This window comes from Kitasatospora sp. NPDC001261 (assembly GCF_042896795.1).
In the GTDB taxonomy this organism is placed as follows: Bacteria; Actinomycetota; Actinomycetes; order Streptomycetales; family Streptomycetaceae; genus Kitasatospora.
In genome coordinates this window covers 55,064-169,483 of record NZ_JBIAXP010000019.1, presented here as the reverse complement: position 1 = coordinate 169,483, position 114,420 = coordinate 55,064, and the positions used below count along the sequence as shown (strand labels likewise).

The following is a 114,420-nucleotide window of genomic DNA, read 5'->3' as shown; positions in this document are numbered from 1 at the left end:
GCTGCCTCCTCGGCCACCCCCGGCGCGGGCGCCGTCCCGGCCGTCCCCGCCCCGGCCGCGCCGACCGCCGAGGCGGCCCCGACCGCCGCCGCCCCGGCCGGGCAGGCCCCCGCCGCCGCCGGGGCCGCAACGGCCAAAACCGACGTCAAGGCCGCCGCGAAGGCCGCGGCCAAGCCCGCCGCGCCGAAGGCCCCCGCCCCGTCCGGCGGAAGCGGTATCGGCATCACCTTCGGCGGCCTGAGCGAGGGCGGGAAGATCGGGCTGAACGACCTGGTCCCCTTCACGGTCACCTGGAAGAACAACGACGCCACCGGCACCCGCAGCGTGGCCCCGGTGGTGGCCACCCAGCAGTACGAGGGCGCGCCCTGCACCATGGTGCTCGCGATGGCGGACGGCACCCTGGAGCGCAAGGACGCCTCCGGCTGGAAGACGCTGGACCACCTCAGCCAGGGCGGCGGGATGGACTACGCGGGTACCGCCGACGACGCGGCCTTCACCCTGGCTGCCGGCGAGAGCCGGACCATCGAGTTCCGGATGCGACTGTCCCTGGCCAACCGCCCGGGGCAGATCACGATCGAGGCGGACGCCCCCGTGCCGCACTCCAAGAACTACCTGGACATGGCGAAGGCCGAGCTGAACGCCACGGTCGTCGACAGCCACAGCCCGGAGATGCTCTCGGTGATGCCGCCGGCCAAGGGCGTGATCACCACGGACCCGATCCCGTTCAGCTTCCGGGTCTCCTCGCCGGACGGCACCGCGGGCCTGCGCCCCCGGGTGACCGTCTGGAGCTCCGAGGGGCCGACGCCGAACGACGTCACGGTGGAGGCCCGGGTCGGCGACGTGTGGAAGCCGGTCGAGCTGAAGGACGAGTGCGGCCTGGTCACGGTCGACCCGAACGTGCCGGGCGTCCGTGACGGCAACACGGTCGAGTACACCTTCCGGGCCACGTTCAAGGAGGCCCCGAAGTACGGCGCCGACGTGGACATCCGGGTGAGCGCGGAGTCGAACGGCCACCAGTCCGTCCAGCGCTCCGTCTTCCTGCGCGACGCGCGCTGACACCGCGCACCCGCGCACCCGCACCGCACCACCGCCCCGGCCTCCCACCACTCGGGAGGCCGGGGCGGTGGCGTTGGGGAAGAGGCGCCGGGACGCCGATGCCCCGGTGAGCCGGAGGGCTACCGGTACCAGTCGTCTCCGCCGTCGGCGAGCGAGCGTCCGAGGTAGTCCCGGAGACCGCCGGCCACCCAGCGGCGGCTGTCGGTCTCGTGCTCCCAGACGAAGACGTCCGGCCTCCGCGGCGTCCGCACGAAGGCGAACTGGTCGCCGCCACCGTTGTCCCCGAAGAACAGGAGTGCGTCGAACGGCATGTACAGCCGGGCGAAGGAACCGTCCGTACGGAAGTGGAGGTTCTGCTCGACGGTCCAGACGGTGTCCACGCTGGTCCGCCCGACGATTCCGTTGCTCTCCAGCAGCAGCTGCCTGAGCTCGGACGGTAGTTCCTCCCCCAGCTTGCGCTCGGCCGCCGCCAGGACCGACGCGTCGGCGGGCTCCGCGAAACCGGCGTCGGGGAAGGCCTCGCGGGCCGCTTGTCTCCACATGGTCCGGAAGCGTGGCCGTCCCGGCTGACACGCCCGCTCAGCCGGGACCGGGTTCATCGTGGATGGTCAGTGATCCGGCGAGGTCGAGGTCGGCGACGGTGCCGTGCGCCCCGGCGCGGACGAGCAGCACGGCGCCGAGCGCGGTGCTCCAGAACGTCCTGGCCTCCACGGCGAGCGGTCGGCGGGCCGCCCAGCCGCGGCTGTCGACGAGCTGGCCGACGAAGCGTTCGGACTGCCGGAACAGCAGCTGGAGGTGCCGGTCGACCACGGGGGCGAGTTCGGGCTTGGAGATCCCGGCGGCGAGTGCCCGCGTGACGGACGGGAGCGAGGGCATGGCCAGGACGGCGCGGGCGATGTTGCGCCGGAACGTCGCCGCGTCGGGGGCCTGGCGGCCGATGCGCTCGATCCGTCGGGCGTCGTGCAGCAGGCCGAGGAAGGCGGCGTGCACGAGCAGTGAGTCCTTGGAACCAAAGTGGTAGGTGACCTGGTTGGGGAAGACGCCTGCCGCGCCCGCGATCTCCGCGACGCTCAGCTCGGCGCCGGGCCGCTCCTTGCAGAGCTCCGCGGTCGCCTCGATCAGCCGGATCCTCGTCGCGCGACCGCGGTCCCGCGAGCGGCCCGGAGCCGGTCGGGCTCCGGTTCGCTTCTTCTCCACGCGCTCCGGCTCCTCCACGCGCTCCTTCTCCACTCGCTCGCTCTCCATCCCGGAATTGTATGTGATACAACTTGCCCCGCATTCACTTGTATCGCATACAAGAAAGGCTGAGGAGCATGCACCGGACTGAAGTCGTCGTGACCGGACTCGGCGCGATCACCCCGCTCGGGGCCGACGTGGCGTCCACCTGGGAGGCCCTGCTCGCCGGCGCGTCGGGCCTCCGCGGGGACGTCCTGCGCGGGCACGAGGGACTCGGCCTCCCCGACACCGTCGCGGGGACGATGGCGGTCGACCCCGCCACGTTGCTGCCGCCGGTACAGGCGAGGCGGCTCGACCGCTCGCAGCAGGCGGCCCTCGCCGCGGCGGCCCAAGCCTGGGCCGATGCCGGAGCCCCGGAGGTGGACCCGGACCGGCTCGCCTCCGCGATCGGCACGGGCATCGGCGGCGTGGGCACGCTGCTGAGGGAGGACGACGTCCTGGAGACGGCCGGAGCCCGGCGCGTCTCACCCCGCACGGTGCCGATGCTCATGCCCAATGCGGCGGCGGCGCTGATCAGCATCGAGTACGGCGCGCGGGCCGGGGTCTACACGCCCGTCTCGGCGTGCTCCTCCGGGGCCGAGGCGATCGCGCTGGCGGCCCGTCTCATCCGGGCCGGCGAGGCGGACGTGGTCATCGCGGGCGGGACCGAGGCCGCGACCACCCCGATCACCGTCGCCGGGTTCGCCCGGGCCCAGGCACTGTCGGGGCACACCGCCGATCCCGCCTCGGCGTCCCGGCCGTTCGCGGCGGACCGCAGCGGATTCGTCCTCAGCGAGGGCGCCGCCGTCCTGGTGCTCGAAAGCGCCGAGCACGCCGCCGCCCGGGGCGCGCGCGTCCACGCGGTGCTCGCGGGCGCCGGCATCGCCGCCGACGCCCACCACATCACGGCGCCCGCCCCCGACGGCGCCGGTCAGGTCTCCGCCATGCGCAAGGCCCTCGCCCAGGCCGGTCTGACCCCCGGGCAGATCGGTCACATCAACGCCCACGCCACCGGAACGCCGGTCGGCGACGCCGCCGAGGCGCGCGCGATCAGGGAGGTCTTCGGCCGCGCCACCGTCACGGCCCCCAAGGCCGCGCTCGGCCACCTCTTCGGCGCCGCCGGCGCGATCGAGGCGCTCATCGCCGTCCTCAGCGTGGAGCACGGCGTCATCCCGCCGACCCGCAACCTCACCGCGGCCGGCATCGGCCCCGACATCGGCCTCGACGTCGTCGCGGAGCGACGGGACGTCCCCCAGCAGGCCGTGCTCAGCAACTCCTTCGGCTTCGGCGGGCAGAACGTCTCCCTCGTCGTCACCGGCGCACGGCACCGCACGTCCCGTACGGCCCCGGCCGCACCATGACGGACACGGACGATCGCTCCGGCCACCACGGGACAACGGGGTACTACGGGGTGCTCCGGCAGGACGCCTGCCGCCCGAGCCAGCCGGTCGCGGCGGCGAGTGACGGATCCCCCTCCTTACGGGTGTCCACGGGCTCGTCCGGCTCGATCGGCCCCGCGTGGATCCGGCCCGTGCGGTCCGCCTCGGCGGCGCCCGTGAGCAGGACGACCGCACCGTCCGACAACCGGTGCGCGGCGTTGCCGGTGGGCACCCCGTAGGTGCGCGCGCCGAAGCTGCGGGTGTCCGGGCGGCCGATGAACGCGATGGCGACGGCCTCGCCCGCGCTGCCCGTCCCCGGGCCGGTGAGGACGGCGACGGGCGCGCTCGGCCACGCGTCCGCGCCGTCCCCGGGGGGCTCCGCCTGCGGGGACCCGTCCAGGAACGGCACGCCCCCGCGCACCGACCAGACGCTGCGGGTGCCGTCCGCCGTGACGAAGGCCCCCACCGGACCGTCCCCGAGCAGCGGAGCCGCCACGGCCAGCGGCGCCCACATCCCGCCGCCGCTCTCCCGGCGGAGGTCCACCACCCAGCCGCAGGCGCTCGCCCCGGCGACGGCGGCGCGACCGCGGGCGGCGTACTCGGCGTAGGTGCGCTCCGATCCGTTCACCGCCGGAAGGTTCAACCTGGCTATGCCGCCCGGAAGTTGTTCGACCGTCGGGGCGTCGACCGTCACGGGGTCGGCGTCCACGGACGCCGCCTCACCGGGCGGGTAGAACCGGCTGTGGCCGTCCCCGAGCGCCGCCACCGCGCCGCCGACCGCCCGATGGGTGTCGGCCGCCGTCCGCGCCCCGGCCGCCCGCACGAACGCCTCGCCCCGCAGCTTCGGCCAGTCCACCGTCGCGGTGTTCAACGACTCCCGCTGCAACAGGTCCAGCGCCTCCGACAGGTAGCCGTGCGCCTGCGCCGACATCCCCCCGGGCTCCCCGGATCCCCCGGAACCCCCCGCACCTCCCGAAGCGCACCCCGCGACCAGCGCCACCGCGCCCGCCACCACCACGGCGATTCGCGCCGCTCTCATCCGCACCCCTCCCCCGGTTCGTACAGCCCCCATTCCTACCCCACGAACCGGCAAGCAGCGACGGCTGGGAGCCCCGCCTCGACCGCCGCTGCCGATCCCCGATGCCGTCCCGCAGGCCCGCCAGGTCCCGCCCGGCCGAAAACCATCGTGTGCGCAGGGCCCCCCTAGATATCTCGGATGGACAGGGCGTCAGGCCGCGCGCGAGGCTTCCGGGAGGTCGGACCGGAACCATTCCCCCTACCGGAGGGATCTCCTCATGACAGCATCACCCAGGCGTCGACGGACCGTCTTCACCTCGGGGTTGGCCGCCCTCTTCGCCGTCGCCGGGTTGGGCCTCACCGCCGCCCCCGCGCAGGCCGACGCACCGCCACGCGCCACCTGCAACCCCGAGATCGAGCCGGTCTGGGACGACATCGTGACGGCCACCGTCACCCCGGTGGTCACCGAGTTCACGTCCTTCAACGTCGTCCCCGGGACGACGGGGCAGCAGCAGCAACGGCTCTCCCAGGTGACGATGATCACCACCAAGATCAACAACAGTGCCGATTTCAACCTCAGCTACAGCTCCGCCCTGGCGCAGGTCAGCTTCAAGACCGGATTCCAGGTCGAGACCAGCCGGGCCAACACCCGGACCACGGACACCTCCCGGACGGTGAACATCAACGCGCCGGGCAATTACGGGATCTTCCGCGGGTTCCTGCGCGTCGACGGCGAGTGGACCCGCTACCTGTGCGCCCGCTCGGGCCAGGGCACCGGGTACTGGATCAAAGCCAACCCGAACGGCACGGGCTACTACACGACGTACGGGGCGGCGAGCGAGGGCGTGGTGCTCTGCTCGTACCCCGAGCCGGCCGGGACCGTCCGCGAGGCGGCCCGCCTCGAACTCTGCAAGCACTGACCCGTGACCGCGTCCCACCCAGGAGGGAAGACCATGGCGAAGTCCGGCAAGCGCTCCACCCACCGACTCGGAGCCGTGCTCGGCAGCGTCGCCTTCGTCGGCTCGCTGCTGACCGTAGCGGCGCCGGCCGCGCACGCGGCGAATCCGCTGGACGGCTTCACCTGCGAGAGCGGCGGGTACCGCATCTTCACCCCGTACACCTACGCGAGCGACCGGATGGTGCTCGGCTGGTCCCAGGCGTCGTGGGACAACGGCTCGATCATCCAGGAGCCGTGGCAGGACGCCGCCCACCAGCAGTGGACACTGTGCGGCGAGAACAATCCGACCCGGACCGACGGCAAGTACTACAAGCTGATGGACCATGCGCGCCACTGGTGCCTCGGCATCGACCGGGCCATGACCGACGACGGCAACTGGCTGATCGACGAGCCCTGCAACTACTCGCAGAGCGAGATCTTCTTCATCCAGCCGGTGCCGGGCACCAACCTGAAGGCGATCATGGCCAAGCACAGCAACCGCTGGCTCTCGGTGGACGGCTCCAACTCCGGATCCCACGTCACCCAGGGCTCCTTCAAGGCCGACCTGTTCGAGCTCCACAAGGTCTGGTAGGCACCCGCCCGACCATCCGTGGGGGCCTTCCGGCAACGGAAACCGGCCGGAAGGCCCCCACCGGCTGCACCGGAATCACCGTCGGCCGATTCGGCGAACTCAACATCTTCACCTGCCCGAACGATCCCGGACATCCGCACCGCTGGAGCATCCAGTAGCCCACGGGAGGCGGCCCGTCGGCTCGGACCTCGAGCGGCGCCGCGCTGTCTGCTTCGTCACTCCGAATACAACGCCGCCAGGCGTGGCAGCCGTCGGCTCAGCTGGTCACCGTCGCCGAAGTCGAAGTTCCAGGCCGGGTCCAGCGGCGGGTACGGAACGGTGAGGGCCTCGTCGGGGAGGTCTTCACCGGTGGCTTCCCGGTAAGCGCTCCAGGCGATGCTCAGGGCTTCTTCGCATTCGATGTCGATCCCGTCGGCGGCGTACGCCTGTACGGCCGGGAGCGCGGCGAGCCGGTCCGGGTCGGTGATGACGCTGTCGAAGGTCGTGCGGCCCTGTGTGATCAGCCAACCCCGGAAGTAGTCGAAACCGTCGTCGGAGCAACCGCCGTTGATCAGGTAGGCGGCACCCCACAGCGGAGCCCGGTACGAGTCGGCCATCAGGTTCCGCAGGACCTGCTCGGCGGCGACGATCTCCCCGGCGGGGCGAAGCGCGAGTAGCGCGCCGGCCCGGATCGCAACAGCGTGGCCGTTGTCCGGGGCCGGCACTCGCGAGCGGGCATCCTCGATCAGGTTCCAGAACTGCTGGGTGTCCATGGTGGTTGAGCATCGCACCGGGCTCTGACAGCACGGCCAGGAGACTGATGGGTGGACCATGAGGTGCCCGGGCTACGGGTCGAGCCGCCGCTCGTACGGGCCCGGTCCACCGACGGGCGTCAGCGCAGTGCGAGGACCTGGCCGGGCAGGAGCAGGTCGGGGTCGTCGCCGATGGTGTCCTGGTTGAGTTCGTAGAGGGCGGGCCAGCCGCCGTCCGTGGCGAAGGCCTCGGCGATGCCGCCGAGGGTGTCGCCGGGTTCCACGGTCCAGGTGTCCGGGCAGTCCTCGTCGTCGTCCGTGCAGACCGGAGCGGGGGCGTCGGCGTGGGATGGCGGGGTGGCGGAGGCATGGGGCCGGGTGTGCGCCGGCCGGTGGCTGCCGGTGTGAGCGGCCGGGTGGTCGCCGCTGTGTGCGGCACGGGCTCCGCAGGCCGGCCACGGGGTCAGGCCGCGGCGCTCGGCGAGGTGTTCGGCCACGGCGATCTGCTGTTCGCGGGTCGCCCGGTCCGCGCGCGGCGCGTAGGCGAGACCGCCGTTCGAGCGCCAGGTCCCGCTGTCGAACTGCAGCCCCCCGTAGTAGCCGTTGCCGGTGTCGGCCTGCCAGCGCCCTCCGCTCTCGCACCTGGCGACGGCATCCCAGTCCACTCCCGTTCGGACCCCCGCACTCGCCGCGGCGGCGGACGCTGTTGCCGTACCGCCGGCGATGGCGACGGCGAGCAGGGACAGCAGAACGACGACCAGGCGACGGGCCACGGACAGCGGTGACATGAACGCTCCGTACTCCGGGAACAGGGACCGGGCACCGAAGTGCCCCTCCCACCCATGCACCTGACGCCCTCGACGAGCAGGAGCGCAGCGCCGATCTCGCTCTACCGGCGGCTCGACACCACTCGAACGCGCGACCGGGCTACCGGGCTACCGGGCTACCGGGCCGAGCGATCGCCCGAGGGGGGCCCGGAACGCCTCCTCGGGCCGTCCGGGTGGGCAACTCGTGATCCACGGCGGGGCTCCGACCCGCGGCCGCGCCCTTGGGGCCGAGGACAGGGGCAGCGGTCGGGAGCCGGGCGCCGCCCGGGGCTCGGCTCTGCGGTCGGGCCCCGGGAACGGTGGATAGCACTTTTGCTGGCTATCCGTCAAAACCCTGACGCATTGGGCTTGTTCGGGCTCGTCGTTTACGCTGGGCGGCGGTTCGATCACGCAACTGGTGTGTCTGAGGGGGCTGAGACGATGGCAGGGTTCCGAGTGAATCCGCAGGACCTGCGCGACGCGTCGAAGAGCGGCTACGCGGTGGCGAAGGGCATCCAGCAGGACTGGGCGGAGGCGTTCGGCCACGCGCCGCCGGTCCTGGGCCTGCCGAACTGGTCTTTCGAAGGAGCGGCCCAGGCCGCCCTCCACGACCTGGGTGAGCACATCGACCGCATCACCACCAGAACCCTGGCGGAGGCGGCCGGCAACCTGTCCATCATCGCCAGGAGTTACGAGAACACGGACAACGGCGCCGCCTCGACGGTCGACGGCGCCGGTGCGCAGACCGGGACAGGGGGGCAGGGCTGATGCCGCACTACTGGGGAATGATCAAGGAAGCCGATGTCGGCACGCTCAGGACGGCCGTCCAGGTCCTGACGACCTTCGAGGGCAGGTACAAGCAGCAGGTCACCGCCTGGCAGACGATGCAGCGCACCCTCGCCTCCTCGTCCTGGCACGGCCAGGCGTCGGACGCGACCACCACCGCGCTCCAGAACCGCACCAACCAGCTGCTGCTCGTCGACCAGTTCATCGAGGACCTGCGCCGGATGCTGACCGACGGCATCGACAGCGTCCTCCTCCTGCAGGCACGCCAGCAGACGCTCATCACACGGGCGACCGGCAACTGCCTGGAGATCGTCGCCGCCGACGTGAACGCCACACCGGTGGTGCGCGTCCTGCCGCCCGACCAGCACTCCCGCAACGACCCCGAGTGGCGCAAGGAGGTGGAGGCCGCCCGGGACCGCCTCGTGACGGACATCGACGCCCTGTGCACCTCCGCCCGGGGCGACGACGACCGCCTCGCCCGTGCCCTGGCCGCCTTCGACTACATCGCCAAGCAGGACGGGGACTACTACCCGGAGAAGGTCGCCGAGATCACCAAGGCCGTCGCCGAACTCGACCGGATGCCGGGCGGCGGCGTGGGGAGCGGCGGTGGCAACCCCGAATCCAACCGGGCGTGGTGGGACTCCCTGCCCGAGGCCACCCGGCAGCAGCTCATCCAGGACCGCCCCGGCTGGATCGGGTCCCTGGACGGCGTGCCCGCCGAGGTCCGTGACCAGGCCAACCGGGCCTGGCTGCCCCAGCTCCGCGAGGAGATGGCCCGAGAACTCACCGGCCCCCCTTCGCAGAACATCACCCAGGCGAACCTGGACGGCCTCGACGCCCTCCAGAAGCAGATCGACACCCCCGGCGTACCGCCCCAGCTCCTGCTCAGCGTGGACGACCCCCGCTCGGTGTCCCACGTCCCGGGCGCCGTCCTCGCCTACGGCAACCCCGACACCGCCACCCACATCGCCGCCTACGTCCCGCCCAACCCGGCGGTGGGGACCCTTCCCGCGGACGCCGCCGCCGCACGCAACCTGGCCGTCGCAGCCGGGAAAGCGGACCCGACGAAACCGACCGCGAGCATCGTCTTCACGAACCTCGGCCCGGCCGGCGACCCGTACCAGACCCCCACCGCCTCACTCAGCCCGCTGCGCGACGGCGGCCAGACCATCCACGGCACGTACAACGGACTGCGGGCCTCCCACCGCGACGGCAACGCCACCCTGAGCGAGGTCGCCGCCCCCGCCGACGGCTCCGGGTTCGCCGTCGCCAGCACTCCCCTCGCCGACACGGGCAAGCCCGGGTGGAGCTTCACCCCCGACTCCATCGTCGCCAGGACACCGGGCGGCCCCGACGACCCGTCCTCCCGCCACACCGCCGCCAACGCCATCGTCGGGCGCCGGTAACGGCCCCGGGAACAACGGCCCGGGTGTCACACGGTCCGCCTATCCTCGCGGTATGAGCTTCAGGGGGTACTGGGTCGTGATGCCGGTGCCCGTCGACGTGGTCGCCGACGTGGCCCCGGTGTTCACGCCCCTGATCGACGCCCAGGCGGCGGCAGGCCGCGAGAGGCTGGAGCGGTGGCGCCACGAAAGCCCGGGACGACCGGACGTGACGGAGCTTCACGACCTGGCCGCCCCCTACCTCCTCGACGACCACCTCGACGTGCTCTTCGGGATCTGGGGCACCCACGAGGCGGCCGGCCCGTTCCTGGAGTCCTCCTGCCGCAAGGGCTACCCCGCCGTCGGCCTCGCCCACGCGCTCCGAGCCGAGCGGTTCCTCGCCCTGCCTGGCTGGTTCGGCCACTTCGTCCTCACCCCGCAGGAGGTCCGCGCCACGCTCCCCGCCGTCCAGGCCGCACTCGACCTGACACCCGACCAGCGCAGCACCGTGGAGCAGCGCCTGTACGACATCCTGGACGAAGTCTCGGAAGAGGACGCCGCCGCCCTGCTCGACGACCTCGTACCGGTCTGGCGAAGAGCCGCCGCCACCGGCCAGGGCCTCATCGGCGCCCAGGCCATCCCCTGCTGAACACACCTGCCACCACCGGCTGTTGACAGGATCGGGCCGCATGAGCCACATGCGGTGCGGAGAAGGCCGCAGGCAAGCCTCCGCACTGGCGGGGCCGATGGGGCGTCGTGGTCGGTGCGGTGTGCGGACCGGCGGGCCACAGGTCCGCGTTGGCGCGCACCGCGGCGGGAGGGCCCGGCAGCGGTGCTGAGCCGCAGTCCGATGACGGGCGCCTGTACCGGCAGCGGCATTCGGGGTCACCCGAGATCAGAGGTCGCCGCCGTAGATCGCGGCGTCGCCGGACCCCTCGTACGGGCCGTAGTCGCTGCCGGTGCGGGCGACGGTCTCCCGGGCCCCGCGCCCGCCGAGGAGCGCGGCCCGGGCGGCGAAGTCCGGCAGCAGCAGGCGCAGCGCCCGGCGTCCGTACAGTGCGGTCAGCAGTCCTGCCCCGTCAGGCTCCGATGGTGTGCCACCTGATGCCGCCGCCCCGTTCAGGGGGTGCCGGCGGCGCAGCTCGCGCAGCAGTCGGTGTCCGGCGAGGGTGCGGGCCGGAGCGCAGAGCAGCATGAGCGGGAGTACGGTCATGGGCAGTCCTGTCCACCAGGCGCCCCGGGCGGTGGCGAACGCGCCCGTGGCGCACGTGGCCGCAGCCAGCACGCTGGATGTGGCCAGCCGGGCCGGACCGCAGCGCAGGCCGCGGCGGACCAGGTCGGTGCGGGTCTCCTCGCGGGCCCGCCGCACAGGTGGGGTGGTCACGGCGTCGGCCCAGGACAGGTCCCGGCCGAACGCCGTCCGCGCTGCCCGGTGCAGTGGGGTTGTGTCCTGCGCGGAGTGGGCGTGCACCACCCGCCGCAGGCGGCCGCGTCGGTCGGTGTCGAGCACCCCCGCGAGGTGCAGCTCGACGACGGCCACCACCAGTGCGGCCTTCGACCCCCCACGGACCCCCGCGATCGCCGCGGCTGTCAGGCCGTCAGCCCTCCCCCGGGCCGGCTGCCATCGCAGCAGCGCCGCCCCGAGGAGCGCGGCCACCGCGCACACCACACCGACCGATCCCATCAAACCCCCTGAAGCACGGACCACCCGACGGCCCTCCCCCGGCCACCGTTCCCGCAGGATGACAGAGCGGGAAGGCGACGCCAAGCGGCCGACCAGCCCGACCGCCATGCCGCCGGAGCGCGATGAGAGCGCGAACGGCGATCCCGTCGAGCGTGCCGACGGCCTTCGTCTGTCCATGGGCGAGGCGGACGCGTGGAAGTCCCAGGGGTCGACGTCCTCGGTTCGGGCCTCCCCGCGCAGGCGGAGCGAGCGATCGTACGGCGGGTGCACGCTGGAGATCGGCTACTTCCTCGGCCGGCGGCACCGATCCGCGGACGCCGGGTCAAGGGCGCCGGCTCAAGGGCGCCGTCCTTCGGGAGGGCGCCCTCACGCCACCGCGCAGGTCCCCGCCGGACCGTGACCCCGGCCTCGGCCGGGCCGCTCCGCCGCCCTGACGTCCCCGCACGACGGTGTCGTCGCCTACAGTGAGAGCTTCTTGCGGGCGGGGCCTGGTGACGGCACGAGCGGGGAGGGGGCCGGAGTGGAGCGACGGGTACGTCGGACCGCGGCGGCCGCGCTGTCCTGGGCGTTCCTCACGGCCTGGGCCGTCTGCCAGGTCCTCCTCGGCACGACGACAGGCACGGCGACGGGCGCGGCGCAGCCGGCCCCCGGCACGCCGCCCGCCGTCGCCGCCCCGGTGGCCCCCGCCGTCGCACGGCTCGGCCCGGCGGGCGCGGAGGTCCGGCGCGCTGCGGACCGCCCCCGCCATGACGTCGCCCAGCGGCAGACGGCCGCCGCCGAGGTCGGTGTCCGGCTGCCCGCGCTCCCGCCGGTCGCGCTCCCGTCCGGCCGGACGGACGCCCCTCGGCCCCGGCCCGGGATGTACGCCCCGGGGCCGCGCCAGGAGCGGGCGCCGCCGTCCGATCGCTACGACCCCCGCCACACCCGCGGTCCCCCTTCCACCCGGTCCAGCTGACGTTCCACCGCGCCCGCCGACCCGGGTGCCGCGGCCTGCCCGCGGCCCGGACGGGAGGGCTCCGGCCACCGTGCCCGGAGCGTTCCCGGCGGCGCGCCGTCCCCTCGCGTCCGCCCGTCCCGGGTGCGGCGTCCCCCTGCGGACGCCCGGCTCCCGCGGACCGCCCGTGGAGTACCCATGCCTATTCGCCGTGCCGCGTTCTGGCGCGCGCTCGTCGCGCTCGCCGTCGTCGGCGTCTCGTTCTACGTCGCCCTGACCACCCCGCCCCGCCTCGGGCTCGACCTGCGCGGCGGCACCCGGATCGTCCTGGAGACCCAGGACTCGCCCACTGTCCGCGCCGACGCGGACGCCACCGACCGGGCGCTGGAGGTGCTGCGCCGCCGGGTCGACGGTCTCGGTGTCGCCGAACCCTCACTCGCCCGCGCCGGGGAACGGCGCATCGTCGTCGAACTCCCCGGCGTCCAGGACCCCCGCGAGGCCGCCGGGGTCATCGGCCGCACCGCCCAGCTCACCTTCCACGCCGTCACCGCGACCGCCGACGGCCCGGCCGGACCCCCGGCGGCGGACGGCTCCCGGGTCCTCGCCGACCCCGGCCTCTCCGGCGGCCACCTGCGGCTGGGTCCGCCGGTGCTGACCGGCGACGGCGTCAAGGACGCCTCGGCCGTGCTCGACACCCGGACGGGCCTCGGCTGGAGCATCGACCTCTCCTTCCGCGGCTCGGCCGGCGACGCCTGGGCCCGGCTCACCGGGGAAGCCGCGTGCGCCGCGCCGGCCGACCCCGCCCGCCGGGTCGCCATCGTGCTCGACGACCGCGTCCTGTCCGCCCCCGGCGTCCAGGACAGCGTGCCCTGCGGGCAGGGGATCACCGGTGGTTCGACCCAGATCACCGGCGGTTTCTCAGCCGACGAGGCCCGCGATCTCGCCGCCCTGGTCAAGGGCGGTGCCCTGCCCGTACCAGTGACGGTGATCGAGCAGAGCACCGTCGGCCCCACCCTCGGCGCCGAGGCGATTCGGGCCAGCGCCCTCGCCGCGGCCATCGGCCTCCTCTGCACCGGGGCCTTCGTCATCGCGGTGTACCGCCTGCTCGGTGTGCTGGCCACCGTCGCCCTCGCCCTCTACGGACTGATCTCATACGCCGCCGTGGTCACGCTCGGCGCGACGCTCACCCTGCCCGGGCTGGCCGGCTTCGTGCTCGCCATCGGCATGGCGGTGGACGCCAACGTGCTGGTCTTCGAACGGGCCAGGGAGGAGTACACCGCTCCTCGGGCGGCCGGCCCCGGCAGGGAGCGGGACCTTCGGCGCCCGCTGCGCGTCGGGTTCGCGAAGGCATGGAGCGCGGTGGCCGACTCCAACGTGACGACGCTGCTCGCCGCCGGTCTGCTCTTCGTGTTCGCCACCGGCCCGGTCAAGGGCTTCGGGGTGACGCTCTCGATCGGCGTACTGGCCTCGATGTTCTCGGCCATGCTGATCACCCGGCTGCTCGCCGAGTGGGCGGTGCGCCGGCCCGCCGTCGCCCGGCGGCCCGCCCTGACCGGCATGGCCACCGTCGGCCGGCTCCGGACCCGGCTGACCCGGCGGCCGCCCCGGCTGATGCGCCACCGGCGGCGCTGGCTGGGCGTCTGCGCCGGGCTGCTGCTGCTCGCCGTGGCCGGGATCGGCGGGCGCGGCCTGGACTTCGGCGTCGAGTTCACCGGCGGTCGGGTGGCGCAGTACACCGCCGCGCAGCGGGTCGACGCGGACGCCGCCCGCGCGGCGGTGGTCGGCGCCGGGTTCCCGCAGGCCGTGGTTCAGACCACCGGCGACACCGGGGTGTCCGTCCGCACCAAGGAGACCGGCGACGACCAGCACCAGCGCATCCGGGAGGCGCTCACCGGCGTCACCGGCGAGCTGTCCGTGGAGCGCGACGAGCTGATCGGGCCGAGCCTCGGCGGCGAGCTGCGCGGCTACGCGCTGGCCGCGCTCGGGCTCGCGGTCGCCGCCCAACTGCTCTACCTCACGATCCGCTTCCGGTGGGCCTTCGCGGCCGCAGCGGTGATCGCGATGGCGCAGGACCTGCTGCTCGTCCTCGGCCTCTTCGCCTGGCTGGGCAAGCCGGTGGACAGCGTCTTCCTCGCCGCGCTGCTCACCATCGTCGGGTACTCGGTCAACGACACGGTGGTGGTTCTGGACCGGCTGCGCGAGCTGCGCCGGACCGGGGCGAAGGCGAGCTGGGCGGATCTCGCGGACCGCGCCGTGGCGCAGACCCTCCCCCGGACGGTGAACACCGGCATGGGGGCGCTGTTCGTCCTGGTGGCCCTGGCGGCCTTCGGCGGCGACTCGCTCGCCGACTTCTCGGTGGCGCTGCTGGCCGGGGTCCTGCTGGGCACCGCGTCGACGGTGTTCACCGCGATGCCGGTGGTCGTCCTGCTCCAGGACCGGTTCCCGGACCGGCCGCAGGAGGCCGAGGAGGCACCGGCACCTCACGCGGCGGGCGCGGCCCGGGCGCGCGACCACAACGGGGCGGTGGTCTGAGCGACGCCGGTTCGGTGGGCAGGCCGTGCGTGCCGCGACCGGCCGGCCGACCGCGGTGATAGTGGACCGTCCGGTGGAAGCAGGCCTGGTCAGACGCCGCTAGCGTCAGCGCACCGACTCCACCCACGTCCTGGCGGCGGTGCGGCACCCGGGCGCGGGTGGAGTCGGTGCGCGAGAGAGCACTGGACAGACCCGTGCACCCCGACCGGTGCCCCGGAGAACGCCGCAGGCCGCGACGTCCGTACATCGCGGCCTGCGGTCGAGGGGTCAGGGATCAGGGGTTCACCGGCAGGCTCGGAGTCTTCAGCACGGGGAAGCTCCAGGTCTGGGCCGGAGTCCCATTGCAGTCGTAGGCGGCGAGGCGGTTGCCGGGGGTGGTGTCGTTGTTGGGCAGGTCGAGGCAGTGGTTGGTCGCCGGGTTGTAGAGGCTGCCGTCAGCCCGGGGAAGCCAGATCTGGTTCCCGGCGCCAGGCGCACACTTCCAGAGGCCGACGCCGGCTCCGCTGGCGGTACTGCCCCCGGTAATGTCCAGGCACATTCCGCGAAGACTGACGGAGGCGTCGGCGGGGTTGACGGTGAGGGTCTGGTTGGCGCCGTTGTTGCAGGGCCAGATGGCGATGCCGCGGCTCGTGTCGTCACCAGGGACATCGATGCAGTTGCTGCTGGCGGCGTGGCGGATGGTCATGCCACTGGCGGGCGAGGCGACGGGGGTGTTGTAGACGGCGAAATTGCTGACGCGGCCGTTGAAGCTGGTGGTCTGCTGGCCCTGGTACTGGTAGCGGCCGAGGACCAGCCCGCCGCTGGGGGCGGGGCTGGTGGCCGCGTTGTGATAGGCGCTGCCGGCGAGCGTGCCGTTGACGTACAGGCTCATCTGGCCAGTCGTGGCGTTGTAAGTCGCGGTGAGCTGGGTCCAGACGTCGCTCTTCACCAGGACGGCGCTGTTGGTCACCGAGGTGTAATCGTACGGCCAATTGTTGTCGTCCGCGTAGGCGAGGGCGAAGCGCCAGGCGCCCCCGTTGCCTTCGCTCCAGAGGAGGAAGCTGCTGGCCCGGGTGGTGTTCTGACTGGCGATGACGTTGCCGGTGCCGGCAGACTTGGCCCAGGTGCTGATGGTGAAGCTTTGGCGGGTGTCAACGACGGGCTTGCCGGTGGTGGCGGCGGAGGTGCTGCCGTTGAAAACGGCGACCTTGGTGGCACGGCCGTCGACGGTGTCGTCGGCGAAGGTGAGGTCGCTCGGTACGGCGTCGTTGCCGGCTGGGGCGGAGGCGGTGTCGCCCTGGAGCTTCCACTGGGCCTGCGGCGCCTGGGTGTTGCCGCGGTAGTGGTCGCCGTTGAAGCCGGTCACGACCTTGCCGGTCACGGCTCCCGGCCAGGTGTGCAGGTTGCCGGAACTGTCGAGGGCCCACAGGTCGGGCACACCATCGCCGGTCACGTCGCCGTCCGCGCCGACGGTCGGGAAGTCGGCGGTCGTGACGCCCGCACCGATCTTGGCCACGGCGGCGGGGGCGACAGCGGTGACGGCGGTGTAGTCGCCGAACGCGTCCGTACGGGTCTGGGTGGTGAGGGTGTACTGGACGATGTCGCCGGCGGTACGGTCGCCCGCAGTGGTGCGGGCGCGTGCCCACACGGCCGGGGTGACCGGCGCGGTGCCGCCCGGGTCGACGGCCAGGGTGTTGCCCGGGACGATCAGGTCGAGGGTGTCCCAGCCGCCGGTGGCGACGAGGTTCGGGGCCCGCAGGGTGTGGTTGGTGTCGGCCGGGTAGTACCAGAGGTTGCCGGACTCGACCGCGAGGATGCCAGTGGCGTTCGTGACCTCGCGGTTGGGGGTGCGGGTGTCGGTGGCCGAGCCGATCGGCGTGATCTGGGTGGTGTACCGCCAGTCCTCGTCCTGCCGGTAGCCGGGGCACGCCGCCGCGTCGCCCTCGCAGTTGGGGCGACTCAGCGACCTCTTCAGGTTCGCCGTGAACCGTCCCGGGTCGGAGAGCTTGTTGGAGTAGTAGTAGAGCGAGCTGCCGCCGTCCCGGTGGACGAACAGGTCGTCGGTGTTCAGGCCCGGGTCGAGCGAGCCGCGGTGAGTGACCTTGTAGTCCTTCCAGGTGCGCCCGGCTTCGGGCGCCTGGTTGGCGGGGGCGGCGGTGCCGGTCGGCGGAACGCTGGTGTTGCCCGGGTCGGTGGCCCGCCCGTGGGTGATCAGGTTGCCGGCGCTGTCCGGGACCAGGATATCGGGGTTAGCGTCGCCGGTGGTGTCACCGAAGGCCACCGGACCGGGGGCCCAGGGCACATAGAAGGAGTACGACATGGTCTGCGAGGCGTTCGCGGCGTCGTCGAAGACCTGCGCGTACAGCACGTTGGTGCCCCAGTGCGTGGGCTTCACCCTGATCTCGCTGAGGTTCAGCGTGCTACCCGCGTTCGCGCAGTTCTGCGTGTAGTCGGCGAGCTGCGGGTCGAATCCGTAGCGGACGCAGACGACGCCCGAGGCCAGCAGGCCGGAGGGGTTGGGGTCGTAGGCCGTGAAGGGGATCGAACCTTCCTGGCCGAGGCGCAGGTTGGTGGTCTGGCCGTTGCCCGACGGCGGGAACTGGGTGTTCGGGTCGGTAAAGGTGCCGAACGTGGCGACCGGTGGAGTGGTGTCGACGGCGAAGTGGCACGCCGGGGTCGACGGGCCGCGGAGCAGTCCGTCGTCGCCCTGTGTGGCCCAGCCGTAGATGTGGCCGTCCTTGAGAGTGAAGCGGGGGACGTTGTAGGAGGCGCGGCTGCCGTTGGGCACGAAGCCCGACCAGCCGTTGCTGGCGCTCGGGGATCCAGACGACGAGTCGTCCCAGATGTTGACGTACTCAGTGAGTTGGGACTGGTTGTAGCTGCTGACCACCGAGGTCAGATTGACGGTGGTGTCGGTGATCCAGCGCAGCGAGGAGACGGGCCCACCGGCGCAGCTCTCGTCCTCACCACGGGTGACGCTGTGCGCCGCGGGTGAGGTTCGCGGATCGCCCGGCTGCAGCGGGAGGTGATCGTACTCGGTGGACAGGACGGCGTCGTAGCCGAAGCGCTTGAAGCCCATCTTGTCGCCGGTGCCCTCGTTGCCAACCAGGGCGAACGCCAGGGGTCGGCCGGTGTCCGCGAGGGCGTTGCGCATCGGGGCAGTGACGTTGAAGTCGACGGGGACATCGCCGTAGCAGGCCGAGTTGGTCCCGTTTCCGGGTACGTTCCTGCCGTCGACACGCTCGTACGTCCGGTGGCTGTTCCAAGAGATGGAGCCGTCGAACGCGTCAGCCCGGTAGACGGTCACCGGGTAGGTGGTGCTGCAGGAGAAGTCGGCCGAGATGTACTGCGACACCCGCAGGTTCGCGTAGTTGATGGTCGTGTTGGGCAGATAACCATTGAGGTTGAACTCGTACAGAGTCCGCTCGACGCCCTTGGTGGTCTCCCAGCCCTGGTAGCCGACACCCGGTCGGTCGCGGTCCGCCGAGCCGGTGCGGTCGAAATTGCCGACCCCCGGATAAGCGGACTGGACCCAGGCGTGGTGGCTCTTGCCGCGTGCGTCGTTCGACCAGGACGGGTCGACGTAGATCGGGTAGCTGGTATGGGCACCGTCGAGCAGCTCCGGGCTCGGCGACAGCTTGATTGCCCCGACGCCCTTCGCGTCCGTGGCCGCCGACACTGGGACGTCCGCCACGGTGGCCTTCGGACCGGGACCCTCCATGCTGCTGGGCGCGTCGGGCTCCTGCCGGGTCGGGCCCGCGCCCACCCCGGACGGAGCCGTTGCGGGAGCTGCAACGCGCGTGGTGAACGACGCCTTCACGGCTCCGGTCCCGGTCGGTGCGGCGGTTCCGCCCGCAGCGGGGGCCGAGGCCGACCACATCTGCGGCTTCGGGGCGGTGAAGACCTCTTGACCGCCGCTCAGGGCCTTCAGGCTGCCGTCCCCGTTGGCCGCCAGCTCCATGCCCTTGGCCGTGGCGGGGAAGTTCAGCGAACGCACCGCTGGGTTCGCGGCGGCGGCCGGTGTGCGCAGCACCAGGACGGTGCTGTACCCGCCGAACCGGTCGGCCGTCACCTTCAGGTCCGTGTCCGGCGCCACCGACGTGAAGAGCGCACTGTTGCCGCTCACCATCGGAACCGGCAGCGCGCCGCCGAATGGCGACCCGACCGACAGCTCCTTGCCGTCCCTGGTCCTCATCGTCGCCAGCGGGCCGCTGCCGCCGCCGGAGATCACCAGGCCCTCGCTCGCCGCGGCGGGCGCGTACGTCCCGTCAGGACGGCGCACCAGTGTGTCGTCCAGGGACGTCCACGAGCCGTCGGCCCGCTTCACCCGCTGGGCGTCCATGTGTTGCTCCTGGCGGAGCCGGCCGCCGGGCGTCGCGGTGGTGGTACTGAACTCGTCGGTCAGCGAGGGGATCGGCACGTCCTTGCCGGTGCGCTTGGCTTCGGCGATCGCCAGCTCAGCCGGGCGCGGGTCCAGGAGCTCGCCCGCATGCTTGGCGTCCCCGGCCTCGACCATTTCCTGGAGGCTCCCGGGACCGTCCGCCACCGCGACCGGGGCGAGTGAGAGCAGGCCCGCGGAAACAACCAGGGCGGTCGCCACCGACAGGCCCAGGAATCCGGTCGGACGCGTCTTTCTTTGGGCTGGAACTGATTTTTGACGATCAATCAAGAACGCTGATGTGGTGCGCACACGATTTCCCTGCATATCAGCCTCTGGCGCGGACTGCGTAGAGGTCAGCGGAACAGTGTCAGGGCTGGCTGGAGCAGTCAAGATCTTTTTTTGATAACTGTCGCAACAAAGGTGGTTGAAATACCTCAAAGCGGCATTGTGATGTGCGTCGCCCACTCCGTCCGGGCGCCCCCGGTGCAGATTGACGATCAATTACCAATAGAATCCACAGTCCATGGCCTATTAAAGGCATCGCATTGAATCGTCAACTCTTGGAATTTCCTTGCTAGTTCACAGAAAAAACCGGACTCTGTCGGGCGTCCGACGGCACACAGCCGGGGCGGTCGGACTCGCCGTGATCGCCACGCTGCTGGGCCCGATGGCCGCACAGGCCGCGGCCGCCGGACCCGACTTCACCCGGGTGTGGTCGCCTCCGGGCACGCCCCTGGCGCGCACTGCGTCGGTCAAGGCCGCCGCCGCGCCGAAGCCCGAGGAGACTGCTCCCCACTACCCGGTGCCCGTCGCTTCCAAGCCCGGGCCCGCACGAGCGGCAGCCAGGCAGGAGAGCGCGACCGCCGGCCTCGGCGAGACGGCTGCCCAGGCCGGCGCACTGCCGGTGTGGGTGAGTGCGGCTCAGCCCCAGCTGACGGGCGCCGACTCCGTCACCGTCGTCAAGGCGGGTACCGAGGCCGCGGACGCGGCCGGAGTCGACGGGCTCCTGCTGTCTCTCACGTCGCACTCCGCCGCTCCGGCTCCGGACGGCACCGAGCCGCCGGCCACCACGCCCGTCCGGGTCGCGGTTGACACGGCGGCGCTCGGCGTCCGCGGCGACGGCGACTTCGCCACGCGCGGTCGGCTGGTGTCACTTCCAGCTTGCTCCCTGACGACGCCGCAGGACCCGTCCTGCCTGGTCCGCACTCCGGTGAAGACCGGCTACGACGCCGAGTCCAAGCGCCTCGTCGCGGACGTCGACCTGCCCACGGCCCGTCAGGAGCCGGCGCCCGCCATCGCGGGTGCCACGAAGGCGTCGTTCAGCACCGCTTCGCTCACCACCGCGCCCGCGTCCGCGCCGTCGGCCCCGGCCGTGGTGCTCGCCGCCGAGACCGGTCCGTCGGGAGGCGGTGGGACGTACACGGCCACAAGCCTGACGACCTCCTCGGGTTGGGCCACCGGCGGCAACTCCGGCGCACTGACCTACGGCTACAAGATCGCGGTCCCGCCGTCCCTCGGCGAATCGGCCCCCGCCGTCTCGCTGGGCTACAACTCCTCCTCGGTGGACGGAAGGACGTCCGCCACCAACGCACAGGCGTCCTGGATCGGTGACGGCTGGGACTTCAACCCCGGCTTCATCGAGCGCAGCTACAAGCCCTGTGACAAGGCCGGCATCACCGGGTCCGGCGACCTGTGCTGGGACGGCTTCAATGCCGCCCTGGCGTTCGGTTCGCACTCCGGACCGCTTGTCCGGGTCTCCGGCACCCCGGCCGGGTCGGACGACGCGACCGGAGTTTGGCGGCTGAAGAACGACGACGGCACCAGGGTCGAGTTCGGAACCGGCGCGGCGAACGGCACCGACAACGGCGCCTACGCCAAGGTCACGGACACCGTCGGTACGGTCTACTACTTCGGGCTCAATCACCTGCCCGGCGGCGACAAGAGCGACCCGGCCACCAATTCCGCCTCCACCGTGCCCGTCTATGCGCCGAACAGCGGGGACCGCTGCTACGACGCAGCCAAGGGCAAGGCGTCCTGGTGCCAGATGTGGCAGCGCCTGTCCCTCGACTACGTCGTCGACACCCACGACAACCTGACCACCTACACATGGGCGCCCGAGACCAACTACTACGCCCGTGGCGGCGGTCAGGCCAACGGCAACGGCACGCCGACCCCCTACACCCGTGCCAACCTGCCCTCCCGGATCGACTACGGCCAGCGCCTGAGCGAGCAGGTCGCCGCCAAGGGCGGACTGCAGCCGGCCGCCCGCGTCAGCTTCACCACTGGCGAGCGCTGCCTCGCGGCGGGTACGGCCTGTGACCCGGCCAACCGCACGGTGGCGAACAAGAACAACTGGCCCGACGTCCCGGTCGACCAGGAGTGCAAGGACACGGGCACCTGCACCACCTACGGGCCGACCTACTTCACCACCAAGCACCTGACCTCCGTCAGCACCCAGGTCAGGGTCAACAACGCCTGGCAGGACGTCGACGGCTACGAGCTCAAGCACTCCTTCCCCGATCCGGCCGACGCCACCAGCCAGAAGGCACTGTGGCTGGAGTCCGTCCAGCGCACAGGCAAGAGCGGCAGCCCCGCCGTCCCCGTCCCACCAGTCACCTTCGTGCCGGTGATGCTGCCCAACCGCGTCGACGGCACCGACCTGGTGCCCGCTCCGCCGATCATGAACCGACCGCGCATCCAGCAGATCCGCACTGAGACCGGCGGCGTCCTCAACGTCGACTACAACCTCCCGGAATGCTCCCGCGTCAAGGGCCTGATGCCGGCAGCCGAGGACGACAACTCCCGCTCCTGCTACCCCGTCCGCTGGTTGCCGCCCGGTTCCGTCGTAGGATCGGACCCGGTCCTGGACTGGTTCAACCACTACACCGTCGCCTCGTTCACCGAGAACGACTTCGCCACCGGCTCCCCGGCGAAGATCACCCGCTTCGACTACGGACCGGCCGCCTGGCACCGGGACGACAGCCAGTTCACTGATCCCAAGGCCCGTACCTGGGACGACTTCCGCGGCTTCGCCACCGTCACCACCACTACCGGCAGCGGCAACGACGGCCCCAGGGGCCAGACGGTCATCACCTACCGCCAGGGCATGGACGGCGACATCCTGAAGAACGGCACCAAGCGCAGCGTCCACCTCACGGACGCCCTCGGCCGCGACTCCCTGGACGTCCCCTGGCTCGTCGGCAACGTCCTGCAGAGCGAGACGTACGACCAGGCCGACGGGACGGTGCAGTCCCAGGCCGTCAACAGTTCGAGCGGCGAGGTGACCACGGCCACCCAGACCCGCCCCGGTCTCCCGGACCTGACGGCCCGGTACAACGCCACCACCACCACCGCGACCAGTCGTGCCCGGACCGCCGTCGGCACCTGGCGCAGCACCACCAGGACCACGACCAGCGACCCGGACCACAACAACCGGCTCCGTACGTCCCTCGACCAGGCCGACGGCCTTCCCGACCTCTGCACCCGCAGCGTCTACGCAACCGGGCCCGACCCGAAGAACATCGACCACATCTCCGAGACGCTGGTGGTCTCCGGCGCGGACTCGTGCACGGCCGCGCCCACGACGGCCAACACCGTCTCATGGAGCCAGGTCCTCTATGACGGACTGCCGCACGGCCGGTTCGGCGACATCGGTGACCCCACCGCGACGCGCACCCTCGACCGCTTCGACAGCGCCGGGACAGCGGTGTTCACGACCACCAGCACCGCGGCCTTCGACGTGTACGGACGGATGGTCTCGACGACCGATCCGAACAACACCGATGCGCAGCACCCGGGCGGCTCGACCACCAGCACCGCCTACGCACCGGCCGCCGGTGAACTCCCCACCACCGTGACCTCCTCGGTCCCGGTCCCCGGGGCTTCCGGAAGCTGGGATACCGTCACCACCCTCGACCCTCGTCGGGCGCTGCCCCTCACGGTCAAGGATGCCAATGGGAAGACCGTCACCGAGACGTACGACGCGCTCGGCCGGCTGACCGGGGTCTGGTCGCCGGGGCGGACCCCCGCCACCAAGCCCAACGCCAACCAGACCTTCTCCTACAGCGTCTCCAACACCACCGGGGTGCCGTCGACCACCACCAGCTCGACCCTGATGGTCGACAGTGACACCGCCGTCTACAAGCGTACGGTGGCCCTGCTCGACGGCTTCGCGCGCACCCGCCAGACCCAGTCCTCGCCCGCCGGTCCCGGCGACGCTGGCCGGCTGATCACCGACACCCAGTACGACTCCCAGGGCCGAGCCTGGGCGAGCAGCGCCGCCTGGTACAACCGCGATGCCGCACCGTCCATCACCCTGGTCACCGCGTCCGACAGCACCATCCCCGCCCAGACCCGGACCACATTCGACGGTCTGGGCCGACCGACCGTGGCCGCGCTCTGGTCCCTCGGCGCCCTCCAGAGTCAGACCACCACCGCCTATCCGGGGGTCGACCGCACCGACGTCGTCCCGCCGCAGGGCGCCTGGCCGACCAGCACCGTCACCGACGCCCGGGGTCTCACCACCGAACTGTGGCAGTACCGCACCGCCACGGCCACCGGGAAGGCCGCGGACGCCGACATCACCCGCTACGCGTACACCGCGTCCGGCCAGCGGTCCGGGATGACGGACAGCGCTGGCAACAGCTGGTCCTACATGTACGATCTGCGGGGCCGCCAGACCGGTGCGAGCGACCCGGACGCCGGAACCACCAGCCGTACCTACGACGCCGCGTCGCGTCTGGCCAGCACCACCAACGGCAAGGGCCAAGTCCTGGCCTACACCTACGACCTGGCTGGCCGTAGGACCGGCCTCTACGAGGGCCAGGTCGTCCCGGCGAACCAGCTGGCCGCCTGGACCTTCGACAGCATCATGAAGGGCAAGCCCGCCTCCTCCACCCGCTACGTCGGTGGAAGTGGCGGACAGGCCTACACCACGGCCATCACCGGCTACGACAACGGCTACCGGCCCACGTCCACCACGACCACCATCCCGGGGGGCGAGGCCGGGCTCGATTCGGGGGCCTTCACCTACACCGTCACCACCCAGTACGACCAGCTCACCGGCAACCCGAAACTCGTCACGCTCCCGGCTATCGGCGGCCTCCCGGTGGACCGGCTGGCCTACTCGTACAACGACTACGGCCAGATGACCTCGTACGCCGGGGCGACGACGTACGACGTGCAGAGCGAGTACGACGCCTTCGGCCGGATCCTGCGCTCCACCGTCAACCCGTGGGCCACCCAGGTCGTCGCCACGACCGACTACGACCAGGCCACCGGCCGGATCCGCTCCCAGTTCCTCGACAAGCAGACCTCCCTGACCGGTGCGGTGCAGCAGACCGGCTACACCTACGACCCGTCCGGGGCCATCACCTCCATCACCAACACCCCTGACAACACCCCCCCGGCCCGCGACCGCCAGTGCTTCACGTACGACTACCTCGGCCGCCTCACCACCGCTTGGACCGACACCGGCGGCATCACCACCCCGGACCCGCTTCAGCACAAGACCCTCGACCAGGGCGCCTGCACCAACACGACCCCGACCAGCGGGGCCGTGGCACCGGCCAAGACCACGGTAGGCGGTGGCAACCCCTACTGGCAGGAGTACACCTACGACCTGACCGGCAACCGGACCTCGCTGGTCCAGCACGACCCGTCCGGTGACAGCGCGAAGGACGCCACCACCACCCAGCGGTTCCCGGCCCCCGGGACCGTCAACAAGCCGACCGCAGCGGGCGACACCGGCGGCGGCACGGGCGGGGCACACGCCCTGCTCGGATCGACCGTCAAGACCGGCAGCACCACGACCGCCAACGGCAGCACCCATTACGATGCGGCCGGCAACACCACGGCCGTCCGCAGCGGGGCGTCCGGCACCGGCACCTCGGCGCTGACCTGGACCAGCGAAGGCAAGCTGGCCAGCCACACCGCCCCGGGCCGGATCACCGGCAACGGCGGCAAGTGCATCGCCACGGCCGGCGGCAGCAACGCCGACGGCACCAACCTGCAGATCAACACCTGCTCCGACGGCGGCAGCCAGCTCTACACTGTCGCCAACGACCGGCTGGTCGTCCTCGGCAAGTGCGTCCAGGCCATGGGTACCAGCGACGGCTCGGCCGTCCAGGTCCAGGTGTGCGACAACTCCGCCGCACAGACCTGGACCCCCCGCGCCGACGGGACCATCCAGAACTCCTCGTCCAAGCTGTGCCTCGCCATTCCCGGCGACGTCGCCACCAGCAACACCCCCCTCGCCCTCGGCGGCTGCGCGAGCACCGTCCCGGCCGGGCAGAAGTGGACGGTCCCCAACACCACCACCACCTACGTGTACGACGCCGACGGCAACCAGCTCGTCCGTCGCAACCCCGGAACCAACACCATCGTCCTGGGATCCGACGAACTGACCGTCAGCACGACCGGGGCCGTCAAGGCCCAGACCGGTACGCGCTCCTACTCCATCCCCGGCGGTCTCACCATCGTCCGCCGCGGTGCGGGCACCGCGGCCGGCTCGTTCGTCGTCCAGGCGGCCGATCACCATGGCACGGGCACGGTCAGCATCGACCTCGCCGCCCTGGCCGTCAGCCGCCGCACCAGCGATCCCTTCGGCAACCCGATCGGCTCCAACCAGCCCGCATCGGGCAGCTGGCTCGGCACCAAGGGCTTCGTCGGCGGCACCAAGGACGACACCACCGGCCTCATCAACCTCGGCGCCCGCCAGTACCAGCCCGCGACCGGTCGGTTCATCACCCCGGACCCGTTGCTCGACCAGAACGCCCCACAGCAGTGGAACGCCTACGGCTACAGCAACAACGACCCGGTCAACCAGAGCGACCCCACCGGGCTCTACGGGAGCTGGTGTGCCAGCCAGGCGTGTGCCGAGCAGACCGGTGGGCTCGACTCGGCCCCCGGTGACACCAGCAACGCGTCGCCCGGCACCGTGTTCACCCCCGAGATGGCCCAGACCATTCGCAGCCGCATCAGCGGCGGCGGTGGCAGCAGCTCCGGCCTCAGGCCCTCTCCCGCTCCGACGCCGGCCAGCGGCAAAAGCACCCAGACGCCGCGGCCGAAGCCCCAGGCACAGCCGATTCCGGTCCCGGACTGGGTGTGCCCGGCGGAGTGCACGAAGCGCAGTGTCGCCTACGCGGTCCAGCAAGGGACTCTCGGTCTGATCCCGACCGGGTCGGCGTACGACTGCGCGGACGGCGACGACCTCTCCTGCTTCCTCACAGCACTCGCGGTCGTCCCGGCACTGCCGGGGCAGGTGGTCGAGAAGATCGCCGGCGGCGCTTCCAATCTGGCCCGGGCAGTCGCGGACGTCACGATCCTCGACCGACTGACCTCCGCCTACGACGCCATGGCGATGGCGAACCTGAAGTTTATCGAGAAGGGCACCCTGGGCGGGGCGTTGGACGCTGTCAAGGACGCCGAGACGCGAGCGTACGCCGGCGCGGTGTTCCAGTCGATGGACGGGACGGTGGACGTCTACAAGTCCATCAGCGGCAAGGCGAACCGGCCGGGCACCGTGGACATGCCGAAGGATCCGGTGTTCAATCCGAAGACGGTGAGCGGCGGGAAGATCGCCCGTAACTCCGATGCGGAATACAAGATCGTCGAAGAAGTCGCGGCGAAGCTTGGCCCTCCGTCGGGGCAGCGCGGGATTCTGACGATTATGGTCACCAAGGAGGCCTGCGGCTCCTGCAGCAGCGTCTACACAGAGTTCAACAAGAGGTATCCCGATGTCTGGCTTCGCGTCGGGGTAGGATAACCGCATCGCAGATCACAGCTGATCGCCCAGCCATCCGAGACTGAAGGCGGCTGCTCCCCGGTCGGTGAGATCGGGGAGCAGCCGCCTTTCCGAGTTGATTCCACAATATTTCCGAGGTGTACGACACATGGGCACGATGGCAAGGATTCTGAACGCGTACCCGGAGGCGCTGCAAGGGGCGGTCGGCCTGACGCCGGAGCAGATCACGCTGATCGAGCAGGACCAGGAAGTCGCACTCCCCGAGGACTATCGGGAGTTCCTGGCCCTGGCTGGCGGGGGCGGATTCCGCGCGCTGCGCGGCGAGACCTACGCGTTCCCGGAGCTCCTGGGAATCAAGAAGTACGCCCGGGAGATCCTGGAGGAGTCGAATCCCGGGGAGTCGCTCGACGGCTGTGTGGTATTCATGGGTCATCAGGGGTACATCTACTACTTCATCGGCCCTGCCGAGAAGGGCGGGAAAACCTACGAGATCGCCGAGGATACGGAAGGCGTCTTCGAAATCGCGGCCTCCTTCTCCGCGTTCATTCGCGGGATGCTGCAGGAATCCTCCTCCTGACGGTCCCGTGGCCCTGGCCGCGCCGCCGTCCAACGCGCCCACGGCCCCACCCGCCGGGCATGCAAGGGCGGTCGTGCGTGGTGTCGGGTGCGAGGACGGCGGCATCGCCGGGTTGAAGGCCGTACTGCGTCAGCCTCTTCATCCCAGGGCCGCCTGACCGATGCCGTCATCGGCGAACCGTCCCCTACACCCATTCCTGACGACAGCCCGTACCTGGACTGGCACCTGGGTCGCCCAACTCGCCGCCCCCTCCGCCGAACGCATCGACGCCGGCGACCACCAGATCCTCGTCGACCACACCATCAACCCCCAGGCCCACGCCCAACCCGACGGCCACGGCGGATGGACCGTCACCCAACGCGGCCCGCTGCCCCTGTGGGGCCACGTCGAGGACGCCATCGAGTCCTGGCAGGCGGTCGGCGCACCGCACCAGGACCACCTCAGCATCACCGTCGCCGGCGACGGCCAGCGGGCCTGGTTCAGCGACGAGGACGGACCCAGCTGGCGCCTGCCGGTGTGATCTCTCCGTCGGCGGTGGCCACGTTGGTAGAGCGGAAGACGGTGGGGTCCCCAGTGGCTTTGCAGTACCGAGAGGCCCCTGCGGACTGCGACTCAGCGTCAGCAGCGGTACCGGCGGCACCACCAGCATCGCGAGAATCCTCTGATCCGGACGGCTCAGCAGGATGCGAACGGGCACGGCTCCGTGCCTACCGACCGGCGATGCCTAGTTTCGCGCGACCAACAAGCGTATGGCGCGATCGCCGACGACGCTCTCGCACTGCTGAGCCAGGCCCGATGAGGCTGGGGCAAGGGCCCGCTCCTATGCTTGCGGCACCGATGAAGGAGGGCAACGGCGGGGCGGCAGCGGCGCCCTTGGGAAGCCGTCAGGTCTCAGGGGCGGGGGGCGATCTTCAGGTCGCCCCGGGTGACCTGGCGGATGTGGGGGCCGGCCAGCAGGTCGTGCGGGTAGCCGAGTTCGATGCGGCCGGCCTCGTCGAGGCGGTCCGACTGGGCGGCGCTGAGTTCGACCTCCAGGGCGCCCAGGTTGTCCTCCAGCTGCGTGAGCGTGCGGGCGCCGACGACGGGCGCCGTCACGCCCGGCCGGTGCAGCGTCCAGGCGAGCGCGACCTGCGCGGGTGTGCGGCCCAGTTCGGCGGCGACCTCCTTCACGACCTCGGCGACGGCGAGGGCGCGTTCGGTGACCATGCCCAGTCCGGCGTTGAAGCTCCTCCGGGTGCCCTCCCCGGGGCCGGCGGCCGCCGCGGTCAGGTCGGCGCGGCCGTACGTGCCGGTGAGCAGGCCGCCCGCCAGCGGGGAGTACGGCAGCACGCCCAGGCCCATCTCCCGTGCCATCGGGACGAGATCGCGTTCCGCCGCCCGGTTGAGGAGGTTGTACTCGATCTGCAGGGCGACCAGCGGGGACCAGCCGCGCAGGTCGGCGACCGCCTGCATGCGCGAGACCTCCCAGGCCGGGACGTTGGAGACCGCCACGTACAGGACCTTGCCCTGCCGGACCAGGTCGTCCATGGCGCGCAGGATCTCCTCGACCGGCGTCGTGAAGTCCCACACGTGCAGGTACAGCAGGTCGAGGTAGTCCGTGCCCAGCCGCCGGAGGCTGGACTCCACCGAGGCGAACATGCTCTTGCGGTGGCTCCCCGCGGAGTTCGGGTCGCCCGGCCGGCGCAGCGTGGTGTACTTCGTCGCCAGCACCAGGCCCTCGCGGCCGCCCCGGGTGAACTCGCCCAGCTGGCGCTCGGAACTGCCGTCGGTGTACGTGCTGGCGGTGTCGATGAAGTTGCCGCCGCGCTCGACGTAGGCGTCGAACAGCCTGCGCGCCTCTGCCTTCTCCGCGCCCCAGCCGAACTCGGTGCCGAATGTGGCCGTGCCCAGCGCGAGCGGTGAGACCCGCAGTCCGGAGCGGCCCAGCAGCCGGTAACTGTCGAGGGTGAGTGCCATGGTGACCTCCCGTGTTCGTGATCCGTCGTCGACAGCGAGTCTGCGGTGGCGACGGGGCACGGATAAGGGAGGGGACTTCCTGGGAACACCCGTCCTACCCTGGCTGTTGCGCCGGTCATGACGACCTCCGCGCCGGACAGGACCCAGACCCAGGAGCTGGCCGCGTTCCTGCGCAGCCGGCGCGAACGCCTGGATCCCCGGGACGTCGGCCTGCCGGCGCGCCTCCGGAACCGCCGCACCCCGGGGCTGCGCCGTGAGGAGGTCGCCGAACTGGCCGGGGTCAGCGTCGACTACGTCGTCCGGCTGGAACAGGCCCGCGGGCTGCGCCCCTCCCCCGACGTGCTCCAGGCCCTGGCCCGGGCGCTGCGCCTGGCCCCCGACGAGCGCGCCTACCTCTTCGACCTGGCCCTGCGGCGGCCCCCCGGCGCCGACCGGCCCGCCACCGCCGCCGCGCCGCCGCTGGCCCGGCTGGTCGCCGACCTCGCACCGCTGCCCGCCATGCTCCTGAACCACCGCTACGACATCCTGGCCTGGAACGCCGAAATGGCGGGACTGATGGTCGACTTCGACGCTCTGCCGCCCCCGCAGCGCAACGCGATGTGGCTGTGCCTCATGCATCCGCGGGTGCGGGAGTTCTACCTCGACCGCGAACGCGTGGTGCGGGAGGGGATCGCCCACCTGCGCGCCGCGTGGGCCGCCCACCCGGAGGACCGGGCCCTGAGCGGCCTCATCGCCGAATTCACCGCCGGTGACGAGGAGTTCGCGCGCCTGTGGGCCGAGCGGGACGTCCGGGTCAACGGCCGCGGCCACAAGGCGCTGCGACACCCCGAGGCCGGCGTGCTCACCGTGCAGTTCGAGACCCTCAGGCCGCTCCAGGACCCGGACCAGCTGCTGGTGATCTACCGTGCGGCGGACGCGGAGAGTCAGGCGGCCCTGGACCGGCTGCGCGTAGCTGCCGCCGGTCCGCGGCAGGGGCCCGACGGGCTCTCGCACGCGCCCGGCTCCTCGCACCGGCCCTGACCGTCGGCCACTCACCACGGAGCGGCAGAGGCGGCACCTGTACGTGGAGTCAGCCGAGGTCGAACTGCCAGTACGCGGTGTCGCGGAACCCGGGCGACTTCGGGGCGACCTCGACCGTGACCGGGCCTCCCGCCTTGTCGGGCTTCACCCGCACCGGCACGGTGCGCTTCTGCTCCGTGCCGAGGGGCGGTGTGAGGGCGGTGACGGTCGCGGCCTGGTCCAGGAAGGTCATACCGGGAGCAGGGACGGGAGCCGAGCCGAAGGCGGAAGGGGTGGACAGCGGGCCGGAGTCGATGGCGTTCCCCGCCCGGACCACGACGGCGGCGGCACCACCGGTCGTGCCGACGCCGGTGTCGGGGGACGTCCCACCGGGGCGCAACTCCTCACCCGTGCCGTTGTCGTAGGTGATCGTGAAGCTGTAGCTGCCGTCGGGTTCCCGGCGGGGAGGGCCCACGGTGATCCTCAGGCCGTCGTCGTAACGGGCGGTCCCGCCGGCGCGCAGGGGCTCGACGACGCTTCCGGGGCCTTTGACGTACCCGTGCTGGGTCAGGGAGTCCTCGAACTTGGCCAGCGCCATGGCTCCCAGGACGACCAGGGCGGTGAGGACCGCCAGCGCGACCCCGAGGACGGTGGCCCAGCGCGGGGTGTCGGAGGGCCGGGGGCAGGCGGGAACCGCGTTCGTGTCCATACGGGTCACGGTAGGGAAACAGCTGGTCGGAACGCATGAGCGGACGTACTCAAGGGCCCCTGAGTAGGCCTACGCGGTGCAGGTGCGGTCGCGGGCGGGGAGGTGCCCGGTGGCGAGGTAGGCGTTGACGGTGGTGTCGACGCAGGAGCTGCCGTGGACGCCGTAGTTGGCGTGCTGGTTGGCGCCCGCGAGGGTGAGCAGGCGGGAGCTGGGGAGGCGGTCGTGCAGGGCGGTGCTGCGGGTGTAGGGGACACGGGGGTCGCCGGTGGAGGCGACGATCAGGGCCGGGGTGTCGTGGCGGACCTGGACGGGGGCTTCGCGAGGGCGGTCCCAGAAGGCGCAGGGGGTGATGTTCTCGGTCAGCGGGGCGAACAGCGGGTGGGCGGCGCGGGCGCGTTCGATGTCGCTCCAGTACGTCTCGGGGTCGCGCGGGGCGGGTGCGTCTGCGCACAGGATGGCGGTCTGGGCGCTGCCGGTGGCGGAGCCGGCGGGGGTGAACACGGAGCGCAGGAGGTCGGCGAAGGCGGGCGGCAGGGTGGAGGGGTGGCCCTGGGCGGCCCGGGCGAGCAGGGACATCTGCTCGGCCAGGGAGGCGCGCGCCGGGTCGGTGTCATCGGCCATCCCCGTGAACAGCAGGGCGGGGACCTGGCTGTCGTCGAGGCGGAAGGTGTCGGGGGCGGTCCCCACGGTGAGCGGTTCGCGGGAGGAGGCGGCGATGACGCCGTCGAGGGTGGCGCGTACCTCCTCCCGGGTGCGGCCGAGGCCGTAGGTGCCGTCGCGGGCGGCGGTCCAGTCGGCCCAGTCGTCGTACGCCTTCTCGTTCTCGGCCTCGGTTCCCTTCATGAGGCGGGGGTTGTAGCGGTCGGGGTCCAGGGCGCTGTCGAGGACCACCCGGTCGTAGCGGGTGGGGAACATCTGGGTGTAGGCCGTGCCCAGGTAGGTGCCGTAGGAGTAGCCCAGGTAGGAGATCCGCCGTTCGCCGAGCGCGCCGCGCACGACGTCGATGTCCCGGGCGGTGTTGCGTGTCGTGACGTGCGGCAGGACGTCGGCGTTGGTGGCCCGGCAGCGGTCCGCGACGTCTCTGGCCCGGGCGGTCTGGCGGTCGAAGCCGGCCCGGTCGGGGCCGGCCGACAGCAGGCCGGGTCCGGAGGGCAGGCCGCAGTCCAGGGGGGTGCTGCGGCCGGTGAAGCGCGGGTCCATGCCGATCACGTCGTAGCGGGCGCCGGTTTCCTTCATCACGGGGCGCACGGTGAGCCCGATGCCGAGGCCTGGGCCGCCCGGGCCTCCGGGGTTCACCAGGAGGGAGCCGATCCGGTGGCGGGTGTCGGTGGCCTTCAGGCGGGACACGGCGACGGTGATGGTCCTGCCGCCGGGGTCGCCGTAGTCGAGGGGTACGGTCACGTCCGCGCATCGCGCGCCGGCGGCGTCGAGGGTGCGGCCCGTCCGGTCCTCCCCGCCCCGAGCGCAGCCGTGCCAGTCCAGGCGCTGCTGGTAGTAGCGGCCGAGTCCGGCGGCAGGGGCCGCGTCGACGGCGGCGACCGGCGTCGCGGCGAGGGCGGCGGGTGCGACGGCCAGGCAGGTGGTGAGGCCCGTGGCGAGGACGAGCCCCGCGGCCGAGGCGCGCCGGACGGTGGTGCCGGTGATGGTCATGCTGCTCTCTCCCGGAGGGGTGACGGACGCGTCCAGCCCGGAGGACGTCCGGGCCGTGCCGGTCGAGCCTCTCAACGCGCCTCCCCCGAAGGCATCGCCCTGTGACACGAACTGGCGGTACGTCAGACGCACCAGGGCGGGCCTTCGGCATACGACCGGCGTACCATTCCGCCCGTGCCTTCCGCGGGGCGGACGCGGTACCGGAACGCGTCGAGGGGGCCGTCGGAGTCGATAGGTAGTAGTCCCGCCCCCTGGACGACTTCGGCGCCTTCGGCATCGTCGAGCGGTGGTGGAGTCGACTCAGCGGGCCGTCGCGGGAACGAGGTGGTCGAGGCCCTGGGCACTTCCCGTCGCCGCCTTGATCGAGCGGGGCAGCATGACGTGCTCGTAGGCGCGGACGGCGGCGCCGACGCTGGATTCGGTGACGAGGGCGTGGGCGAGGTCGGCGCCGTCGAGCATGGCGAGGTTGGCGCCCAGTCCGACCGGGGGCATCAGGTGTGCGGCGTCGCCGAGCAGCGTCACTCCGGGCACGTGCGTCCAGGCGTGCGGGGCGGGCAGCACGTGCAGGGGCCGGCTGACGAAGCCGTGGTCGCTGTCGCGCAGGATCCGCAGCAGGCCGTCGTCCCAGCCGTCGAACATCTCCAACAGGTGCTCCCGCACGGCCCGTTGGTCGCCGAGGTCGAGTCCGGCGGCCGTGTGCCAGTCCTGCGGCTCGCGCAGCGCGAGGTAGCCGCGGATGTGACCGTTGCTGTTGCGCTGGGCGACCAGGGTCCGGCCGACGCCCTTCGCCAGCAGCGATCCGTTGCCGACCAGTCGGGCGAGTTCGGGGTGGCGGGTGTCGCACTGGTCGAAGCCGGTCTCGACGAAGGTGACACCGGTGTAGTGGGGTACGGCGGGGGACAGCGCCGGGCGGACCCGTGACCAGGCGCCGTCGGCACCGACCACCAGGTCGAACTCCTCGGACGTACCGTCGCCCAGGAGCAGCCGGCACGTGCCGCCCGCCAGCGGGGTGACCCCGGCGGCGGCACGGTCCCACCGCACCGTGTCCGGAGCGAGCGAGTCCAGCAGCAGGCCGCGCAGTTGGCCGCGGTCGATCTCCGGCCGGCCCCCGCCCGCGGTCGGCCCCCGCTGCGCGAGGAGGGCGCCGGTGGCATGGTCGAGCACCCGCCACTCGTCGCCCTCGGGGCGGGCCAGGGCATGGAACCGGTCGAGCAGGCCTGCCGACCGCAGGGCGGCCTGGCCGGTGTCGGCGTGCAGGTCGAGGGAGCCGCCCTGCGGGCGCGCGTCGGCGTCGGCTTCACGTTCGAACACCGTGACGGCGCGGCCGTGTTGCTGCAGGATCCGGGCACAGGTCAAGCCGCCGGGGCCGGCGCCGACGATCGCGATGCGGGGGGCACGGGCAGTGGGCACAGGTGCGTCCTTCCAGTGGTGGGCGGGTCGCCGGGCGGCCCGACACCACCAAGAAAGCACACTCGCTAAATAAGTGCAATGACTACACTTTCAGAGTGGATGCACTTCGGGCTATGGTGGTCGGGTGACCGAAGCGATTGGGCGCCGCGAGCGCAAGAAGGCCCAGACCCGCCAGTCCCTGGCCGACGCCGCACTCGAACTCTTCCTCGAACACGGCTACGACCAGGTCGGTGTCAAGGACGTCGCCGACGCCGCGGACGTCTCGGTGACCACCCTGTTCAAACACTTCACCAGCAAGGAGGCGCTGGTCTTCGACCAGGACGACGACCTGGAGGCGGCCCTCGTCGCGGCCGTGCGCGAGCGGCCCCCGGGCCGGTCGGTCCCACAGGCGCTGCGCGAGCACCTGCTGCTGAACCAGACCCGGTTCGCCATTCACGCCGCCGACCCGCGGTTCGCCGACTTCACCCGCCTGGTGCAGGACACCCCCGCGCTGCGCGACTACTCCCAACGGATGTGGACCCGCCACGAAACGGCCCTGGCGCGGGCCATCGCGCAGGCCGTGGACGCGCCCGACGACGACGTCAGCTGCGTCGCCCTGGCCCGGTTCGCCCTGGCGGCCCGCAGCCTGATCCTGCAGCACCCCGAACCGCGCCGGGCCGCCGACGAGGCCTTCGCCCTGCTCGAACACGGCTGGGCGGCCTCCCATCCGAGCAGCTGACCCGATCCGCGAGAGCCCCGATGCGCGCGCAGGCGCCGCGTGCTCCCGGCCGCGGCCCCCATGATCCGCAGATCGCACCGATTGTCGCGAAGCCTTGACACTGCGCCACGGGCTGAGAACCCTGGTGCTGTACTCCAGGGACGCGAGGGACACGGCATGCCATGGGTTGACGAGAGCAAACGCCACCGGGGTTTCCCGGCGGCGGTGTTGGCGGACGGCAGCGAGCCGGAGCCGCTGCCGGACGGGCGCACCACCTGGTGGCTCTACAACGGTGCGGACGGCCCCCGGGCCACCGCGGTGCGCGGTGGTTGCAGCTGCGGCTGGCGGGGCGAGCAGGTGCACCGGTTGGACTTCGGCGACGACTCGGCGACCGAGGCGGTGGGCAAGGACACCGGGCCGTTCGCGGACTGGGAGTCGCACGTCGACCTGGCCGAGGGTGTGGTGCCGCGCGAGGTCGAGGACCTGATCGCGGCGCTGGTCGACCGGATCTGCGACCTGACGGAGAGCAGGCCGTACGCCGCCGCCCGTGCGGCCGGCCGGTTCGAGCGCGCCGCCGCTTCGACCGCGCTGCTGGCCGGCCGCAGGGCCCACCGCAACCTGATGACCTGGGAGTACATCGGCCGCGCCTTCGGCTGTGGGCCGGCGGAGGCGCAGGAGCGGTTCGGCGAGACGCCGCAGGACGGCGACCGGGACGACGAGGTGTAGGTCGTCGGTCGTCACGCATCGGGCGGGCGGTGCGAGCACCGGTGCCGGTACTGGTGAGGACACCGCCAAGCGGGTGCCCGCGTCACCACGACGGGCACCCGCTCCTCAACCACCCCCGGTCCCTGCCAGGACCGGGCTCCCGCCCCGATGCTGCCGCACCCTTGCCCGCGCGCGCCAGCTCCACCCCCCGAAGGGGTGACAGGTCCCAACCCTTCCGATTTTTTCTGCTCCACAGGAGCCCGCCCTGGGAGCGTCCCGGCCTGGGGGCGTCCCGGCGTCCGGCGCGGACCGCTTCCGGTCGGGCCTCCGGTCAGGCGTCGAGGACCTGGCCTTCGCGCTTGACGACCGGTCCTTCCGTCGACCACGGGAACTCGATCCAGTCGTCGGTCCGCTTCCACACGTACTCGCACTTCACCAGGGAGTGCGACTTCTCGTAGATGACGGCGGACCGGACCTCGGCGACGTGGTCGAGGCAGAAGTCGTGCACGAGCCGCAGGGTCTTGCCCGTGTCGGCGACGTCGTCGGTGATCAGGACCTTCTTGTCGGTGAAGTCGATCGCGGCGGGAACGGGCGCCAGCATGACGGGCATCTCGAGGGTGGTGCCCACGCCCGTGTAGAACTCGACGTTCACCAGGTGGATGTTCTTGCAGTCCAGCGCGTACGCCAGACCGCCCGCCACGAACACCCCGCCGCGGGCGATGCTCAGGACGAGGTCGGGCTCGTAGCCGTCGTCGGCGATCGTCTGCGCGAGTTCGCGCACCGCCCGCCCGAAGGTCTGGTAATCCAGGGTCTCACGCACATCAGTCACGACGATCAGTGTCCTTGGCCGTCGGCCGGGCCGCGAGTTCCGGCACGCTCTGGACCGGAAGTGTGGTGCTTCACACGTCGGCCGAGCGCTCCGGCTCCCCGGGCCACGGCGGCCGGCCCGCGGGGAGTCGGGCGGGTGCCGTCAGGTCCGGCGGGCGTGGGAGGCCAGGCGGTCGGCGAGGGCGGTGACGAGGGTGCGCAGTTCCTCCGGGCGCTCGATGACGAACGGCCGGTCGATCGCGGCGAGGAGCGGCGGCAACCAGTCGAGGCGCTCCGCCCGTAGCTCGACGCGCAGCCAGCGCTCGGCGGTCGGGTCCCCGTCCGGTGTCGGTGCCGGGTCGTGGTCCTCCAGTGTCGCGACGCCGGCGGGCAGGTGGGCGCGGATCTGCTCGGCCGTGCCGTGGATGCGCAGCGTCACCTCGTGCCGGTAGTCGGCCGTGGCGAAGCCCGACAGCAGGCGGTCGGCCGGGTCGGGGCCGGCGGGCGCGTCGAACGTGCCGGGCAGGGCCCTCGCGTCCGCGACGCGGTCGAGCCGGAAGGTCCGGTCCTCGCCGATCCCGGGGTCCGCACCCGTGACGTACCAGCGGTTCGCGTGGGCGACGATCCCGTACGGGTGCAGCGTGCGTTCGCTGGGCCGGCCGTCGCGGTCGGTGTACCTGAGGGAGACCGGCCGGCGGTGGCGCACCGCGTCGGCGAGGGTGAGCAGGATCCCGGCGTCCGGGGCGGCGTCCCCGCCGGAGCCGTCCGTGAAGGAGAGGGCGTCCAGGAGCGTGTCGAGCCGGGCCGCCACGTGCCGGGGCAGCACCCGGCGGATCTTGGCGGCAGCAGTCTCGCCCGCCGTGCGCTCGGCCGTCGCCAGTCCCGTCCGGCGTCCGGCGAGCAGTCCGAGCAGCACGGCGAGCGCCTCGTCCTCGCCGAGCATGAGCGGGGGAAGGCGGTAGCCCGGGGAGATCCGGTAGCCGCCGTACCGGCCGCGCACCGACTCCACGGGCACGTCGAGGTCGATCAGGTGGTCCACGTAGCGCCGCACGGTGCGCCCGTCGACGCCGAGGCGGTCGGCCAGTTCGGCCAGCGTCCGGGTACCGCCCGACTGCAGCAGCTCCAGGAGGGTCAGCACACGGCCGGTGGGTCGGGACATGTCCACAGCCTAGGCGGATAGTGGACAGGTTCTGTCCACTATCCCTCCTAGTCTGCGGAGCGCACGGCCGCTCAGCGGCACCAGCACTCAGCCGCGCGACCGCGGCCGGCTCCGACCCCGTCCCAGGAGGACACCATGGACTTCGTTTCGATCCGCATCATCACCGGCGACGTCGCACGCCTGGTCGAGTTCTACGAACGCGCCACGCAGGTACGGGCGGAGTGGGCCACCGAGGACTTCGCCGAGCTCCGGACCCCGGGAGCCACCCTCGCGATCGCGGGCACCCGCACCGTCCCGCTGTTCGCCCCGGGCTCCGCCCGCCCGGCCGCCAACCAGAGCGTCATCACCGAGTTCCTCGTCGACGACGTGGACCGCGTCCACCGCGACCTGACCGGGTTCGTCACGGACTTCGTCACCGAGCCGACCACGATGCCCTGGGGCAACCGCTCCCTGCTGCTCCGCGACCCCGACGGCAACCTCGTCAACTTCTTCACGCCCGTCACCCCGGCGGCCATCGCGAAGTTCACCCGCTGACGGGGCACCCCGCCGCTACGCCTTCCCCGCCCGCCGAAGCAGGTCTTCGTCACCCGCGGCGCCCGCAGCACCGACGGCCGCCGCGCCGCAGGGCTCGCCGGTGTCCGTGCCCAGCCCCGCGAGCAGGCGCAGTCCGTCCTCGGCGGGGCTGCCGGGGGCCGCGGACAGCACCAGCAGCTCGATGCCCGGCTCGTCCGGCAGTGCGAAGTTCTCCTGATGCAGTTCCAGCGGTCCGACCAGGGGGTGCCGGTACGCCTTGCGTCCGTGGGTGCGGGCGCGGACGTCCGCGCGGGCCCAGAGGCGACGGAAGCGCTCGCTGCCCATCGCCAACTCGCCGATGAGCGAGGCCAGTCGGGGGTCGTCGGGGTACTGGCCGGCGGCCAGCCGCAGGTGCCCGACCACGTCGAGGGTGCAGTTCTCCCAGTCGGCGTAGAGGCCGCGGTCGGCCTCCTCCAGGAAGATGTGCCGGGCGGTGTTCAGGCCCGGCATCGGGCGGCCGAGGAGGAGGCCGGCGAGGCGGTTCCCGGCGAGGACGTCCAGGCGGTGGTTCATGATCAGCGCGGGTGCGCCGGCCACTAGGTCGAGGACGCGCAGCAGTTCCGGCCGGACCCGGCTGCCCGGCGCCGTCGCACGGCGGCGGCGCTGCCGCGCGAGGCGGTAGAGGTGCCCGCGTTCGGTCTCGTCGAGGTCGAGGACGCGGGCGAGCGCGTCGAGGACCTGCTCGGAGGGCTGGGTCGCGCGGCCCTGCTCCAGGCGTACGTAGTAGTCGACGCTGACGCCTGACAGGTGCGCGACCTCCTCGCGGCGCAGCCCCGCGACCCGGCGGCGGCTGTCGGTGGGGATGCCGACGGTGGCCGGATCGACCCGGGAACGCCTGGTCCGTAGGAAGCCCGCGAGATCGTCCATGCCCCTCAGTATGGCCGCGGCGGGCGCCCGTTCGGCCGGCTCGGGTGCCCGCGAGGGTGGCCCTGCCGGTACCAGGAAGTCCGGTCCGACGGAAGCGGCGCCCCTGAACGCCGGGCGCCGCGGCGTCCAGGATCGGAGGCATCCGATCCGAAGGAGTCCCCCGTGAAGACGCTGATCGTCCACGCCCACCCGGAGCCGAAGTCGCTCAACAGCTCGCTGAAGGACCTCGCGGTGTCCACCCTGGAGACCGCCGGGCACGAGGTACGGGTGAGCGACCTGTACGCGATGAACTGGAAGGCGGTCGTGGATGCCGCGGACTACGGCCCCGAGGCCTCGAGTCCGCTGAAGGTCGCTCTGGACTCGGGCCGGGCCTTCGAGGCCGGCACGCTCTCCCCGGACGTCCTCGCCGAGCAGGAGAAGCTGCTGTGGGCCGACACGATCGTCTTCCAGTTCCCGCTGTGGTGGTACACGATGCCCGCGATCCTCAAGGGGTGGGTGGACCGGGTGTTCACCTACCGCTTCGCGTACGGCGTCGGCGAGCACAGCGCCACCAGGTACGGCGAGCGCTTCGGCGAGGGCACCCTCGCGGGCCGGCGGGCGCTGCTGTCGGTGACCGTCGGCGGCCCGGAGTCGCACTACGCCGCTCGCGGGATCAGCGGCCCCATCGACGACCTGCTGTTCCCGTTCCAGCACGGCGTCCTCTACTACCCGGGCATCGAGGTGCTGCCGCCGTTCGTGCTGTACGGCAGCGACCGGATGACCGACGAGGACTACCCGGCCGTCGCCCGGGCCTGGGAGCAGCGCCTGCTCACCCTGGAGTCGACCGAGCCGATCGCGTTCCGGCGGCAGAACTTCGGCGACTACGAGATCCCCTCGCTGCACCTGAAGGAGGGGCTGGAGCCCGCGGGCCGCACGGGGTTCGGGCTGCACGTGCGCGGCTGAGGGCGGTCGACTCGGTCCCCCGACTCGGTCTGTCGGCTCGGTCCACCGATTCAGTCTGCCGGCTCGGTCCACCGACTCGGACCGTCGGCTCGGTCTGCTACTTCAGTCCGCCGGCTGGGTCGGACAACCCAGTCTGGCAGCTGGGTCGAGCAACCCAGTCCATCGGCTGGGTCGAACGACAAAGTCCGTCGGCTGGGTTGAACAACCCAGTTCTCCGACTCAGTCCGCCGGCGACCGCTCCGCGAGCCCCCGGCGCCGCGGGCCCCGGGCGGGACCGCCTCGCTGCTCGTACGTCCACACCGCCAGCTGTGTGCGCGAGGCGAGCCCCAGCTTGCCCAGGATGCGTTCGACGTGGTTCTCCGCGGTTCGCTGCGCGATCGTGAGGCGCGCCGCGATGTCCTTGTTGGTGAGGCCCTCGGCGACCAGTTCCGCGACCTGGCTCTCGCGCTTCGTCAGGCCCGGCACCCCGGCCGGGTCGTCGAGGACGTGGGCCATCGCCTCGTCCACGGTGGCGCGCGCTCCACGGCGGAACTCCCGGTCGAAGGCGGCCGCGCCCAGCGCCTCCCGTACCGCGGCGTCCAGGCGCAGGTGCTGGGTGCGCATGAACGGCGCCGCGCCGAGCCGCCCGCCCAGTGACTCCCACAGCAGGTGCAGCACGCCCAGGAGCCGGGCAGTGCGCCGCGGGTCGTCCCGGGTGCTCCAGGCGATGACCTCCACGCACATGGCCACGTCCCACCAGTCCTGGAACGGGCGCAGCCGGGCGATGGCCGCCCTGGCGTGCGTGGTCGCGTCGGCGGGCGCGTCCGCGCGCAGGGCCAGCAGGGCGCGGGCGAGGAGGGCCATGCCGTGCAGCCATGACTCGCCGTGCGTGCGGGCGGCCGCCTCGACCTCGCCGCACGCCTCCTCGGCCACGGCGGCCTCGCCCCCGCAGGCGTGCGCGATGGCGAACTTGACCCGGCACTCGAGGGCCGCGTCGAGGCAGCCCAGCGCGCGGAACTCGGTGCGCGCCCGCGCGAACAGTTCGGCGGCGCTCGCGTAGTCCTCGCGCCAGACGGCGAGGATCCCGTGGTGGTGCCACACCCACGCCGACTCCTGCCGGTGGCCGCCCTGTTCGGCCGCCGCCTCGCACGCGGCGAGCGCCTGCCGTACGTCGGCGTCCGGGTCGCCCTGCAGAATGCGCAGGTACGTGTCGGTGACCCGGGCGTGGACGCGGACGGCGGCATCCGGGCCCGCTGTGCCGTCACCGTCGCCGTCACCGCCGTCCTGCGCGCGGTCGGCGGCGAGCAGCTGCGACAGCCAGTGGCGCCCCTCGGACAGCAGGCCCGCGGTCATCCAGTAGTGCCGGGGCGACACGGCCAGGGCCAGACCGGCCCGGGCCTGCCCGGGCCGCTCCAGGCAGAACCCCAGGGCGGCGCGCAGATTCGGGTGGTCCAGGCGAAGGCGCGTGAACCAGTCGACCTGCCGGGGCCCGAACCACTCCCGCCCTGCTCGTGCGGTCAGTTCGGCGTACCGGTCCCGATGGCGGCCGCGCAGGGCGTCGAGCGAGCCGGACGCGGCCAGCCGCTGGTGCCCGTACTCCCGTACCGTCTCCAGCATGTGGTAGCGCGAACGTCCCTGCACATGGCGGCAGTTGACGATCGACCGGGCCACCAGGCCGTCGAGGGCGTCGAGCAGGGCGGCGGGCGGCAGTTCGGCGTCCGCGCAGACCCGTTCGAGGCTCTCCAGGTCGAAGCCGCCGCGGAACACCGAGGCCCGCGACCAGAGCAACCGCTCGCGCCCCGTGCACAGTTCGTGGCTCCAGTCGATCAACGCGCGCAGGGTGCGCTGCCGGTCGGCGGCGACGCTGCTCCCGCCGGTGAGCAGCGCGAACCGGTCCGTGAGCCGCTCCAGGACCTCCTGCGGCGTCAGGCTCCGGATGCGGGCGGCGGCCAGTTCGATCGCGAAGGGCAGCCCGTCCAGGCGGCGGACGAGCTCGGCGACGGCTGCGGCGTCCGGCCTGGTCAGGGTGAATCCGGGCAGCACGGCGGCGGCCCGGTCGACGAACAGCGCGACGGCCGGATTGCCGTTCAGGTCGCGCAGGCCGTGACCCGCCCGCGCGTCCGGCACCGGCAACGGCTCCACGGGGAAGACCTGTTCGCCCGCGATGCCGAGCGGCTGCCGGCTCGTCGCCAGGACGCGCAGTCCGGGCGCGGCCCGCAGCAGCGCGTCGGTGAGGCGGGCGCACGCGTCGACCAGGTGCTCGCAGTTGTCCAGGACCAGCAGGGCGCGCCGCTCGCGCAGCCGGGCGGCGAGGACGGCCGCCGCGTCGGCGCCGGGGTGCCCCGGATTCGCCACGTCGAGGGTGCCGAGGACGCTCGATGCGAGCAGTTCCGGGTCCCGGAGGTCGGCGAGTTCGGCGACGTACACGCCGTCGGGGAAGGCGGAGCGCGCCGCGTCCGCCGCCACGCGCAGCGCCAGCCGGGTCTTGCCCACGCCTCCGGTGCCGCTGAGCGTCACCAGACGCGCGCCGGACAGCAGCCGGGCGATCCGGGCCGTGTCCGCCCGCCGCCCGATCAGCGGCGTCAGTTCGGCGTCGAAGCCGGCGAACGTCCCCGCGGCTGCCCCCGTTCCCATGGGTGGTCATCCTACGGACGCGCGCTGACGGTACCGGCACGGAAAGCGTGCGGGAATTGAGTAGTTCTCCCGTTGTCCCCCGCACGCACCCGCCCGAGACTCGACGACGCGGTATCGGACGGCTATGCGAGGTGTGTGGTGACGGCAGGCACGGCGGCGGGGTCGGAGCGGAGCGGGCGGCTGCTGGGGCAGCGGGTGTGGACCTACCAGGGGGCCTACGTACGCAGGCCGACGACCGCGCTGGTCGTGCTCCTCATCCTGTTCGGCGTGCTGTGCTCCCTCGTCGGCAAGTACTACGACGAGGACTCCTCGTTCCGCCTCGCGTTCTGGGCCCTGCCCGTGGCGGCCCTGGGGTGCCTCGCCCTGTGCGTGCGGCACGCCCGGATCCGGATCCGGGAGTACGAGCACGGCTTCGAGCTGCGCCGGCCGGGGCGCCGCACGCTGCGGTACGCGTGGCAGGAGATCGCCTCCGTCGAGTCGACCCGGGTGTCCGTCCACTTCAACTCGGCGCACTCGCACGACGTGCTCAAGACCGTGATCCGCCCCTACGCGGGCGGCCGGATCCGCCTCCGGGGCCTGGACTACATCAGGGTCCAGGAGGAGTGCGGCTTCTGGCGGATGATCACGAAGGCGCACCCCACCACCGGCGCGCGCTTCGTCTCGGACGCGACGCAGTCCGTCGCCGTGGCCCGTGCGCAACGCCTCCTGGACGAGCTCGGCGCGGGCGGGTCGTTCCGCTGGGGCGCCCTGACCTTCACCGCCGAGGGGATGACCCTCTCCCCGTTCCCCGCGCCGATCGCCTGGTCCCGGATCGCCCTCGTCTCCGCGCGCCCGGCGGACGGTGTCCGGCTCGACGTCCGGGGACTGGCCTCGCACGTCGGCAGCCGGGCCCTGTCGGGGCGCGCGACGAAGGCGGGCTACCGCACCGAAGGGGACCGGCTGGAGGTGTTCGTGCCCGTCCGCCGCCCCGGATCGGACTACGTGGCGCTGAGCGTCCTGCTCGCCCACGGCGCCGCCCTGCGGAGCGGGCAGGACCAAGGACACGAGGGATAGCGAGGGCGGGCCGAGCCCCGGCCGGTCTACGGCCGGCGGCGGGTGGGCCCGGGCCGCAGGGCCTCGGCGGCGGCCGCCGCGACTGCCTCGGCGACCGTGGACAAGGCGGGCGAGTCCAGCTTCCACTGCTGCCAGTACAGGGGGACGTCCATCGGCCGGGCGGGTGCCAGCTCCACCAGCCGCCCGGACCGCAGCAGCGGCTCGGCCTGGGGTTCGGGCACCAGGCCCCAGCCGAGACCGGCGGCCACCGCGTCCCGGAACCCGTCCGAGGCGGGCACCAGGTGGCGGATCCGCCCGGCGCCCGACCGCCCCCGGGTGAGGGACCGGACGAACTCGTCCTGGAGCTCGTCGCGCCGGTCGAAGGCCACGGTGGGGGCCCGGCCCAGATCCTCGGCCAGGTCCCCGGTGAGATGACGGGCCGCGAACTCCGGTGTGGCCACGGCCAGGTAGCGGGCCAGCCCGAGCCGCCGCACGGTGCAGCCGGCCACCGGGTCGGGCGAGGAGGTGACGGCGGCCATCACCTGGCCCTCGCGCAGCAGGGCGGTGGTGTGGGCCTCGTCCTCCCGGTGGAGCTCGAAGCAGATCGGCGGGTCCTGCGGCACCCGGGTGAGCGCGGGCAGGAACCAGGTCGCGAGGGAGTCGGCGTTGACCGCGATCGGGACCCGGGCCGGGCCCTGCTCGGCCGCCAGGCCCAGTTCGGCGCGGGCGTCGCGTTCCAGCCGGGCGAGCTGGCGGGCGAACCGGACCACCACCTCGCCGGACTCGGTGGGCCGCACCGGCTTGGTGCGCATCAGCAGGACCCGACCGGTGCGCTGTTCCAGGGCCTTGACGCGCTGGCTGACGGCGGAGGGGGTCACGTGCAGGGCGGCGGCCGCGGCGTCGAAGGTGCCCTCGTCGACCACCGCGAGCAGGGTCCGGACCTGGTCCAGGGGAAGCTCGTCCATAAGTACGGCTAAGGTTACTTTAGAATCTTTAGCTGTACTCATCTATACGCGGTCCATACGGTCGGACCCATGACCAGCAGCACCATCGCCGCCGCACTCGCCGGATTCGGTACCGGACTCTCCCTCATCGTGGCCATCGGGGCCCAGAACGCGTTCGTCCTGCGCCAGGGCGCCCGCCGGCACGCCGTCCTCGCGGTCGTCGCCATCTGCGCCGTCTCGGACGCGGCGCTGATCGCGCTCGGCGTGACGGGGGTGGGCACGGTGGTCACGGCCTGGCCCGCGGCGCTGACCGCGGTGGGCCTGGTCGGCGGGGCGTTCCTGCTCTGCTACGGCTTCCTGGCGGCCCGACGGGTGCTGCGCCCGGATCCGGCGGCCGCGCTCACCGGCGGCGGACCGGAGACCGGGTCCGTCCGGCGAGCGGTCCTCACCTGCCTGGCGATGACCTGGCTGAACCCGCACGTGTACCTCGACACCGTGCTCCTGCTGGGCTCGCTGGCCTCCGACCGCGGCGACCTGCGCTGGGCCTTCAGCGCGGGCGCGGCGCTGGCCAGCCTGTGCTGGTTCGCCGCCCTGGGCTTCGGCGCCCGGCTGCTGAGCGGCGTCCTGTCCCGGCCGAGGGCCTGGCGGGTGCTGGACGGACTGGTCGCGGCGACCATGCTGGCGATGGGCGGGATGCTCCTCGCCGGGGCGTAGGGCGCCCTGACCTACCGGCCCCGGCTGCCACCCGCGTGGGTGGCCGGCCATGGTGGCATCCGACCCGACCAGGCCGGATGCCACCATTCGTCCGACGCCGCGCGGACCCGCGGGCGTACGCGCGGGTTCACGACGCGGGGCCGGGGCCGTGCCCGGGGGTCAGGGCTGCTGCGGGTCGGTCCGCGGGCCGAACCGGCCCGTCAGCCGGACCGCCGCGAGGGCGACCGCGTACCCGATGGTGAACAGCACCACCAGGAACAGGACAGCGGTCGCGTTCATGACGTAGTAGCCCGTCAGCGTGGGGGCGACCACGGGCGGCACCCCCAGGACGACGGCCGTCAGGGCCGCCGAGCGGACCGTACGGGTGGTGCAGGCGACGGCCGCGCCGACGACCACCGGGGCGACGAGGGGGAATCCGGTCCGGAAGAACACTCCCTCCCCCGGGCCGGAGACCAGGACGAGGGCGACGTCCGCTGCCGTGGTGGTGAGCACGACCGCCCACGGTACGGCGGAGCGCGGTCGCGTGGTGCGGTCCGGCGGGGCGGCCAGCAGCACCAGGGCGTTGAGGGCGAACAGCACCGTGTCCGGGCCGACCAGACCGTAGGTCAGCGGGCCCCGCGCGTGCGCACCGGGCAGTTCGGGGCCGGCGAGCAGGACGAGCAGCGGGGCCACGACGGTGACCGCCGCCAGGGCGCGGGCCGCCGTCCAACGGCCGGTCAGCGCCGCGACGGCCATCAGCACCGCCGGGACGAGCAGCGCCATCGTGGCGCCGAGCGACCCGACGCGCATCCCGCCGTCCGGGTCGGTGGCGGCCCGGACCGCCCAATAGAGGTGCACGGCCGCGTAGCCACCGGCCAGTGCGGCGGCGAGCGGGGCCGCGGTGGCCAGGGCCCGGCCCGCCGGCCGGTGGGAGACCAGGCCGAGCCGGACCCGGACGCCGTGCCCCGCCACATCGGCCACCTCGCGCAGAGCGGCGAGCGGACTCGCGGTTCGGACATGGCGCTCGGCGTGATCGGCGACCTCCGCCAGCGCGTGGGTGCCGTAGGAGGCCGGGTAGAGGGCGAGGGCGCGGCGCAGCAGGTGGGCCGTCAGGCGGCCCTCCCTGCTCTGCTCCTGGTGATTCTGGTGGTCCTGGTGGTCCTGGTGCGCGGTCATGCCGGGCCTCCCGCGAGCCTGTTCCGGGTGATGGCGAGGCGGCGGTCGGCCTCGCGGAGGGCGGCCCGCAGCCGCCGGCTCTCGTCGGTGAGGGCCTGGGTTCCGGTCGGGGTGAGGGCGAAGACGCGGCGGGGTCGCCCGTCGACCGTCTCCTCCCGTTCGACCCGGATGAGGCCTTCGGCGAGCAGTCGGTCGAGCGTGCCGTACAGGCTTCCGGCGCCGAGCCGGACCCGGCCGTCGGAGATCGCGGCGACCTCGTCGCCGAGCGCGTAGCCGTGCCGGGGCTGGTCGGCGAGGGCGGTGAGCAGCAGGAAGGTGGGCTCCTGCATGGAGCGTTTCTTCGTCACGCCGATCACCATAGTACGGTCACCGTAGTGTCCGGAAGAGCGGGTGCGATCGGAGGCGAGGGAGGGGCACGCACCGCCCATCCGCCAGGACCAACGCACACCCGGTAAGCCGGTAAGGCTTGCCTTGCCATCGAGTCGGGCCCGCCTCTATGGTGAAGTCCTCAGAGGACCTGAAGACCTGGGGACCTGAGGACTACTTGGGGAGAGTGATCATGTCAAACCTCCATGCCCTGACGCTGGCCGAACAGGCCGCGGCGATCCGCGGGCGCACCGTCTCGCCGACCGAACTGGTCGACCACCACCTGCGCCGGATCGAGGAACTCGACGGCGTGCTCGGCGCCTACCGCACGGTCGACGCGCCCGGCGCCCGCCGGGCCGCCCGTGCGGCCGAGGCCCGGCTGGCCGCCGCCGGGGACGGCCCCGGGCTGCCGCCACTGCTCGGCGTGCCGCTGTCGGTGAAGGACACCTGGCCGGTCGGCGGGCTCCCGTTCACCGCGGGCTCCGCCGCCTTCGACGACCGCACCGCTCCGCAGGACGCCGCCGTGGTCGGCGCCCTCCGGGCCGCGGGCGGCGTGCTGCTGGGCACCACCACGGCCGCCGAGTTCGGCTGCTCCGCCTACACGGAGACGGTCCACGCCACCGCGCGCAGCCCGTACGACCCCGGCCGCGGCGCCGGGGGTTCCAGCGGCGGGGCGGCCGCCTCGGTCTCCGCCGGACTGGCCGCCGGGGCCCTGGGCAGCGACGGCGGCGGCTCGGTCCGGATCCCGGCCGCCGCCTGCGGCGTGGTCGGCCTCAAGCCCAGCCGGGGCCGGGTGACGACCGCCCCCGGCACGGACGCCTTCGGGCTGGCCACCGCCGGCCCGCTGGCCCGGACGGTGCTGGACGCGGCCCTCCTGCTGGACGTCATGGCCGGCAGCGTCCCGGGCGACGGCAGCACCCTGCCCGCCTCCCCCGCCGGCCACTTCAGGGCCTGCGTCGAACGTGAGCCCGGCCCGCTGCGGATCGGCGTCCTGCCCCGGACGGACGGGTGGCACCCGGAGGCCGCGCTGGCCTCCCGCCGCACCGCCGACCTGCTCGCCGACCTCGGCCACCGGGTGGAGGAGGCCCCGCCGTTCGACCCCGCCGAGTACGTGCCGGACTTCACCGTGCTGTGGAGCGTGCTGGCCGCCGCCGTGCCCGTCCCGCCGGAGCGGGAGGACCGGCTGCTGCCGCTGACCCGCTGGCTGCGCGCCCGGGGCAACGAGCACAGCGCGGTCCGGCTGGCCTCGGCGATGGCCTCGCTGACCGCCACCGCCCGGACGATCTGCCACCGGTACGACCGCTTCGACGCGGTGCTGAGCCCCACGACGGACCAACCGCCGCTGCCGGTCGGGTCGTTGGCCGACCCGGACGCCCCGGAGCGGACCTACGCCCGGATGCTCGCCGTCACCCCGCGCACGCCGGTGGCGAACCTCACCGGCCGGCCGTCGATCAGCCTGCCGCTGCACTGGACCCCGGACGGACTGCCGATCGGCGTGATGCTGACCGCCCGGCTCCACCAGGAGGGCCTCCTGCTCTCCCTCGGCGCCCAGCTGGAACGGGCCCGGCCCTGGCACCACCACGCCGCCCGGCAGGCGGCCGTCCTGGAGCGGGCGACCGGGCAGAACACGGCGCGGCCCGAGCGGGGGACGCGGTGAAGCGCGGACAGCTGGCCTTCCTGACCGGCACCCACATCGTCAACGACCTCTACCAGGGCGCCGTCCCGGCGCTGCTGCCCTTCCTGATGTCCCAGCGGCACTACAGCTACACCGCCGTCTCCGGCATCGCCCTGGCCGCGAGCGGCCTGTCCAGCGTGGTCCAGCCGCTGTTCGGCCTGCTGGTCGACCGCCGCCCCCGCGGCTGGCTCATCCCGGCCGGCTTCCTCACCGCCGCGGCCGGGATCACCGGCGCCGCCCTCGCCGACAGCTACCCGCTGACCTGGCTCTTCGCCGCCCTGGCCGGCATCGGCATCGCCGCCTACCACCCGGCCGCCACCAACCAGGCCCGGGTCGCCGGCGGACAGTCCCAGCGGGCGATGAGCCTGTTCTCCGTCGGGGGCACCCTCGGCGCCTCGCTGGCACCGGCCCTGGTCACCCTCGTGGTCGGCGCGTACGGCCTGGGCGGCAGCTGGCTGCTGGCCGTCCCGGCGCTGGTGACGGCCCTGCTGTGGGCCGCGCGGGGCCGCTGGCTGCGGTACCGCGGCCACACCCCGGCGACCCCGGCCGCCGCCCGGGGCTCGGCGACGAGCTCCCACCGCGACGACTGGCGGGCGTTCGGACGCCTCGCCGCGACCACCGTCGCCTGGTCGATCCCCTACGTGACCGTCACCTCGATGCTCGCCCTCCACATCCAGCGCGACCTCCACGGCTCGACGGGAACCGGCGCCGCCGCACTGACCCTGCTCACCCTCGCCGGGGCGGCCGGCACCCTGCTCGGCGGCTGGCTCGGCGACCGGCACGGACGGATGACCCCGATCCGCACCGGCTACCTGCTGGCCGTCCCCGCCCTGGCCGCCGTGGCCTTCGCACCCTCCGTCGCGGTCGCCATGGCCGGCGCGGTGGCGTTCGGACTGGCCATGTTCCTGCCCTTCGCCCCGCAGGTGACACTCGCCCAGGACTACCTGCCCACCCGGCCCGGCACCGCCAGCGGGCTGACCCTCGGACTCGCCATGTCCGTGGGCGGCCTCGCCGCACCGGCGCTCGGCGGCCTGGCCGACGCCCACGGCCTGCGGACCGTCCTCGCCCTGGTCCTCGGCGTGCTGGCGCTCGGACTCGGCTCCGCGCTGCGGCTGCGCGACCGCGTACTGCCGGAGGCGGGGCCGGAGGAGCAGTCGGAACCGGCCCCGGAACGGGTGAACGAGCAGGCCGCCACGGGTGCGGCACCCGGAGGACGATAGGGTCGTCCTCATGACTGTTCGCCCGGTACGCCATCGCTCACTGGTGGAGGAAGCCACGGCCGAGCTGCGCCGACTGATCGGCACGGGCGAGTGGCCGGTCGGCAGCAAACTGCCCGGTGAGGTGGAGCTGAGCCGACTCCTCGGAGTCGGCCGGACCACCTCGCGCGAGGCCGTCCGGGTGCTGATCGCCGACGGCCAGCTGCGCGCCCGTCAGGGCTCGGGCACGTACGTGGCCGCCGCCGCCCCGGTCTCGGAGTTCGACCGGGAGCTGCGGCGCTCGGAGGTCTTCGACGTGTACGAGGTCCGGGCGGCGCTGGAGGTGGAGGCGGGCAGGCTGGCCGCGCAGCGGCGCACCGAGGCGGACGTCACCGCACTCCGGGCGGCGCTGGCCGCCCGCGACGCGGCCACCGGCCCGGCCGAGCTCGTCGAGACCGACCTGGAACTGCACCGCCAGGTCGTCCGGGCGGCGCACAACCCGGTGCTCATCCGCCTCTTCGACTCCTTCGTCGACGCGCTGCGCGAAGCGGCCGGCCACGTGGTGGCTGACAACCGGCTCCACGACGGCGTCGAAGCGGAGGGCATCACCCACGCGCACCGCACCCTGGTCGAGGCGATCGCCGCGGGTGACCCGGACGCCGCCGTCGCGGCGACCCAGGCCAACCTGGACCACACCCTCGACAGACTGCGCGCCACGGGCACCGGGCCGCGCTGAGCCGGCCGCACCCGCGCCCGACCGCCTCGGGCCCGGAAGTCCCGTGTCCGGTCGTGCTGTCGTACGGCCCCCGGGTCCGGCGGTTCCTACCGACAGGAGCCGCCGGACCCGTCCTCGTCGCCGAGCCGAACCTGGCTCCCCGCTGAGGAGTTGCCCACCGAGGCCAGGTAGGCGGCGGTCAGCTCGGGGGTGGCGAGCCAGGCGGCGTAATCGCGCGCTTCGGCGTAGGTGTTGGCGAGCCGGCGGCCGACCTCCGGGTGTTCGGCGGCGGCCGCGAACACCCCCTGGAGGTGGTCCGGCACGGTCAGCATCGCGGCGGTGAACTCGACGCTGTGGCGGGCCTGTTGCTGCCAGAACCGCTCGGCGGTGCGGCACATCCAGTCGGCCGTGTACGGGGCGTCGCCGTGCTCCACGACGGCCCGGCGATAGGCCTCGGCCGCCCGGGCGGCGTTGTTGGCGCCCTGCCCGGCGATCGGGTCGGTCACCACCACCGCGTCGCCGAGGCCCAGCACGTGGACGGCGTCCACGCCCGAGCCGAGCTCCGCCACCGCGCGCCGGACCACCGGGGTGACCGCGCCGAACAGCCCGGCCCCGGCGTCGGTCGGCTCGGCCTCCGTCCAGAGCTCCGCCTCCCAGGGCAGGTACTCGGCCAACAGCTCGCGGATCCGGGCCAGTTGGACGTCCGGCGGCGGGGCGTCGCCGAACGCGTCCAGCGGGCCGCCGGGCAGCGCCTCCCAGAGCAGGATGTCGCAGGGGCCGGAGAGGGTGAGCGCCGGCTGCAGGTACAGCTCGCCGAGGCCGGGCAGGGCGTTCATCCGGGCCCTCGGCCCGGCGGCCGGGTCCGGCGAGCCGACGCCGTGCGCGTACAGGCAGGACAGCGCCCGCTGCGGCCCGTCGAACGGCGAGCGGACGGCGTCGCGTTCGAAGATCCCGGACAGGGCGCCGCGGCCAGCCGCGACCACGGTCAGCTCGTGCCGACGGGCCAGCTCGTGCAGCCCGCCGCGGTCCAGCGTGCGGTACTCGACCACGCCGCCGCGCTCGGCCAGCAGTTCCAGCCAGCCGGCCAGCTTGAGCCGCTGGTCCACCGACTGGGCGGGCTCGTCCAGCGTCATGGTGTACTCCAGCGCCCGCACGCCGGGGGGCGCCGCCAGCACCGCCTCCACCGAGGAGACGGCCGGTGCCCGCTCCGCCCAGAGGTCCAGCCCGGCCGCCGCCTCGATCCGCAGGGCTGGGCCGAACATCGCCTGGGTGGACAGCACCCGGCCGCCGCGCAGCTGCTCCGGGGTGCGCTCGGCGACCAGCGTCACCCGGTACCCGTCCGCCACCAGCCCGAGCGCGAGTTGGAGGCCGGCCTGGCCCGCTCCGACGACGGCGATCCGGCGCACGCTGCCTCCTGGTGGTCTGTTGACGGTTCGTCAAGCAGGCACAGTAGTCGAGCGGGCGCGCTCCGGTCACCGGTGGCGGGCGCATCCGTTCGAAGGAGGCGGCGGCGTGCGGACCGCGCCGCCGCCCCGGCCGCCCGGGGTGCCCCGGGCCAGCTCAGCCGCGCAGGTGCGCGGTGAGCACCTCCACCACGTCCTGGGTCCGGTCGGCCAGGTAGAAGTGCCCGCCCTGGAAGACCCGCAGGTCGAAGGGGCCGGTGGTATGCCGCTCCCACTGACCGACCTGGTCGACGGTGGCGTGCGCGTCGGACTCCCCCGCCAGGGCGGTGATCGGCAGCGACACGGTCGCGTCCGGGGTGCTGCAGTAGGTCTCAACGGCCATGTAGTCGGCCCGCAGGCTCGGCAGGACCAGCTCGCGCAGGCCGGGCACGGCGAAGATCCGGTCGTCCGTGCCGCCGAGCGCGGAGATCTCGGCGAGCAGTTCGTCGTCCGGCAGCTGGTGGACCCTGGTCGTCCGGGGCAGCGAGGGCGCGCGGCCGGCCGAGACGACCAGCCGGTCCGGTCCCCGTACGCCGTCGCGCTCGAAGCAGCGGACCGTCTCGAAGGCGACGGCCGCGCCCATGCTGTGCCCGAAGAAGGTGAGCGGCCGGTCCGCCCACTCCCGCAGCTCCCGGGCGAGCTGCTCGGCGAGGCCGGTCACCGAGCCGATCGTCGGCTCGCCGATGCGGTTCTGCCGGCCCGGGTACTGGACGGCGAGCACATCGGCGTGCGGCGCCAGCGCGTTGGCGTACTCCAGGTAGTAGCTGGCCGAGCCGCCGGCGTGCGGGAAGATCACGATCCGGGCGGGCGCGGAGTCGGACGGGTTGAATCTGCGGAACCACGGATTCTCGACGACGGCGCTGCTGGACATGCGGGGTGCGACCTCTCTCCGTGACGGACTCTGCAGGCCCCAGTCTGGCAGTGCCGGGCCCCGCCGCGGGGGCGAAGTGACGATCATGACCCTCCGGCAGGCCGGTTCTCGCCGGTGCCCCGCCGGCCACCCGGGCCTGCCTGCCAGGAGGTTCAGGCCCGGACACCGCTCGCGGGGTCCGGATCGGTGACCCAGCCCGCGGCCAGGAGCAGACCGGAGGTGCGGTGGACGGCGACGAAGCCGAACGGCCGTCCGAAGCCGGCCCGGACGATCCGCCGCAGGTACGACGGGCGCGGGCGCGCGGCGCCGCTCCCGGCGACTCCGAGGGCGGTCACCGAGGCGGCCCGGAAGCCGTCCGGGCCGAAGGTCGCGGTGGCGCGCTGCCGGGCGCCGTCGATGAACAGCGGTTCCGCTCCGCCGAGCCCGGGCAGGCGGTGCTCGGTCTCCGAGCGGGTCCCCAGTGTGGCCAGGCCGAAGAGGTCGGGGCGGGCGAGCAGATCGTGGTCGGCCCCGACGGTGAACCGCGGGACGTCCACGGCCAACAGATCCTCCGGTTCGTACCGCCGGATCAGGTCGATCGTCAGGCCGGGGCCGGGGGTGCCGACGGGCAGGCGGTCGGCGGTGGTCCGGCGGTGGCGCCCGCTCAACGCCTCGATGCCGGTGGCCAGCACCCGGCCGGGCGACGCGCCGGGCTCGCCGAGCAGCAGATGGACACTGATGTCCCCGTACCCGTGCACCCGCACTTCGGTGACGAGCCCGGTCGGTGACTCCAGCACGGCGGCCCGGTCCAGCAGGCAGGTGTACCGCGACAGGTACCGGACGGGCCTGCCCCAGGCGTCCGCCGGACCCTCCGGCGGACCGTCGATCTCGTCGAACGGCCGGATCCAGTCGGTCCGGACGGTGAGCGCCGCGGCCAGCACCAGGCGGGTCTCCCGGTCCAACCGCACCGGCATGGCGTCGATCAGACCGCCGGTGGCCCGGGCGGCCCAGGCGTCCAGCCGCGCCTGGTCCTGCCGGACGTCACCGGAGAGCCGCCCGTGTACACCCGCCGGCAGCCCGGCCGGCCACTCCGGGCGCAGCCGCAGCCGCTCACCCGTCCAGAGCCCGAGGGCCGAGCCGACCGCCGGGATGCCCTCCAGCAGACCGAGGAGTTCCCGGGCCCGCTCGGCGGCAGCCTCCGGCGGCAGACCCAGGGCCTGCGTCAACTCGCCCTGGACGGCGGGGCTTCCGGCCGGCGCCAGCAGGCCGAGCAGCGGCCAGACACCGGCCGGCATCAGGACCGTCCCACCCTCCGGGTCGACCTGCCCGACCCAGCGCGCGCCCAGCGTGTTGACCACCCTCACGGCCTCGGCCTGGCTCATCCGCCCCCCTGCGCTCGATCGTCCGGCACGCCGCCGAGGGTAGGCCCGGGCCCGGGTGGGAGGCGACCGGTTTAACGCCACTCCCGGCCGCCAACGCCCGCCCGGCGAAGGCGGGTTCCGCCGCCCCGACTCCTTTTCCACTGCCGACCCGATCCGATCCGTGTCAGCATGGCCGCATGAGCGAACCCGACGACTGGATCACCATCGCGGCGTACGAGAACCTTCCCGGCCGCCCGACCCCGCCGGCCGCCCTCCGCGCTTGACTGCGCGACCGGGGCATCGACTGGATGCCCATCGCCGCCGATGCGGTGCGCAGTGACCTGCTCTGCGGGGTCGGCCCGGACGGCCGGTGGCGCGGCTGGTTCGACGTCCGGGTCGACGCCGACGCCCTGCGGACGATCGGGCTGCACCCCGAGCAGGCGTCCGCGGTCGTCAACGGATCTTCCCCGCCCGGCTGGTGGCACGCCGAGGCCGAGCGCCGGGCCCGTCGGTGACGGCGGCCGCCGGCCCGGCTCAGCCCGCCGCGCCGAAGCGGACCGTCTCGGCGCGGGAGCGGGAGGCCGCGTCCAGCAGCAGGACGGACGAGGCCTCCGGGGTCGGCATCGGGCCGCCGGCGCGCACGTGCCGGGTGAAGGCGGCCAACAGCTGCTCCAGGCCGCGGCGGTGGCGGGCGAAGACCCGGCTGGAGGCGTGCCGGCCGCGGGCCCGCTGGCCGTCCAGCGCGGTGGCGGCGCCGACGTCCAGCAGCACCAGGTGCAGTTCGCGGCCCCGGCGGGCCGCCTCCCGGGCGAGCCAGCGCCGCATCCAGGCGCGGCTGCCGCAGTCGTGCACCAGCAGCGGGCCGCCGCCGCGCACCGAGGAGCGCAGCAGCCGGAAGTGCTCCAGCCGGGCCCACGGCCGGTACACCGCGTACGGCAGGGCGGCGGGCATCACGGCCTCGCAGGCCTCGTGCACCGTCCGCGGGTCCACGGCCCGGACCGCCGCCCCGGACCAGCGCCGCAGCAGCGTGCTCTTCCCGGCCCCCGGCAGCCCGGACACCACCACGACGGCGTCGGCCGGGTAGGCGGTGACGAACCCCGCCCCGGCCTCGCCCCGCAGATCGACCACGCCGCGCGGCGCCACGACCGCATCCACCCCGCCGCCCACCAGTCCGAGCCCCCGTTCACGTCCGACCGGGAACCCTAACAACAACGCCCGGCCGGCCGCTCGGCGGATCCGGCCGGACCGGGCCTCGGCGTCGGGCGTGCGCGCCTCGCGGAGAGGAAGCGGGGGCGCCCTCCGGCCGGGGGCCGAGGGGACCCCGCAGGCCCGCACCGGTCCGTCGGCGCCCACCCGCACCCGTCGGGACTCCTGGGCCCCCGGCGACCGCAGTGCACCCGTGGGCCCGCCGTCCACTAGGCTGACGAGCCGTCAGACAGGAGGACGGGCCATGGCGGAGGCGGCTCCGACGTACACCGCGCTGGTGCTGGACGGGCTCGCCCGCGATCCCGCCCGGGTGGCGCTCCGGTACGGGGACGAGGAGTGGACCGGGCAGCGCTGCCTGGACCTGGTGCACCGCGCCGCCCGCGCGCTGGAGCGGGCCGGGCTCGGGCGCGGGGACGGGGTGACGGTGCTGGCCGGGAACCGGCCGGAGGCGCTGCTGGTGCGGCTGGCCGCGAATCTGCTGGGCTGCCGGGTGGCGATGCCGTTCCCGGACGGGCCGGTCGCCGAGCAGGTGGCGCTGGCGGAGTTCGCCGGGACGTCCGCGCTGGTCTTCGACCCGGTCCGGTGCGCGGCGGCGGCCGACGGGGTCGCGCGGGCGGTGCCCTCGGCCGTCCTGCTCTCGCTGGGCCCGTCGCCGCTCGGGCTCGGCACGGACCTGCTGGACCTCGCCGCGGCCCGCTCCCCCGCCCCGCTGGCGCCCCGCTACCGGCCCGAGGACGTGATGGCGGTGCGGTTCACCGGCGGCACGACCGGGCGCCCGAAGGGGGTGCTGCGCCGCTTCGCCCGTCCGCCGCGCCCGCCGCTGCTGGCCGGCTCGGTCTTCCTGCTGTGCACCCCGCTCTGCCACGGCGGCGGCACCACGGCGGACCTGGCGCTGGCGGCGGGGGGCACGGTGGTGATGCAGGACGGGTTCGACGCCGGGGCCGTGCTGGCGGCGGTCGAGCGGCACCGGGTGTCCCGGATGTACCTGCCGCCGCACCTGCTGTACCGGCTGCTGGACCACCCGCTGCTGCCGACGACCGACACCGGCAGCCTGCGCCGGGTCGGCTACACCGGCTGCGCGCCCTCGCCGCGGCGGCTCGCCGAGGCGACCCGCCGGCTGGGCCGGGTGCTGCACCAGACCTACAGCCTGACGGAGTGCGGGCCGGTCTCCCGGTTGGGCCCGGACGAGCACCTGGCACCGCGGCTGCTGACCACCGCGGGCCGCCCGTACCCGGACACCGGGCTGCGCGTCCTGGACGAGGACGGCGCCGAGCTGCCGCCGGACCGGACCGGGGAGATCTGCGTCCGGACGCCGACCGCGATGGCCGGCTACTGGCGCGACCCGGAGCTGACCGGGCAGGTGCTCCGGGACGGCTGGCTGCACACCGGCGACCTGGGCAGCCTGGACGCGGCCGGCTATCTGACGGTGGCCGGGCGGCGGGACCCGATGGCGGTCGTCGAGGGGCACAATGTGTTCCCCCGCGAGATCGAGGAGCCGCTGCGCACCCACCCGGAGGTCCGCGAGGCGGTGATGTTCACGACCACCGACCCGGACCGCCTGGAGCGGGTGCACGCCGCCGTCGCCCTCGTCCCCGGCTCGCGGCTGACGGCCGGGCAGCTGCACCGCTGGGCCCGGGCGCACGGCCTCGGCCGGTGCGCCCCGGACTCGCTCCTGCTGCTGCCCGCGATCCCGCTGAACGGTCTCGGGAAGCCGGACCTCGCCGCCCTGCGGGCCCAGGTGGACGCCGGGAGCGGACGGGCGTCCGCCACCGCGGGGGCGCGCGACGGGGTGTGACGCGCCCGACGAGTGCATCGAGCGCCTACGCGGGCGACCTCTCGTGCGCCACCCGGCGGGAAGAACCGTCCGTGGGCACTCGATCGTGCGGCCCGACCTGCCGATACATCCCCGGCAGCGCCGTGCACGTCGCTGTGGGCCGCACCGTCCCCCCAGGAGGCACTCCCTTGACCTGGCTACGCGTCCTGACCGCACTGGGCATCCTCGCCGTGGCGGCCAGTGCCCTGATCGTCTTCGCCCTCTGCACCGCCACCTCGCGCGGCGAGCGCGCCGCGGAGGAGGCGCCGCCCGACCTCCGGGCGGACGCCGAGGGCAGCGGCCTCTTCCAGCGGATGGGCGGCGACAGCTGACGCCGCGCCGCCCACCGCCGGTCAGTGCCCGGCGATGTCGTCCGGCCGGACCTCGATGTGGTCGGCGGCGAGATCGACCGCCACCCGGTGCTCCATGCCGAGCGACTCCAGGAACTTGACCGGCAGCTGCACCCGGCCGCTGCGGTCCAGCATCACGTACTCGCGCTCGTTCACCGACTCCTCGCCGTGCTCGTCCGTCACGGTGCGGCGCAGCACCTCGCTGGCGGTCCGCCCGTCCCGGATCGCGACCGTGCGACGGACCTCGCCCGCGACCATCGGGTCGTGGGTGACGATCACGACGGTGGCGCCCAGTTCGCGGTTGACGGTGCGGAAGGACTCGAAGATGATCCCGGCGGTCTCCGAGTCCAGCTCGCCGGTGGGCTCGTCGGCGAGCAGCACCGGCGGGTTGTTGGCCATCGCCACCGCGATCGCCACCCGCTGCTGCTGGCCGCCGGAGAGCTCGTTGGGCTTGCGGTGGGCGAGCTCGCCGATCTCCAACGCCTCCATCAGCTCCGCCACCCGGGCCGCCTGCTGCCGGGCCCCGCCGGCGCCCGAACGACGACCGCGCAGCTGCATCGGCAGGGCGATGTTCTCGGCGGCGGTGAGGAAGGGCAGCAGGTTGCGGGCGGTCTGCTGCCAGATGAAGCCGACCACCTCGCGCCGGTAGCGCAGCCGCTCCTTGACCGACATCTCCAGCAGGTCGCAGCCGGCCACGGTGGCGGTGCCGGCGGTCGGCACGTCCAGCCCGGCGAGGATGGTGAGCAGCGTGGACTTGCCGCTGCCCGAGGCGCCGACCAGGGCGACCAGGTCGCCCTGGCGGATGGTCAGCTCCAGGCCCTGGAGCGCCTGGACCTCGACCCCCTCCGCGCTGAAGATCCGGACCAGCCGGTCGCAGACGATGGCCGCTCCCTCGCCGTACGCCTTGGGCGAGGCGGCGGCGAGGGCCCGCTGCTGGAGCTCCTGGAGGCTGGGGGCCTCGGTGACCGTCCGCTCCTGGGGAGTGCTCTTCACCGGTGGTCTCCTGTCTCGACTGTCTGCTTCATCGCACCGCTCTCCACTGTCCCGGCGGACCGGGCCGCTGTCACGGCCCGTGCACCGCCCCCGCCCGCCGCTCCCGGCGGGTCCGCCGCCGTCCGTGCCGGCCTCATTGCCGTTCCCCCGCTCGCAGTTCGGTGGCGATCTGGCGCCGGCCGGCGACCAGGGTCTCCAGCACCACGCCGAGGCCGACCACCAGGGCCAGACCGGCGGTGGGCAGCAGCACCGGCAGCACCGCCGGGGCCAGGGTCTCGCCGACGGTGGCACCGACCAGCGCCGAGAGGTCGAAGGCGCCCCCGAGCAGGGCGACCGCGGCCAGCGCGACCAGCCCGCCGCCGACGGCCGCCGCCAGGGTCTGCGGCAGCGCCTCGGCGATGATCAGCACCAGGCCCTGCCGGGGCCGCAGGCCCATGGTGCGCAGCCGGGCGAGCACCGCCGTACGGTCCGGCGCGGCCCGCAGCAGCGTCAGCAGCACGGCTAGCAGGGCGAAGCCGGCGGCGGCGAAGCCCGAGTACCAGAACAGCCGCCCGGCGGCGTGCTGCACCGGGTCGCCGGCCAGCTCGGCGACCTTCTCGCGGCTGCTGTGCACCACATAGCCGGGGGGCAGGCCGGCGGTGGTCTTCCCGGCCGCCGTGGCCTCCGCGTCGATCAGCTTGGCGACGCGCCCCAGGAGCTCGCCGCTGCCGATGGCGCGCTCCCGCAGCAGGGCGCGGACCCGGTCCGGATCGACGTCGCCGACGGCGAACCACTTGTTCACCCGGTTCGACCGCTTGAGCTCCGGCAGGTGCTCCGCGGCGGGGCCGGCCGGCACCACGACGAAGGGCTTGCCGGGGTCCGGGAAGGCGGGCGTGGCCGTGACGATCCCGGCGACGCTGGTGACCATCTGACTGCCGGAGGGCGTGCGCACCTGCGGTGCGCCCGAGGCCAGGTGCGCGGCCAGGTCCCGGCTGAACAGCGCGGGGACCGGGCCGTCCTTGCCGCCCGGGGCGGCGGTCAGCCTGGCCGGGTCGTACCCGCCGACCCCGACGGTACGGGAGATCTCCGCGTAGGCCTCGGGCTCGACCACCACCAGCACGGCCTCGGCGGTCTCCCGGTCGGCGCCGACGAAGGTGGCCCGCTCCTCGATCCACGCGCCGGTCGCCGCCCGGACGCCGGGCAGTTCGCCGGCCGCCTTGGTGAAGGCCTCCGGCAGGTTCGCGTAGAGCGGGACGGAGACGGACACGTCGCCGCCGGTGGAGAGCCGGGCGGCACGCGCCCGGGAGTGGTCCACCGTGTCGAGCACGGTGGCCCCGAAGCCGGTGGCGGTGACGGCGATCAGCAGGGCGAGCAGCGGCAGCGCCGAGGGCCGCCGCCGGCCCGAGTTGTCGCGGGCGGCCCGGACCAGGCCGAGGAAGCCGACCAGTCCGCGGCCGCGGCCGGCGAGTGCGGCCAGCCAGCCGACCACGACCGGCTCGATCCTCGCCAGCAGCAGGCCGCCGGAGACGGCGAGCAGCAGCGGGGCGGCCACCAGCAGCGGGTCGACGCCGCTACCGGGGTGGCCGACGCCGCGACGTCGGACCTCGGCCACGGCCGCGGCGGTGACGGCCAGCACGGCGAGTTCGCCGACCATCCGGCGCCAGCCGCCGGCCGCCCGCGGGCGCGCCCAGAGCAGCGCGGCCCGGACCGGGAAGACCAGGATCGCGAGCAGGGTCACGGCGAGCGCCAGCAGCACCGGGGTGCCCCAGCGCGGGGTGGGCAGCAGCACCAGCGCGAGGGCCGTACCGAGCACGGCGGCGGGCAGCACGGTCACCGCGCCCTCCCCGAGCAGCCGCAGCAGTACCCCGGTGCGCGAGCCGCCGCGGGCCTGGAGCAGCCGGATCTCGGCCGTGCGCCGGTCCGTGCTGAGCGCCGCGGCCAGGCAGAGCACCACGACCGCGACGCCGGCGACACCGGCCGGCCCGATGGCGCCGAGCGGGGCCGCGGCCTGGTAGCGGGCGGTGGCCCGGGCGAGGACGTCCGGCATCAGCGAGGTGGCGTGCAGGTCGGCCCGGAGGGTGGCGTCGATCAGGGCGGTCATGCCGGGACCGGCCGTGTACGAGCCGAGGACCTCGCGGGTGTGGTCGAGCTCGTCGGCGCGCAGCGAGCCGGGGTCGACGGGCAGCCGCCAGAAGTTCTGGCCGCTCGAACCCCAGCGGGCCAGCGCGGTCAGGCTGCCGCCGTCGACGAAGCCGCTGGTCCAGTACCACGCGTCCTCGCCCTTGACGCCCAGGCAGGCCCTGGACGGGCAGCCGAGTCCCTCCCAGAACGGGTCCTGGGGGTCGTTGACCCGGTAGAGGCCGGTCACGGTGGTGCGCAGCGCGACCGGTCCGTCGGTGCCGCTCTCGATGACGTCGCCGACCTTGATGTTGATGGCCTCGGCGGCCTGCTGGCTCAGCGCGATCGGCAGCGGGCCGTCGACCGGGGCGGGGCCCGGCCAGGTGCCCGCGGTCAGCGTCGCCCGGTCGGCGAGGCCGTGCAGGTAGAACAGGCCGAGCCCCGGGACGGCCCGGTCGGAGAGCCGGGTGAACCCCGGGTTGAACATCTTCCGCTCGGTCTTGATCCGGGTGCCGTGGACCTGGGCGGACGCGCTCAGCGGCAGCTGCCGTCCGATCTGCGCGTCGAACTTCCGCTGCAGGGCTTCGAGGGCGGCGCCGTCGTCGCCGGGGGCCAGCCCGGAGGTGACCTCCAGGTTGGTGACGTTGGTGCCCAGGCCGCGCGTGAACTCCTGGAGCGCGCTGTCCGCGTTCCGGTCCGCGATGCGCGGGAAGGCCGCCGCCAGGAAGACGGTGACGAGCGCGAGGGCCGCCGTGAGCAGCGCGGCCAGCGGCATCGCGCGCAGCCGGGTGCGGACCCAGGGCGCGGGCCGGTGGGCCCGCGCCGGTTCGGGCGCCGGCGGCGGCGCGGGGGTGGGCACGGTGGTGCCGGCCTTGGTGGTCACATCTCCTCCACGTGGCGCAGCCGCGCGGCCACGTCTCGACGCCGGCGGCCGATCAGGAAGGCCGACAGCAGCGGGACGACGGCGATCGCGCCCGCGAACAGCAGCGCCTGACCGAACGGCAGCTCGACCAGGGCCTCCGGCACCGGGCGGCGGGCCGCCGGGGTCAGCACCACGAAGGGCACGATCAGCCGGACGAGCAGGGCTCCGAGGGCGAGGCCGACGATCCCGCCCAGGCCGACCAGCACCGCGTTCTCGGCGGCGACGGTCCGGGTGACCTGCTTGCGCGGGGCGCCCAGGGCGAGCAGCAGCGCGGAGTCCCGGGAGCGCTCGTGCGCCGAACCGGCCACCGCGGCGGCGAAGCCGATCGCGGCGAGCACGGCGGTGACGATCGCGATGGCCATCAGCGCGCTCTGCGGGGCGGCGCCGACCGGGTCGCCGAGGAGGCCCTCGGAGACCTCCTCGTAGAGCGCGAGGTCCTGGCTGCCGGGCGCGCCGCGCAGGGCGGCGGCGGCCTCGGCCGGGATGCGGTCGCCCGGCCCCGTGGCGGGCAGCCACCACTCGGTACGGGAGGGCAGGTTGCGGTCCTGGACGGACAGCATCCGGGCGACCGAGCCGAGGTCCAGCAGCAGCGCCCGCTGGCCGGCCACCGGGAGGGCCTCGACCGCGCCGGTCACCTTGACCGGGACGACGACCCCGCTGAACGGCACCTGGAGGGTGTCGCCGACGGAGGCTCCGACGGACTTCAGGTAGTCGTGGGTGGCGACGCCGTTGACGGCGGCCGGCAGGGGCGCCCCGGTCGGGCTCAGCACCGCGCGGATCGGGTCTCCGATGCCGCCCGCGGGGTGGTAGCGGACCGTGAACAGGCTGTCGGGGGCGGCCGCTTCGGAGGCGAGCGCGGCCACCGGCGAGCCGCCCGCGCCGTTGCGGGACTCCGGCGGCTTGATGGTCCAGCCGGCACCGGACGGCACCGGGACGGCGGTGGACGGTCCGTCGGCGGTGTCCGAGACGGCCAGGTTCCGCAGGGTGACCTCGCCCTCGCTGCGGTCGCCGAAGGCGACGTTCGCGCCGACCACGGTCAGCGGGGCGGCGACCGAGCCCACCGGAGCGTCGACCAGCGCGCCGAGCCGGATCGAGGAGTGGACCTGGCCGTTCATCGGGAGCTCGCCGAACGGAACCTTGTGGACCAGGCCGAAGCGGTCGCGCAGCAGCAGCCGGACCTCGGGCTGGATCGGGACGCTGGTGAACCGCGAGTTCTTCGGCTCCTGCTGGCTCACCGCGATGTCCGCGTCGATCCGCAGCGGGCTGCCGGGCAGCGGGATGCCGGCGGGGGCGGGGGAGGCGAGCGAGCCGAAGACCTCCGCGCCGGTGCGGCCGTCGAGCAGGTCGGAGCGGACCGGGACGCGTTCGGCGAAGGCGGCGGCGTCCACGGCCATCAGCTGGCCGGAGCCGCCCTGCAGCGGCTGCTCGTCGCGCACCACCGCGACCAGCCGGTCGCCGCCGGGCAGGCTGCCGTAGCGGCCGCCCTGACCCATCGGCGCGTTGTGCGAGCCGGAGATGCGCAGGCCGCCGGCCGTGGCGAAGGCCGCCTGGTCGCGCTGGGAGGCGGTCCAGGTGGCGTGCTGACCGAGCGCCAGGACGCCGGTGGCCACGGCCATGACGAGGAGCAGGACGGGGCCGGTGGCGCGGCCGGGCCGGCGGGCCAGCTGCCAGCCGACCATGGCGGGGCCGAGGCCGCTGCCCCGGGCCGCCGCGCGGGCGCCGAGCCGGGCGACGACCGGCAGCAGCCGCAGCACCACCAGGGTGCCGGCGCACAGGGCGAGGGTCGGGGTGGCGACCAGCAGCAGGTCCACGTCCAGCCGGCCGGTGGAGTCGGGCGACAGCCCGCCGCCGTACTGGTCGAGCTGCTGGTAGGCGAGCGCGGCCAGGGCGAGCACGGCGATGTCGCCGCCGTTGCGGGCGACGCCGGAGACCACCGCCTGGCGGCGGCCGGCCCGGCGGCGCAGGGCGGCACCGACGCCGCGCACCACGCTCGGCACGGTGGCCAGCAGGATGCAGGCGAACGCGCAGACCACGGCCACCGGCCAGAGCGACCAGCTGATGCCGGTGTCCAGGGATACCTGGTGGGCGCTGCCGAGGCCGGCCAGCGCGCGGACCAGGAACGGGGTCAGCAGCGGCGCGAACACCGCCGCGGGCAGGGCCAGCAGCAGCGACTCCAGCGCGGTGAAGGAGCCGAGCCGGACGGCCGAGGCGCCGCGCGCGGCGAGCATCTCGTTCTCGGACTCCTGCCGCGCGGCGATCAGGTGCACGACCAGCAGCAGGGCCGCCGCGGCGAGCACCGCCAGCTGGAGGGCGCCGATCAACAGGGTGGACCGGGCGACCACCATGCTGTCGGACAACTCGCGCATGATGTCGGGCAGTTCGGTCTTCGCGGCGAGCGAACCGGAGGTCCGCAGCTCATCGGAGAGGCGCTGGGCGCGGTCGCCGACGGCCTGCGCGGCGGCCCGGTCGACGCCGGAGAAGTCGGCGTCCAGCGACCAGCCGCGGCTGCTCTGGACCAGGCCGGCCGTGGTGAAGGCGCTCTGGTCGACCATCATCGGGCCGAAGGTGGTGAAGCCGGCGACCTCGATCTCGTGGCCGCCGACCGGGTCGATCCGCCAGTACGGGGCGGCCGGGTCGGTGGCCCGGTAGACGCCGGTGATCCGGACGGTCAGCGGCTTGCTGTCGTTCCGGTCGACGAGCCGGACCTCGGCGGGCAGGGCCTGCTCGGTCAGACCGAGCCGGCGCAGCAGGCTCTGCGGGACGGCGGCCTCCGGGGCAACAGACTGGGCCGGCCCGGTGGCGGCGCCCGGCCAGGCGCCGGCCACCAGTTGGACCCGGCCGCGGTCGAGGTCGGCGAGGACCGTCAGGTCGAGCTGGGCGCCGGGGGCCTGGCCGGCGGAGGCGCCGGCTGCGCCGGTGCCGCTCGCCGGACTGCCGGTCGCCGGGCTGCCGTTGGCCGCGGTGCCGTTGGCCGGATTGCCGTTCGCCGCGGTGCCGTTCGCCGCACCCCCGGAGCCGGGCAGGCTGTAGGAGCGGCTGCGCATCACGCTGTCGGTGTGCACGGGCAGGTCGCCGAAGAGCTTCTGCCGGTAGGAGGCGAGCGCCTCCTCGTCCTTCGTCCGCTGGTCGAGCCCGTGCTCGCCGGTCACCGTCACCGTGGTCCGTGCGTGACCGGGACCTTGGAGCGCCTGTCGCAGGCCGGCCTCGCCGACACTGCTGTTGAAGGCGACCAAGGCGGTCAGCACGGATGTGGTGATCAGCACCGCGAGCAGGACGGCGGCAGCCAGCGGCACTCGTCCGCGCAGTCGGCGCACGACGAAGCCGAGCATCAGGTTCCTCCCCCGGACTTACGTCCCCGGTTGCATCCCCGGGCCCCGCTCGTCGGTCCGATCCGAGTGCCGATCCGCGTGCAGATCGGTCACAGATGGACACACCGCGGGCACACCGGCGCATTGATCACCGGCTATCGGTCGCCGGATAGCGGACGATGCTGTCAGATTCGATCCAGGAACGGAAGGGACTTGCGCGAATCAAGTAAGCAGTGAGCAAATTCCTTTCATTGGTAGCATCCCGGCCGGGGATGCCCTACTTGAAATGCCATGAACACCTCACAAATCCGGCTTCGGCGCACTCCTTTGGCCCGGGACACCGACTTCTCGGATTCCCGCCCGGGAACGTGAACCGCCGGAGCACTCATATCCGTAGAACCGGACGGGACCCGGATGGAACCGGGCCGCCACGCCCACAGGGGGACGCCGCATGACGCAGCCTCAGGCCGCCACCGCCGACACCACCACCCAGCCGATGGTGGCCGTCACCGACCTCCGCCGGAGCTTCGGCACCGGTGAGCGGACCGTGCACGCCCTGCGCGGCGTCTCGTTCACCGTCGGCCGTGGTGAACTCACCGCGCTCAAGGGCCGGTCCGGCTCCGGCAAGACCACCCTGCTGAACCTGGTCGGCGGCCTGGACGCACCGACCGGCGGCAGCATCGCGCTGGACGGCATCGACCTAGCCTCGCTGGACGAGGATGGCCGGCTCGCCCTGCGGCGGGAGCGGATCGGCTTCGTCTTCCAGTCCTTCGGGCTGATCCCGATGCTCACCGCCGCCGAGAACGTCGGCGTGCCCCTGCGGCTGCGCAAGGCCCCGGCCGCCGAGCGCGAAGAGCGCGCCCACACCCTCCTCGCCCTGGTCGGCCTCGCCGACCACGCCAACCAGCGCCCCGGCGAGCTCTCCGGCGGCCAGCAGCAGCGCGTCGCCATCGCCCGTGCGCTGGCCAACCAGCCCAGCCTGATCATCGCCGACGAGCCGACCGGTCAGCTGGACTCCGAGACCGGCCGCTCGATCATGGAGCTGCTGCGCGCGGTGGTGCGCAGCGAGGGCGTCACCGTGCTGGTCGCCACCCACGACCCGACGCTGATGGGGCTCGCCGACCGGGTGATCGAGGTCCGGGACGGACGGATCGTCGAGGAGGAGGCGGAGCAGGCCGCCTAGCGGAACGGGCCCGGGCCCCGGGGCTGATCCCGGTGTGCGCTACGGGTGCGCGTGACCGGACTGCTCTACGGGGGTGGGGATGCGGGGTGCCTCCCCGCCCCCGTGGGGCGCCGGCGCTCGGACTCAGGGCCCGGCCGGGATGATCGATTGGGCGTGGTGGAACACCTCCTCCCCGTCCCAGTAGGCCTTGGTGCGTTGCAGCCGTGGGTAGTTGCCCTTGTAGTAGAGGCGCGGGTAGTCCGGGTCGGGCTGGTCGGCGGTGCCCAGGTCGGTGTCCGGGTAGTTGACGTAGGCACCGTCCGTCGCGGTGTCGACCTCCGGGACACCGCCCGTCTCCCGGTAGACGTCGCGGTACAGCCCGCTCAGGTAGGCGAGGTGCTTCTCGTCCTCGGCCGGGTCCGTCCAGTGCGTCTGGTACTGCAGCTTCATGATCGAGTCGCGCTGCGGGACGGCCGTCTCCTCGGGGCGGCGGGCGTTGATCCGGCAGCCGTAGGAGTCGATCTGGACCACCGTGTTCGAGAGGTCCACCCCCTCGACGTCCCGCGTCAGCCAGTCCCAGAAGGCGGCGATCTGCGCCGGGGCGAACGGCTCCCGGTGGTAGGCCGACTTGTGCTTGCCCCGCTCGTTGTCTCCCGAGGGGTTGAGCGTCATGGTCGCCTGGAACCAGGGCATCCGGCGCCGCTTGTCCGGGTAGGGCAGGAACAGCCCGCCGGCCGAGCGGGTCTGCACCACCGGGCGCGTCGTCATCCCCTGTTCGACGGCGGCCACGAAGGCGTCGAGCGGGGCCGGGTCCGCTCCGTCCCACTGGCTGAACAGGACGACGTTCCCGTTGGAGTGGTGGGTGAGCTTGAGGATGGCGAACAGCCCCTGGCACACCTCCTCCCGCGGGCCGCTGTGCTCGGCCATGAAGGCGCCGAAGTTGGCCACCAGGGTCTCGAAGTCGGCCGGCCGCCGGAGCAGTTCGGCCCAGGGCCAGGCCACGCTGCTCAGCCAGACCCGGGGCGGCGGCTGGGGCACGTCCGATGCGAAGTGATAGCGCAGCACCACCCCGAAGTTCCCGCCCCCGCCGCCGGTGTGGGCCCAGAAGAGGTCCTGCTCGGGCGAGCCCGGCGCGTCCTCGCGGTGCGCCTTCGTCACCACCGCCCGGCCGCCCCGGACGGTGACCACGTCGACCTGGACGAGGTGGTCGACGGTGAGCCCGTGCCGCCGGGAGAGCAGGCCGTACCCGCCGCCGCAGACGTGCCCGCCCGCGCCGACCGAGTAGCAGGACCCGGCGGGCAGGGTGACGGCGTACTCCCGGAACAGCGTGGTGTAGACGTCCCAGTTGGTCGCGCCGCCGTCGACGCCGTAGGTGGGCCGGCCGAACTTGTCGGTCGAGGCGGCGACGCCGCGCATCGTGCCGAGGTCGAGGATGACGCCCTGGTCGTTGTCGACGAAACCCTCGTAGCAGTGCCCGCCGCCGCGGACCGTCGGCCGTAGCCCGGCGTCCAGCGCGCGGTTCACCTCGGCGACCGCGTCGGCCTCGTCGCCCACCAGCCGGATGTAGGCGGGACTGCTGCTCCACCGCTGGTTGAAGCCCTGGGCGAGGGTCTGGTAGCGGGGGTCACCGGGGAGCACCGACCGCCCCTTCGGCAGCTCCCGGCGCGCGCCCTCGGCCGCCGCCGCGCCCGTGGAAGCGGCGGTGATCCCGGCGGCCGCCGCGCCGGCACCGCCCAGGAATCCCCGCCGGGAGAATTCGTACCGCATGTTCCGTCCCCACTTTCCCGAGTCCGAGAGAAGCCGGCGGCCCGCACGCTAACACGGATATCCGGCCACGGGAATCGGTTAATGGAAAGTGTGACAGTACGTCATTCCTGCTGGTCCAGCCTGGTCTTGACCGTCACCTTGACGCCGGAATCCCATTGTCAGTGGCATGGGCTATGGTCGCCGACGAATCGCAGGAATCCGCTCCACGGGAGGTTCGATGACGATCCGTCTCCGCGTTCTCCGTGTTCTCCGGGCCCTCCCGGCCCTCCGGGAACTCGCCCGGAAAACACGGTCGTGGTGGCCGGCTGCACCGCCGACCACCACGACCGTCAAACCCTCCCCCGGATCACCGGGGGCCGTTCCGTCAGACCGCCGGGAAGATCTCCGCGTCCGGCTTCAGCAGCTGGCCGGCCGCCGGCGCGGTGCCGTCGACCAGGTAGCGGGTGACCATCTTGTTCAGCGCCTGGCTGCGGCCGACCGCGCAGTGCTCGATCGAGTCGACGCTGACCAGCACCGCGTTGCCCAGCTCCTGCTGCATCCGCTGGGCGAACTTGTACTGGGTGGCCGGGTCGTAGAGGTTGCCGATGACCATCACGGTGTTGGAGGTCTTCTTGTTCCACGGGCCGGAGAAGCGCTCGGCGTCCCGGGCCGGGGCCGGCCAGCTCGCGCACGCGGGCGCGTCGAAGGCCTGGTAGCGGCCGAAGGTCGGCATCTCCTTCTCCCAGGCCTTGGCCGCGTTCGCGAACACCCGGTCGTTGGAGGGGTACGGCTTGTCCTGGCAGTTGACGGCCATGTAGGAGTCGTCCGCGGTGTACTCGGAGTCGACCGGGGCCTCCCGCAGCGCCGTCCGCGGGACGTCCACCGAGAGCAGGTTGGCGTCCTCGTCCGAGACGTTCGCCTGCGGGGCCAGCAGGGCGGCCGCGGCCGGCTTCTGGAACACCTGGTAGGTCGCCTGGAGGGACTTGGCCAGCGGGGCCAGCTTGGCCTGCGAGTACAGGGCGCTGGCCACCTCGCCGGTGAAGCTGCTCAGCGTCACCTTGGAGCCGTTCGGCAGCGTGATCGGGCTGGTCCGCAGGTGGTCGCGGAGCTGGTCGAACTTGGCCCGGGTGTCGCCCTCGCCGAAGGCGCAGCGCGGGGCGCCGGCGGTCTGGCAGCGCTTGAGGAACTCGTCCAGGGCCAGCTCGAAGCCGTTCGCCCGCTGGCGGTCGTACTCCAGGCCGTTGTGCAGGCGCAGGTTCGGGTCGACGTTGCCGTCGACGATGATCGCGCGGACCTTGTTCGGGTACATGTTGGCGTACGTCGAACCGATCAGGGTGCCGTAGGAGAACCCGGCGAAGGTGAGCTGGGCGTCACCGACGGCGCGGCGCATCCGGTCGAGGTCGCGCACCACGTTGATGGTCGACATGTGCTCGATCAGCGGGCCGGCGTTCTTGCTGCACGCGTCGGTGTAGTCCTGGTCCGCGTCCAGCGTCTCGTTGATCTCGGCCTTGGTGACCGGCACGCCGACCATGCGGTTGGTGACCGCGTCGGCGTCCTCCTGGGTCTTGAAGCACTTGAGCGGGTTGCTCCGGGCCACGCCGCGCGGGTCGAAGCCGACCAGGTCGAACTTCGACTGCACCTCGGTGCCGAAGCGGGCGGTCGTCGCCCACAGGTAGCCACTGCCGCCCGGGCCGCCCGGGTTGAGGAACAGCGAGCCGATCCGCTTCGACGGGTCGCTCGCCCGCCGCCGCATCATCGCGATGCCGACCTTCTCGCCCGACGGCTTGTCGTAGTCCAGCGGCACGGGGTAGACGGCACAGTCGTAGATGCCGGGGTCCGGCTTGGTCGGGTCGGGGTTGCACGGCGTCCAGGCGACGGGATCGACCTTCGCCTCGGCCAGGCTCGGGGTCTGGTCAATAGGCGCTGCCGAAGCGGCGGCGGCGGTGCCGGTGACAAGTGCGAGAGCGCAGGTGACCGCTCCGGCCAGCGTGGATATGCGGGACAAGGAACCTCCTCCGTACTGAAAGGGCGGCCCCAGCCTGTCAGTCGGAGATCTCCGTGGGAAGACCTGGGAGCGGCGTAAATCATCCACCTGTCATGTGACACATCGCGAAATATTCTGTGAATGAACCAACTTGACGGTTGATTGACCTGAGATTTCGTCATCCCGCGTTGCCGATCGACCGTCGGCCGTCCGGGTTCGGTGGGGCGGGCGGCGTCCGGCGGGGGGCCTGCGCAGCCGACAAGGGCGCGGATTTCCCGCGCGGCCGAACACCCAGGGGCTCCCGCTATTGCGCGATCGGCATCGAGGGCACGGCGCTCCCCGCCGGTGCTCGGCGGCCCGTGGACGGGAGATGGTCCCACTCCTCGCCGGCGCGACCCGGCGCGACCCGGCTCGCGCCGGCCAGGAGCGGCAGGCCTCAACTCACGCCCGCTCCCCGCAGGGCGGCCGCCACCAGTCCCTGGATCGCGTCGGCACCGGGCTCGCCGCCGCCCACCAGGTGCTCGAAGACCAGACCGTCGACGCAGGCCAGCAGTGTGGCGGTCCGCCCGTCGGGATCGGTCACGCCCTGGTCGGCGAGGAACGCGCGGACGGCGGCGCGCCCGGCGTTCTCCCGCGGGACGAGGATCTCGCGCAGTTCGGGATCGCGCACACTCTCCACCGCGCAGGCGTACCGGGCCAGCGAGCGCCGCCGCCCGTCGCCGGACAGTCGTTGCCGCATCAACTCGGCGATGCCGTCGGCCAGTTCCTCCGACGAACGGACCGGCACCCGCTCCCCCATGGCGTGCAGCTCGCCCTGGTCCAGCTCCACCAGCCGCCGCACCAGTGCGGTGAGCAGGGCCTGCCTGGTCCGCAGGTAGGCCGAGGTGGTTCCGACCGGCAGCCCGGCCGCCGCGTCGACCGCCCGGTGGGTCAGTCCGCGCACCCCGAGGTCGGCCAGCACCCCGATCGCGGCGTCCGCCAACACCGTCCGGCGGTCCGGCCGCCCCGCATCGTCCCGCTTCTGGTCCTCGTGTCGCCGCATCCCTCCTTTCTACCGGGGCCGCGGCACCCGGCGCGCACCACCTCGGTCCGAGCCGACCGCCGACCGCCACCCCACCACCCCGAACCGCCCTGGCGGACCCCGGCGGACCCTGGCGGACCCCGGCGGACCCCGGCGGACCCCGGCGGACCCGCCCCCACCCCCGTCCACCTGCCGACAGCCCCGTAGTACGCTCCTTCTACAGATGTAGAAATCAGCGCGGCAACACGGGAAGGACCGGGCATGAGCAGCAGCAGCGCGGTGGTGGTCGGGGGCGGCATCGGCGGACTGGCGGCCGCGATCGGGCTCCGACTGGCGGGGTGGGACGTGACCGTGGTCGAGCGGGCGGCCGTCCTGGACGATGCGGGCGCCGGCATCTCGCTGGCCGCCAACGGGATGCGCGCGCTCGCCGCCCTGGGGGTCGGCGAGGCGGTCGAGGCTGCCGCCCGCCGCCAGTACACCGGCGGCACCCGGACGCCGGACGGCCGCCGGCTCGCCGCGATGGACGGTGCGGCGCTGGAACGCGAGCTGGGCGCCCCGATCGTCGGGATCCCCCGCGCTGCTCTGCACCGCATCCTGCGCGAGGCGCTGCCCGCCGAGTCCCTGGTCGTCGGCGCCGAGGTGACCGAGCTGGACACCACCCGGCCGTTCCGGGTCCGGGCCGGGTTCGGCGGCACCATCCCGGCGACCGACACCCAGCAGGCCAACCCCCGGCAGACCGACCCCCGGCACGCCGGCCCCCAGCACGCCGACCGCCCGAAGGCCGACGTCCTGGAGGCCGACCTCCTGGTCGCGGCCGACGGCATCAACAGCCGGCTCCGGCGCCGCCTCTTCCCCGACCACCCCGGGCCGGTCTACAGCGGCTCGACGGTGCTCCGGGCGATCACCGAGCGCCCGGTCGACGGGCTGAGGGCCGACTTCGAGATCACCTGGGGGCACGGCGCCGAGTTCGGCCACATCGCCTTCCCGGACGGCACCGCCGAGTGGCACGCGGTCCTGAACGCCCCGGCCGGGGTCCGCTACCGGGACCCGCTGGCCGAGGTCCGCCGCCGCTTCGCGCCCTGGCACGAGCCGATCCCCTCGCTGCTGGCCGCGACCCGGCCGGAGGCGGTGCTGCACCACGACATCAACGAGCTGACCACCCCGCTGCCCTCCTACGTCTCGGGGCGGGTCGCACTGCTCGGCGACGCGGCGCACGCCATGACGCCCCATCTCGGCCAGGGCGCCTGCCAGGCCCTGGAGGACGCGGTGACCCTGGCGGCGGCGCTCGCCGAGGCCCGGACGGTCGAGGGCGCGCTCGCCCGGTACGACGCGGCCCGCCGTCCGCGCAGCCAGACCGTGGCCCGGGACGCCCGCCGGGCCGGCCGGATGGGCCAGCAGCTGGCCCACCCCCTGGCGGTCGGCCTGCGCAACGCCGCGATCCGGCTCACCCCGCCCGGCGCGATGGTCCGGACCGTCCTGCGGCACGCCGACTGGACGCCGCCGCGGATCGCTCCGCGTGCCGCCTAGGCACAAGCCCATGGTCCCGCTTGACGCGAAATCAGGTTAGGCGCCATATTACTTCTCGTGACCCAGTACTCCGAAGGCGGTCCCACCGCCCCCAGCCTCGACCAGGCGCGCCGCCAGATCGCCCGCTACGGCCTCTCGGCCGATCCGCAGGCGATTCTGGTCGCGACCCGGCTGATGGCGGCGGGCGCCCGGATCAACCAGGCCGGCGAGGTGCACTTCGGCCGCTTCGGCCTCTCCACCGGCCGCTACCGACTGCTGGCGGACCTGGAGGACCACGGCGGCGAGAAGTCGCCCTCCCAGCTCGCGGCGAGTCTCGGCGTCTCCCGGGCGACGGTGACCGGCCTGGTCGACGGCCTGGAGCGGGAGGGCCTGGTGGCCCGCCGGCCGTCCACCGAGGACGGCCGCGGCAACGTGGTGATCCTCACCGCGCGGGGCGCCGACCGGCTGCGGGAGCTGGCGCCCGAGCACTTCGCCCGGATGCAGGCGCTGGTCGGGGGGCTCTCCACCGAGGAGCGCGCCACCTTCCTGGACCTGCTGGGCCGGGTGGTCGCGGGCATGGACGCGCTCACCGAGGACTGATCCGCACCCAGGCGGGCCGCCGTTCGGCGGCCCGCCTCCTCTCAGCCCCAATAGTTAGGTACCTAAGCACAATACTTAGGCACCTAACTACCAACGAAAGGACATCCGCTCCGATGAGCAAGAAGGCCCCCGGCGCTCCCCCGCCCTTCCTCCTGTGGCGCGAGGTCCTGCTCGCCTACGCCATGCCCGCCGCCATGGCCGGGGCCGGTGGAGCCGTCACCGGCCAGCCCCAGCTGGTGGCCGCCGCGCTCACCACCATCGGCGGCACCTCCGCCCTGGTGGCCGCCGCACTCGGCGCCGCGCTGCGCCGCCGCCCCGTCCGCGCCCGGCCCGCCCGGACCCCGCGCGCCCTCGCGGCCGCCGCACTCGGCCTGGCCGGAGCCGCGCTCGGCCTGGCCGTCGGCCTCGCCGCCGCCCACTGGCTGCCGCAGGTCCCCCGGCTGGCCGACAGCCCGTGGCCGCACCGACTCCCGGTCGACCTGCCGGTCTCCTCGGCGATCGCCGCCACCATCACCACCTGGCACTGGCGCGGCAGCCGCCCGGCCCGCACGGCACAGCACCGACTCCCCACCGCACCCCTCCCCGAAAGGCAGACGTCATGATCGTCATCATGGGCGCCGGTGGCGCCACCGGCGGCGCCACCCTCCGCAGCCTCGCCGCCCTCGGCGCACCGAGCCGCGCCCTCAGCCGCGAGCCCGCCCGACTGGCCGCCGCACTCGACGAGCGCACCCTCGCCCGCACGGCCACCCTCCCGGCGGACGCCGCCGACCCGGCCTCCCTGCGCGCGGCCTTCCACGGCGCGCACCAGCTCTTCCTCACCATGGCCAACGGCCCACAGCAGGTCCGGTACGAGCTGAACGCGATCGAGGCGGCGGTCGACTGCGGCGTGGAGCACATCGTCAAGGTCTCCGCGCCCGCCGCCGAGCCGGACTCCCCCGTCGCGGTCTCCCGCGGCCACCACCTGATCGAGGAGCGGCTGCGCTCCTCCGGCATCACCACCACCGTCCTGCGGCCGTACGCGTTCATGCAGAAGCTGCTGCTCCTGGCGCCCGGCATCGCCGCCGCCGGAGTGGTGCACGGCGCGCTGGGACAGGCGCGCTGCAACTACGTGGACGCCCGGGACATCGGGGACGCGGCGGCCGAGGTGCTCACCCGCCCCGAGCTCGCCGGTGGCACCTATCCGCTCACCGGCGGGCGGGCCTACAGCTACCCGGAGCTCACCGCATTGCTGGGCGAGCTGCTCGGCCGGCCGGTCCGCTACCTCGACCTGGGCCCGTCCGAGCTGCACGCCCACCTGGTCGGGCGGGCCGGGATGCCGGACTGGCTGGCCACCCACGTGGTGGAGATCCAGCAGCTCGCGGTGGTCCGCAAGGAGACACCGGACGACACCTTCCTCCGCCTCGCCGGACGCGCTCCGCGCACCCTGGAGGCCTTCCTCGGCGAGAACCTGCACCGGTTCCGCTGACCGCCGGGCCGTACGGCGGGCCGGGGCCGGGGCCGGACCGAGGGGACCGGAGCGCGAAACCCGGCCCGCCGACGGCCCGCCACCCGAAGGGAGCAGCATTCGCTGTGGCGTGGATCACGGTCGAAGAATCGACCTGACGATCCGTCAATTCCACTGACACCTCGTCACATGGGTTCCAACGGGGCTCAGTTATTGACTGATGAAGCGTCAGATTCGGCCACTCCGACGCCAGTTGGGCCGTGTGTCCGCTCCTGCCGGGTCGCCGCGCCGGGGCTACCATCGGTCGGGTTGTCCGCTCCGGCCCCGGAGTGGGGTCACCCGATCAGGCGGTGCCCCCACCGCCCCAGGGGCCGGGCATCGGTCGGAACGGGGCGAGGACGAGGAGCGCACGGCTGCCATGACAGCTGAACCGAGCCACCCGGAGCAGTACCCCACGCCACCGCAGGATCCGACGCCCCACGCCGACCCCGTCCAGGGGTCCACGCCCCACGCCGAACCCGCCCAGGCGCCGGTGCCGCGGGCCGAGCCGGCCCTCGCCCTGTTCCCCGGCCGCCCGGCCGCCGCCCCGCGCACCCTGGTCGACGTGCTGGACGCCACCGTGTCCGCCCACCCCGACGAGCCCGCCCTGGACGACGGGCGCACCGTGCTCAGCTACCGCGCGCTGGCCGCCGAGGTCGAGCAGCTGCGCCGCCGGCTGGCCACCGCCGGGATCGGCCCGGGCGACCGGGTCGGCGTGCGCGTGCCCTCCGGCACCAACGACCTGTACGTCTCGATCCTCGCGGTGCTCGCCGCCGGGGCCGCCTACGTCCCGGTGGACGCCGAGGACCCGGACGAGCGCGCCGAGCTGGTCTTCGGCGAGGCCGCCGTCGCCGCCGTGCTCGGCGCCGGGCGCGGCCTGGCGACCACCGGCGAACGCGCTCCCGCCCTGGAGCGCCGCCCCACCCCCGCCGACGACGCCTGGATCATCTTCACCTCCGGGTCGACCGGCAAGCCGAAGGGCGTGGCCGTCACCCACCACAACGCCGCCGCCTTCGTGGACGCCGAGGCCGCGCTCTTCCTCCAGGAGGAGCCGATCGGCCCCGGCGACCGGGTGATGGCCGGCCTCTCGGTGGCCTTCGACGCCTCCTGCGAGGAGATGTGGCTGGCCTGGCGGCACGGCGCCTGCCTGGTGCCGGTCCCCCGCTCCCAGGTGCGCAGCGGCGCCGACCTCGGCCCGTGGCTGGCCGAGCAGGAGATCACCGTGGTCTCCACCGTCCCGACCCTGGCCGCGCTGTGGCCGGCCGAGGCCCTCAACGAGGTGCGGCTGCTGATCTTCGGCGGCGAGGCCTGCCCGCCCGAGCTGGTGCAGCGCCTGGTCACCGAGGGCCGCGAGCTGTGGAACACCTACGGCCCCACCGAGGCCACCGTGGTCGCCTGCGCCGCCCTGCTGACCGGCGAGGGCCCGGTGCGGATCGGCCTGCCGCTGGACGGCTGGGACCTCGCCGTGGTGGACGAGGCCGGCCTGCCGGTCGCCCCCGGCGGCACCGGTCAGCTGGTGATCGGCGGGGTGGGCCTGGCCCGCTACCTCGACCCGGAGAAGGACGCCGAGAAGTACGCGCCGCTGCCCTCGCTGGGCTGGGAGCGCGCCTACCGCAGCGGCGACCTGGTCCAGGCGGACCCGGCCGGCCTGCTGTTCCTCGGCCGCACCGACGAGCAGATCAAGCTGGGCGGCCGCCGGATCGAGCTCGGCGAGGTCGACGCGGCCCTGCAGGCCCTGCCCGGCGTGGCGGGCGCGGCGGCCGCCGTCCGGACCGCGCGCGGCGGCAACCAGCTGCTGGTCGGCTATCTGGTGGTCCAGGACGGCTTCGACCGCGAGCAGGCCGTCGAGCGGCTGCGCGCCGAGCTGCCCGCCGCCCTCGTGCCGCTGCTGGCGACCGTCGAGGCCCTGCCCACCCGGACCTCCGGCAAGGTCGACCGGGCCGCCCTGCCCTGGCCGCTGCCCGAGCTGGAGAACGCGGGCCCCGGCGAGGAGCTGTACGGCACCGAGGCCTGGCTGGCCGAGCAGTGGTCGGAGATCCTCGGCGTGCGGGTCGGCGGCCCGCGCGACGACTTCTTCGCGATCGGCGGCGGCAGCCTGGCCGCCGCCCGGCTGACCACCCTGCTGCGCACCCGCTACCCGAGCGCGGCCGTGCTGGACATCTACCAGCACCCGACGCTGCGCAAGCTCGCCCGGCACCTGGAGCGCTCCGCCGGCGAGAGCGCCGAGGCCCGTACCGTCGCCCTGGTGCCGACCAGGGCCAAGCTGCTCCAGCTGCTCCTGCTGGTTCCGCTGTTCACCGTCGTCGGCCTGCGCTGGACGGTCGCCCTGCTGGCCGCCGGGAACCTGCTGACCCACCTCGGCGACTACCCGTGGGCGCCGACCGCCTCCTGGTGGTGGGTCGGCGCGGGCGCGCTCGCGCTGTACACCCCGGCGGGCCGGCTGGCCATCGCGGCGGGCGGCGCCCGGCTGCTGCTGCGCGGGGTGCGCCCGGGCAGCCACCCGCGCGGCGGCTCCGTCCACCTGCGGCTGTGGACCGCCGAGCGGCTGGCCGAGCTGAGCGGCGCGGACTCGCTGTCCGGCGCCTGGCTGACGCGCTACGCCCGGGCGCTGGGCGCCAAGGTCGGGCCCGAGGTGGACCTGCACTCGCTGCCGCCGGTCACCGGGATGCTGAAGCTGGGCCGCGGCTGCGCGGTCGAGGCCGAGGTGGACCTGTGCGGCTACTGGCTGGACGGCGACCGGCTGCTGATCGGCCAGGTCAAGATCGGCTCCGGTGCCGTGGTCGGCACCCGGTCGACGCTGCTGCCCGGCGCCCGGGTCGGCAAGCGCGCCCAGGTGGCGGCCGGCTCCAGCGTCACCGGGCAGGTGCCGACCGGCCAGCGCTGGGGCGGCGCGCCCGCCGTCAAGCTGGGCCGCACCGAACGCGCCTGGCCCAAGGAGCGCCCCGCCCGCCGGGCCCGCTGGGCCTCGCTGTACGGCGCCAGCGGTGCCGTGCTCGGCCTGCTCCCGGCGCTGCCGGCGCTCGCCGCGCTGGCCGTGCTGTCCCGGTTCGTCGACCAGGGCGCGGCGCTCGGCCCGGCGCTCGGCGGCGCGCTGCTCGGCCTACTGCCCGCCACGCTGGCGTTCGGCGCGGTGTACGCGACGCAGCTGGTGGTGCTGGTCCGGCTGCTGAGCGCCGGCCTGGTGCCCGGGACGCACCCGCTGCACGGCCGGGTGGGCTGGCAGGCGTGGACCGTCACCCAGCTGATGGACCGGGCCCGCGAGGTGCTGTTCCCGCTCTACGCCGGGCTGGTCACGCCGCTGTGGCTGCGCACCCTCGGGATGCGGGTCGGCCGGGGCGCGGAGGTGTCCACGGTGCTGGCGCTGCCCAGCCTGACCACGGTCGGCGACGGCGCGTTCCTGGCCGACGACACCCTGATCGCCCCGTACGAACTCGGCGGCGGCTGGGTGCGGCTCGGCGAGGCGAAGGTCGGCGAGCGGGCGTTCCTCGGCAACTCGGGGATGACCGCGCCGGGCCGCTCGGTGCCCAAGCGCGGCCTGGTGGGCGTGCTGTCGGCGACACCCGCGAAGGCGAAGAAGGGCGGCTCGTACCTGGGCATGCCGCCGATGCGGCTGCCGCGCTCGGCGGACCTGGCCGACCAGAGCCTGACCTACGAGCCGCCGGCCCGGCTGCTGTGGGCGCGCGGCCTGGTCGAGGTGGCCCGGCTGGTGCCGGTGCTGGCCTCGGCGGCGCTGGGCCTGCTGACCGCGGCGGCGCTGTCCTGGCTGGCGGCCGGCTCGCCGCTGACCGCCGCGCTGCTGTCGGGCCTGGTGCTGCTGGCGGCCGGCGCGCTGGCCTGCCTGGTCTCGGCCGCCGCCAAGTGGCTGCTGGTCGGACGGTTCCGGGCGGTGGAGCACCCGCTGTGGAGCGGCTTCGTGTGGCGCAACGAGCTGGCGGACACCTTCGTGGAGATGCTGGCGGTGCCGTGGCTGGTCGGCGCGGTGCCGGGCACCCCGGTGCTGAACCTGTGGCTGCGCTCGATCGGCGCGCACGTCGGGCACGGGGTCTGGTGCGAGAGCTACTGGCTGCCGGAGGCGGACCTGGTCACCCTCGGCGACGGGGTCACCATCAACCGGGGCTGCGTGGTGCAGACGCACCTCTTCCACGACCGGATCATGCGGATGGATACTGTGGTCCTCCGCGAGGGCGCCACCCTGGGCCCGGGCGGCATCGTGCTGCCCGGCAGCACGGTGGGCGCGCGCAGCACGCTGGGCCCGGCCTCGCTGGTGATGCGCGCCGAGTCCGTCCCCGCCGACACGCGGTGGCTGGGCAACCCGATCGAGGCGTGGCAGAGCACGCCGTGACCACCTCCCCGTCCCCCCGTCCCGGCCCGCAGGAAGCGCACGTCCCCGTGAAGCCCAAGCACGTCCCGGCGGCCGCCGGCGCCCCGGACCCGTACTTCCCGAACAGCGGCGACCACCGCTACCGGGTGCACCGCTACGAGCTGGCGCTGGACTACCGGCCCGGGCCCAACCGGCTGGCCGGCTCGGCCCGGCTGAGCGCGGTCGCGGACGCGGCGCTGGCCGAGTTCGCGCTCGACCTGGCCGAGTTCCGGATCGGCCGGGTGCTGGTCGACGGCAAGGCCGCCCGCTACACCCACCGCGGCGGCAAGCTGCGGATCCGCCCCGCCAGGGCGCTCGCGCCGGGCGCGGCGTTCACCGTCGAGGTGCACTACGCGGGCAACCCGCGCCCGGTGCGCAGCCCGTGGGGCGGCCTGGGCTGGGAGGAGCTGACCGAGGGCGCGCTGGTGGCGAGCCAGCCGGTCGGCGCGCCGTCCTGGTTCCCGTGCAACGACCGCCCCGCCGACAAGGCGACCTACCAGCTGGCGCTCACCACGCCGTCCCCGTTCACAGTGGTGGCGAGCGGCCGGCTGCTGACCCGCACCACCCGGGCGTCCAGCACCACCTGGGTGTACGAGCAGAGCGCGCCGACCCCGACGTACCTGGTGACGGTGTCGATCGGGCACTACCGGCCGGTGCCGCTGGCGGTGCGCCCGGCGGTGCCGCAGACCGGCTACGTGCCGGAGCGGCTGGCCGCCGCCTTCGCCCGGGACTTCGCCCGGCAGCCGGAGATGGCGGCGTACTTCGGCGAGGTCTTCGGCCCGTACCCGTTCGGCGAGTACGCGGCGGTCGTCGCAGACGAGGAGCTGGACGTCCCGGTGGAGGCGCAGGGCGTCGCCACCTTCGGCACCAACCACCTCGGCGGCGGCTGGGAACGCGAGCGGCTGATCGCCCACGAGCTGGCCCACCAGTGGTTCGGCAACAGCGTCACCATCGCCGACTGGCGGCACATCTGGCTCAACGAGGGCTTCGCCAAGTACGCGGAGTGGCTCTGGTCCGAGCACGCCGGCGGCCCGGGCGCGGCCGTGCACGCCGCCGCCGCGCACCGGCTGCTGGCCGGACTGCCGCAGGACCTGACGCTCGGCGACCCGGGCCGCAGGCTGATGTTCGACGACCGGCTGTACCAGCGCGGCGGGCTGGTGGTGCACGCGCTGCGGCGGGCGCTCGGCGACGACGCGTTCTTCGCGATGCTGCGGGACTGGACAGGCGCCAACCGGCACAGCGTGGTCGCCACCGCCGACCTGCGCGCGCACGCCGCCCGGTACACCGCCGCCCCGCTCGGCCCACTCTTCGAGGCCTGGCTGGAGCGGCCGGAACTGCCGCCGCTGCCGGGCTGATCCGGTTCACCGGGCCCGGCCTGATCCGGTCACCGGGCCCGGCCTGATCCGGTCACCGGGCCCGGGCGCGGGGTTATGGGGCCCGTGCGCGGGATTATTGGGTCGGCGTCGCGGCCGGGCTGGACTACTGTCCGTGCACATGTCGATGAGTCCAGAAGCCCACATGACCGACCTCCCCTCCGAGCTGCTGCCCGCCACCCGCCGAGCCCTGCTGCACCGGCTCGCCGTCGCCCAGGCCGAGGGGCGCACGCCCTCGATGGTCGCCGGAGTGCTGCGCGACGGGCGGCCGGTGTGGAGCGGCGCCCGCAGCATGGTCGACGGGCACGCGCCGACCCCGGACGTCCAGTACCGGATCGGCTCGCTCACCAAGACCTTCGTCGCCGTGCTGGTGATGCGGCTGCGCGACGAGGGCCTGCTCGACCTCGCCGACCCGCTCTCCCGCCACCTGCCCGGCACCCCCGCCGACGACGCGACCGTCGCCCAACTGCTCGCGCACTCCTCCGGCCTGACCGCCGAGACCCCCGGCCCGTGGTGGGAGCGGACCGAGGGCTCGCTGCGGCCCGGCCTCGACGACGTCCTGGAGGCCGACCGGCCGCTGAAGCACCCCGCCGGGCGGGTGCACCACTACTCCAACCCCGGCTACGCGCTGCTCGGCGCCCTGGTCACGAAGCTGCGCGGCGAGCCCTGGGGCGAGGTGCTGCGCCGCGAGGTGCTGGCCCCGCTCGGCATGGACCGCACCACGCTGCTGCCCGAGCACCCGCACGCCGGGGGCTTCGCCGTCCACCCCTGGGCCGACGTCATGCTGCCCGAGCCGCTCACCGACACCGGGCTGATGGCGCCGGCCGGCCAACTCTGGTCCACCATCGCCGACCTGGCCCGCTGGGCGGCCTTCCTGACGGCCGGCGACGACAAGGTGCTGTCCGCCGACACCGTCGCCGAGATGCGCCGCCCGGCCGTCGCCCCGGACGACGCCGAGTGGACCAGCTGCTACGGCCTCGGCCTGCAACTGCGCCGCGACGAGGGCCGGCTGCTGTACGGGCACACCGGCTCGATGCCCGGCTTCACCGCGGGCCTGTGGATCAGCGAGACCGACGGCCTGGCCGCGTACGCCCTCTCCAACGCCACCAACGGCGCCAGCGCCCCGTCGCTGGCCGCCGAGTTGATCGCGCTCACCGCCGACCTGGAGCCCCGGCTGCCCGAACCGTGGCGCCCGCTCGCCGAGGTGGACGCGGAGCTGCTGGAGCTCACCGGTCCCTGGTACTGGGGCGCAGCGCCGGCCGCCCTGCGGCTGCGGCCCGGGCGGGTGCTGGAGCTCGCCCCGCTCACCGGCCGGGGCCGGGGCTCGCGCTTCCGGCCCGAGCCGGACGGCACCTGGACCGGTGTGGAGAACTACTACGCGGGCGAGACCCTGCGGGTGGTCCGCCACCCCGACGGCACGGTCAGCCACCTCGACGTCGGCTCCTTCGTCTACACCCGCGAGCCGTACGGCCCGGCCGGCGCCGTCCCGGGCGGGGTCGACCCGGAGGGCTGGCGGGCGTTCTGAGCGGCGCGCCGCTCTCCTCACGACAGCGGCACGTCGGATCGTCACGACGGCGACGTGACGCGAGCGGCGTGACGGCGCGATCGTGACGACAGCGGCGTGACAGCAGCCGCGTGACGACCGCGGGGTCGCGACAACGGGGGCGTGCGGTGCGGCCGTACGCCCCCGTGGTGCGTGTTGTCCACCCCCCGCGAACGAGCGCCCGGTGCCGGGCAGATGACCGCCGGGCCACGGGTGGTGCCATTCAACAGGTGCACATCTGCGGTCCTCCGGGCCGCAACATGAATGCCAACCGATTCGGAGAGAAACACGGGGACCGGTTCGCGTCCATGCCCAACCGCCTGCGGACCGGGACGGTGCCCTGGTGATCCACGGCACCGCCGATCGTGCTGCCCTGGAGGGTCCGCCATGACCACCGTCCCCACGTACGCTCCGTCCGCAGTCACCACCACCCACGACGCCCCGGCGGTCCCCGCGCCCCGCCCCCACCGGCCCGCCGCCCCGGCCTCGTACACCGTCTCCCTCGCCCGCGACGAGGACGACGTGCGCGCCGCCCAGCGGCTGCGCCACCAGGTCTTCGGCACCGAGCTGGGCGCCGAACTGCACAGCCCGGTCGCGGGCCTGGACGTCGACCCCTTCGACGAGTTCTGCGACCACCTGCTGGTCCGCGAGGGCGAGCGAGGAACCGTCGTCGGCACCTACCGGCTGCTGCGCCCCGAGGCCGCGCGCCGGGCCGGACGGCTGTACTCCGACGGCGAGTTCGACCTCTCCGCGCTCGCGCCGGTCCGCCCCGGCCTGGTCGAGCTCGGGCGCTCCTGCATCCACCCGGACCACCGGGGCAACGGCGCCGTCATCAACCTGATGTGGGGCGGCATCGCGCGCTACCTGGCCGACACCGGCAACACCTGGGTCGGCGGCTGCTGCTCGATCGAGCTGGCGGACGGCGGCGCCACCGCGGCCCGGGTCTGGGACACCGTCAGCGCCAAGCACCTGGCGCCCGAGGAGTACCGGGTCACCCCGCACCGTCCCTGGGACGCCACCGGGGTGGCGCGCGCCGAGCGGGGCGCGCTGCCGGCCCTGCTCCGCGGCTACCTGCGGCTCGGCGCCTGGGTCTGCGGCGCGCCCGCGTACGACCCGGACTTCGACTGCGCCGACCTGTACGTGCTGCTGTCGCTGGAGCGCACCGACCCGCGCTACCTGCGGCACTTCCTGTCCGGCGGACCCGCCTCGGGCGCCTCGTCGTGAGCGTCTGGCTGCCCACCGCGACCTGCCGGCCCGAGACCTGCCTGGCCGACGTCCCGCCGAGGGTCTCCCACCCCCGGCGGGCGCTGCGGCTGACGGCCTGTCTGGCGGCGGTGCTGGCCGGGGTCGTGCTCCTCCCGCCGGTCCGGCTGCTCCCGGACCGCGCCCGGAACCGGCTGGCCCGGCTCTGGGCCCGGGTCGTGCTGCGCACCCTCGGGGTGACGGTCCACCTCGCCGGGCCCGACGGCTGGGGGCCCGGCGCGGACGGCGGGGTGCTGGTGGTGGCCAACCACGTGTCCTGGCTGGACATACCGCTGCTCGCCGCCGGGCGGCCGGGCCGGTCGCTGGCGAAGACCGAGGTCCGCCGGTGGCCGGTGCTCGGACCGCTGATCGCCTTGGGCGGCACCGTCTTCCTGGACCGCGACCGGCTGCGGACGCTGCCGGACACCGTCGCGACGGTGGCCGAGGTGCTGCGCTCCGGCCACCCGGTGATCGTCTTCCCGGAGGGGTCGACCTGGTGCGGGCGGGAGAGCGGCCGGTTCCGGCCCGCGCTGTTCCAGGCGGCGGTGGAGGCGGGTGCCGACGTCCAGCCGGTGACGATCCGCTACCGGCTGGCGGACGGACGGCCGACCAGCGTGCCCGCCTTCATCGGGGACGACGGGCTGCTCACCTCGCTCGCCCGGGTGGTCGCGGCCCGCGGGCTGGTCGCCGACGTGACCTTCCTGCCGCCGATACCTCCGCCCGGGCCCCGGCCCGGCCGGGCGGGCGCCCGGCGCGAACTGGCCCGCACGGCGCAGGCGGCGGTGGAAGGGATCCGCTGACCTCGCGCGGCCTCCTGTGACCTTCCCGGCCTTCCGCGACCTCCCGACAGCACCTCACCGGTCGGTCCCGGCGGCTCAGGCGACGCCCGCCCCGGCCAGGTCCTCCGGCCGCGGCTCTCCGGAGGCCGCCGGGGCGAGCGGGCGGGCCCGGCCGACCAGGACGGCGACCAGGACCGCGGTGACGGCGAGCGCGGCCGAGCCGCAGCGCAGCGCGAGGTGGATGCCGTCGACGAAGGCCCCGTCCACCGCCTGGCGCACCGGCTCGGGCAGTGCGCCGGCCGCGCCGCCACCGCCGTGGGCCGCGCTGGTCGGCGCGTCCGCGATCGGGCCGACGGCCTCCGGCGGGACGCCGAGCCGGTGCAGGGCCGAGGTCAGCCCGTCGGTCATCCGGTTGGTCAGGACGGCGCCGAGCACCGCGATCCCGAGCACGCCGCCGAGTTCGCGCAGGGTGTTGACGGTCGCCGAGGCCATCCCGGTCTGCGCCGGGGCGACCCGCTGGAGCACCGCGATCGAGACCGGGGTGAAGGTCAGCCCCATGCCGAAGCCCATCGTGAACAGCGTCCACAGGTACTCCGGGTAGCGGGCGTGGTCGCCGTACAGCGACAGCCCGCCGAGACCGAGCGCGCACAGCGCGAGGCCCAGCACCATCGGCGGCCGGGGGCCGTACCGGGCGGCGAACCGGCCGGACAGCGGCCCGGCGACCACCAGCATCGCGGTCATCGCCAGTCCGGCGTACCCCGCGCCGGACGGGGACCAGCCGAGCACGCCCTGCATCATCAGCGGCAGGAAGAACAGCGCCCCGAACATCCCGAAGCTCACCATGAACCCGCTGAGCAGCGCACCGCTCAACGCGCCGTCCCGGAACAGCCTCAGCTCCAGCATCGGCTCGGCCAGGCGCAGTTCGAGCAGCAGGAAGGCGGCCAGCAGGACGGCGGCGGCAGCGCCGCAGCCGGTCACCCGGGGGTCGGTCCAGCCTCGTGCGGGGCCCTCGATCAAGGCGTAGACGAGCAGGCCGAGGCCCGCCGCCGAGAGCGCGAACCCGCCGAAGTCGATCCGCCGGGCGCGCGGCGGGATCTCCGGGAGGACCTTGGCGGCGAGCAGGACGCCGGCCACGCCGATCGGCACGTTGATCCAGAACACGCTGGCCCAGCCGAAGTGTTCGACCAGCGGGCCGCCGATCACCGGGCCGATCGAGAGGCCGATCGCGGACACCCCGGACCACACGCCGATCGCCTTGGCCCGCTCGCGCTCGTCGGTGAACACGTGCCCCAGCAGGGTCAGGCTGCCGGGGGTGAGCAGCGCCGCCCCGACCCCCTGGACCATCCGGCCCGCGACCAGCACGCCGATCGTTCCGGCGAGCGCGGCCACGGCGGAGCCGAGCGTGAACAGGCCGAGCCCCAGTACGAACATCCGGGTACGGCCGTGGCGGTCGCCCAGCGCGCCGCCGGTCAGGACGAGTGCCGCGTAGACCAGGCTGTAGCCCTCCGCGACCCACTGGAGACCGCTGATCCCGGCGTCCAGCTCCTGCCCGATGCGGGGCAGGGCGACATTGACGACGACGTTGTCCAGCATGGCCATGAACATGGCGATGCAGAGCGTGAGCAGCGCGAGCCGTTTGCGGCGGGCGCTCGACTTCTCCATGGGTTCCCTTCCGATCATGAGCCCCTAACAGTGTTAGGGGTCGGCGTGACAGCCACAGAGTGCACCTAACGGTGTTAGATTGCAAGCGGGAATCGACCGCACCACCGGAGGCGTCCGCACAGCCATGCCGCAGAACCACACCGACACACCCGGAACCGACGACGCGACACCCGCCCTGACCAGGGAGGCCCTCGCCCAGGCCGCACTGCGCGTCCTGGAACGGGACGGCCTGGCCGGGCTGTCCATGCGCAAGGTCGCCGCCGAGGTCGGCGTCAAGGCGGCCTCGCTGTACTGGCACGTCCGCAACAAGCAGGAACTCCTCGACCTGCTCACCGACGCGGTGATGGGCTCCGCCGAGCCCCCGCCGCGCGAGGGCGACTGGCGCGAACAGTTCCACGCGTACTGCTGGCGCTACCGCCGCCTGCTGCTCGGCACCCGGGACGCGGCCAAGGTCGTCGCCGGCCGGCTCGCCCCCGGACCCAACCTGCTCGGACTCATGGAGGACCAGCTGGACCGGCTCCGCGCGGCCGGCTTCACCGACGCCGACGCCGCCATGGCCAGCTACCTGCTCGGCGCCTTCGTCCAGGGCTTCGTGCTCCAGGAGCAGTCGCCGATCTCGGCCTCCGAGGTCCTCGGCACCAGCCGCCGGGACATCGCCGACGCCGCCGGAGACCTGTTCCGCGCCCTGCCCGCCGAGACCTTCCCCAACCTGGTCGACCTCGCCGACGACCTCACCGAGCCGAACATGGACGCCCGCTTCGAGTTCGGCGTCCAGCGGATCCTCGACGGCCTCGCGGCCCTGCTGCCGCCGGAGCGGCGCTGAGCCCAGGGCCCGGGGCCGGTCCTCCCCGTCCCGGGCCTCCATCCACGCCGCCTCCTCGGGCCGGACCCCGGCCTCCGGCAACGGGTAGGCTCACCGGGCCCCGCCCGTACGACCACGGAGGAGTCACCGATGCCCGAGCCGTACCCCCTCTACGAACCCTACGCACAAGGCCTGTTGGACGTCGGCGACGGTCAGCTGATCCACTGGAACGCCTCCGGCGACCCGGCCGGCAGGCCGGCCGTGGTGGTGCACGGCGGGCCCGGCTCCGGCCACAGCCCGGGCGCCCGACGGTACTTCGACCCGGAGCGCTACCACCTCGTCCAGTTCGACCAGCGCGGCTGCGGGCTCAGCCGGCCGCACGCCGCCGACCCGTCGACCAGCCTGGAGCACAACACCACGGCGCACCTGATCGCCGACATGGAGCGGCTGCGCGAGCACCTCGGCATCGACAAGTGGCTGCTGTACGGCGGCTCGTGGGGCTCCACGCTGATCCTCGCGTACGCGCAGGCCCACCCGGAACGGGTCTCCGCGATCGTGATCTGCGGGGTCACCATGACCCGTCCCGAGGAGACCGACTGGCTCTACCGGGGCGTGGGCCGCTTCCTGCCCGGGCCCTGGGAAGAGTTCCGGGACTTCCTTCCGCCCGCCGACCGGGACGGGGACACCGCCGAACTGCTCGCCGCCTACAGCCGGCTGCTCAACAGCGCCGACGAGTCCGTCCGCCGGGCCGCCGCCAATGCCTGGGCCACCTGGGAGGACGCGGTCATCTCGCACGAGTCGCTGGGCAAGCCGAACGCGTACACCGACCGCCCCTCCGAGGCGCTGATGGGCTTCACCCGGATCACCGCCCACTACTTCTCGCACCAGGCCTTCCTGCCGGACGGCCAACTGCTGCGCGACGCCGGACGGCTGGCCGGAATCCCCGGCGAGCTGATCCACGGCCGACTGGACCTCGGCGGACCTCTCGCCACCGCCTGGCAGCTGGCCAAGGCCTGGCCGGACGCGCGGCTCACGGTCATCGACGAGTCCGGGCACACGGGGAGTCCGCGGATGCGGGAGGCAGTCCTGGCCGCGATCGAACGCTTCGCCTGAGCGCTCCGCAGCCCTGGGGTCGGGCCGGTCCGATCAACGGCCCGACCCTACGGCGACCGTAGAATACGGCGCATGATCGCCTATGCCCCAGCCGCCCTGTTCTTCGTCCTGTTCGGACTCGGGGTACTACGCGACCGTCGCCAGTTCAGCAACGCCATCCTGCTCGGCATCGCCGTCTCACTGCTCTCCCTCGCCGTGCTCGCCGAACTGCGCAGAGCCCCCACCCTGGTGGTGGAGATCGCGATGGTGGCGATCTTCCTCCTGCCGACCGTCGGAACGGTGGCCCTGATCTGGTTCCTCATCGCCAACGGCCTGACCATGATCCGCAAAGAGGGCAGACGGCCGGCCAACCTGCTCTCGCTGCTCGCCGGTCTGGGTATCGTCGCCGTCATCCTGATGCTGTTCGTGGCCCTCGCCCTCCGCTCGGCCCGACTGGGCATCGTGGTCGGCACCCTGCTCCTGGTGATCGGCTACGTCTCCTTCCTCTTCACCTGCTTCATCGGCTACGCCTTCCTCTACGGCCGCCACCGGCCCCGCCAGGACGTGGACTTCGTGGTCGTGCTCGGCTCCGGACTGATCGGCGGCGAGCGCGTCCCACCGCTGCTCGCCAGCCGGCTGAACCGGGGCCGCGAGGTGTACGAGGAGCAGGCCGCCCGCGGCAACCCGCCGGTCCTCATCACCTCCGGCGGCCAGGGGCCGGACGAGAAGCTGCCGGAGTCCCACGCGATGGCCGACTACCTGGTCGAACACGGCTTCCCCGCCGAGCACATCGAACGGGAGGACCGCTCGCGCACCACCGAGGAGAACCTGCGGTTCAGCAAGGCCATCATGGAACAGGCCAAGCCCGACTACCGCTGCGTCGTGGTCACCAACAACTTCCACGCCTTCCGGGCCGCCCTGCTCGCCCGCGAGACCGGCGTCAACGGCCACGTCTTCGGCTCCCCCACCGCCCGCTACTACTGGCCGAGCGCGACCATCCGCGAGTTCGCCGCGATCTTCCTGTCCCACAAGCTGGTCAACTTCGGCATCTGCGGCCTCATCGCCCTCTGCGGCCTGCTCGGGGCACTCTGAGCGGCTCCTGCCGCTCTGACCTCTCCGGCTGCTCCGACTGCCAGGTTCGGGCCCCGGTCGCCACAGCGGCCGGGGCCCGGCCCTTTCCGGGGCGGGTACGGCGACCGCCCGGCCGGGCCACCCGCTCGGTCAGGCCTCCGGGCGGGGAGCCAGGATCGCGCAGGTGGTGGTGGCGTGCGCGTAGAGCTTGCCGTTCTCCGCGCCCACCACCCTGGCCTCCGCCGTCGCCATCGTCCGGCCCAGGTGCAGCACCACGCCCTCACAGCGCAGCGTCCCGGAGTCGGCGAAGAGCGGGCGCAGCATATGGACGTTGAGCTGGGTGGTGGTGTAGCCCACCTCGGCCGGCAGCCTGCTCAGCACGGCGCAGCCGAGGGCCGAGTCGAGCAGGGCCGCCAGGTAGCCGCCGTGCACGGTGTTCATCGGGTTGTGGAGGTGGTCTCCGGGTTCGCCCCGGAACACCGCCGTCCCCGGCTTCACCTCGGTCAGGTGGAAGCCCATGGTGCCGCAGATCGAGGGCTCCGGGATCCGCCCGGCGATCCACTCCAGCAGGATCTCCTCTCCGCTCAGGTGGGTGAACTCGGCGATCGGCGGGCCGGGCGTCCAGGTGTGGGTCCGGGTGCGCCGCTCCGGGCCGTTCGTGGGCTGGGGGCCTTCGGCGGCGATCTCATCGGTGGTCATGGGATCAACCTGCCTGGTCCGGCCGCCTGCCTCAAGTGCCTTACGGCGCGCGGTGGGTACGGGGCCGCGGCCGCCGGACCATGGCGGCCCGTGCCATGCCCGGGCGGCGGACCCCGGATGACCGCCACATGGCACCGGGGCTCCTGGCGCGCCACGCTGCACGGGACCGGCCCCCACTCCTCCCCCACCCAGGAGTCCCCATGCCCCTGCGCCCCACCGCCGCGGCGTTGTTCACCGCCGCCGTCCTCGCGCTCGGTACCGCCGCACCCGGCGCGGCCGCGGCCTCCGACACGGTTTCCACCCTGCCGTCCGCAGCCGCAGCCGTAGCCGCGGCCGCGAGCGGCAGCTTCCAGCAGGTCACCGGGTTCGGCACCAATCCGGGCAACCTCGCGATGTACACCTACACCCCCGCCGGGCTGCCCAGCGGCGCTCCTCTGGTGGTCGCGCTGCACGGCTGCGTCCAGAGCGCCACCGACTACTACCGCAGCTCGGGCTGGACCAAGTTCGCCGACCAGTACGGCTTCGCGGTGGTGTTCCCGCAGACCAGCAGCGTCAACAACAGCCTCTCCTGCTTCAGTTGGTTCGACGCGGGCAAGGCCGCCCGGGGCGTCGGCGAGGCCAGGTCGGTGGTCGAGATGGTCACCAAGGCCGAGTCCCTGTACGGCTCGGACGCCCGCCGGGTGTTCGTCACCGGGCTCTCGGCCGGCGGCGGGATGGCCGCCGACCTGCTGGCCGACTACCCCGACGTGTTCGCCGGCGGGGCGATCGACTCCGGGCTGCCCGCCCACTGCGCCGCCACCCAGGCCGCCGCCTCCGGCTGCCAGAACTCCGACCAGGGGCTCACCCCGGCCCAGTGGGGCGACAAGGTCCGGGCCGCGTACCCGGGTTACACCGGACCGTGGCCCAGGGTGGCGATCTGGCAGGGCACGGCCGACACCGTGGTCAGGCCGGTGAACGCGACCGAGCTGCGGGACCAGTGGACGAACGTCCAGGGCATCGGCCGCCAATCGACCGGCACCCGGAGCCTCCCCGGCGGCACCACCCAGGAGCTCTACGCCGACGCGAGCGGAAAGCCCGCCGTGACCGTGTTCACGATCAGCGGGATGGGCCACGGCCTGGCCGTCCACCCGGGCTCCGGGGCCGACCAGTGCGGAGCGACCGGCGCCTACTTCCTCGACACCATCTGCTCCGGCTACTACACCGCGCAGTTCTGGGGGCTGGACGGCGGTTCCGGCCCCACCGACCCCGGGCTGCCGGCCCCGATCGGCCTGACGGCGAGCGCGACCGCCGGTTCGATCGCCCTCGGCTGGCAGGCCGTCAGCGGCGCGGCCTCCTACCAGGTCTTCCGCAACGGCGGCCAGGTCGGCACCACGACCGGCACGACCTTCACCGACACCGGACTCGCGGCCGGCACCACGTACGGCTACACCGTGGCGGCGGTCGACGGCTCGGGCACGGTCGGCGCCCGCTCGGCGGCGGTGACGGCGACCACCCCGGGCGGGGGCGCACCCCAGTGCTTCACCGCCAGCAACTACGACCAGGTCCTGGCCGGCCGTGCCACCCAGAGCGGCGGCCTGACCTTCGCGCTGGGCTCGGGCCAGAGCATGGGGCTCTGGAACACCTTCGTCACCCACACCCTGAAGCAGACCGGCCCGGGCTTCTACGTGCTCGCCGACGGCCAGTGCTGAACGGACGGCAGCCCGCCCGTCACCGAGCAGCACCACGACCACCCGCCCCACAACGGCCCACACCACGACGGCCCGCGCCGCCACGCCGACCGTGAGGCTCATCCCGCCCCCACCTCCACCTCCACCTCCGCCCGGAGCCCGGCGAACAGGTCGGTCTCGATCCCGCCCGCCGCGGCCGCCGCACCGGCCTCCGGCAGCAGACTCCGGGCGAGGTGGTAGTCCTCCGTCGGCCAGACCTCGCGCTCGATGTCCCGCGGGTGGGCCATGAAGGCCACACCCGGCTGCACCTGGGTGGCGTGCGCCAGCATCGCCGCGTCCCGTACGGCGAACTGCTCGGCGCAAGCGATCCGGGTCGTGGTGGCCAGGGCGGGCGGGGTGTCGGGCCAGCCGGCCAGCAGCTCGCCCATCTCCGAGGGGACTCCGCGTTCCGTCATGGCCGTGTGCAGCGCCTGGAACCAGGCCCGGGAGAGCGCCAGGTGGTAGTAGAGCTTGGACACCTGCCAGGGCTCGCCCTGCCCGGGGTGGCGCTGCGGGTCGGCGGCGGCTTCTACGGCCGCCACGGTGACCTGGTGGGTCATCACGTGGTCCGGGTGCGGGTACCCGCCGGTCTCGTCGTAGGTGACGACCACCTGGGGGCGGAACTCCCGGATCAGCGCGACCAGCGGCGCCGCCGCCAGCTCCACCGGCCGGGCCGCGAAGCAGTCCTCCGGGAGCGGTTCGCCCGGCCCGGGCATCCCGGAGTCGACGAAGCCGAGGAACCGCTGGCGCACACCGAGGATCTCCCGGGCGGCCGCCATCTCCTCGCGGCGGACGCGGGCGATGTCGGCCCGGACCTCGGGCCGGTCCATGGCCGGGTTGAGCACCGAGCCGCGCTCGCCGCCGGTGCAGGTGGCGACCAGGACGTCCACGCCCTCGGCCGCGTACCGGGCGAGGGTGGCCGCGCCCTTGCTGGACTCGTCGTCGGGGTGCGCGTGCACGCTGAGCAGGCGGAGAGCGCCGGGGTGACGGGTGGACACGGGTACCTCCATGCTTGGGTGGTCGGAAGCCGCTCGGCGGTCAGCGGGACGGGCGGGTGTTCGGGTAGAGCAGTGCCGGGGCGATGGCGAGTGCCGACAGGGCCAGCACCCACCAGAAGGTCTCGCCGAAGGCCGCACCCGGCTGGTCGGGGTGCCCGCCCTGCGCCTGCTGGAGCGCCAGCGTCAGCACCGCCGTGCCGAGCGCCCCGCCGAGCCGGTTGAGCACGTTGACCGCGCCCGCCGCCGCCGGCACCTGGGCCTTCTCGACGCTCCCGTACACCGCCGCCAGGCCGGGGATCGCGATCAGCCCCATGCCCGCGCCGCGCAGCGCCAGCGAGCCGGCGATCAGCCAGGCCGCCGGTTCGGAGCCGCTGCCCAGCCGGGTGAACGCGAGCGTGCCGACCAGGGAGCAGGCGATGCCGATCATGATCAGCGGACGCGGCGCGAAGCGGTCGGTGATCCGGGCGGCCAGCATGGCGGTGACCGCCGTACCGAGGGCCTGCGGCGCCAGCAGCAGACCGGCCTCCACCGCCCCGGCGTGCTTCACCTGCTGGTAGTACAGCGGCACCAGGAACATCGAGCTGTAGAGCGCGGCGCCCTGAAGGAAGCTGTTCGCCGTCGCCACGGAGAACCCGCGCCGGGCGAACAGCCGCAGGTCGATCAGCGGCGCCCGGCCGGCCTTGCGGCCCACCCGCAGCGCGTGCCAGCCGTAGACCGCCACCAGCACCGTGCCCACCACCAGCGCGACCCAGCCGGCCGTCGCGCCGTCACCGATCGTCGAGAGCCCGTAGACCAGCCCGGTCAGACCGGGCGAGAGCAGCACCAGCCCCGTCACGTCCAGCCGGGGCTTCGGTATGTCCGACGCCTCGTCAGTCGGCAGCCAGCGGGCGGCGAGCAGCAGGATCACCAGCCCGACCGGCACGTTCAGCAGGAACATCCAACGCCAGTCGAAGTGCTCCAGCACCAGCCCGCCGAGGATCGGCCCCAGGACCGGGGCCAGGCTGATCGGGAGCATCAGCGTGCCCATCACCCGCCCGACCCTGGACGGCCCGGCCGCTTGTATGATGATCGCCTGGCCGAGCGGTTGAATCATCCCGCCGCCGATCCCCTGCAGCACCCGGAAGGCGATCAGACTGCCCGTCGACCAGGCCAGGCCGCACAGCGCCGATCCGAGCACGAACAGGACGACCGAGGCGAGCCACGCCCGCCGCCCGCCGAAGCGGCCGGCGGCCCAACCCGAGAGCGGCATGGTCAGCGAGATCGCCAGCAGGTACCCCGTGGCCACCCACTGCATCTCCGCGATCGAGCCGTGCAGATCGCGGCCGACGGAGTCGATGCCGACGTTGACGATCGTGCTGTCCAACAGCGCGAGCACCGGCCCCAGCGCGAGCACCGAGGCCATCTTCCACAGGCCCGCCGGAATCGGCTCCGGCGCCCCCTCCCGGACTCCTCCCGGCTGGTCCTTCGCGGCGACGGATGTCGTCATGCGCCCCTCCCCTAGTCGCAGTCGGGCCAGCGCCCCCCGAACCCGCGTGCGGCACCCCGACGCTCGCTCGGCACACTCTCGGACGCTCACCCGGGCAGCCGCTCCGGCCGCCCGAGAAGAACTTAGGCCGGACCCACTGATTAGGTCAAGCCTAATTCCTGTACCCGACCCAGCAACCTGCGCTACGCTCCCGGCATGACCGAGAACGCGACCACGCCGAGCCTGCGCGAGCTCAACAAGCGCCGCACCCGCGAGGCGATCTCGCACGCCGCGACCAGGCTCTTCATCGAACAGGGCTTCGACCGCACGACCATCGCCGAGGTCGCGGCCGCCGCGGGCGTCGCCAAGATGACCGTCACCAACCACTTCCCGCGCAAGGAGGACCTCTTCTTCGACCTGCACGAGGAGCTCGTCGTCCGGCTCGCCGCGACCGTCGCGGGGCGCGCGCCGGGCGAGTCCGCGCTCGCCGCGCTGCGCCGCGACTGCCTCGCCGGGCTCGACCGGCACGACGCCCGGCTCGGCTTCTCCGGCCCGGAGTTCGCCCGCACCGTCTTCGACAGCCCCGCCCTGGGCGCCCGGCTGCGCGAGCTGCACGAGCAGGGCGAGACGGCGCTCGCCGAGGCGCTGGCCGAGGCGGTGCACGAGAGACCCGTCGGCTTCGAGTGCCGCGTCGCCGCCGCGCTGCTCGCCGCCGTCGACCGCGCGGTGTTCGCCGAGGTGTTCCGCCGCACCCTGGCGGGCGAGGAGCAGGCGGCGATCGCCACCGCCGTCCGCCCCTCGGCAGTCCGGGCCTACGACCGTCTGGAGGGCGCCCTCGGGAGCTTCGCCGTACGGGAGGCCTAGGCCGCGGGCCCGGCCTCCGACCAGGGGCTGAACCACGTGTCCGGGCCGGAGCACCCTTGACGAAAGGTTGACCTGCTCACGGCAGAAGGTTGGCGATGGCCGCCTCTATCGTCGGCCCATGCCCTCACAGCCCATCAGGCCCACCGCCCTGCCGGTCCTGCCCTACCGCAAGCCCACCCGGGGCCGGGACTACTGGGTCCTGGACAACGTGCTGCCCGACCCGGACGCCGTCCGGGAGCGCTGTCTGGCCCGCGGGGACTGGACCGAGGGCTACCCGCACCGCCCCGAGACCTGGCCAGGGCTGCGCACCATGCCGGGCCTGGACCCCGGGGAACTGGCCCGGGTCGAGTCGCTGGTCCGCAAGGCCACCGGCGCCTCCCGGCTCTGGGTGCAGAGCACCCCGGGCGGCGGCACGCTCAACCACAACTGCGTCCAGGTCGTCGGCGCCGGGGAATCGGAATCCCGCCCCCACACCGACTCCCGCGCGCTCTGCCGCTACGCCGCCGTCCTCTACCTCAGCCCCGGCGCCCCGAAGGACGCCGGCACCAGCTTCTACCGCCAGCAGTTCCCCGGCGGCCGCCTCGGCGGCAACCTGGTCAACGCCCCGCACAACAACCTGGTCGAGGCACTCGGCACCCGCCATGTTCCCGGCGACCACTTCACCGAGGACGTCCGCGTCCCCAACCGCTACAACCAGCTGCTCCTCTACCACGCCAACCTGATCCACAGCGCCACCGGCTACTACGGCACCGACCTGGCCGAGCGGCGGATGACGGCGGTCTTCTTCTGGATGGCCTGACCCCCACCCACTCTCCGGACGACCCGCCCCTCAGCCGGCGCCCACGTGCGCCAGACTCGCCCTGGTCAGCGCCGCCGCCAACCGGGCCTGGTCCGCCGGCCCGACCAGCGCCCCCAGTGCGGCCGGTTCACCCGGCAGCCCGAGCGTCCGGGCCTCCGCCGGCACCCGCTCGTCGAAGTACGGCCGCAGCGAGGGCCAGACCGCCATCGCCTCGCGCCGGCCCCCTCATGCCCGCCATCCACGCTTGCCCGGATTCGGGCACCCCGCACCCGGGGAGGCTGGCCGCATGAACGAGCGAATCATCGGACGATGTGCCCAGGCGAATGCCACGGCCGCGCGAAGCGAGGCGGGCGCATGAGTCGTGACACCGTTCCCGCGACCGAGACCATCCGCCCCGAGTGGGCCGCGATCGACGAGTTGCCCACGGTCGAGCTGCTCCGGCTGATGAACGCCGAGGACCGTACGGTGCCCGAGGCCGTCGCCGGGGAGTTGGAGCGGATCGCCGCCGTGGTCAACGCCGTGGCCGCCCGGATGGCGCGTGGTGGCCGGCTGGTCTACGCGGGCGCCGGGACGGCCGGGCGGCTCGGCGTGCTGGACGCCGTCGAGTGCCCGCCGACCTTCGGCACCGATCCGGCGCTGGTCGTCGGCCTGATCGCGGGCGGGCGCCCGGCCGTCACGGCGGCGGCCGAGGGCGCCGAGGACCGCACCGACCTCGCCGAGGCCGATGTGGCCGCACTCGCCCTCACCCCCGCCGACACCCTGGTGGGCGTCTCCGCCTCCGGCCGTACGCCCTACCCGCTGGCCGCCGTCCGCGCCGCACGCGCGGCGGGGGCGCTGACCGTCGGGCTGGCGTGCAACCGCGGCTCGGCGCTCGCGGCCGCGGCCGAGCTGGGCATCGAGGTGGAGGTCGGCCCCGAGGTGCTGGCCGGATCGACCCGGCTCAAGGCGGGCACGGCGCAGAAGCTGGTGCTCAACCTGCTGTCCACGGCCGTGATGGTCCGGCTCGGCCGGACGTACGGAAATCTGATGGTCGACCTCCGCGCCACCAACGACAAGCTGCGCGACCGCGCCCGACGGATCGTCGCCGAGGCGACCGGCGCCGACGGGACCGCGGTCGACCGCGCCCTGAGCGCGACCGGCGGCCGGGTCAAGGACGCCATCCTCTCCCTGCTCGCGGACGTGGACGCCCCCACCGCCGCGCGCCTGCTCACGGCCTCGCAGGGACGGCTGCGCGAAGCCCTCCGCCTCGCCCGGCCGTAACAGCCCTGCACCGCGCCCGGCCAAAACCCCGCCCGGCCGTAGCCCCGCCCCCGCCGACTCACCCCAACCGCACGTCCGCCGCCACGACGACCTCGCCGAGGCGCGGGAAGTCCAGTTCCACCGACGCCCGGTGCTCCTCCGCCGTGAGCGCGGCCATCGCGTCCTCGACGAACACCAGCCGGTACCCGTGGTCGCCGGCGGCCCGGGCGCTGGATTCCACGCCGAGGTTGGTGGCGATCCCGGTGAACACCAGGGTCTCCACGCCCCGCGCCCGCAGCAGCCCGTCCAGGCCGGTGCCCTGGAAGGCGCCGATGGTGCGCTTCACCACGACCTCGTCGGCCACCGCCGCGACCTCCGCGACCAGCCCGCTCCCGGGCGGCTGCTCGGTGACGTTCGGCCGCTCGACCCGCACCGCGACCACGGGCGCGCCCGCCGCCCGGAACTCCCGGGCCAGCTCCAGCGAGGCCTCCACCACCTCCGAACCGGTGCGCGGCGCGAGCGGGTTGGCGACGATCCGGTCCATCAGGTCGATCAGGACCAGGGCCGTACTGCGGGGATCAAGGGTGGTCATGGACGTCACGCTAGTCCAGTCACGCCGGCCCGTCCGACGACCGGCCCATCCTACGACCGCCCCCCCTGGGCCCGACCCTCCGAGGCCCGGACCTCCGTCACCGGAACGCCCTCCCCCGCCACCGGAGCACCCTCCCCCGCCTCCCGCGCGATCTCCGCCCGGAACCCCTCGATCAGCACCCGCAGCCCGTACTCGAAGTCCGCGTCGTGGTCGGTCATCCGCAGCACGTCCACCGCTTCGCGCAGCAGCGGCAGTTCGCGCAGTGCCTCGTCCGGGAAGGGCGGCCGGTCGCGGTCCGCGGTGTCCTGCCGCCAGGCCTGCTCCTCGGTGACCCAGCCCATGATGTACCGGTCGACGGTCAGCAGCAGCCGCAGCGCCGTGCGCGGGCGCAGCCCGGCCCCGCACAGGGCGGCCAACTGGGCCTCGACCGCCGGGAGTTCATCCTCCCTGGGCAGGGTGCCGGCGTGCACCCGGGCGCCGTCGCGGTAGGCGAGCAGGGCGCCGCGCTTGGCGCGGGCGTCGGCGGCGATCCACTCGGGCCAGTGCGCCGGGTCCGGCTCGCGGTCGGGCGGGAGGGCCTCGGCGAGCATCGCCTCGGCCATCAGGTCGAGCAGTTCCCGCTTGTTCTTGAAGTGCCAGTACAACGCCGGTGACTGGACGCCGAGTTCACGGGCGAGCCGGCGGGTGGTCAGCCCGTCGATGCCCTCCTCGTCGAGCAGGCGCAGCGCCGTGCGCACCACCTCGTCGCGTTGCAGCGCCATCCGATCGCCCTCCTGGGTTATCCGCTTGCCAGACCCACCTTATCGCCGATAAGTTCCCGAGCTGGAATTTATCAGCGATAAGGACGGCCGTCGCGACGCCGACGACCGCGAAGGGATCCCACCCCTCGTGACCTCCAACCCGAACCCCACCTCCGGACCCGACCCCACCTCCAGCCCCGACCGCCCCTGGTCCCGCCTGCTGCCGAACACCGCCCCCTGGCGCTCCTCCCGGGACTTCCGGCTGACCTGGACCTCCGGCACCGTCACCCTGCTCGGCTCGATCTTCACCATGACCGCGATCCCGCTCCAGATCGCCGACCTCACCGGCTCGCCGCTGGCCGTGGGCGCGGTCGGCGCGGTCGAGCTCGTGCCCGTCATCCTGTTCGGCCTCTACGGCGGCGTCCTCGCCGACCGCGCCGACCGCCGCACCGTCGCACTGGCCACCGAGGTCGCCCTGGCCGCGCTCAGCGCCTTACTGCTGGCCAACGCGCTGCTCGGCACCCCCGCCGTCTGGCCGCTCTACGTCACCGCCGGGGTGGCGGCGGCGATCCAGGGCATCCAGCAGCCCTCGGTCGAGGCGATGGTCCCCCGCCTGGTGCCCCAGGACCAGCTGGTGGCGGCGGGTGCCCTGCTGTCCCTGCGCTGGAGCATCGGCGGCGTGGCCGCCCCGGCGGCGGCCGGCCTGCTGATCGCGACCGCCGGCGTCCCGGCGGCCTACCTGGTCGACCTCGGCACCTTCCTGCTCTCGATCGCCCTGCTCGCCCGGGTCCGGCCGGTCCCCTCGGAACGGGACGCCGAGGCGCCGCAGCTCACCGAGTTCCTCGACGGCGCCCGGTACGCGGCCCGGCGGCCCGATCTGGTCGGCACCTACCTGGCCGACCTCGCGGCCACCGTCTTCGCCCTGCCCACCGCGCTCTTCCCGTTCCTCGCCGCGGAGTTGGATGCCACCTGGGCGCTCGGCCTGCTCTACTCGGCCGGTGCGGCCGGCAGCCTGATCGCCGCCGCGACCGGCGGGTGGGCGGAGCGGGTGCACCGGCACGGCCGGCTGGTCCTGCTCTCCGCCGCCCTGGTCGGCGCGGCGACGGCGGCGGCCGCCTTCGCCCCGGGCCTGTGGGCCGTCCTGCTCTGCCTGACCGTCGCGGGCGGCGCGCACTGGGTCGGCGACACCTTCCGCAGCGCCATCTGGAACCAGTCCATTCCGGACGAACTCCGGGGCCGAGCAGCCGGGTTGGAGATGCTGATCGGCTCCGCCGGGCCGGCCCTGGGCGACCTGCGGGCGGGCGGGCTCGCCGCCCGCCAGGGCATCCGGGCCGCGCTGCGCACGGGGGGCCTGCTCTGCCTCGGCAGCTCGGCCGCCGTGTCCGCCGCGCTCCCCGCGCTCTGGCGCTACGACCAGCGGGCGCACCGCACCGGGCCGGCCGCGCCGGAGCCCACCCCGTGACGCGCCCGCCGCACCCACCCCACGACTGCTCAGTCCCGGACGAGCGCCGTCGCGTGCCGGTTGATCAGCTCGTCCAGCCCCCGGAGGTCGTCGACCCCGCGCTTGGGCAGCATGGTCAGCACACCGGTCTCCTCGCTGCCCTTCAACAGCAGGAACAGCCGGGGCGTCTCCAGGTAGTACCGCTGCTCCGACCAGGCGAACTCGGTGACCGAGGCCTCGGTGCTCACGACCACCCCCTGGTCGTCCAGCAGGACCCTGAACTCGCCCTTCTCCCTCGCCGTCCTCGTCACCCGCCGCACCCGCGTCGCGGGCCCCGCGAGAACCACGAGCAGCACGACCGCCACCAGCAGGGCGAGCAACCGCAGCACCGTCCCGCCGAGGACGGCGAGCAGCCCGACGACCGCCGTCCCGCCGACGGCCACCGTGTACACGGCCAGCCGCGACCGGCGTCCGGCCGCCGTGCACCGCTCCCACGCCGCGAAGGCCTCCCGGAAGTCCTCGGCCGTCGGGGTGTAGCGGACCTCGACCGACGTCACCGCCCGCTCGTCGGAACCCACGTCCCACACCCTCCGACCCATGTACGCACAACTCCTGACACCAGCTTCGCCGGATCGTAGCAAAGACCGTACGTACCCGATGCGACCGCGTCCACGGCCTCCCGGCCCTCCGGCGTGAATGCGCCGCTCCCGGCACCCACCCGTTGACCGACCACCCCGCCCGGCGGTTGGCTCACCCCGAGCCGGCCGCCGGGGAGTTCGGCGTCCACCGCCGACGCGGCACGGCCCGATCCCAGGGGAGGGAACCCGATGACCCGCATCCGCCGCCCACTGCGCGCGGCCCGCACCCTCGCGGCCGCCGCACTGGCCGCCGCCGTCTCCATCACCGTCGCCGCCCCCGCCCAGGCGGCTCCGTCCACCACACGACCGTCCGCCTGGCCGGGCGGCACGGGCACCGAACGCGTCTCCGTCGGCCCCGGCCAGGCGCAGGCCACCGGCGCCTCGCAGGCCCACGGCCTGAGCGCCGACGGGCGCTACGCCGTCTTCACCTCGGAGGCGGCCGACCTGGTGCCCGGCGACACCAACGGCACCTCCGACGTCTTCGTCCGCGACCTGTGGACCGGCCGCACCGAACGGGTCGACACCGGTCCGGGCGGCGTCCAGGCCGACGGCGCCGCCCACCACGCCGCGATCAGCGGCGACGGCCGTTACGTGGCCTTCGGTTCCAGCGCCACGAACCTCGCCCCCGGCGCCAACCGCGGCTACCAGGACGTCTACGTCCACGACCGCTGGACCGGCGAGACCCGGCTGGTCAGCGTCGGCAAGGCGCCGGGAGCCCCGCAGACCGACCGGGTGTCCGACGTCCCCTCGATCAGCTGGGACGGCCGCTACGTCGCCTACCAGTCCAACCGCAGCGACCTCGCCCCCGGCACGGTCACCTGGTTCGGCGGCAACATCTACGTCACCGACCTCTGGACCGGCGACACCCGCCTGGTCAGCGTCGGCGCGGACGGCAAGGAGGCCGACGCCTCCTCCGCATCGCCGGAGATCAGCGGCGACGGCAGCACGGTCGTCTTCATCTCCAAGGCGACCAACCTCATCGGCCCGGGCCGGCCCGACACCCTCTCCCCGGCCGCCGTCGCCGAGCTCAGGGCCGGCTCCGACGAGGAGTTCGCCGCCGACTCCCTCCGCCCGGAAGCCCGCTCAGACTCCCGCCCGGACACCCGCTCAGACGCCCGCGCGGACACCCGCCCGGAGCTCCTCAAGCCGCGCCTCTACCCGCTGTACGCCCGCGACCTGCGCGCCGGGCGGACCAGCCTGGCCTCCTCGGCCCCCGACGGCGGCTACAAGGGCGCGGCCGACCCGTCGATCAGCCCGGACGGCCGCTACGCCGTCTACTCCTCCTGGGTCGTCCACGGCGACACCTCCTGGGACCGCCACTTCGAGCTGTACGTCCGCGACCTCCGGCAGGGCACCGAGACGCTGGTCAGCGTCGGCCTGCCCGGGACGAAGACCACCCTCGACTCCTTCGGCGGCCGGCTGACGGCGGACGGCCGGTGGGTCTACTTCAGCTCGGCGGCGGAGAACCTCGTCCCCGGCGACACCAACAACGCCGAGGACGTGTTCCGGCGCGACCTGTGGACCGGCCGCACCGAGCGGGTCAGCGTGGCGGGCGACGGTTCCCAGACCACCGGCTCCTCGTACGCCCCGTTCCCCGACGCCTTCGGCACCGCGGTGGTGTTCACCTCGTCCGACGGCACCCTCGTCCCGGGGGACACCAACAACGCCGAGGACGTGTTCCTCCGCCGCCTCCCGCTGTTCTGACAGCGAACTCCCACACCGACCCCCGACTGGCGCGGGTGCTCCCGGTCTCACACCGTGAGCGCCCGCGCCGAGGCCCGGATCGGCGCCGGCAGTTCCGTCCACCCCCGCAGGTACCGGTCGACCGCCGCGGCCACCGCCCGCCCCTCGGCGATCGCCCAGACGATCAGCGACTGCCCGCGCCCGGCGTCCCCCGCGACGAACACGCCCTCCGCCGCCGTGGCGAAGCCGTCGTCCCTGGCCAGGGTGCCCTCCGGCCCGGTGGCGAGGCCGAGTTGGGCGAACAGCGGCCGGTCCGGGTCCGGCCCGGTGAAGCCCAGCGCGAGCAGCACCAGCTGCGCCGGCAGCCTCCGCTCGGTGCCCGCCCGTGGGCTGCGGTCGGCGGGCTCGGCCTCGGCGAAGCGGACGGCGGCCAGCCGGCCGTCCGGGCCTGGCTCGAAGCCGACGGTGGTGGCCGCGAACACCCGGGGCCCGGCCTCCGCCGCACCGGACTCCTCGTGCGAGGTGGTCTCCCGGTACACCTTCGGGTACACCGGCCAGGGCTGCCCGTCGGCCCGGTCCCGCGGCGGCCGCGGGTTGATGTCCAGCTGGGTGACGGAGGCGGCGCGCTGGCGCAGCGCCGTCCCGAGGCAGTCCGCCGCCGTGTCGCCGCCGCCGACGATCACCACGTGCCGCCCCTCGGCGGACAGCGGCGAGACCGGGCAGTCGCCCTCGTCCACCCGGTTCGCCCAGGTCAGGTACTCGATCGCCTGGTGCACCCCGGTCAGGTCCCGCCCCGGCACCGGCAGCTCCCGGCAGGCGGTCGCGCCCACCGCGACCACCACCGCGTCGTACCCGGCCCGCAGTTCCTCGCCCGGGACGTCCCGGCCGACCCACACCCCGGTGCGGAAGTCGGTGCCCTCGGCCCGCAGCTGGTCCAGCCGGCGCTCCAGCCGGTGCTTCTCCAGCCGGAACGGCGGGATGCCGTACCGCAGCAGCCCGCCCGCGCGGTCGGCCCGCTCGTACACCGTGGTGGCGTGCCCGGCCCTGGTCAGCTGCTGGGCGGCGGCCAGCCCGGCCGGGCCCGATCCGATCACCGCGACCCGCCGCCCACCGGAGCGCTCGGCCCGGTCGGGCGGCCGGGGCCCGTCCCAGCCCGTGTCCAGGGCGCGGTCGGCGATCGCCAGTTCCACGTTCTTGATCGTCACCGCCGCGCCGTCGATGGCCAGCACGCAGGCGCTCTCGCAGGGCGCCGGGCAGAGCCGCCCGGTGAACTCCGGGAAGTTGTTGGTCGCCAGCAGCCGTGCCGCGGCCGCCCGCCAATCCGCGCCGGCCGCCGCGCCGACCTCCGCTCCGACCTCCGCGCCCGCTCCGGCCCCCTCCCCGGAACCCGTCCCCGACTCCGCCACCAGCCGGTTCCACTCCGGCACCAGGTTCCCGAGCGGACAGGCGCTGTGGCAGAACGGCAGCCCGCAGTCCATGCACCGCCCCGCCTGCCCGCCCACCACCGGCAGCAGCGGGCCGGGCCGGTACACCTCCCGCCAGTCCCCCAGCCGCTCCCGCGCATCACGCCGCACCCGCTCTTCGCGCGGGGTGGTGAAGAAGGCCATCCGGTCTGCCATCGCGGCCTCCGGCAGGGCGTGCCGACTCGGATCAGGCGGCCCACCCGGCGGCGCGCCACCGTACGGCCACCGTACGCCCGCGAAGCACCGCGCGACAGCCCCGGCCGTCACGGACCGCCCCGGAGCGGCTGCGGAGCGGGCCCGGACACCCCGCCCCCGCCCGGAACCGCCGTGAGCACGCCAGGGAGAATCTCCGCCATGACCCACACCGTGCTGATCGCCGAGGACGACCGGGCCATCCGCGACTCGCTCGCCCGCGCGCTGATGTTGCAGGGCTACCGGGTGCGGGTCGCCGCCGACGGCACCCAGACCCTGGCCGTCCTCGCGGAGCAGCGCCCCGACGTCCTGGTGCTCGACGTGATGATGCCCGAGCCGGACGGCCTGGAGGTCTGCCGCCGGCTGCGCGCGGCCGGCGACCGCACCCCGGTGCTGATGCTCACCGCCCGGGTCGAGGTGCCGGACCGGATCGCCGGCCTCGACGCGGGCGCGGACGACTACCTGGTCAAGCCCTTCGACGTGGACGAGCTGTTCGCCCGCCTGCGCGCCGTGCTGCGCCGCCGTCCGCCGGAGTCCGCCACCGAGGTGCTGACCGTCGCCGACCTGCGGATCGAGCCGCCCGCCCGCCGGGCCTGGCGCGCCGCCCAGGAGCTCGAACTGTCCCGCACCGAGTTCGACCTGTTGGAGCTGCTCGCCCGGCACGCCGGCGCCGTCCTCGACCAGGCCACCCTGTACGAGCGGATCTGGGGCTACGACTTCGGCCCCGGCTCGAAGAACCTCGCGGTGTTCATCGGCTACCTGCGCCGCAAGCTCGACCGCCCCGGCCTGGCGCCGCTGATCCACACCGTCCGCGGCGTCGGCTACACGCTGCGCGAGCCGTGACCGGCCCGGCCCGCCGCCTCCCCCGGTTCCCGCGCCCGGCCCGCCGCGCGCCCCGGCCGCCGCGCCCGACCGGCAGGCTCCCCCGTCTCCCCCGGCTGCCGCGCCCCGGCCTGCCCACCACCTTCGCGCTGGCCTTCGCCGCGATCGCCGCGCTGGTCGCGGTGCTGATCGGCGCACTCGGCTACGACGCCGCCGCGCGGCTGATCCGGGACGACGAGACCGCCGACTTCGGCGCCGCCGTCGACTCCGTCGGCCGCCAGGTCCAGCGGGAAGTCCTCTTCCCGGGCGATTTCGCCGGCCCGAGCGGCCTGAGCGCCGACCTGGTCCGCCCGATCCGGGTCACCACGCAGTCGCTCGACCCCGACGGCGCGGTGCTGCCCGGCACCGCCCGGCTCGACCTGCCGCCGAGCCCGTCCGACCACGAGCTCGCCCACGCCGACCAGCCGGGCCGCACCTCGATCGGGCTGCGCCACGAGCACCGCGAGGCCTACCGGGTCGGCGTGGTCTCGCTCGGCGGCCGGCGCGGGGCGGTCCAGATCATCCAGCAGGTCGGGCCCACCGAGAAGCTGCTGACCACCCTGCGGACCCGTACGGTCGCCCTGGTGGCGATCGTCGCGGTGCTCGCCGGCGGGGCCGGCCGGCTGCTCGCCCGACGGATCACCCGGCGGCTGGTCCGGCTCACCCACGCGGCCGAACTGGTCGCCGCCAGTGGGCGGTTGGACGTCCCGGTGCCCGCCGCCGGTACGGACGAGGTGGGCCGGCTCGGCCGGGCCTTCGACCGGATGCTGGGCCGGCTCGCCACCGCCAAGGAGAACCAGCGCCGACTGGTCCAGGACGCCGGGCACGAGCTGCGCACCCCGCTGACCAGCCTGCGCACCAACCTCTCGGTGCTCCCCAGCCTGGACCGGCTGCCGCCCGCCGAACGCGCCGCGCTGATGGCCGATCTGGTCGAGGAGACCCGCGAGTTGACCCAGCTGGTGGAGGAGCTGGTGGCGCTCGCGGCGGACCGCAGGGCGGACGAGCAGCCGACCGAGGTGCTGCTCGCCGACGTGGTCCGGCAGGCCGCCGCCCAGGCCCGGCGGCGCGGCGACCGGGAGGTCGTGGTGGACGCGGACACGACCGTGGTCACCGCCCGGCCGGACGCGCTGGCCCGCGCGGTGGGCAACCTGCTGGACAACGCCGCCAAGTTCGACCCCGCCGGGACGGGCCCGATCGAGGTGGTGGTGCGCGGCCCGCGGGTGGAGGTGCGCGACCGGGGCCCGGGCATCGACGCGGCCGACCTCGACCGGGTCTTCGACCGCTTCTACCGGGCCACCGCCGCCCGCGGCCTGCCCGGCTCCGGGCTGGGCCTGGCCATCGTGCACGAGGTGGCCCGCTCGCACGGCGGTACGGCCTTCGCCGCCAACCGCGAGGGCGGCGGCGCGGTGATCGGCTTCACCCTCGGCGCCGGCGGAGCGGACGGGCCCGACGGCTGACCACGCGGACGGGCCCGGCGCGTGGCAGCGCCGGGCCCGCGGTGGAACCGACCGTCAGACGGCGGCCAGCAGCCCCCGCCCGAGCCAGTCGGCCTCGTCCTTCACCCCCGGCAGGACGAAGAAGTAGCCGCCGCCGGTCGGCGAGATGTAGTCCACCAGCGGCTCGCCGATCAGCCGGGTCTGGGTGGCCTCGAACTGCCGCACCACGTCCTGCTGGTAGCAGCAGAACACCAGGCCCATGTCCAGGTTCCCGGCCCGGTCGACGCCCCGGTCGTAGTTGAAGCCCCGGCGCAGGATGCGCGAGTTGTCGGTGTCGGCGGTGCGCGGGTTGGCGAGCCGGATGTGGGCGTCGAGCGGGATCGCCTTGCCGTCCGGGTCCTTGGCGTAGTCCGGCGCGTCGGTCTCCCGGGCGCCGTCCAGCGGTGCGCCGGTGTCCCGGCGGCGGCCGAACATCTTCTCCTGCTCGGTGAGGGTGACGCGGTCCCAGAACTCGATCAGCATCCGGATGATCCGGATCACCTGGTAGCTGCCGCCGGTCGCCCAGGCCGGCTCGCCCGTCCCGTCGGTGACCCAGACCAGCCGGTCCATCTCGCGCACGGAGCCGGTGTCCGGGTTGACGATGCCGTCCTTGAAGCCGAGCAGGTTGCGCTGGGCGCCGTCCGGGCGGGACTGGTTCTGGAAGCCGTCGATCCGCCAGAGGATCTGCAGCGCGCCCCGGGTGTGCCGGGTGATGTCGCGCAGCGCGTGCAGCACGGTGTCCTGGCGGTCGGCGCAGATCTGCAGCGAGAGGTCGCCGTGCAGTTCGGCGGCCTGGAGGTTGTCGTTCGGGAAGGTCTTCATCGGCGCGAGCCTGACGGGCTTGGCCTTCGCCAGCCCGTAGCGGTCGTCGAAGAGCGAGGCGCCGACGCCGACCGTGACGGTCAGGTGGTCGGCGGGGACGGTCGGGCCGAGGATGCCGCTGTCCGAGGGCGGCGCGCCGACGCCGAGGTCCGGCGGGGTGCCGCCGGCGGTGAGGAAGCGGATCCGCTCGGTCAGGGTCCGGAACAGCGTTTCGAGGCCCTTGCGGTCCTGGGCGATCACCTGGCAGGAGACGAAGGCCGCGAAGCCGGGGGCGGCCGTGGTGACGCCCGCCTGGTGGGCCCCGTGGAACGGCACCGCCCCGGCCTTCTCCTGCGTGCCGTCCCCGGCGGCGGCCGGTCCGGCGGCGAGGGCGAGGCCGCCGCCGGCCAGCACGGCCGCTCCGGCGCCCGCGCCGAGCGCGGCCCGGACGAAGCTGCGCCGGGCCGGTCCGGCCGGGCAGCCGCCCTCCGTGGCGGCAGCGGCCTCGGTGGCGGCGGCAGCGGCGTGCGGGAACGGGCAGGACCCGGTGGCTGCGGTGTGGTCGGTCATCAGGCGGCCTTCCGGATCTCGAGCAGGGCGGGGACGGGGGCGAGGTCTTCGAGCAGTTCACCGGTGGCGCCGTTGAGCTGTCGGCGGGTGTCGGCGGGCAGCCGGTCGACCGGGGTCCAGCCCTCGGGCCGGTGGGCGGCGGCGACCAGGTCGCCGACCCGCTTCATCCCGGCGTTCACCTTGACGAGCACCTGCGGGTCCCGCTCGTCGAGCAGCGGCTGGAGCAGGGTCAGCAGCTCCTGGGTGCCGGTCAGGTTGGCCTGGGCGGTGGCCAGGTTGGTGCCGCTGCCCATGTCGGTGTCGCCGGTCAGCTCGAACTGGAGGGTGTTCTCCAGGATCTCGTGGGCGCGCAGCGGCAGGTCGCCGGGGGCGAAGTCCTGGCCGGGGAAGTCGTGCGCCAGCTTCTCCACGTTCTGCGCCAGGTCGTCGGCGACGGGCGTCAGCTCGGCGGCGGACTGGTCGTGCCAGAGGCCGTACTCCAGTCGCAGGAAGCCGGTGAAGCCCGGGTCCCGCTCCTTCTCGGCGAGTCCGTCCGGGCGGCCGTCGATCTTGCCGTCGAGGTCGGCGAAGGTGCCGTACGCGGCGCCGAGCGAGGCGTACTGGAGGTGGGCGGTGAGCCAGTCGGCCTTCGCCGTGGCGAGGTCCCCGGAGCGCACGTCGGCCTGGAGCTTCCGGCTCTCCGTCACGAGCGTCGCGAGGCCCTGGTCGACGTACTCCTTGTAGCTGTCCAGCGGGGCCTTGAGGTCCTCCTCGGCGACCGGCTTGACGGCCTTGACCACGGCGGCGCCGCTGACGTGCACGGCGGCCGAGGTGACGGACCTGCCACCGGTGGGCACGCAGCGCCAGGCGTAGTCGCCGGAGCCGATGGTGGCGGTCAGGGCGCGGGTGGTGCCGGGGGCCAGGCCCTCGATCTCCCCGTAGACCGCGCCGCTGCCCGGGTCGACGAGGTAGACCTCGGCGACCTTGTCGCCGGTGTTGCGCATCTGGAACACCTGCTGGCCGGGCCGCGGGTCGGCGAAGCCCTTGCCGCACTCCTGCTCGGAGACGGCGACGGTGGCGGAGCCGCCCTGCTTGCCCTCGCTGACCGCGATCACCACGCCGGCCACCACCACCGGCACGGCGATCGCCGCGGTCGGCAGCACCCAGCGCGGCCGGCCCGCCCGCACCGGTCCGGCCGTACCCCCGCCCTCGCCCTCGGCCCCGCCCGCGGCGGGCTTCGCCTCGGCGGGAGCGGCGGCCTGGGCCGCCTGGGCCGCCTGGGCGCGCCCACCACTGCGGACCCCCTCGACGAACAGCGTCATCACGACGCCCAGGTACGCGACGTAGCCGACGACCTGGAGCACCGTCATGGTGACGGTCAGGTTGAGGGTGCCCTGGACCAGCGTCGCGTACCAGGACGAGGCGTCCAGGTGCCCGCTCAGGTCGAAGGCGTACGAGGTGCCGCCGCCGACCAGGCCGGACTCCTGGAGGTCCCGCAGGCCGTAGCCGAGGACGCCCGCCGCGACGACGATCAGTCCGACGCCGGTGATGGTGAAGAACCGGGTGAGGTTCATCTTCAGGGCTCGCCGGTACAGGCCCCAGCAGAGCCCGGCCGAGAGCACCAGGCCGACGGCCGCGCCGATCAGCGGCCCGGTGGACTCCCCGGCGGTGCGCACGTTGGTCCACAGGAAGAGCGAGGTCTCCAGGCCCTCGCGGGCGACCGCGAGGAAGCTGGTGAGCACCAGCGCGCCGGCGCCCATCGCCAGCGAGGCCTGGACCTTCTCCTTGATCTCGGCGGAGAGGGTGCGCGCCGAGCGCCGCATCCAGAACACCATCGCGGTGACGAAGCAGACCGCGATCAGGCTGAGCACCCCGCCGAACGCCTCCTGGGCGTGGCCGGAGAGGTTGGCGGCGGTGAAGGTGAGCACCGCGCCGAAGCTCAGGCTGAGCGCGACGGCCGCCGCGACGCCCGACCACACCTGGGGCAGCCGGGCCTTCTGGTCCGCCCGCACCAGCGTGGCGACCAGGATCGACACGATCAGTCCGGCTTCCAGGCCCTCGCGCAGACCGATCAGGAAGCTGGGAAACGCCTCATCCCACATGCGGCGGGCTCCTCCCCCGGGCCGGCCCGGGTCGTTCACCTGTCCTCGACCCCGCCGCGGTGGCGGCGGGGCGGCACAGCCGAACGCCCCGGACACTGCGGTCCAGGGCGCCACGGCTTAGCTTAGGCAAACCTTAGAGCCGTGCAGGTCAACCGCACCCCCGGTTCGGGTAAGGGTTCGGTATGAGCTCGCCCTCGTGTTGACCAAACCCGCAGGCCGGAGGGATCGTCAGGAGCCCCCGGTCACCCCCACCACTGCTCCGGCACCGCCTCCGGTTCGGGCGACTCCGGCACCGTCACCGGTTCGGCGCAACGCACCAGGAGATCACCCTCCTCCGTTCCGGCGACGAGGTAGCCGCACTCGCGCAGCACGACCGCGGCCGCGCCGCTCAGCGCCGCGAGCGCCTCCCGGGAGGGCGGCCCGCCCGGCTCCGCGCCCGGCGTCCAGCCGACCACCACGCCCTCGGGGTGGCGGTCGATCCACAGCGGTGAGGGGCCCGGTCCGGTGTCGAACCCGGCGCGGGCCAGGGCCTCGGTGACGTCCTCGAAGAGTTCACGGTGATCCACCATTGGCGCAGCGTAGGCCCCGGACCTCGCGACCCCCGGACGCGGCGCGCGCCGAAACGCTTCAGCGGCACCCGACCGCAGCATCGGCACCCGTTGGGCCGAGCGGCGGCCAGCCGATCGGGCGTCAGGAACCCCCGTCCGGCCCGACACGCACGGCCGGACGGGCCGATGGACGTGCACAGTCGGCCCCCTGCCGACAGCATGACAGAGTAAGCGCTCCATCACCCTGAGCAACGGGCCCAGCGGAACAGCTGGTCCGCGCGCCGGTCCCGCCGGCGGGCCCGTATCGAGAGGTCCCATGATCACAACACTTCGCCGGCCGCCGTTCCCGCCGGCGGGCCTCCGGCACGGTACGCCGCGGACGCCGGGGAGCCCGTCGTGAGAGCCGACCAGCAGTCGCAGCCGGGACCGGTGACCACCACGCGCGCCGACCCCGCCAACAAGGCCGAGGCGCTCGCCGACTGGGCGGACGGCCGGCTCGGCATCTACTCCCTGGCCAAGGCCAACCTGCGCAAGATCTTTCCCGACCACTGGTCCTTCATGCTGGGCGAGATCGCGCTCTACACCTTCGTCATCATCATCCTCACCGGCGTCTGGCTCACCCTGTTCTTCGTGCCGAGCATGGGCGAGGTCGTCTACGACGGGTCGTACGTCCCGCTCAGGGGCATCCCGATGTCCGAGGCCTTCTCCTCTACCGTCAAGATCAGCTTCGACGTGCGCGGCGGCCTGCTGATGCGCCAGATCCACCACTGGGCCGCGATCGTGTTCGTCGCCTCGATGCTGACCCACATGATGCGCGTCTTCTTCACCGGCGCGTTCCGCAAGCCGCGCGAGATCAACTGGGTCTTCGGGGCGCTCCTGCTGATCCTCGGCATGTTCGACGGCTTCATGGGCTACTCGCTGCCCGACGACCTGCTCTCCGGCACCGGCATCCGCTTCATGGAGGGCGCGGTCCTCGCCGTCCCGATCGTCGGGACGTACCTGCAGTTCTTCCTGTACGGCGGCGAGTTCCCGGGGCACGACATCATCCCCCGGCTGTTCACCGTCCACGTCCTGCTGATCCCCGGGATCATGGTGGGCCTGCTGGCGGCGCACCTGATCCTGGTCTTCTACCACAAGCACACCCAGTTCGCCGGGCCCGGCCGGACCAACAGCAACGTGGTCGGCATGCCGCTGCTGCCGGTCTACACCGCCAAGGCGGGCGGCTTCTTCTTCCTGGTCTTCGGCGTGGTCTCGGTGATGGCGGCGATCGCCACCGTCAACCCGATCTGGATGTACGGCCCGTACCGACCGGACCAGGTGACCACCAACGCCCAGCCCGACTGGTACATGGGCTTCTCCGAGGGCCTGATCCGCGTGATGCCCGGCTGGGAGATCAGCGTCTGGGGCGGCCACACCCTCAACCTCGGGGTGTTCGTCCCGCTGATGGTCTTCCCGACCGTCCTGCTGGCCATCTGGTGCTACCCGTTCCTGGAGGCCTGGATCACCGGGGACCGGGGCGAGCACCACATCGCCGACCGGCCGCGCAACGCCCCGGTCCGCACCGCCTTCGGCGCGGCCTGGATCAGCCTCTACCTGATCCTGCTGGCCGGCGGCGGCAACGACCTGCTGGCCACCCACTTCCACCTCTCGATCAACGCGATCACCTACGCGGTGCGGATCGGCTTCTTCACCGTGCCGGTCGTCGTGTTCGTGATCACCAAGCGCTGGTGCCTGGGCCTCCAGCGGCGGGACAAGGAGAAGGTGCTGCACGGCCGGGAGACCGGCGTCATCAACCGCCTCCAGCACGGCGAGTTCGTCGAGGTGCACGCCCCGCTGCCGAAGGGCCGGCTCTACACCCTCACCTCGCACGACCAGCCGCAGCCCTCCGAGCTGCCGCCCGAGGTGGACGAGAACGGCGTGGCCCGCAAGGCCGGGCTGTGGACCCGCGCGCGGGTCAAGCTCTCCCGCGGCTTCTACGGCGAGTACAGCCAGATCGCCAAGCCCACCGTCGAGGAGCACGAGGAGATCGGCAGCGGCCACGGCCACCACTGATCCCCTCCCGCACCTGGAAAGGGCCCGCCGCACCGGGAACGGTGCGGCGGGCCCTCGTCGTGCCGGGGCCCGTCGACGGCGGGCCCGGGCCGCTCAGCCGCGCAGGACGGCCGGGACCACGGCGAACAGCGCCGCCGTCACGGTGACGGAGAGGCAGAGCGCCGCCCAGCGGGCGCAGATCCGGCGGCACTCGACGCGGTACCGGGCGGCCAGCCGGCGGCAGCGCTCGACCGCGCGGTCGACGACCTCCTCGGCGTAGCGCAACCGGTCGGCGGCGTAGGCCTGTTCGAGGCTCTCCCGCTCCGCCGCCGGCAGCCACGGGAACTGCGCGACGAACGCGCGGGCGTCCCGTTCGGCCGCCGCGACCTCCGCCTCCCAGGCCAGGAACCCCTCGATGCGGGCGAACTCCGCCCGGGAGTTCACCCGGGCACCGACGCCGGCGGGCCTGCCCTGACGGGGCGTCCGCGCTCTCGGCGGACGCTGTCTGCCACCCATGACCGCTCCTCCAGTCCTGTCGAGTCGTCCCGCCGGAAAGCCTGCGGGGTCGGGCTCCCGACGGGGATCGCTCCGCGACCAGGCAACTACTACCAGCGACAAACCGCAGGTGGCGGGCGGCTCGCCACAGCCCGCGCGGCCGGGAAAAACTTGCGTGCCGCGCACTATTGCGCACCGCGCACCTTTCGCGGGACAGTGGTGGCCATGACGAAGGACCAGCCCGGCCTGCGGGAACGGAAGAAGGCCGCGACGCGGGAGGCACTGGGCTGGGCCGCACTGCGGCTCGCGGTGGAGCGGGGGCTGGAGAACGTCCGGGTGGAGGACATCGCGGCCGCGGCCGGGGTCTCCCCGCGCACCTACAACAACTACTTCTCCAGCAAGGCCGAGGCGATCGTCTCCCGGCACCGCGACCGGGTCCTGCAGGCCGCCGGGGAGCTGCGGGCCCGCCCGGCGCAGGAGCCGCTGTGGGAGGCGCTGACCCGCTCCCTCGTCGCACCGTACGTCGGCGCGCCCGAGGAACCCGACCCGCGCTGGACCGCTGCCGTGCGGCTGCTGCTGCGCGAACCGGCGCTCCAGGCCGAACTGCTCCGCGACAGCGCCGGGGTCCGGAGGGAGCTGGCGGCGGCGGTGGCCGCCCGGACCGGGACCGACGCCGACCGGGACCTCTACCCGAACCTGGTCGCCTCGGCCGCGCTCTCCGCGCTGCAGGCCGCCAACGAGCACTACCTGGCCGCCGACCCGGTGGTGCCGTTCCAGCCGCTGCTCACCGAGGCGCTGCGCCAGCTGGCGGCCGGGCTGCCCGATCCTTCGTCACGGTGAACCCGCCGCATCCGAGGGGCATTCGACATGAACGGGGACTTGAGATGAACAGCGATGTCGTCATCGTCGGCGCCGGCCCGGTCGGGCTGTTCCTGGCCGGTGAACTGGCGCTGGCCGGAATCCGGCCGGTGGTCCTGGACCGGCTGCCCGCGCGCTCGGGCGAGCAGAAGGCCAACGGGCTGGTCGGCCAGGTGCTCCGGCTGCTCGACCACCGCGGCCTGTACCAGCCGCTCAGCGGCGTCCCGGGCGCGCCGCGGCCCGTACCGCGCTTCGTGTTCGGCGCCTTCCCGCTGGAACTGCACCGGCTCGACCGGAACCCGCTGCACGCCGTGCCCGTACCCCAGCACCGGATCGAGGAGGTACTGGAGGAACGCCTCCTCGACCTGGGCGTCACCGTGCGCCGCGACCGCGAGGTCACCGGCCTGCGCCAGGACCCGACCGGGGTGACCGTCGACGTCCGAGGACCCGACGGCGCCGGACAGTTGCGCGCCCGCTACCTGGTCGGCGCGGACGGCGGCCGCAGCACCGTCCGCAAACTCGCCGGGATCGGCTTCCCCGGCGTCACCTCGCCCGACCCCGTCTCCCGCATCGCGCACGTGCTGCCGCCCGAGGGGCTGCGCACCACCGACAACGGCGACGTCCTGCTGCCCGGCTGCCCGACCCCGTTCCGCGTCTACACCCACACCCGCACCGACCACGGCGTGTTCGTCATCTCCCCGTTCGGCCCGGACGCCGTCATGATCGCCACCATGGAGTGGGGCGGCCCGCCGGTGGACCAGCGGACCCCGCTGACCCTGGACGAGCTGCGCGCCAGCGTCCGCCGGGTGACCGGCGCCGACCTGCCGCTCGCCCCGGCCCGTACCGCCGGACCGTTCACCCCGCGCCGCACCGTCGGCCACAACACCCGGCTCGCCGAGCGCTACCGCGACGGCCGGGTCCTGCTCGTCGGCGACGCCGCCCACGTGCACGCCGCGACCGGCGGCCCGGGCCTCAACCTCGGCCTCCAGGACGCCGCCAACCTCGGCTGGAAGCTCGCCGCCGACCTGCACGGCTGGGCCCCGCCCGGCCTGCTGGACAGCTACCAGAACGAGCGCCGCCCGGTCGGCGAGCGGGTGTTCATGCACTCCCAGGCCCAGACCGCCCTGATGGCCCCCGGCCCCGGGACCACCGCGGTGCGCGCCCTGTTCGACGAGCTGCTGGCGCACCCGGACAACCTCGGCCGGATCGCCGCGCTGATGGCCGGCAGCGACGTCCGCCACGACGTCGGCTGCCCGCACCCGCTGGCCGGGCGGTTCGTGCCGGAGCTCGCGGCGACCACCCCGAACGGCCCCGCCCGGATCGCCGAACTCGCCCGCACCGGACGCCCGTTGATCGTCGACCTCACCGGCGGCCGGCTCGGCCTCGCGGACCCGGCGGCGGGCTGGAAGGACCGGGTCGACCTCGTCACGGCCGACTGCCCGCAGCCGCCGGCCGGCGCCCTGCTGCTGCGCCCGGACGGCTACGTCGCCTGGGCGACCGGGCCCGACCGGGCGGACCGGGAGGGGCTGGCCCGGGCGCTGCGCACCTGGTTCGGCGCCGCCTCCTCCTGAGGACGGGCACCCGCGGACGGGCTCCCCGGCGACGGGTTCCACGACGACGCGGACGGGCCCGTACCCGCCGTCCGCGGGGCCGCCGGGGAGGCGCCGGACGGGTGGGGGAGAATGGCGGCATGTCCCGACGTCGTTCCGCGCCCCGCGCCGCCGCGCCCCGGCTGCTGCCCTCGTCCCCCTGCCCGTGCGGCCTGCCCGCCGCCTACGGCGACTGCTGCGGCCGGCT

The 114,420-nt window shown here is 73.9% G+C and carries 91 protein-coding genes (2 of these 91 only partly in view); 50 read left to right on the top strand and 41 right to left on the bottom strand.

Annotated elements, in window-relative coordinates; genetic code table 11:
- Positions 1–1,056: the 3' portion of a hypothetical protein gene (locus ACFY4B_RS25475; protein ID WP_387971282.1), read on the top strand. 135 nt of this gene lie to the left of the window's left edge; the window shows 1,056 of its 1,191 coding nt (coding positions 136–1,191); its start codon lies beyond the left edge, outside the window; it ends in the stop codon at positions 1,054–1,056.
- 119 nt (positions 1,057–1,175) lie between these two features.
- On the opposite strand, the gene ACFY4B_RS25470 is transcribed toward ACFY4B_RS25475, so the two are convergent.
- Both ACFY4B_RS25470 and ACFY4B_RS25465 read right to left on the bottom strand, forming a co-directional pair.
- The gene (locus ACFY4B_RS25470; protein WP_387971279.1) at positions 1,176–1,598 is read right to left on the bottom strand and encodes an SMI1/KNR4 family protein; all 423 of its coding nucleotides are present in this window, start codon (positions 1,596–1,598) and stop codon (positions 1,176–1,178) included.
- A gap of 37 nt (positions 1,599–1,635) precedes the next feature.
- Entirely contained in the window at positions 1,636–2,301 is a 666-nt protein-coding gene (locus tag ACFY4B_RS25465; RefSeq protein WP_387971276.1) for a TetR/AcrR family transcriptional regulator C-terminal domain-containing protein, read from the bottom strand.
- Positions 2,302–2,369: 68 nt separating this feature from the next.
- Here ACFY4B_RS25465 and ACFY4B_RS25460 point away from each other — a divergent pair, with 68 nt between their 5' ends.
- Entirely contained in the window at positions 2,370–3,632 is a 1,263-nt protein-coding gene (locus ACFY4B_RS25460) for a beta-ketoacyl-[acyl-carrier-protein] synthase family protein (protein ID WP_387971273.1), read from the top strand.
- 43 nt (positions 3,633–3,675) lie between these two features.
- Here the strand turns inward: ACFY4B_RS25460 and ACFY4B_RS25455 are convergent, their stop codons facing one another.
- Positions 3,676–4,581 carry a S41 family peptidase gene (locus tag ACFY4B_RS25455; protein WP_387971270.1) on the bottom strand — a complete coding sequence of 302 codons (906 nt, stop codon included), beginning with the start codon at positions 4,579–4,581 and terminating at the stop codon, positions 3,676–3,678.
- A 364-nt stretch (positions 4,582–4,945) separates the two neighbouring features.
- Here ACFY4B_RS25455 and ACFY4B_RS25450 point away from each other — a divergent pair, with 364 nt between their 5' ends.
- Positions 4,946–5,587 carry a hypothetical protein gene (locus ACFY4B_RS25450; protein ID WP_143204585.1) on the top strand — a complete coding sequence of 214 codons (642 nt, stop codon included), beginning with the start codon at positions 4,946–4,948 and terminating at the stop codon, positions 5,585–5,587.
- Positions 5,588–5,620: 33 nt separating this feature from the next.
- Positions 5,621–6,196, top strand: a complete 576-nt coding sequence (locus tag ACFY4B_RS25445; protein ID WP_387971267.1) for an RICIN domain-containing protein — start codon at positions 5,621–5,623, stop codon at positions 6,194–6,196.
- A 215-nt stretch (positions 6,197–6,411) separates the two neighbouring features.
- Here the strand turns inward: ACFY4B_RS25445 and ACFY4B_RS25440 are convergent, their stop codons facing one another.
- Together ACFY4B_RS25440 and ACFY4B_RS25435 are read right to left on the bottom strand one after the other, a co-directional pair.
- Positions 6,412–6,948 carry a DUF4240 domain-containing protein gene (locus ACFY4B_RS25440; RefSeq protein ID WP_380743364.1) on the bottom strand — a complete coding sequence of 179 codons (537 nt, stop codon included), beginning with the start codon at positions 6,946–6,948 and terminating at the stop codon, positions 6,412–6,414.
- A gap of 119 nt (positions 6,949–7,067) precedes the next feature.
- The gene (locus ACFY4B_RS25435; RefSeq protein WP_387971264.1) at positions 7,068–7,715 is read right to left on the bottom strand and encodes a transglycosylase family protein; all 648 of its coding nucleotides are present in this window, start codon (positions 7,713–7,715) and stop codon (positions 7,068–7,070) included.
- A gap of 459 nt (positions 7,716–8,174) precedes the next feature.
- Here ACFY4B_RS25435 and ACFY4B_RS25430 point away from each other — a divergent pair, with 459 nt between their 5' ends.
- The 3 genes from ACFY4B_RS25430 to ACFY4B_RS25420 are packed head-to-tail and all read left to right on the top strand — an operon-like array spanning position 8,175 to position 10,550.
- A complete protein-coding gene (locus tag ACFY4B_RS25430; RefSeq protein ID WP_143204587.1) occupies positions 8,175–8,501 on the top strand; it encodes a hypothetical protein in 327 nt (108 codons plus the stop codon).
- Complete coding sequence (locus ACFY4B_RS25425) at positions 8,501–9,925, top strand: hypothetical protein (protein WP_387971261.1); 1,425 nt, start codon at positions 8,501–8,503, stop codon at positions 9,923–9,925. Before ACFY4B_RS25430 ends, ACFY4B_RS25425 begins: the two co-directional genes overlap by 1 nt.
- A gap of 52 nt (positions 9,926–9,977) precedes the next feature.
- The gene (locus ACFY4B_RS25420; protein WP_387971258.1) at positions 9,978–10,550 is read left to right on the top strand and encodes a hypothetical protein; all 573 of its coding nucleotides are present in this window, start codon (positions 9,978–9,980) and stop codon (positions 10,548–10,550) included.
- Between the two features lie 246 nt (positions 10,551–10,796).
- Here ACFY4B_RS25420 and ACFY4B_RS25415 read toward each other — a convergent pair whose 3' ends face one another.
- Complete coding sequence (locus ACFY4B_RS25415; RefSeq protein WP_387971255.1) at positions 10,797–11,585, bottom strand: TIGR04222 domain-containing membrane protein; 789 nt, start codon at positions 11,583–11,585, stop codon at positions 10,797–10,799.
- Positions 11,586–12,105: 520 nt separating this feature from the next.
- On the opposite strand from ACFY4B_RS25415, the gene ACFY4B_RS25410 reads away from it, so the two are divergent.
- Positions 12,106–12,540, top strand: a complete 435-nt coding sequence (locus ACFY4B_RS25410; RefSeq protein WP_387971252.1) for a hypothetical protein — start codon at positions 12,106–12,108, stop codon at positions 12,538–12,540.
- Between the two features lie 177 nt (positions 12,541–12,717).
- Complete coding sequence (secD, locus tag ACFY4B_RS25405) at positions 12,718–15,051, top strand: protein translocase subunit SecD (RefSeq protein ID WP_387971250.1); 2,334 nt, start codon at positions 12,718–12,720, stop codon at positions 15,049–15,051.
- Positions 15,052–15,325: 274 nt separating this feature from the next.
- On the opposite strand, the gene ACFY4B_RS25400 is transcribed toward secD, so the two are convergent.
- Positions 15,326–19,630, bottom strand: coding sequence for a ricin-type beta-trefoil lectin domain protein (locus ACFY4B_RS25400; RefSeq protein ID WP_387971247.1), 4,305 nt, complete (start codon positions 19,628–19,630; stop codon positions 15,326–15,328).
- A gap of 424 nt (positions 19,631–20,054) precedes the next feature.
- Between ACFY4B_RS25400 and ACFY4B_RS25395 the strand changes: the two genes are divergently transcribed.
- From ACFY4B_RS25395 to ACFY4B_RS25385, 3 genes are all read left to right on the top strand, one after another.
- Positions 20,055–27,176: an RHS repeat-associated core domain-containing protein gene (locus ACFY4B_RS25395; protein WP_387971244.1), complete on the top strand. Its 7,122-nt coding sequence runs from the start codon at positions 20,055–20,057 to the stop codon at positions 27,174–27,176.
- A gap of 127 nt (positions 27,177–27,303) precedes the next feature.
- Positions 27,304–27,732, top strand: a complete 429-nt coding sequence (locus tag ACFY4B_RS25390; protein ID WP_387971241.1) for an SMI1/KNR4 family protein — start codon at positions 27,304–27,306, stop codon at positions 27,730–27,732.
- 160 nt (positions 27,733–27,892) lie between these two features.
- Entirely contained in the window at positions 27,893–28,252 is a 360-nt protein-coding gene (locus tag ACFY4B_RS25385; RefSeq protein WP_387971239.1) for a hypothetical protein, read from the top strand.
- 371 nt (positions 28,253–28,623) lie between these two features.
- Here the strand turns inward: ACFY4B_RS25385 and ACFY4B_RS25380 are convergent, their stop codons facing one another.
- The gene (locus ACFY4B_RS25380) at positions 28,624–29,688 is read right to left on the bottom strand and encodes an aldo/keto reductase (protein WP_380742796.1); all 1,065 of its coding nucleotides are present in this window, start codon (positions 29,686–29,688) and stop codon (positions 28,624–28,626) included.
- A 117-nt stretch (positions 29,689–29,805) separates the two neighbouring features.
- Here ACFY4B_RS25380 and ACFY4B_RS25375 point away from each other — a divergent pair, with 117 nt between their 5' ends.
- Positions 29,806–30,708 (top strand): helix-turn-helix domain-containing protein, encoded by a 903-nt coding sequence (locus ACFY4B_RS25375; protein WP_387971235.1) that lies wholly within the window; start codon positions 29,806–29,808, stop codon positions 30,706–30,708.
- A gap of 49 nt (positions 30,709–30,757) precedes the next feature.
- Here ACFY4B_RS25375 and ACFY4B_RS25370 read toward each other — a convergent pair whose 3' ends face one another.
- From ACFY4B_RS25370 to ACFY4B_RS25360, 3 genes are all read right to left on the bottom strand, one after another.
- Positions 30,758–31,396, bottom strand: a complete 639-nt coding sequence (locus ACFY4B_RS25370) for a hypothetical protein (RefSeq protein ID WP_387971232.1) — start codon at positions 31,394–31,396, stop codon at positions 30,758–30,760.
- 69 nt (positions 31,397–31,465) lie between these two features.
- A complete protein-coding gene (locus ACFY4B_RS25365) occupies positions 31,466–33,046 on the bottom strand; it encodes an alpha/beta fold hydrolase (protein WP_387971230.1) in 1,581 nt (526 codons plus the stop codon).
- A gap of 300 nt (positions 33,047–33,346) precedes the next feature.
- The gene (locus ACFY4B_RS25360) at positions 33,347–34,456 is read right to left on the bottom strand and encodes an FAD-dependent oxidoreductase (protein ID WP_387971227.1); all 1,110 of its coding nucleotides are present in this window, start codon (positions 34,454–34,456) and stop codon (positions 33,347–33,349) included.
- A gap of 124 nt (positions 34,457–34,580) precedes the next feature.
- Between ACFY4B_RS25360 and ACFY4B_RS25355 the strand changes: the two genes are divergently transcribed.
- Both ACFY4B_RS25355 and ACFY4B_RS25350 read left to right on the top strand, forming a co-directional pair.
- Positions 34,581–35,174, top strand: coding sequence for a TetR/AcrR family transcriptional regulator (locus ACFY4B_RS25355; RefSeq protein WP_074003577.1), 594 nt, complete (start codon positions 34,581–34,583; stop codon positions 35,172–35,174).
- Between the two features lie 156 nt (positions 35,175–35,330).
- Positions 35,331–35,879 carry a hypothetical protein gene (locus tag ACFY4B_RS25350; protein WP_380742784.1) on the top strand — a complete coding sequence of 183 codons (549 nt, stop codon included), beginning with the start codon at positions 35,331–35,333 and terminating at the stop codon, positions 35,877–35,879.
- A 310-nt stretch (positions 35,880–36,189) separates the two neighbouring features.
- Here ACFY4B_RS25350 and ACFY4B_RS25345 read toward each other — a convergent pair whose 3' ends face one another.
- A complete protein-coding gene (locus ACFY4B_RS25345; protein ID WP_049651192.1) occupies positions 36,190–36,687 on the bottom strand; it encodes a phosphoribosyltransferase in 498 nt (165 codons plus the stop codon).
- A 141-nt stretch (positions 36,688–36,828) separates the two neighbouring features.
- On the bottom strand, positions 36,829–37,824 hold the full coding sequence (locus ACFY4B_RS25340; protein ID WP_387971223.1) for a helix-turn-helix transcriptional regulator: 996 nt from the start codon (positions 37,822–37,824) through the stop codon (positions 36,829–36,831).
- Between the two features lie 135 nt (positions 37,825–37,959).
- On the opposite strand from ACFY4B_RS25340, the gene ACFY4B_RS25335 reads away from it, so the two are divergent.
- On the top strand, positions 37,960–38,358 hold the full coding sequence (locus ACFY4B_RS25335; RefSeq protein ID WP_074003579.1) for a VOC family protein: 399 nt from the start codon (positions 37,960–37,962) through the stop codon (positions 38,356–38,358).
- A 15-nt stretch (positions 38,359–38,373) separates the two neighbouring features.
- Here ACFY4B_RS25335 and ACFY4B_RS25330 read toward each other — a convergent pair whose 3' ends face one another.
- Positions 38,374–39,264, bottom strand: a complete 891-nt coding sequence (locus tag ACFY4B_RS25330) for a helix-turn-helix transcriptional regulator (protein ID WP_387971221.1) — start codon at positions 39,262–39,264, stop codon at positions 38,374–38,376.
- Between the two features lie 162 nt (positions 39,265–39,426).
- On the opposite strand from ACFY4B_RS25330, the gene ACFY4B_RS25325 reads away from it, so the two are divergent.
- The gene (locus ACFY4B_RS25325; protein ID WP_387971218.1) at positions 39,427–40,206 is read left to right on the top strand and encodes an NAD(P)H-dependent oxidoreductase; all 780 of its coding nucleotides are present in this window, start codon (positions 39,427–39,429) and stop codon (positions 40,204–40,206) included.
- Between the two features lie 219 nt (positions 40,207–40,425).
- Here the strand turns inward: ACFY4B_RS25325 and ACFY4B_RS25320 are convergent, their stop codons facing one another.
- Positions 40,426–42,819, bottom strand: a complete 2,394-nt coding sequence (locus ACFY4B_RS25320; RefSeq protein WP_387971216.1) for an ATP-binding protein — start codon at positions 42,817–42,819, stop codon at positions 40,426–40,428.
- A gap of 138 nt (positions 42,820–42,957) precedes the next feature.
- On the opposite strand from ACFY4B_RS25320, the gene ACFY4B_RS25315 reads away from it, so the two are divergent.
- Positions 42,958–43,872 carry a hypothetical protein gene (locus tag ACFY4B_RS25315; protein WP_387971214.1) on the top strand — a complete coding sequence of 305 codons (915 nt, stop codon included), beginning with the start codon at positions 42,958–42,960 and terminating at the stop codon, positions 43,870–43,872.
- A gap of 26 nt (positions 43,873–43,898) precedes the next feature.
- Here the strand turns inward: ACFY4B_RS25315 and ACFY4B_RS25310 are convergent, their stop codons facing one another.
- Entirely contained in the window at positions 43,899–44,816 is a 918-nt protein-coding gene (locus ACFY4B_RS25310) for a LysR family transcriptional regulator ArgP (RefSeq protein ID WP_074003582.1), read from the bottom strand.
- Between the two features lie 69 nt (positions 44,817–44,885).
- Between ACFY4B_RS25310 and ACFY4B_RS25305 the strand changes: the two genes are divergently transcribed.
- Positions 44,886–45,509 carry a LysE/ArgO family amino acid transporter gene (locus tag ACFY4B_RS25305; RefSeq protein ID WP_387971213.1) on the top strand — a complete coding sequence of 208 codons (624 nt, stop codon included), beginning with the start codon at positions 44,886–44,888 and terminating at the stop codon, positions 45,507–45,509.
- A gap of 159 nt (positions 45,510–45,668) precedes the next feature.
- Here ACFY4B_RS25305 and ACFY4B_RS25300 read toward each other — a convergent pair whose 3' ends face one another.
- Together ACFY4B_RS25300 and ACFY4B_RS25295 are read right to left on the bottom strand one after the other, a co-directional pair.
- The gene (locus tag ACFY4B_RS25300; protein WP_387971211.1) at positions 45,669–46,664 is read right to left on the bottom strand and encodes a hypothetical protein; all 996 of its coding nucleotides are present in this window, start codon (positions 46,662–46,664) and stop codon (positions 45,669–45,671) included.
- Positions 46,661–46,993 carry a PadR family transcriptional regulator gene (locus ACFY4B_RS25295; protein ID WP_079272352.1) on the bottom strand — a complete coding sequence of 111 codons (333 nt, stop codon included), beginning with the start codon at positions 46,991–46,993 and terminating at the stop codon, positions 46,661–46,663. The genes ACFY4B_RS25300 and ACFY4B_RS25295 overlap by 4 nt, the downstream gene beginning before the upstream one ends.
- A gap of 230 nt (positions 46,994–47,223) precedes the next feature.
- On the opposite strand from ACFY4B_RS25295, the gene ACFY4B_RS25290 reads away from it, so the two are divergent.
- From ACFY4B_RS25290 to ACFY4B_RS25280, 3 genes are read left to right on the top strand one after another with little or no spacing between them, the layout of a single operon-like run.
- Complete coding sequence (locus ACFY4B_RS25290; protein ID WP_387971209.1) at positions 47,224–48,687, top strand: amidase; 1,464 nt, start codon at positions 47,224–47,226, stop codon at positions 48,685–48,687.
- The gene (locus tag ACFY4B_RS25285) at positions 48,684–49,925 is read left to right on the top strand and encodes an MFS transporter (protein ID WP_387971207.1); all 1,242 of its coding nucleotides are present in this window, start codon (positions 48,684–48,686) and stop codon (positions 49,923–49,925) included. Before ACFY4B_RS25290 ends, ACFY4B_RS25285 begins: the two co-directional genes overlap by 4 nt.
- A 10-nt stretch (positions 49,926–49,935) precedes the next feature.
- Positions 49,936–50,637 carry a FadR/GntR family transcriptional regulator gene (locus ACFY4B_RS25280; protein WP_387971204.1) on the top strand — a complete coding sequence of 234 codons (702 nt, stop codon included), beginning with the start codon at positions 49,936–49,938 and terminating at the stop codon, positions 50,635–50,637.
- 86 nt (positions 50,638–50,723) lie between these two features.
- Here the strand turns inward: ACFY4B_RS25280 and ACFY4B_RS25275 are convergent, their stop codons facing one another.
- The 3 genes from ACFY4B_RS25275 to ACFY4B_RS25265 all read right to left on the bottom strand — a co-directional run bounded on the left by ACFY4B_RS25275 (position 50,724) and on the right by ACFY4B_RS25265 (position 54,290).
- Complete coding sequence (locus tag ACFY4B_RS25275) at positions 50,724–52,022, bottom strand: styrene monooxygenase/indole monooxygenase family protein (protein WP_387971201.1); 1,299 nt, start codon at positions 52,020–52,022, stop codon at positions 50,724–50,726.
- Positions 52,023–52,176: 154 nt separating this feature from the next.
- Positions 52,177–52,929, bottom strand: a complete 753-nt coding sequence (locus ACFY4B_RS25270; RefSeq protein WP_375874958.1) for a thioesterase II family protein — start codon at positions 52,927–52,929, stop codon at positions 52,177–52,179.
- Between the two features lie 152 nt (positions 52,930–53,081).
- A complete protein-coding gene (locus tag ACFY4B_RS25265) occupies positions 53,082–54,290 on the bottom strand; it encodes a proteinase inhibitor I4 serpin (RefSeq protein WP_387971198.1) in 1,209 nt (402 codons plus the stop codon).
- A gap of 287 nt (positions 54,291–54,577) precedes the next feature.
- Here ACFY4B_RS25265 and ACFY4B_RS25260 point away from each other — a divergent pair, with 287 nt between their 5' ends.
- On the top strand, positions 54,578–54,784 hold the full coding sequence (locus tag ACFY4B_RS25260; protein WP_387971195.1) for a hypothetical protein: 207 nt from the start codon (positions 54,578–54,580) through the stop codon (positions 54,782–54,784).
- A gap of 19 nt (positions 54,785–54,803) precedes the next feature.
- Here ACFY4B_RS25260 and ACFY4B_RS25255 read toward each other — a convergent pair whose 3' ends face one another.
- Entirely contained in the window at positions 54,804–55,424 is a 621-nt protein-coding gene (locus ACFY4B_RS25255) for an AAA family ATPase (protein ID WP_387971192.1), read from the bottom strand.
- Between the two features lie 295 nt (positions 55,425–55,719).
- Here ACFY4B_RS25255 and ACFY4B_RS25250 point away from each other — a divergent pair, with 295 nt between their 5' ends.
- Both ACFY4B_RS25250 and ACFY4B_RS25245 read left to right on the top strand, forming a co-directional pair.
- The gene (locus ACFY4B_RS25250; protein WP_387971189.1) at positions 55,720–57,270 is read left to right on the top strand and encodes an AMP-binding protein; all 1,551 of its coding nucleotides are present in this window, start codon (positions 55,720–55,722) and stop codon (positions 57,268–57,270) included.
- Between the two features lie 167 nt (positions 57,271–57,437).
- Positions 57,438–57,620 carry a hypothetical protein gene (locus ACFY4B_RS25245; protein ID WP_049658969.1) on the top strand — a complete coding sequence of 61 codons (183 nt, stop codon included), beginning with the start codon at positions 57,438–57,440 and terminating at the stop codon, positions 57,618–57,620.
- A gap of 21 nt (positions 57,621–57,641) precedes the next feature.
- Here the strand turns inward: ACFY4B_RS25245 and ACFY4B_RS25240 are convergent, their stop codons facing one another.
- The 3 genes from ACFY4B_RS25240 to ACFY4B_RS25230 all read right to left on the bottom strand — a co-directional run bounded on the left by ACFY4B_RS25240 (position 57,642) and on the right by ACFY4B_RS25230 (position 64,979).
- Positions 57,642–58,631: an ABC transporter ATP-binding protein gene (locus ACFY4B_RS25240; protein WP_049658967.1), complete on the bottom strand. Its 990-nt coding sequence runs from the start codon at positions 58,629–58,631 to the stop codon at positions 57,642–57,644.
- Between the two features lie 133 nt (positions 58,632–58,764).
- On the bottom strand, positions 58,765–61,611 hold the full coding sequence (locus ACFY4B_RS25235) for a hypothetical protein (protein WP_375874962.1): 2,847 nt from the start codon (positions 61,609–61,611) through the stop codon (positions 58,765–58,767).
- On the bottom strand, positions 61,608–64,979 hold the full coding sequence (locus tag ACFY4B_RS25230) for an ABC transporter permease (protein ID WP_387971185.1): 3,372 nt from the start codon (positions 64,977–64,979) through the stop codon (positions 61,608–61,610). Before ACFY4B_RS25230 ends, ACFY4B_RS25235 begins: the two co-directional genes overlap by 4 nt.
- Positions 64,980–65,409: 430 nt before the next feature.
- Between ACFY4B_RS25230 and ACFY4B_RS25225 the strand changes: the two genes are divergently transcribed.
- Positions 65,410–66,141 carry an ABC transporter ATP-binding protein gene (locus ACFY4B_RS25225; RefSeq protein WP_049656422.1) on the top strand — a complete coding sequence of 244 codons (732 nt, stop codon included), beginning with the start codon at positions 65,410–65,412 and terminating at the stop codon, positions 66,139–66,141.
- 123 nt (positions 66,142–66,264) lie between these two features.
- Here ACFY4B_RS25225 and ACFY4B_RS25220 read toward each other — a convergent pair whose 3' ends face one another.
- From ACFY4B_RS25220 to ACFY4B_RS25210, 3 genes are all read right to left on the bottom strand, one after another.
- Positions 66,265–67,887 (bottom strand): FAD-dependent oxidoreductase, encoded by a 1,623-nt coding sequence (locus ACFY4B_RS25220; protein WP_387971182.1) that lies wholly within the window; start codon positions 67,885–67,887, stop codon positions 66,265–66,267.
- Positions 67,888–68,251: 364 nt separating this feature from the next.
- The gene (locus tag ACFY4B_RS25215) at positions 68,252–69,871 is read right to left on the bottom strand and encodes an alpha/beta hydrolase (protein ID WP_198959396.1); all 1,620 of its coding nucleotides are present in this window, start codon (positions 69,869–69,871) and stop codon (positions 68,252–68,254) included.
- Between the two features lie 415 nt (positions 69,872–70,286).
- Positions 70,287–70,892 (bottom strand): TetR/AcrR family transcriptional regulator, encoded by a 606-nt coding sequence (locus ACFY4B_RS25210; RefSeq protein ID WP_380743283.1) that lies wholly within the window; start codon positions 70,890–70,892, stop codon positions 70,287–70,289.
- Between the two features lie 240 nt (positions 70,893–71,132).
- On the opposite strand from ACFY4B_RS25210, the gene ACFY4B_RS25205 reads away from it, so the two are divergent.
- The 9 genes from ACFY4B_RS25205 to ACFY4B_RS25165 all read left to right on the top strand — a co-directional run bounded on the left by ACFY4B_RS25205 (position 71,133) and on the right by ACFY4B_RS25165 (position 83,778).
- Positions 71,133–72,398, top strand: coding sequence for an FAD-dependent monooxygenase (locus tag ACFY4B_RS25205; RefSeq protein ID WP_387971178.1), 1,266 nt, complete (start codon positions 71,133–71,135; stop codon positions 72,396–72,398).
- Between the two features lie 57 nt (positions 72,399–72,455).
- Positions 72,456–72,977: a MarR family winged helix-turn-helix transcriptional regulator gene (locus tag ACFY4B_RS25200; RefSeq protein ID WP_375874967.1), complete on the top strand. Its 522-nt coding sequence runs from the start codon at positions 72,456–72,458 to the stop codon at positions 72,975–72,977.
- A gap of 113 nt (positions 72,978–73,090) precedes the next feature.
- The gene (locus ACFY4B_RS25195; protein ID WP_387971175.1) at positions 73,091–73,579 is read left to right on the top strand and encodes a hypothetical protein; all 489 of its coding nucleotides are present in this window, start codon (positions 73,091–73,093) and stop codon (positions 73,577–73,579) included.
- Positions 73,576–74,442 (top strand): NmrA family NAD(P)-binding protein, encoded by an 867-nt coding sequence (locus ACFY4B_RS25190; protein WP_387971172.1) that lies wholly within the window; start codon positions 73,576–73,578, stop codon positions 74,440–74,442. Before ACFY4B_RS25195 ends, ACFY4B_RS25190 begins: the two co-directional genes overlap by 4 nt.
- Positions 74,443–74,839: 397 nt before the next feature.
- Positions 74,840–78,802, top strand: a complete 3,963-nt coding sequence (locus ACFY4B_RS25185) for a Pls/PosA family non-ribosomal peptide synthetase (RefSeq protein WP_387971170.1) — start codon at positions 74,840–74,842, stop codon at positions 78,800–78,802.
- A 47-nt stretch (positions 78,803–78,849) separates the two neighbouring features.
- Positions 78,850–80,175: a M1 family metallopeptidase gene (locus tag ACFY4B_RS25180; RefSeq protein ID WP_387971167.1), complete on the top strand. Its 1,326-nt coding sequence runs from the start codon at positions 78,850–78,852 to the stop codon at positions 80,173–80,175.
- Positions 80,176–80,338: 163 nt separating this feature from the next.
- Positions 80,339–81,718: a serine hydrolase domain-containing protein gene (locus tag ACFY4B_RS25175; protein ID WP_387971164.1), complete on the top strand. Its 1,380-nt coding sequence runs from the start codon at positions 80,339–80,341 to the stop codon at positions 81,716–81,718.
- 405 nt (positions 81,719–82,123) lie between these two features.
- Complete coding sequence (locus ACFY4B_RS25170; protein WP_387824381.1) at positions 82,124–82,960, top strand: GNAT family N-acetyltransferase; 837 nt, start codon at positions 82,124–82,126, stop codon at positions 82,958–82,960.
- The gene (locus ACFY4B_RS25165; RefSeq protein WP_117486526.1) at positions 82,957–83,778 is read left to right on the top strand and encodes a 1-acyl-sn-glycerol-3-phosphate acyltransferase; all 822 of its coding nucleotides are present in this window, start codon (positions 82,957–82,959) and stop codon (positions 83,776–83,778) included. The genes ACFY4B_RS25170 and ACFY4B_RS25165 overlap by 4 nt, the downstream gene beginning before the upstream one ends.
- Before the next feature lie 75 nt (positions 83,779–83,853).
- Here ACFY4B_RS25165 and ACFY4B_RS25160 read toward each other — a convergent pair whose 3' ends face one another.
- A complete protein-coding gene (locus ACFY4B_RS25160; protein WP_387971161.1) occupies positions 83,854–85,419 on the bottom strand; it encodes an MFS transporter in 1,566 nt (521 codons plus the stop codon).
- 124 nt (positions 85,420–85,543) lie between these two features.
- Between ACFY4B_RS25160 and ACFY4B_RS25155 the strand changes: the two genes are divergently transcribed.
- From ACFY4B_RS25155 to ACFY4B_RS25145, 3 genes are all read left to right on the top strand, one after another.
- Positions 85,544–86,242 carry a TetR/AcrR family transcriptional regulator gene (locus tag ACFY4B_RS25155; protein WP_074003603.1) on the top strand — a complete coding sequence of 233 codons (699 nt, stop codon included), beginning with the start codon at positions 85,544–85,546 and terminating at the stop codon, positions 86,240–86,242.
- Between the two features lie 129 nt (positions 86,243–86,371).
- Positions 86,372–87,334, top strand: a complete 963-nt coding sequence (pip, locus tag ACFY4B_RS25150) for a prolyl aminopeptidase (protein ID WP_387824369.1) — start codon at positions 86,372–86,374, stop codon at positions 87,332–87,334.
- A gap of 72 nt (positions 87,335–87,406) precedes the next feature.
- On the top strand, positions 87,407–88,405 hold the full coding sequence (locus ACFY4B_RS25145) for a YdcF family protein (protein ID WP_387971158.1): 999 nt from the start codon (positions 87,407–87,409) through the stop codon (positions 88,403–88,405).
- Positions 88,406–88,534: 129 nt separating this feature from the next.
- Here ACFY4B_RS25145 and ACFY4B_RS25140 read toward each other — a convergent pair whose 3' ends face one another.
- On the bottom strand, positions 88,535–89,083 hold the full coding sequence (locus ACFY4B_RS25140; RefSeq protein ID WP_387971155.1) for a PaaI family thioesterase: 549 nt from the start codon (positions 89,081–89,083) through the stop codon (positions 88,535–88,537).
- 200 nt (positions 89,084–89,283) lie between these two features.
- On the opposite strand from ACFY4B_RS25140, the gene ACFY4B_RS25135 reads away from it, so the two are divergent.
- Positions 89,284–90,771, top strand: coding sequence for a PHB depolymerase family esterase (locus tag ACFY4B_RS25135; protein WP_387971152.1), 1,488 nt, complete (start codon positions 89,284–89,286; stop codon positions 90,769–90,771).
- A 98-nt stretch (positions 90,772–90,869) separates the two neighbouring features.
- On the opposite strand, the gene mca is transcribed toward ACFY4B_RS25135, so the two are convergent.
- Together mca and ACFY4B_RS25125 are read right to left on the bottom strand one after the other, a co-directional pair.
- On the bottom strand, positions 90,870–91,799 hold the full coding sequence (mca, locus tag ACFY4B_RS25130) for a mycothiol conjugate amidase Mca (protein WP_387971149.1): 930 nt from the start codon (positions 91,797–91,799) through the stop codon (positions 90,870–90,872).
- Between the two features lie 28 nt (positions 91,800–91,827).
- Entirely contained in the window at positions 91,828–93,273 is a 1,446-nt protein-coding gene (locus ACFY4B_RS25125) for an MDR family MFS transporter (RefSeq protein WP_107086515.1), read from the bottom strand.
- Between the two features lie 195 nt (positions 93,274–93,468).
- On the opposite strand from ACFY4B_RS25125, the gene ACFY4B_RS25120 reads away from it, so the two are divergent.
- Together ACFY4B_RS25120 and ACFY4B_RS25115 are read left to right on the top strand one after the other, a co-directional pair.
- Positions 93,469–94,116: a TetR/AcrR family transcriptional regulator gene (locus ACFY4B_RS25120; protein WP_074003609.1), complete on the top strand. Its 648-nt coding sequence runs from the start codon at positions 93,469–93,471 to the stop codon at positions 94,114–94,116.
- A gap of 118 nt (positions 94,117–94,234) precedes the next feature.
- A complete protein-coding gene (locus tag ACFY4B_RS25115) occupies positions 94,235–94,915 on the top strand; it encodes a DUF6445 family protein (protein ID WP_117486534.1) in 681 nt (226 codons plus the stop codon).
- A 30-nt stretch (positions 94,916–94,945) separates the two neighbouring features.
- On the opposite strand, the gene ACFY4B_RS25110 is transcribed toward ACFY4B_RS25115, so the two are convergent.
- Entirely contained in the window at positions 94,946–95,122 is a 177-nt protein-coding gene (locus ACFY4B_RS25110; protein WP_387971145.1) for a hypothetical protein, read from the bottom strand.
- A 147-nt stretch (positions 95,123–95,269) separates the two neighbouring features.
- Between ACFY4B_RS25110 and murQ the strand changes: the two genes are divergently transcribed.
- Positions 95,270–96,175: an N-acetylmuramic acid 6-phosphate etherase gene (gene murQ / locus ACFY4B_RS25105; RefSeq protein WP_387971142.1), complete on the top strand. Its 906-nt coding sequence runs from the start codon at positions 95,270–95,272 to the stop codon at positions 96,173–96,175.
- Positions 96,176–96,233: 58 nt separating this feature from the next.
- Here murQ and ACFY4B_RS25100 read toward each other — a convergent pair whose 3' ends face one another.
- A complete protein-coding gene (locus ACFY4B_RS25100; RefSeq protein ID WP_387971139.1) occupies positions 96,234–96,746 on the bottom strand; it encodes an isochorismatase family protein in 513 nt (170 codons plus the stop codon).
- Between the two features lie 50 nt (positions 96,747–96,796).
- Positions 96,797–97,507 carry a TetR/AcrR family transcriptional regulator C-terminal domain-containing protein gene (locus tag ACFY4B_RS25095; RefSeq protein ID WP_387971136.1) on the bottom strand — a complete coding sequence of 237 codons (711 nt, stop codon included), beginning with the start codon at positions 97,505–97,507 and terminating at the stop codon, positions 96,797–96,799.
- Between the two features lie 127 nt (positions 97,508–97,634).
- On the opposite strand from ACFY4B_RS25095, the gene ACFY4B_RS25090 reads away from it, so the two are divergent.
- Complete coding sequence (locus ACFY4B_RS25090; RefSeq protein ID WP_387971134.1) at positions 97,635–98,948, top strand: MFS transporter; 1,314 nt, start codon at positions 97,635–97,637, stop codon at positions 98,946–98,948.
- A gap of 29 nt (positions 98,949–98,977) precedes the next feature.
- On the opposite strand, the gene ACFY4B_RS25085 is transcribed toward ACFY4B_RS25090, so the two are convergent.
- Complete coding sequence (locus ACFY4B_RS25085) at positions 98,978–99,505, bottom strand: YcxB family protein (RefSeq protein WP_387971131.1); 528 nt, start codon at positions 99,503–99,505, stop codon at positions 98,978–98,980.
- 249 nt (positions 99,506–99,754) lie between these two features.
- On the opposite strand from ACFY4B_RS25085, the gene ACFY4B_RS25080 reads away from it, so the two are divergent.
- The gene (locus tag ACFY4B_RS25080) at positions 99,755–101,269 is read left to right on the top strand and encodes a hypothetical protein (protein WP_387971128.1); all 1,515 of its coding nucleotides are present in this window, start codon (positions 99,755–99,757) and stop codon (positions 101,267–101,269) included.
- Positions 101,270–101,316: 47 nt separating this feature from the next.
- On the opposite strand, the gene ACFY4B_RS25075 is transcribed toward ACFY4B_RS25080, so the two are convergent.
- Positions 101,317–102,867, bottom strand: coding sequence for a glutamate synthase subunit beta (locus ACFY4B_RS25075; protein WP_387971126.1), 1,551 nt, complete (start codon positions 102,865–102,867; stop codon positions 101,317–101,319).
- Between the two features lie 198 nt (positions 102,868–103,065).
- On the opposite strand from ACFY4B_RS25075, the gene ACFY4B_RS25070 reads away from it, so the two are divergent.
- Both ACFY4B_RS25070 and ACFY4B_RS25065 read left to right on the top strand, forming a co-directional pair.
- Positions 103,066–103,746 carry a response regulator transcription factor gene (locus ACFY4B_RS25070; RefSeq protein WP_387971123.1) on the top strand — a complete coding sequence of 227 codons (681 nt, stop codon included), beginning with the start codon at positions 103,066–103,068 and terminating at the stop codon, positions 103,744–103,746.
- Complete coding sequence (locus ACFY4B_RS25065; protein WP_387971121.1) at positions 103,743–105,221, top strand: sensor histidine kinase; 1,479 nt, start codon at positions 103,743–103,745, stop codon at positions 105,219–105,221. Before ACFY4B_RS25070 ends, ACFY4B_RS25065 begins: the two co-directional genes overlap by 4 nt.
- 54 nt (positions 105,222–105,275) lie before the next feature.
- Here ACFY4B_RS25065 and efeB read toward each other — a convergent pair whose 3' ends face one another.
- The 3 genes from efeB to ACFY4B_RS25050 form a co-directional block, all read right to left on the bottom strand.
- Complete coding sequence (efeB, locus tag ACFY4B_RS25060; RefSeq protein ID WP_387971118.1) at positions 105,276–106,610, bottom strand: iron uptake transporter deferrochelatase/peroxidase subunit; 1,335 nt, start codon at positions 106,608–106,610, stop codon at positions 105,276–105,278.
- Positions 106,610–108,691 (bottom strand): iron uptake transporter permease EfeU, encoded by a 2,082-nt coding sequence (gene efeU, locus ACFY4B_RS25055; protein ID WP_387971115.1) that lies wholly within the window; start codon positions 108,689–108,691, stop codon positions 106,610–106,612. The genes efeB and efeU overlap by 1 nt, the downstream gene beginning before the upstream one ends.
- Positions 108,692–108,933: 242 nt before the next feature.
- Positions 108,934–109,260, bottom strand: a complete 327-nt coding sequence (locus tag ACFY4B_RS25050; RefSeq protein ID WP_049657126.1) for a hypothetical protein — start codon at positions 109,258–109,260, stop codon at positions 108,934–108,936.
- A gap of 408 nt (positions 109,261–109,668) precedes the next feature.
- On the opposite strand from ACFY4B_RS25050, the gene ACFY4B_RS25045 reads away from it, so the two are divergent.
- Positions 109,669–111,291 carry a ubiquinol-cytochrome c reductase cytochrome b subunit gene (locus ACFY4B_RS25045; RefSeq protein WP_074003822.1) on the top strand — a complete coding sequence of 541 codons (1,623 nt, stop codon included), beginning with the start codon at positions 109,669–109,671 and terminating at the stop codon, positions 111,289–111,291.
- A 93-nt stretch (positions 111,292–111,384) separates the two neighbouring features.
- Here ACFY4B_RS25045 and ACFY4B_RS25040 read toward each other — a convergent pair whose 3' ends face one another.
- Positions 111,385–111,786 (bottom strand): cytochrome C oxidase subunit I, encoded by a 402-nt coding sequence (locus ACFY4B_RS25040; RefSeq protein ID WP_375874991.1) that lies wholly within the window; start codon positions 111,784–111,786, stop codon positions 111,385–111,387.
- 204 nt (positions 111,787–111,990) lie between these two features.
- On the opposite strand from ACFY4B_RS25040, the gene ACFY4B_RS25035 reads away from it, so the two are divergent.
- The 3 genes from ACFY4B_RS25035 to ACFY4B_RS25025 form a co-directional block, all read left to right on the top strand.
- On the top strand, positions 111,991–112,605 hold the full coding sequence (locus ACFY4B_RS25035) for a TetR family transcriptional regulator (RefSeq protein WP_049657124.1): 615 nt from the start codon (positions 111,991–111,993) through the stop codon (positions 112,603–112,605).
- 44 nt (positions 112,606–112,649) lie between these two features.
- Positions 112,650–114,194, top strand: coding sequence for an FAD-dependent monooxygenase (locus tag ACFY4B_RS25030; RefSeq protein WP_387971110.1), 1,545 nt, complete (start codon positions 112,650–112,652; stop codon positions 114,192–114,194).
- Positions 114,195–114,313: 119 nt separating this feature from the next.
- A protein-coding gene (locus ACFY4B_RS25025; protein WP_387971107.1) for a YchJ family protein crosses the window boundary here: on the top strand, positions 114,314–114,420 show its 5' end (the start). Its footprint extends 325 nt past the window's final position; only the first 107 of its 432 coding nucleotides appear in the window; it begins with the start codon at positions 114,314–114,316; its stop codon lies off the right edge, out of view.

Excerpts from the sequence above, each read along its gene's own strand:
- ACFY4B_RS25375 (WP_387971235.1), top strand. The coding sequence starts at position 29,806 with ATGACGACCTCCGCGCCGGACAGGACCCAGACCCAGGAGCTGGCCGCG.
- ACFY4B_RS25095 (WP_387971136.1), bottom strand. The coding sequence starts at position 97,507 with ATGGCGCTGCAACGCGACGAGGTGGTGCGCACGGCGCTGCGCCTGCTC.
- ACFY4B_RS25195 (WP_387971175.1), top strand. The coding sequence starts at position 73,091 with ATGAGCAAGAAGGCCCCCGGCGCTCCCCCGCCCTTCCTCCTGTGGCGC.
- ACFY4B_RS25310 (WP_074003582.1), bottom strand. The coding sequence starts at position 44,816 with ATGGACGAGCTTCCCCTGGACCAGGTCCGGACCCTGCTCGCGGTGGTC.
- ACFY4B_RS25110 (WP_387971145.1), bottom strand. The coding sequence starts at position 95,122 with ATGGCGGTCTGGCCCTCGCTGCGGCCGTACTTCGACGAGCGGGTGCCG.
- ACFY4B_RS25425 (WP_387971261.1), top strand. The coding sequence starts at position 8,501 with ATGCCGCACTACTGGGGAATGATCAAGGAAGCCGATGTCGGCACGCTC.
- ACFY4B_RS25455 (WP_387971270.1), bottom strand. The coding sequence starts at position 4,581 with ATGTCGGCGCAGGCGCACGGCTACCTGTCGGAGGCGCTGGACCTGTTG.
- ACFY4B_RS25190 (WP_387971172.1), top strand. The coding sequence starts at position 73,576 with ATGATCGTCATCATGGGCGCCGGTGGCGCCACCGGCGGCGCCACCCTC.
- ACFY4B_RS25300 (WP_387971211.1), bottom strand. The coding sequence starts at position 46,664 with ATGACCGCGCACCAGGACCACCAGGACCACCAGAATCACCAGGAGCAG.
- ACFY4B_RS25175 (WP_387971164.1), top strand. The coding sequence starts at position 80,339 with ATGACCGACCTCCCCTCCGAGCTGCTGCCCGCCACCCGCCGAGCCCTG.
- ACFY4B_RS25295 (WP_079272352.1), bottom strand. The coding sequence starts at position 46,993 with ATGCAGGAGCCCACCTTCCTGCTGCTCACCGCCCTCGCCGACCAGCCC.
- ACFY4B_RS25320 (WP_387971216.1), bottom strand. The coding sequence starts at position 42,819 with ATGGGAACGGGGGCAGCCGCGGGGACGTTCGCCGGCTTCGACGCCGAA.
- ACFY4B_RS25290 (WP_387971209.1), top strand. The coding sequence starts at position 47,224 with ATGTCAAACCTCCATGCCCTGACGCTGGCCGAACAGGCCGCGGCGATC.
- ACFY4B_RS25390 (WP_387971241.1), top strand. The coding sequence starts at position 27,304 with ATGGGCACGATGGCAAGGATTCTGAACGCGTACCCGGAGGCGCTGCAA.
- ACFY4B_RS25155 (WP_074003603.1), top strand. The coding sequence starts at position 85,544 with ATGCCGCAGAACCACACCGACACACCCGGAACCGACGACGCGACACCC.
- ACFY4B_RS25365 (WP_387971230.1), bottom strand. The coding sequence starts at position 33,046 with ATGACCATCACCGGCACCACCGTCCGGCGCGCCTCGGCCGCGGGGCTC.
- ACFY4B_RS25075 (WP_387971126.1), bottom strand. The coding sequence starts at position 102,867 with ATGGCAGACCGGATGGCCTTCTTCACCACCCCGCGCGAAGAGCGGGTG.
- ACFY4B_RS25140 (WP_387971155.1), bottom strand. The coding sequence starts at position 89,083 with ATGACCACCGATGAGATCGCCGCCGAAGGCCCCCAGCCCACGAACGGC.
- mca (WP_387971149.1), bottom strand. The coding sequence starts at position 91,799 with ATGGAGGTACCCGTGTCCACCCGTCACCCCGGCGCTCTCCGCCTGCTC.
- ACFY4B_RS25170 (WP_387824381.1), top strand. The coding sequence starts at position 82,124 with ATGACCACCGTCCCCACGTACGCTCCGTCCGCAGTCACCACCACCCAC.
- ACFY4B_RS25465 (WP_387971276.1), bottom strand. The coding sequence starts at position 2,301 with ATGGAGAGCGAGCGAGTGGAGAAGGAGCGCGTGGAGGAGCCGGAGCGC.
- ACFY4B_RS25380 (WP_380742796.1), bottom strand. The coding sequence starts at position 29,688 with ATGGCACTCACCCTCGACAGTTACCGGCTGCTGGGCCGCTCCGGACTG.
- ACFY4B_RS25450 (WP_143204585.1), top strand. The coding sequence starts at position 4,946 with ATGACAGCATCACCCAGGCGTCGACGGACCGTCTTCACCTCGGGGTTG.
- ACFY4B_RS25225 (WP_049656422.1), top strand. The coding sequence starts at position 65,410 with ATGACGCAGCCTCAGGCCGCCACCGCCGACACCACCACCCAGCCGATG.
- ACFY4B_RS25340 (WP_387971223.1), bottom strand. The coding sequence starts at position 37,824 with ATGTCCCGACCCACCGGCCGTGTGCTGACCCTCCTGGAGCTGCTGCAG.
- ACFY4B_RS25280 (WP_387971204.1), top strand. The coding sequence starts at position 49,936 with ATGACTGTTCGCCCGGTACGCCATCGCTCACTGGTGGAGGAAGCCACG.
- ACFY4B_RS25220 (WP_387971182.1), bottom strand. The coding sequence starts at position 67,887 with ATGCGGTACGAATTCTCCCGGCGGGGATTCCTGGGCGGTGCCGGCGCG.
- ACFY4B_RS25230 (WP_387971185.1), bottom strand. The coding sequence starts at position 64,979 with ATGCTCGGCTTCGTCGTGCGCCGACTGCGCGGACGAGTGCCGCTGGCT.
- ACFY4B_RS25440 (WP_380743364.1), bottom strand. The coding sequence starts at position 6,948 with ATGGACACCCAGCAGTTCTGGAACCTGATCGAGGATGCCCGCTCGCGA.
- ACFY4B_RS25435 (WP_387971264.1), bottom strand. The coding sequence starts at position 7,715 with ATGTCACCGCTGTCCGTGGCCCGTCGCCTGGTCGTCGTTCTGCTGTCC.
- ACFY4B_RS25430 (WP_143204587.1), top strand. The coding sequence starts at position 8,175 with ATGGCAGGGTTCCGAGTGAATCCGCAGGACCTGCGCGACGCGTCGAAG.
- ACFY4B_RS25420 (WP_387971258.1), top strand. The coding sequence starts at position 9,978 with ATGAGCTTCAGGGGGTACTGGGTCGTGATGCCGGTGCCCGTCGACGTG.
- ACFY4B_RS25030 (WP_387971110.1), top strand. The coding sequence starts at position 112,650 with ATGAACAGCGATGTCGTCATCGTCGGCGCCGGCCCGGTCGGGCTGTTC.
- secD (WP_387971250.1), top strand. The coding sequence starts at position 12,718 with ATGCCTATTCGCCGTGCCGCGTTCTGGCGCGCGCTCGTCGCGCTCGCC.
- ACFY4B_RS25145 (WP_387971158.1), top strand. The coding sequence starts at position 87,407 with ATGATCGCCTATGCCCCAGCCGCCCTGTTCTTCGTCCTGTTCGGACTC.
- ACFY4B_RS25205 (WP_387971178.1), top strand. The coding sequence starts at position 71,133 with ATGAGCAGCAGCAGCGCGGTGGTGGTCGGGGGCGGCATCGGCGGACTG.
- efeU (WP_387971115.1), bottom strand. The coding sequence starts at position 108,691 with ATGTGGGATGAGGCGTTTCCCAGCTTCCTGATCGGTCTGCGCGAGGGC.
- ACFY4B_RS25270 (WP_375874958.1), bottom strand. The coding sequence starts at position 52,929 with ATGTCCAGCAGCGCCGTCGTCGAGAATCCGTGGTTCCGCAGATTCAAC.
- murQ (WP_387971142.1), top strand. The coding sequence starts at position 95,270 with ATGAGTCGTGACACCGTTCCCGCGACCGAGACCATCCGCCCCGAGTGG.
- ACFY4B_RS25070 (WP_387971123.1), top strand. The coding sequence starts at position 103,066 with ATGACCCACACCGTGCTGATCGCCGAGGACGACCGGGCCATCCGCGAC.
- ACFY4B_RS25120 (WP_074003609.1), top strand. The coding sequence starts at position 93,469 with ATGACCGAGAACGCGACCACGCCGAGCCTGCGCGAGCTCAACAAGCGC.
- ACFY4B_RS25265 (WP_387971198.1), bottom strand. The coding sequence starts at position 54,290 with ATGAGCCAGGCCGAGGCCGTGAGGGTGGTCAACACGCTGGGCGCGCGC.
- pip (WP_387824369.1), top strand. The coding sequence starts at position 86,372 with ATGCCCGAGCCGTACCCCCTCTACGAACCCTACGCACAAGGCCTGTTG.
- ACFY4B_RS25050 (WP_049657126.1), bottom strand. The coding sequence starts at position 109,260 with ATGGTGGATCACCGTGAACTCTTCGAGGACGTCACCGAGGCCCTGGCC.
- ACFY4B_RS25250 (WP_387971189.1), top strand. The coding sequence starts at position 55,720 with ATGGCGGAGGCGGCTCCGACGTACACCGCGCTGGTGCTGGACGGGCTC.
- ACFY4B_RS25100 (WP_387971139.1), bottom strand. The coding sequence starts at position 96,746 with ATGACCACCCTTGATCCCCGCAGTACGGCCCTGGTCCTGATCGACCTG.
- ACFY4B_RS25370 (WP_387971232.1), bottom strand. The coding sequence starts at position 31,396 with ATGGACACGAACGCGGTTCCCGCCTGCCCCCGGCCCTCCGACACCCCG.
- ACFY4B_RS25135 (WP_387971152.1), top strand. The coding sequence starts at position 89,284 with ATGCCCCTGCGCCCCACCGCCGCGGCGTTGTTCACCGCCGCCGTCCTC.
- ACFY4B_RS25350 (WP_380742784.1), top strand. The coding sequence starts at position 35,331 with ATGCCATGGGTTGACGAGAGCAAACGCCACCGGGGTTTCCCGGCGGCG.
- ACFY4B_RS25125 (WP_107086515.1), bottom strand. The coding sequence starts at position 93,273 with ATGACGACATCCGTCGCCGCGAAGGACCAGCCGGGAGGAGTCCGGGAG.
- ACFY4B_RS25460 (WP_387971273.1), top strand. The coding sequence starts at position 2,370 with ATGCACCGGACTGAAGTCGTCGTGACCGGACTCGGCGCGATCACCCCG.
- ACFY4B_RS25260 (WP_387971195.1), top strand. The coding sequence starts at position 54,578 with ATGCCCATCGCCGCCGATGCGGTGCGCAGTGACCTGCTCTGCGGGGTC.
- ACFY4B_RS25115 (WP_117486534.1), top strand. The coding sequence starts at position 94,235 with ATGCCCTCACAGCCCATCAGGCCCACCGCCCTGCCGGTCCTGCCCTAC.
- ACFY4B_RS25035 (WP_049657124.1), top strand. The coding sequence starts at position 111,991 with ATGACGAAGGACCAGCCCGGCCTGCGGGAACGGAAGAAGGCCGCGACG.
- ACFY4B_RS25470 (WP_387971279.1), bottom strand. The coding sequence starts at position 1,598 with ATGTGGAGACAAGCGGCCCGCGAGGCCTTCCCCGACGCCGGTTTCGCG.
- ACFY4B_RS25445 (WP_387971267.1), top strand. The coding sequence starts at position 5,621 with ATGGCGAAGTCCGGCAAGCGCTCCACCCACCGACTCGGAGCCGTGCTC.
- ACFY4B_RS25080 (WP_387971128.1), top strand. The coding sequence starts at position 99,755 with ATGACCCGCATCCGCCGCCCACTGCGCGCGGCCCGCACCCTCGCGGCC.
- ACFY4B_RS25330 (WP_387971221.1), bottom strand. The coding sequence starts at position 39,264 with ATGGACGATCTCGCGGGCTTCCTACGGACCAGGCGTTCCCGGGTCGAT.
- efeB (WP_387971118.1), bottom strand. The coding sequence starts at position 106,610 with ATGACCGACCACACCGCAGCCACCGGGTCCTGCCCGTTCCCGCACGCC.
- ACFY4B_RS25305 (WP_387971213.1), top strand. The coding sequence starts at position 44,886 with ATGACCAGCAGCACCATCGCCGCCGCACTCGCCGGATTCGGTACCGGA.
- ACFY4B_RS25385 (WP_387971239.1), top strand. The coding sequence starts at position 27,893 with ATGCCGTCATCGGCGAACCGTCCCCTACACCCATTCCTGACGACAGCC.
- ACFY4B_RS25335 (WP_074003579.1), top strand. The coding sequence starts at position 37,960 with ATGGACTTCGTTTCGATCCGCATCATCACCGGCGACGTCGCACGCCTG.
- ACFY4B_RS25040 (WP_375874991.1), bottom strand. The coding sequence starts at position 111,786 with ATGGGTGGCAGACAGCGTCCGCCGAGAGCGCGGACGCCCCGTCAGGGC.
- ACFY4B_RS25160 (WP_387971161.1), bottom strand. The coding sequence starts at position 85,419 with ATGGAGAAGTCGAGCGCCCGCCGCAAACGGCTCGCGCTGCTCACGCTC.
- ACFY4B_RS25210 (WP_380743283.1), bottom strand. The coding sequence starts at position 70,892 with ATGCGGCGACACGAGGACCAGAAGCGGGACGATGCGGGGCGGCCGGAC.
- ACFY4B_RS25185 (WP_387971170.1), top strand. The coding sequence starts at position 74,840 with ATGACAGCTGAACCGAGCCACCCGGAGCAGTACCCCACGCCACCGCAG.
- ACFY4B_RS25415 (WP_387971255.1), bottom strand. The coding sequence starts at position 11,585 with ATGGGATCGGTCGGTGTGGTGTGCGCGGTGGCCGCGCTCCTCGGGGCG.